The sequence below is a fragment of the Bradyrhizobium sp. S3.12.5 genome (genome assembly GCF_040548225.1).
Taxonomy (GTDB): Bacteria; Pseudomonadota; Alphaproteobacteria; order Rhizobiales; family Xanthobacteraceae; genus Bradyrhizobium; species Bradyrhizobium cytisi.
This window is the reverse complement of sequence record NZ_JBEPRF010000009.1, coordinates 113,399-225,873: the sequence shown is the minus strand read 5'-3', so window position 1 is coordinate 225,873 and position 112,475 is coordinate 113,399. Positions and strand designations below refer to the sequence as shown.

Genomic DNA, 112,475 nt, shown 5'->3' with positions numbered 1-112,475 from the left:
GGCCGATGCCCCAGCCGTTCTCAGACTTGCGCACGGTGCCGCCGAGCGCCTGCGCGATCAGCTGGTGGCCGAAGCAGACGCCGACCATCGGCGTCTTGTTGGCGTAAGCCGTGCGCACGAAATCTTCCAGCGGCGCGATCCAGTCGAGCCCGTCATAGACGCCGGCGGCAGCACCGGTGATCAGCACGGCCTCGAGCTTGCTCGGATCGGGCAGCACATCGCCATTCGGGATGCTGACGACGTCGACCGTGGCTGTCGGATCCTCGGCGCGGACCATGCGCTCGAACATGTCCGGAAACGAGCCGTGCTGTTCGCGGTATTTTGGCGGAACCTGTCCGGTCTCGATGATGGTGATGCGTGCCAAGTGCCCCTCAGGTCAAAGGTTGCGAAGCTCAGTCGCTTCCTGCCCCATGTTGCTGGTGTGGCGCTGTGCGGTCCAACAGCGCACTCTCCTTGCGGATCTCGCCGAGAAAGGCCTTGGCCAGACGCGACAGCGGCTCCGCCTCCGACCATAGCATGTAGGCGACGGCGCGGGTCGTCGGCGTGAACGGCCGGACGACCAGACCGTGGCCGGCGTTCTGGTGCGGCGAGAAGGGATCGACCACGGCGGCACCGACGCCGGCGGCTGCGAGCACGCAGGCCGTGTTGCAATAGCGCACCTCGACGGTCGGCTGGAACGGCGCGCCGGCGCGGGCGAAACTGTCGCGCACGGCTTCGCCAAGCCGGGTGCCGCGTTCGAGCCCGATGAAGGGCAGGCCGGACAGATCCGCGGCCGAGATCACCGGTCTGTCGGCGAGCGGATGCTGCGGCGGCAGTACGCAGACCATTTCGCCGGTGTGCACCACCTCATGCGCGATGCCGGGATGGTGCGTCAGCCCGAGCGCGAAGCCGAGCTCTGCGACGCGGCTGAGCACGCCCTCGATGATGCCCTCATAGCGCCTGACGTCGAAGAACACGCGTGTCTCCGGGCGGCAGCGCAGGAAGGCTGATAGAGCGGAGGGAATGATGCTGTAGGCGAGCGGCGGCGTCGCCACGATCGCGAGATGTCCTGAGCGGTTCTCACGCAGGTCGCGCACGCGGTTCTCGAGCTTGGCGTGAAGCGCGAAGATCGCTTCGCTCTCCTTGTAGAGCGCCATCGCCTCGGCGGTCGGAAACAGCCGGTTGTTGACGCGCTCGAACAGCGCAAAGCCCGCCTGCGCTTCCATCGTCTTCAGCGCGTTGCTGACGGCGGGCTGCGACAGCGCCAGCTCATCGGCCGCCGCCACCGTGGTGCGATGGCGGATGACGGCACGCAGGATCTCGAGCTGGCGCAGGTTCATATCACTGCCGATTATACTCAGGGCCAAAACATCATAGCACGATGAATTGCTTTTGCAGCCCTCCTTGCGCCTAATGGTCGCGGATTTGCATGCTGGATCAAAGGGTTCATTCGCCCATTGAGGCAGCATTGCGCACAGATTGGAGGCAGTCTTGGTTCGTGTCCTTCGCGCCGCCGCCGCCCAGATGGGGCCGACGCAAAAAGCCGATACGCGTGAGCATACGCTATCGCGGATGCTTGCCATGCTGGAGGAAGCGGCGAACCGCGGCGCCAGCCTCGTGGTGTTTCCCGAGCTCGCCTTCACCACCTTTTTTCCGCGCTGGCTGCTCGAAGGTGAAGCGCTCGACAAGTTTTTCGAGCACGGCATGCCGAACCCGGCCGTGGCAAAGCTGTTCGATCGCGCGCGGGCGCTGCGTGTCGGCTTTTATGTCGGCTATGCCGAGCAGACCGCCGAAGGCCGCCGCTACAATTGCGCCATCCTGGTCGATCGCGACGGCGAGATCCTCGGCCGCTATCGCAAGGTGCATCTGCCGGGCTCGGTCGAGCCGCGGCCGGGCGCGCGCTATCAGCAGCTTGAGAAGCGCTATTTCGAATATGGCGATCTCGGCTTTCCCGCGTTCCGCGCCGGCTCGGCCTGGGCGCATGCCATCATGGGCATGATGATCTGCAACGATCGTCGCTGGCCGGAGTCCTGGCGCGTGCTCGGCCTGCAGGGCGTCGAGCTCGTTTGCATCGGCTACAATTCGGCGGCCTACGATCCCAACGGCGGCAGCACAGAAGATGCATCCTTGCGCACCTTCCATTCGACGCTGGTGACGCAGGCCAATGCCTACATGAACGCGACCTGGGCGATCTCGGTGGCCAAGGCCGGCGAAGAGGACGGCTCGGGGCTGATCGGCGGTTCCTGCATCGTCGATCCCAACGGCCGCATCGTCGCGCAGGCTGCGACCTTGACCGACGAGGTGATCGTCGCCGATATCGATCTCGACCTCTGCCGCCAGGGCAAGGACAAGATGTTCAATTTCGACGCCCACCGGCGGCCCGAGCAATACAGGGTGATCACCGAGCGCGCCGGCGTCATCGAGCCGGCCGTTCTCGAAGCGGACTGACGATTGGCACGGCGTTGGCAAGACACTGGCAAAGGAGCTGACATGATACGCCTCTCGCTTTCTCTCGGTCTTGCCGCGCTGGCGGCCATTGCCACAGCGCAAGCCGCCGAGCTTCCTGCCGAGATCAAGCAAGCGGGCGCTCTGAAACTCACGGTCAATTCGACCTACGCGCCAATGGAATATCGCGATCCCGCCAGCAATGAGCTGGTGGGACTCGACATCGATCTCGCCAACGAGCTCGCCAAGCGGCTCGGCGGCCTCAAGATCGTCTGGAGCGAGACGCCATTCGCCGAGCTGATTCCCTCGCTCCAGACCAAGCGCGCCGATTTCATCATTAGCGGCATTCAGGATCGCAGCTCACGGCGCGAGACGGCGGACTTCGTCGACTATCTCACCACCGGCCCGCAATTCTTCGTGCTCACGGAGAGCGACGCCAAGGGCGCCACCGATCTTTGCGGCAAGAAGGTCGGCACGACGCGCAGCACGGCGTTTCCACTCGAGATCGATAAGTGGAGCAAGCAGAATTGCGAGCCGGCTGGCAAGCCTGCCATCCAGTATGTTCCCGGTGAGAACTCGATCGACGTCCGCAACCAGCTCAAGCAAGGCCGCATCGATGCCGCAGTCCAGGGCAGTGAGACCTTGCCCTATGCGCAAGCTCAGGAAGCCGGCAAATACCGCATCGTTGGCGGGCAGTTGTCCACGGGATATCAAGGCATCATGTTCCGCAAGGACGATTCCGTACTCCGTGACGTCGTGACGGAAAAGCTCACGGCCATGATCGCCGACGGCTCCTACAAGGCGGTTCTCGACAAATGGGGCCTGGGCGCGAATGCAGTGACCCAGCCCATGCTGAACGCGGCGCCGCAATGAGGCCGGCGCCGGCACTCGCGGAAGGTTTTCCCGATCTGTCGGGGATGCGGATCGCGCGCGAGCCGCACTGGTTTCGCTGGCTCAGCGCAGCACTGATCGTCCTGATGCTGGCGGCAATCGCGCGCGCCTTCGCCAATGGGCAGATCGAATGGTCCTATGTCAGTCGCTTCATCACCGCAAAGGTGATCCTCGAAGGCATCGTCAACACCATGGTGATGGCGGTGCTGGCGATGGCGCTCGGCATCTTTCTCGGCGTTGTCGTCGCGATCATGCGGCTGTCGCCCAATCCAGTGCTGAAGACGGTGGCGGCTGGCTACACCTGGCTGTTCCGCGGCACGCCGCTGATCCTGCAATTGCTGCTCTGGTTCAACCTCGCGCTGGTGTTTCCGACCATCGGTATTCCCGGCCTCTGGAGTGCGCGCGCCGTCGATGTCATGACGCCGTTCCTCGCCGCACTGCTCGGGCTCGGCATCAACCAGGGCGCCTACACGTCCGAAGTGGTGCGCGCGGGCATGTTGTCGGTCGACATCGGGCAATATGAAGCGGCGCAGGCGATCGGCATGGGACGGCTGCGTGCGCTGCGCCGGATCATCCTGCCGCAGGCGATGCGCGTGGTGATCCCGCCGCTCGGCAACGAGTTCATCGGCATGGTGAAGGCGACCTCGCTTGCGAGCGTCATCCAATATCCGGAAGTGCTGCACAACGCCGAAAACATCTACTACGCGAACTCTCGCGTGATCGAGCTCCTGATCGTCGCCGGGCTCTGGTATCTGGTCGTTGTCTCGATCCTGACGCCGCTCCAGATGCTGCTCGAACGCCGTTTTGCACGCGGCACATTGCGATTTGCGCGATGACAAAGCCCCTCGTCGCGATCCGCTCTGTAGCCAAGAGTTTTGGAGAGTTCCAGGCTCTCAAAAACGTCTCGCTCGACGTCTGGCCCGGCGAGGTGATGTGTCTGATCGGCGCCTCCGGCTCGGGCAAGACCACGCTGCTCCGCTGCATCAACCAGCTCGCCGCCATCGATAGCGGCGGCATCTGGCTCGACGGCGAGCTCTTGGGCGTGCGCGAGCAAAACGGGCGGCTCCATCGCCTCAGCGAGCGCGAGATCGGGGGGCAGCGTCTGAAGACTGGTATGGTGTTCCAGCGCTTCAACCTGTTTCCGCACAAGACCGCGCTGGAAAACATCATCGAAGGTCCGCTCCAGGTGCAGGGCCGCAAAGCCGACGAGGTGCGTGCCGAGGCGCTCGAGCTGCTCCGGCGCGTCGGGCTGTTGGCGAAGGCCAATTCGTATCCCGCGCAGCTCTCCGGTGGCCAGCAGCAGCGTGTGGCGATTGCGCGGTCACTTGCGATGAAACCGATGCTGATGCTGTTCGACGAGCCGACCAGCGCACTCGACCCGGAGCTCGTCGGCGAGGTGCTCGCGGTGATGAAGGAGCTGGCGAAGAGCGGCATGACCATGCTGGTGGTGACGCACGAGCTCGGCTTCGCCCGCGAGGTCGCCGACCGCGTCGTCTACATGGACCAGGGCGCGATTGTCGAGCAGGGCCGCGCCTCGGACGTGCTGGGCGCGCCGCGCGAGGAGCGGACCAAGGCATTTCTTTCGGCAGTGATCTGAAATGGGGGGCGTGTTGATGAAGAGAGTTTTGGTTGCGGCGGCGCTTTTCGGTGCCATGACCGTTTCGGCTCTAAGTGTTCAGGCTTGGGCGATCGAGTTGCCGCCGGAGATCGCCAAGCGCGGCAGCATCAAGATCGCGCTGGTGCCGAATTATCCGCCGATGGAGTTCCGCGATCCCGCCACCAACACGCTGTCGGGCTTCGACATCGATCTCGGCGAGGCGATCGGCCGCAAGCTCGGCGTCAAGATCGAATGGACTGAAACCAGCTTTGCCGAGTTCATGCCCTCGATTTCGACGGGCCGGGTGGATGCCATCCTGTCCGGCTTCACCGACTATGCGAGCCGACACGACATTGCCTCCTTCGTCGATTATTTGCGCAGCGGTCCAAAATTCTTCGTGCAGCAATCCCGTGTGTCCGAGTTCAAGGACATGGCTGCGCTGTGCGGCAAGAAGGTCGGCGCCAGCCGCCGGACCATGTTTCCGGCCGAGATCGATAAGTGGAGCCAGAAGAATTGCGGCAGCAATCCGATCCAGTTCGTCGGCACCGACGGCTCGGCAGATGCGCGCACGCAGCTCAGGCAGGGCCGCATCGACGCTGCCGTTCAAGGCAACGAGACGCTGCCCTATCTGATGGATATCGAGCCGGGCACCTATGCGCCGGTCGGCGATCCGTTCGCAACGCAGTTCACGGGCATTGCGCTGCCGGTCAAGGAAAAGGCGTTACAGCAGGCAATGATCGAGGCTGTCGATGCGCTGATCGTCGACGGCACCTACAAAACCCTGCTTGCGAAGTGGAAACTGACAGACAACGCACTCGAAAAGGCAACCATCAATGCTGGACAGTAAGGCCCTCCAGAGCATCCCGCTCACCCCAGCCAACACCGCAGATCCCGCGCCGGAATACCCTTGGCCCAAGCCGTACAAGTCGGCGATGTTCCTGTCCTTCGACGTCGACGCGGAGAGCGCGTGGACCAGCAAGGACGCGGTGCACGCGCAGCGGCTCATTACCATGAGCTATGGCGGTTACGAGGCGCGCGTCGGCACACCGAAGCTGCTGGAGCTGCTCGACCAGCTCGATCTCAAGGCGACGTTCTTCGTCACGGGATGGTCGGTCGATGCGCATCCGGCGATGGCGGAGTCGATTCTCAAGGCCGGCCACGAGATCGGCCATCACGGCTATCACCATTTGCTGCCCGATCCCGGCGATCCCTGGATCGAGGAGGAGCTTGAGCGCGGTTTCGAAGCGCTGAAGCGCAGGCTCGGCGTCAGGCCGACCGGCTATCGGGCTCCTTACGGTGAGTTCACCGAGGAGCTGCGCGTCGCACTCGTGCGTCACGGCATCGTCTACACGTCCTCGTTCCGCGACGATGTGCGGCCCTATCGCCATCGTCTCGCTGACGGTAAGCCCGGCACGATCGAGCTGCCGGTGACGGCGAGCTATGACGACTGGATGCACGGTCTCTCGGCGCGCTTCAGCCCGCGCTCGATCTTCCCGAGGGAGCACGTGCTCTCGATCTGGAAGGACGAGCTCGACGAAACCCGCGACTGGGGCGCGATGGTCACGACCGTGCTGCATCCGCAGTGCAGCGGCCGTCCGATGCGGCTGCGCCTGCTGCGCGAGTTCCTGACCTACGCAAAGTCGTGCCCGGATGTCTGGATCACCACCGGCGAGAAGATCGCTGAAAACTTCCTGCGCCACGAGACCGCCAACCGTTGAGCCATGCCATGACCCGTCGCCGCATCCTCGTCATCAACCCCAACTCCTCGGCGTCGGTGACCGCGGCGATCGACGACGCGGTGGCACCGCTGCGGATCATCGGCGGACCTGACATCGAGGTGATCGGCCTCGCTGAGGGGCCGCCCGGGATCAGCTCGCAGCGCGATGCCGACAGTGTGGTGATGCCGCTGGTCAATCGCGTGGCGCGTGACGATGCGGATGCCTTCGTGCTCGCGTGCTTCAGCGATCCCGGGCTGCATGCGGTGCGCGAGGCGGCCGGCGGCCGGCCGGTGCTGGGCATCGCCGAATGCGGCATCTTTCGCGCGCTGATGCTGGGCGAACGTTTCGGCATCATCGCGCTGTCGCCATCGAGCATCCGCCGCCAGCAGCGCATGGCACGGGTGATGGGCGTCGACGGCCGCTACGCCGGAAGCTGGTCGGTCGGCGCAAGCGCGGCGGAGACGGCAGGCGCCGACATCCGCGGGCGGTTGATCGAAGCCGGCCGCGCGCTGGTCACGCAATGTCGCGCCGACGTCGTGGTGATGGGCTGTGCCGGTATGGCGTCTCACCGCGCGGCGATCGCGGAGGCGATCGGCGTGCCCGTGATCGAACCTGCGCAGCAGGCGGTCGCGGCTGCGATCGGCGCGGTCTTGTTGAATACGTAAGATACCCTCAGGAACTTCTTGTAATGCCCATCTCTCGCCGCTCGCTCCTCAAGGCTGCCGCAACAGTGCCGGCACTCTCTCTGCCCGGCATCGTGCGAGCCGAATCCCAGAGCACGCTGCGCTTCATCCCCGTCATCGATCTCGCCTTCGTCGATCCCATTTATTCGACCGCGCAGGTGTCGCGAAACCATGGCTTCATGGTCTACGACACGCTCTATGGCATGAGCTCCTCGCTCCAGCTCTCGCCGCAGATGCTGTCGGGGCAGGCCATCTCCGGCGACGGACTGCAATGGGACCTCAGCTTGCGCGACGGCTTGTTCTGGCACGGCGGTGAGCATGTGCTGGCGCGCGATTGCGTCGCCAGCATCCGTCGCTGGGCCGCGCGCGACGGCTTCGGCGGCGAGCTGATGGAGGCAACCGACGAGTTGTCAGCCGCCGACGACCGTACCATCCGCTTCCGTCTCAAGCGCCCGTTCCCGCTGTTGCCGCAGGCGCTCGGCAAGGCCGCGATCAATCCCTGCTTCATGATGCCGGAGCGGCTGGCGAGCCAGGACCCGTTCAAGCCACTGACCGAAGTCATCGGCAGCGGTCCGTTCCGCTATCTCGCCGATGAGCGCGTGCAGGGCGCCCGCAACGCCTATGCCAAATTCGACCGCTACCAACCCCGCACCGGCGGCAAGCCGGACTGGACGGCGGGGCCGAAGATCGTGCACTACGACCGCGTCGTCTGGACCACCACGCCCGATGCCGGCACCGGCGTTGCCGCGCTCCAGACCGGCGAGCAGGACTGGCAGGAGACCACGCCGCACGATCTGTTGCCGATCATCAAGGCCGCCGGCGACATCGAGACGCGTATCCTCGATCCACGCGGTTATGCCTGCATGCTTCGGCTCAACCACCTGCAGCCGCCGTTCGTCAATCCCGCCATCCGTCGCGCGCTTTTGGGCGCAATCGACCAGTCCGCTTTCATGACCGCGGTCGCTGGCACCGATCCGGCCTTCCAGGTCTCGCCGATCGGCTTCTTCGCGCCCGGCACGCCGATGGCGAGCGATGTCGGCCTCGGCGTGTTCCGCGGTCCGCGCGACTACGACAAGGTCAAGGCCGATCTGAAAGCCGCCGGCTACAATGGCGAGAAGATCGTGGTGCTCGTCCCCACCAATTCGCTGGCGCAGAAGCCGCTCGGCGAGATCGCAGTCGATAGCCTGCGCAAGGCCGGCATGAACGTCGAATATGCCGGGCTCGATTTCGCTGTGGTGTTGCAGCGCCAGCTCAAGAAAGACCCGATTCCGCAGGGCGGTTGGAGCGCCGCGGTCGGCAATTGGCAGGGCATCGACTGGCTCAACCCGGCCGGCAACACCAACATTCGCGGCGAAGGCAAGGTCGCCGGCTGGTATGCGAGCGAGAAGATGGGGCCCTTGCGCAGCCAATGGCTGGCGGCGTCCGAGCTCGCGGAGCAACAGCGCATCTGCCGCGAGATCCAGGCAGTCGCCTTCGAGGAAATCCCCTATATTCCGATCGGCCTGTACAAGCAGCCGACCGCCTATCGCAAGGACATCACCGGCATTCTCGACGGCACCGCCGTCTTCTGGAACGTACGCCCCGCATGAGCACCTCAGCAATCTTCGGCAGCTATGTGCTGTCACGCAAGGACGGCACGCAGGATGTGCTGCGCGACCATTGGGTCCTGGTCGAGGGCAAGAAGATCGCCGCAGTCACGCGCGACAGGCCGAGCGCCGACGAGGTCTACGATCGTCCCGGCCGCTTCGTCCTGCCGGGCCTGCTCAATCTGCACAATCACTGCTTCTCCGAGGCCGTGGCGCGCAGCCACAGCGAGGATGGTAACGGCCGCCGCAACAACCAGAGCATCGTCTACACGGTGCTGCTGCCGCTGACCAAGCGCGGCGCCGATATCTTGTCGGCGGAAGAGCGGCTTGCGGTGGCGCGGCTCGGCATTCTCCAGCTCCTCAAGGGCGGCGCCACCACGGTGATGGAGCCGTTCCGCAACTCGATCCCCGAGATGTTCGACGCCGCGGAGGAAATGGGCATCCGCTTCTACGGCGCGCCGTATCTGTTCTCGACGTCGGACGCCAAGGCCGGCCCCGATGGTGTGGTCCAATATTCCGGCGACGACGGCACCGCCGACATGGCGACGTGGGATGCGCTCTATCAGCGCTGGAACAATCGCGGCGACGGCCGCATCAATCTTGCGATGAGCCCGCATGCCACCGACACCTGCGGCCCCGATCTCTTGCAGGCCTGCGCCACGCGGGCGCGCGAGCTCGGCGTGCCCATCACGACTCACATGGCGCAGAGCCGCGCCGAGGTCGAGACCATCGGCAAGCGCTATGGCGGCCGTACGCCGGCGCAATATCTGGACTGGCTCGGCCTGCTGGCGCCCGATCTGATGGCGGCGCATTGCATGTTCAGCTCGGACGATGACCTCAAGCTGATGGCCGCGCGCGGCATGACCGTGCTCAACTGCCCGCGCGTTTTCGCGCGCGCCGGCGTCACTGCCGCCTTCAGCCGGTTCGCCGAGCATGGCGTCCGCACCGTGGTCGGCACCGACGGCTACAACATGGACCTGCTCGGCGAACTCAATGCGGCATCGCTGATCTCCAAGATCACGTCGCAGCGTGCCGATGTCGCCAATTCGCCCGAGTTGATCGAGGCCAACACGGCGGTCGCGGCCGACGTCATCAAGCGGCCGGACCTCGGCCGCATCGAGCCGGGCGCCACCGCCGACCTCACCGTGGTCGATCTCACCCATCCGCATCTTCAGCCGCTGTTCGACCCGCGCCGCGCGCTGATCGCACTCGCCAACCGCGCCAATATCGATCAAGTCATGGTCGATGGCCGCGTGCTGGTCGATGCGGGATGCTATCTCGGCGCCGACGAGGCGGCGATCACGGCGGCAGGAACAGCTGCGATCGGCAAGATCTGGGACCTGCCGGAGGCGCAGGCCGCGTTCAACGGCTAGCTATCAAACGCAGCAAGCGACTTGCGCATGGTCTCGACCAGATCGAGCGCCACCGGCGAAGGGCTGCGCTGCGCGGGAAACACCGCGGAGAACTCGAAGTCGATGCGCGGCAGGAAGCGGCGCACGACGATGCCGCGGGTGGAAAATTCCTGCGCGGTAAAGGGATCGCAGATCGCAACGCCGAGCCCCGACGACACCATGCCGCACATGATCTCCGACAGCGCGGTCTCGACCCGAAGCACGCGGCGGACATCGTGGCGATGGAAGACCTGGTCGACGAGATGCCGGCTCGACGATCCCGCCGACAGCGAGATGAACGTCTCGCCTTCGAAATCGCGCGGCTCCAGGACGTCCTTTTCCGTGAGGCGATGCCCCGTCGGCAGCACCGCGACGCGCGCGGGCGCCGGCAACCTCAAGGTCGGCAGGCCGGAATGTGCGATCGGCACCTCGGCGAAGCCGACGTCGCACTGATTGTTCAGCACCCAGTCGACCACGATCGGCGAGATCACGCCGAAAAAGGCGAGGTTGAGATTCGGCCGCTCCCTCAGGAAGTGACCGGTCAGCCGCGGCAGGTAGCCGTTCGACAGCGCCGGTAATGCTGCGATCCGCAGCGAGCCGGTGCGGCGGCCGCGGATTTCCTCGGCTGCGGCGGTGATACGTTCGAGGCCGACGAAGGAGCGCTCCACTTCGGTATAGAGCGCCATCGCTGCCGCTGTCGGCACGAGGCCAGTGCCGCGCCGCTCGAATAGCTCCATTTTCAGCAGCGCCTGGAGGTCGCGCAGCAACCGGCTCACTGCCGGCTGCGTCACTGTCATCAGTGCCGCGGCCTCGGTGACGCTGCCGGTCAGCATCGTCGCGCGGAAGGCCTCCACCTGCCGCGAATTGATCCGCGCCATCCCAGTTCCCATTCATAATATTTAGGCATGCAGAGGGTGCCATTATTCATTGGACGATGGAAGCTCGGCTTTGCGATCTTTTTCATCAAAGCTGGAGACAGCCCGTTTTTTCGGCAGATTGGAGATCGGACCACATGAAGACTTTTCGCCTTCTGACAGCGGTCAGCATCGCGGCGCTCGTCGTCCTTCCGTCGGCCGCCTTGGCCCAGCAGAAAACGCTCTATGTCGCCGGCTATGGCGGCTCGTTCGAGAAGACCATTCGTGATGAGGTGATCCCGACCTTCGAGAAGGAGAACGGCATCAAGGTCGAATACGTCGCCGGCAATTCCACCGACACGCTGGCCAAGCTGCAGGCGCAGAATGGCAATCAGCAGATCGACGTCGCCATCGTCGACGACGGCCCGATGTACCAGGCGATCCAGCTCGGCTTCTGTGGCAAGCTCGATGGCTTGCCGACGGCCGATCTCTACGACACTGCGCGCTTCAAGGACGATCGCGCCGTTGCGATCGGCATCGTCGCCACTGGCTTGATGTACAACACCAAGGTGTTTGCGGAGAAAGGTTGGGCGCCGCCGACCTCGTGGAATGATCTGAAGGACACGAAATACGCCAAGCAGCTGGTCATTCCGCCCATCAACAACACCTATGGCCTCGAAGCGCTGGTGATGCTGTCGAAGATGAACGGCGGCGGCGAGTCCAACGTCGATTCCGGCTTCAAGATCTTCAAGGAGCAGATCAGTCCGAACGTGCTCGCCTATGAGCCGTCGCCGGGAAAGATGACCGAGCTGTTCCAGTCCGGCCAGGCCGTGATCGCGGTGTGGGGCACCGGCCGCGTCCAGAGCTTTGCCAACACCGGCTTCCCCGTCGACTTTGTTTATCCCAAGGAAGGTGCAGCGACGCTGCTGACGACGGCGTGTCCGATCGCCAAGCCGAACGCCTCGCCGCTGGCCTCAAACTTCGTCAAGATGCTGCTTGATCCCAAGATTCAGCTCGTGATGCTCAAGGACTACGGCTACGGCCCGGTGCTGAAATCGCTGGTGGTGCCGCCAGAGCTCGGCAAAATGGCGCCGATCGGCGAGCGCGCGGCTAAGCTCTACAATCCGGACTGGACAATCATCAACGACAAGCGCGAGGAGTGGACCAAGCGCTGGAACCGTGAGGTCGAGCGCTGATCTGATCGTCCGCAGCGGAGACAGCTCATGGCCTATCTCGAGCTCAGTCGGGTGGCAAAACAGTTCGGCGCGCAGACTGTGGTCGACGACTTCAGTCTCGCGGTCGGCAAGGGGGAGTTCATCTCGTTCCTTGGCCCCTCCGGCTGCGGCAAGACCACGACGTTGCAGATGATCGCGGGCTTCCTCGATCCCACACGCGGCGCGATCCGCCTGGAGGACAAGGACCTGACCGCGATCCATCCGGCCAAGCGCGGGCTCGGCATCGTGTTCCAGAGCTACGCGCTGTTTCCGCACATGACGGCGGCGGAGAACGTTGCCTTTGGCCTCGAGATGCGCAACGTCCCGCGTAACGAGCTGGCCGAGCGCGTGCGTGCCGCGCTCGCAATGGTGGGCCTTGCCGGTTACGAGGAGCGCCATCCGCGCCGCATGTCCGGCGGCCAGCAGCAGCGCGTCGCGCTGGCGCGTGCGCTGGTAATCAAGCCGAGCGTGCTGCTGCTCGACGAGCCGCTGTCGAACCTCGACGCAAAATTGCGCGAGGAGATGCAGATCGAGCTGCGCCAGATCCAGCGCACCATCGGCACCACCACGATCCTCGTCACCCACGATCAGAACGAGGCGATGTCGCTGTCCGACCGTATCGTGGTCATGAGCCAGGGCAAGATCGAGCAGATCGGCACACCGCAGGAGACTTATGAGAAGCCGGTCTCGGCCTTCGTCTCGCAGTTTTTGGGCAAGACCAACGATTTTGCCGGGACGATCGATCGGACTGCAATTCCGGCGCGGTTGGTGGCGGGCTCCTGGAGCGCGCTGGCGCCGGCCGGGCTCAGTGGCCCTGTCACCGTCAGCATTCGTCCTGAACGTATCGGCTTTGGCGATGAGGGCCTCGGTGCAAAGATCGTCACGCGTATCTTCCAGGGCAATCACTGGCTGCTCCAGTGCGAGAGCGAATGCGGCCCGGCGATCGTGATCCGCCAGAATGATGGTGAGAGGCAGCCAGCCGAAGGCGACGCCGTTCGTCTCACCTGGCGCCCCGAGGACATGAGCGTGCGTGCAAGGACCGTCACATGAGCGGGGTCGCCGAGGAGCGCAACGCGCGTGCACCTTGGGGGCTGACGGCGCCTGCCCTGATGCTGTTCGTCGGTGTGCTGCTGATCCCGCTCGCCATGACCGTGATGCTGTCGTTCCACGATTGGGGCCAGTACAAGGGCATCGAGCCGGTCTTCATCCTGAAGAACTGGCAGGAGATCGCCACCGATCCCTATTACGCAGAAATGTTCTGGCGGACGTTTCGGATCGCGATCCTGACCACGCTGCTCACCGCTCTGCTCGGCGCGCCCGAAGCCTACATCCTCAACCGCATGAGCGGTCGCTGGAAGAGCTTTTTCCTGCTTGTCATCCTCGGGCCGCTGCTGATCTCCGTGGTGGCGCGCACGCTCGGCTGGGCGCTGCTGTTCGGCGGCAACAACGGCCTCGTCAACAAGCTCTTGATGTCGGCCGGGGTGATCCGCTTCCCCATTCCCTTCATGTTCACCGAGACCGGCATGGTCGTCGCGCTCGCGCATGTGATGATGCCGTTCATGGTGCTGTCGGTCTGGGCCGCGCTGCAACGGCTCGATCCGCAGATCGAGAACGCCGCGATGTCGCTCGGTGCTGGTCCCGTGACCATCATCCGCCGCATCATCATGCCGCAGATCATGCCGGGCGTGCTGTCGGGTGCGATCATCGTGTTCTCGCTCTCGGCCAGCGCCTTTGCGACACCGGCAATCATCGGCGGCCGCCGCCTCAAGGTCGCGGCGACGCTCGCCTATGACGAATTCCTCAACACGCTGAACTGGCCGCTCGGCGCAGCCGTCGCCACGCTGCTGCTGGTGGCGCTGGTGCTGATCGTGGTCGGCAGCAACGCGCTGATCGAACGCCGCTACGCCGAGGTGTTCCGATGAGACGGAACGGCCCGTTGGCGCTGATCTTTCACACCATCTTCGTTGTCGTGATGGTGGCGCCGATCCTGGTGGTGTGCCTCGTCGCCTTCACCCCCGAAGGTTTTCTGTCGCTGCCGACCAACGGCTTTTCGCTGCGCTGGTTCAGGGCGATCGCCAACTATCCCGAATTCATCCACGCCTTCTGGGTCAGCCTTGGGTTAGGGGCGCTGTCTTCCTTCGTAGCGCTGCTGTTCGCGGTGCCGGCGGCGCTCGCAATTGCGCGTTATCGCTTCCGCGGTCGCGACGCGCTGGCGGCGCTGTTCCTGTCGCCGCTGATGATCCCGCATGTCGTGCTCGGCATCGCCTTCCTGCGCTTCTTCACCTCGGCCGGGCTCGGCGGCAGCTTTGCGGCGCTGATCATCGCCCATGTCATCATTGTATTTCCGTTCGCACTGCGGCTGACGCTGGCGGCGGCAACCGGCATGGACCTTTCGGTCGAGATGGCGGCGGTCTCGCTCGGCGCCGACGGTTGGACGTTGTTTCGTCGTGTCACGCTGCCGCTGATCCTGCCCGGCGTCATCAGCGGGTGGGCGCTCGCCTTCATCCAGTCCTTCGACGATCTGACCATGACCGTCTTCCTCGCGGCGCCCGGCACCGAGACATTGCCGGTGCGCATGTTTCTTTATATCCAGGACAACATCGATCCGCTGGTGACGTCGGTCTCGGCCTGCGTGATCGCGATCACCATGACCGCCCTCATTCTGCTCGACCGCTTCTACGGGCTCGACCGCGTGCTCGCCGGCAAGGGCGATCCGGGACGATAGGAGAACTCATGTCAGGAGAATACGACGTCGCCGTCGTCGGCGGCGGATTGCTCGGCTCCGCCATTGCCTGGGGCCTGGGCCGGCTTGGCAAGAGCGTGGCCGTGCTGGACGAAGGCGACATCACCAAGCGCGCCTCACGCGCGAACTTTGCGCTGGTCTGGGTCCAGAGCAAGGGGCTCGGCATGCCCGCCTATACGGTGTGGACCGTGCAGGCGTCGCAAGCTTGGGGCCGGCTGGCCTCCGAATTGAAGCAACAGACCGGTCTCGACGTCGCGCTTCAGCAGAACGGCGGCTTTCATCTCACCCTCGGCGAGGACGAATTCGGCCAGCGCGCCGAGCTGGTCAAGCGCATGCACAACCAGGCGGGCGCTGCCGACTACAACATGGAGATGCTGTCCGCCTCCGAGGTGAAGAAGTCGCTGCCGCTGATAGGGCCGGAGGTTTCGGGCGGCAGCTATTGTCCGCTCGATGGCCACGTCAATTCGCTGCGCACCTTTCGCGCCTTCCACACCGCCTTCAGGGAATTCGGTATCGATTATTTCCCGGAGCAGCCGGTCTCGGCGATCAGCAAGAATGCCGGCGAATTCCGCCTGACCACGCCGAAGGGCGAGCTTCGCGCCGCCAAGATCGTGCTCGCAGCCGGCAATGCCAATCAGACGCTGGCGCCGATGGTCGGCCTCTATGCGCCGATGGGCCCGACCCGCGGCCAAATCGTGGTGACCGAACGCACCATGCCGTTCCTGCCGCATCCGCTGACCACGATCCGCCAGACCGACGAGGGCACGGTGATGATCGGCGACAGCAAGGAGGACGAGCTCGACGACCGCGCGCTCAAGCACTCGATCAGCGCGGTGATGACCGATCGCGCGCAGCGGATGTTTCCGCATCTGGCGCGGCTCAACGTGGTCAGGAGCTGGGCCGGCATTCGCGTCATGCCGCAGGACGGCTTTCCGATCTACGACCAGTCGGAGACGCATCCCGGCGCTTTCGTCGCCTGCTGTCATTCCGGCGTGACGCTCGCCTCCAACCACGCCTTCGAGATCGCGCAGATGGTGGCGCAAGGCGCGCTTGAGCCGGAGCTAGTCGGCGCGTTCTCGGCGAGCCGCTTCGGCGGCGCGGGCGCTGCGAACACCAGCGGCTATTAGAGATATCAAGGAGCCAAGAGGCATCCCATGTTTAGACGATCCGAACAGGACAAGCGCCCACAAGTGCAGATCTTCGTCGACGGCGTTGCCGTCGCTGCACGCCAGGGCGACACCGTCTCCGCCGCGCTGCTGGCATCCGGCCAGGACGCGCGACGTTCCACGGCAGTGAGCGGCGCGGCGCGTCTGCCCTATTGCATGATGGGCGTGTGCTTCGACTGCCTCGTCACCATCGACGGCGTCGGTAATCGCCAAGGCTGCCTCGTGCCCGTCGCCGAGGGCATGCAGATCGAAATCCAGAAGGGCAAGCGGGAGATCGGAAGATGACTGTGGCTCCCAAGCGCGAAGATTATGACGTCGTGGTGATCGGCGCCGGGCCAGCGGGCCTCGCGGCCGCCGCGACATCCGCCGAAGCGGGCCTGTCGACGCTGCTGCTCGACGAGAACATCGGTCCCGGCGGCCAGGTGTTTCGTGCCATCTCCTCGACGCCGGTGACCGAGCGCAGCCAGCTTGGTGCCGACTATTGGGTCGGTGCCGATCTCGTGCAGTCGCTCCGCGCGAGTAGCGCCGAGGTCATCCACCGTGCCACGGTCTGGAGCCTCGACCGCAACCTCGACATCGCGGTCTCGATCGGGGGCGCCTCGGCTTTCGTCAAGGCGAAGCGTGTCATCCTCGCGACCGGCGCGCTGGAGCGGCCATTTCCGATTCCCGGCTGGACATTGCCGGGCGTGATGACGGCAGGCGCCGCGCAGACGATGCTGAAATCGTCGGCGCTGGTGCCTGATGGCCGCACCGTGATCGCGGGGCAGGGGCCGCTGCTCTGGCTGCTTGCCGCGCAGATATTGCGCCTCGGCGGCCGCATCGACCGCATCCTCGACACGACCGGGCGCGCCAACTACCTCGCCGCGCTCCCGCACGCCTTCGCCTTCCTGACCTCGCCCTATTTTGCCAAGGGCCTGTCGATGATGCGCGAGGTGAGAGCGAAAGTGCAGGTCGTCTCCGGCGTCACTGAGCTTGCTGGCGCGGGTGACGGCCAGCTCGCGGGCGTCAGCTATATCGCCGGTGGCAAGCGCGAGACCATCCCTGCGGATCTCCTGCTGTTGCATCAGGGCGTCGTGCCCAACGTCAACCTTGCGATGTCCGCAGACGTTAAGCATCGCTGGGACGATTTGCAGCTGTGCTGGTCGCCCGTGCTCGACGCCAGCGGCAATTCGTCGGTCGCTGGAATCGCGATCGCCGGTGACGGCGCCGGCATCGGCGGCGCGAATGCTGCCGTGGTGCGCGGTCGCATCGCGGCGCGCGCGGCGGTGGAAGCACTGACGCCCGCCGCTGCTGCGAAGCTTCCCGCGATGGCCACGCTCCGCGCCGATCTCGCCAGGGCCGAGCGCGGCCGCGTCTTCCTCGACACGCTGTTCCGCCCGTCGCTGCAGTTCCGCATTCCCTCGGGTGACACCATCGTCTGCCGATGCGAAGAGGTCACCGCAAAGGACGTTCTCGATTCCGTTGCGATCGGCGCGACCGGGCCGAACCAGCTCAAGGCCTATCGCCGCACCGGCATGGGCCCGTGCCAGGGCCGGCTCTGCGGCCTCACCGTCACCGAGCTGATGGCGCAGGCGCGTGGCAAGAGCCCGCAGGAGATCGGCTATTACCGGCTGCGCGCGCCGGTGAAGCCGATCACGCTCGCCGAGCTCGCCGCCGTTCCGAAGGGCGAGGACGACGTCAAGGCGGTGGTGCGCGGATGACCCAAAACGTGGATGCGATCGTCGTCGGCGGCGGCATCCATGGATGCTCGACGACGCTGCATCTGTGCCTTGCCGGCTTGAAGCCGCTGCTGATTGAGAAGGACTATGCCGGCCGCCACGCCTCCGGCGTCAACGCAGGCGGCGTGCGTCAGCTCGCGCGGCACATCCCCGAGATCCCGCTCTCGATCCGCTCGATGGGGATCTGGGAGAAGATTACTGACCTACTCGACGATGATTGCAGCTTTGAGAGCTACGGCCAGGTCCTGGTAGCCGAGAACGAGGAGGAGCTCGCCGTCTGCCGCGCGCGCGTCGCCGAGCTCAACGCACTCGGCTTTACCCACGAAGAGCTGATCGACGCGACCGAGCTGCGGCGGCTGGTGCCGGCTGTCGCCGAAACCTGCCCCGGCGGCGTGGTTTCGCGCCGTGACGGCGCGGCCAATCCGGCGCAGACGACGACGGCATTCCGTCGCAAGGCCGAGCAGCTCGGCGCGACCGTGCGCGAGGGCGTAGCCGCCAGCAACATCCGCTACAGCGACGGTCTCTGGCATGTCGATGTCGGCCCTGAAACCTTTGCTGCGCCGGTCCTCGTCAACGCCGCCGGCGCCTGGGCCGGCAAGATCGCGGCTGCGCTTGGCGAGCCGGTGCCGGTCGAGACCGTGGCGCCGATGCTGATGATCACCTCGCGCGTGCCGCATTTCATCGACCCCGTCGTGATCCTGCGCGGGCGAAAGCTCTCCTTCAAGCAATTCTCCAACGGCACCGTGCTGATCGGCGGCGGCCATCTGGCCACGCCCTATCAGGACCGCAACGAGACGGTGCTGGACTGGAAGAGCCTCGCGACCAGTGCGCGCACCGTGTTCGAGCTGTTCCCGGTGATGCGCAGCGCCACCATCGTCCGTGCCTGGGCCGGCATCGAGGCGAAGATGAAGGACGACATTCCCGTGCTCGGGCCGAGCAGCCGCCATAAGGGCCTCTATCACCAATTCGGCTTCTCGCTGCACGGTTTCCAGCTCGGCCCCGGCGCCGGCGCCGTGATGGCGGAGCTGATCGTCAATGGTGGCACCCAGACCCGAATCGGCGAGCTCGGCATCGACCGCTTCCATGCCTCCACGCTCTAGGAACAAGAGGACATCATGAGCATCACCCGCAGCATCCGCACGCCCATCATGCACCGCGCCGTCGAAGCCAACGGCTTCGTCTTCGTCGGCGGCACCATTGCCGACGACACCTCGGTCTCGATGGGCGACCAGACCCGCAACATCCTCGGCAAGATCGCCGGCTATCTGAAGGAGGCCGGCACCGACCAGACCCGAATCGTCAGCGCCTCGATCTTCGTCACGGATCTCTCCAGGAAAAAGGAGATGGATGCGGCCTGGACCGAGTTCTTCGGCGACAATCTGCCGGCCCGCGCCACCGTCGGCGTCGCCGATCTCGGCGGCGGCGCGCTGATCGAGGTGGTGGTCACCGCCCTCAAGGGCTGATCCGGTCAGTCAGATTGGGCAAACATCCCGACCAGAGTCTCGCGCAGCCAGCGTTGCGCGGGGACGGTATCGTTACGCTGGTGCCAGAATAGGCTGACGATGCGCGGCGGCGCCTGGAGCGGAAGCGGCATCGCATGCAGGAACGGCGCGTGGCGCGACTGCGAGCGGAGATCGCGCGGCAGCACCGCAACGAGATCGGACTGCCGCACGATCTCGTAGGCAGCGCTGTAATGATTGACGGTCGCGACCAGATTGCGCGACAGCCCGCGCGAGGCGAGAAAGAGGTCGTAGGACGGCAGCGTCTTTCCGGCGAGGCTCACATCGACGTGCCCCGCGTTGAGGAAGGCGCGCGTGCTCAGCCGTTTTCCGGCGGCGAGCGGATGATCGCGCCGCATGAAGCAGGCATAGTCGACGGTCCAAAGTGAGCGTGAGCGAATGGCGGCCGGCTGCTGCGCCTCGTTGACATAGACGCTCAACACGCAGTCCACCCGGTTGTCCTCGAGCTGGTCGGCGATCTCGATGACGGTGTTGGGAACGGTATGGACGCGTGCCTTCGGCGCGATCTCGCCAAGATGGTTCACGAGCTTCGGCATGACCAGCGAGGCCACGTAATCCGACATCGACAGGCTGAACTCGATCTGCGCGCGGCCGGGATCGAACACCCGCTCGTCGAGCGCGCCGCGCATGCTTTCGAGCGCCTCGCCGATCGGCTCCCACAGCGCCACGGCGCGCTGGGTAGGACTGATCCCGGTGCCTGACCGCACGAACAGAGGATCGCCGAGCGCGTCGCGCAGACGCGCGAGCGCGTTGCTGACGGCCGGCTGCGTCATCGTCAGCGCGTTGGCCGCGCGCGTGACGCTGCCCTCGGTCATCAGGGCCTCGAACACTTTCAGGAGGTTGAGGTCGAGCGCGCGGAACGACACGGGCGGATATTCACCATGGTGATATATTAGATCATGATTATAAATTATGACGATAATGTCACCTTGTCTATGGTTCCCTCCCGAACGACACGCGGCGCGCCGGGGCCGTCAGATCGAGGGGGACTTTCATGTCGATGATATCGGCGCGCATCGAGCGCCTTCCGTTCGCGCGCTTCCACACGCATCTCCTGCTGATGGGCGGGCTCGGCTACACGTTCGACGCGATGGATGCGGCGGTGCTCGCCTTCATCCTGCCGGTGCTGCGCACGGCCTGGAATTTGTCGAGCGTCCAGATCGGTGTGCTCGGCAGCAGCACCTATATCGGCTTTCTGTTCGGAGCATTGCTCGCCGGCACGCTCGGCGATTTGATCGGTCGCCGCGCGGTGATGATGTCGGCGCTGGCGCTTTACTGTGCGGCGTCCATCGCCAGCGCGATGGTGGATAGCTGGCCGTCCTTCTTCGCAGCCCGCGTTGTCGCCGGCATGGGCACCGGCGCGGAGAGTGCGATCATTGCACCCTATCTCGCCGAATTCGTGGCGCGGCGTTACCGCGGCAGCTTTACCGGCGCGCTGGCCGGCTTCTTCTCCTTTGGGTTCGTCGCCGCGGCCTTGCTCGGTTACTTCATCGTGCCCGCCTATGATAACGGCTGGCGCATCGTACTGGTGATCACGGCGGTGCCGGTCGTCATGCTGCTGTGGTGGCGGAAGGCCTTGCCGGAATCGCCGCGCTGGCTCGAAAGCCGGGGACGGGAGAAGGAAGCCGAAATCGTCCTCGACAGGATCGAGGCACGCTTTGCGCGCGAAGGCCTTGTCCTGCCGCCGCCGGTCGTCGAAGCCACAACACCGACCGGTACGGGTGGAACGCTGCTGGCCAATTTCGCAGCGCTTCTGGCGGCCCGCCAGGCGCGCATCACCATCATGACCTGGATCATGTGGCTCGCGATCACCTTCAGCTATTATTCCTTCTTCGTCTGGATCCCCGGCCTTCTGGTCCAGAACGGCATGAGCATCACCAAGAGCTTCGCCTATTCGATCGCGATCTATTGCGCGCAGATTCCCGGCTATTTCAGCGCCGCGTATTTCAACGAGCGCATCGGGCGGCAGGCAACGATCGCGACGTACATGGTGCTCGGCGGCGCCAGCGCACTCGGCCTCGCCTTCGCGCAGAGCGACCAGCAGATCATGGCCGCGGGAATCTTGCTGTCGTTCTTCATGAACGGCACCTATGCCGGCGTCTATGCCTACACGGCCGAGGTGTTCCCGACGGCGGTCAGAACCACCGGTGCCGGGCTTGCTTCCGCGATCGGCCGCATCGGTGCGATCGTCTCGCCGATCCTGGTCGGCTACCTCTATCCCAATTTCGGCTTTGCCGGCGTGTTCGGCGTTACCACCACCGTGCTGCTGCTGGGGGCGGTCACCGTCGTGCTGATGGGCGTACCGACGCGCGGCCGGTCGCTGGAAGAGATCGCGGCGGGCGAGGTTGCATGACGCGGATCAAACCAAAGGCTGATCCCTGGCTCTGCGCCGTCGCGGCAGCGCAGAGCAGCGTGGACCAGCCGAATGCGTTGTTCGCAGCGCTCGACCAGGCCGTGAAGTCGGCGATCGGGCACAAGCTGTTCACGATCCTGGCATACGACGACGCCAGCGGCGAAGCGGCGCGGGTCTATTCCAATCTTCCCGGACCCTATCCCGCGGGCGGACGCAAGCGCCTGGCGCCGGGTCCATGGACCGAGGCCGTGCTCGACCGCGGCGAGGCCTATATCGGCCGTACGCAGGACGATTTGCGCAACGTATTTTCCGACCACGAGCTGATCACCTCGCTTGGCTGCGCCAGCGTGCTCAACATGCCCGTGCGCTGGCGCGGACGCACGCTCGGCTCGCTCAATCTGCTGCACGAGGCGGGCTGGTATGACGAGGACGACGTCGCCGCCTGTCTCCCGTTTGCCCAGCTCACATTGCCGGCACTGCTTGCGCAGGCGCCCTGACAGGAAACCACCATGCCCAGCATCCTCTTCAAGAATGCCGCTCTGCTCGACCCGCTCCAGGCGGAGTTGCTGAGCCGTCATGACGTACTGGTCGAGAACGATCTGGTCAGGGAGGTCTCGGATCGGCCGATCAAGGTCGCCGCCGATCGAACCATCGATCTGAAGGGCAAGACGCTGATGCCCGGCCTGATCGATCTTCACGTGCACACCATCGCGATCGAGCTCAACCTGGCGCAGCAGGTCCACATTCCCAACGTGCTGGTGACGCTACGCTCGACGCTTCTGTTGCGCGGCATGCTGCGGCGAGGCTTTACGACCGTCCGTGATGCCGGCGGCGCCGGCCACGCGATGAAGCAGGCGATCGAGACCGGCCTGACCGACGGTCCGCGGCTGTTCGTGTCCGGCCGAGCGCTGAGCCAGACAGGCGGCCACGGCGACATGCGGGCGCGTTCGGACTACCTCGCCAGCGACGCGGTCTGTCCCTGCTGCGTGCGCGTCGGCGCGCTGGCGCGTGTTGCCGACGGTGTCGACGGCGTGCGCAAGGCGGTGCGCGAAGAGCTCCAGATGGGTGCCGACCAGATCAAGATCATGGCGTCCGGCGGCGTTGCTTCTCCGACCGATCCGGTCGGCGCCTTCGGCTACTCCGAGGACGAGATCCGCGCCATCGTCGAGGAGGCGCGAGGCCGGCAGACTTATGTGCTCGCCCATGCCTATACCGCCGCGGCAATCGCGCGCGCGGTCCGCTGCGGCGTGCGCACCATCGAGCACGGCAATCTCGTCGACGAGCCGACCGCGCGCCTGATGGCCGAGAAGGACGCGTATGTGGTGCCGACGCTCGTGACCTATGAAGCCCTTGCCAATGAGGGCGCGCAGTACGGTCTGCCGCCGGAGAGCGTCGCCAAGATCGCCGACGTCCGCGACGCCGGCCTGCGCTCGCTCGAGATCTATCGCAAGGCCGGGGTGAAGATGGGCTATGGCAGCGATCTGCTTGGACCGTCGCAGCGCCTCCAGAGCGATGAATTTCGCATCCGCGCCGAAATTCAGGGCGCACGCGAGGTCATCGCCAGCGCGACATTGGTCGGCGCCGAGGTGCTCGGCATGGAAGGCAAGCTCGGCCGGATCGTGCCCGAAGCTCTCGCGGATCTGCTGGTGGTCGACGGCAACCCGTTGCGCGACGTGACGTGCCTGCTCGGTCAGGGCGAGCGCATTCCGCTGGTGATGAAGGCGGGCAAGGTCCAGTTCGACAGGCTGGCCGCCTAGCGGGTCTCGCCGAGGACAAGGCTTGATCTTGGCGCGGCGGCATTATCAGCGGGCACCCAACAAGGATATTCGCAGCCATGGATATTACCCCGACCGCAACGCCGATCCGCTTTGCTCACGGGGAATTCCATGCCTGCTTCAATCATCCTGTCGCGCCTGTCGCTGGCCACGCCTGACGGCCGCTCGCTTCTCTCCAACATCGATCTGACCTTCGGCACTGAGCGAGCCGGGCTCGTCGGCCGCAATGGCGTCGGCAAGACAACTCTTTTCGCCGCGATTGCGGACGAGCACGTTCCGCAGTCGGGGCGTGTGATCGCAAACGGAACCGTCGGGCTTCTGCGCCAGGACGCCCAGCTCCGCGCGGGCGCGACGGTCGTTGACCTCTTCGGCGCGCGCGATGCCCTGGACCTGCTGCGCCGTGCCGAGCGTGGCGAAGCATCGGCCGAGGATGTCGCCGAAATCGACTGGACTCTCGAGACGCGGCTCGCATCCGCCCTTGCTCGCGTCGGGTTCGATATCGCGCCCGACACGGAATTGGACCGCTTGTCGGGCGGGCAGGTCACGCGGGTTCGTCTCGCGGCGCTGCTTTTCACCGGGCCGGACTTCCTGCTGCTGGACGAGCCCACCAACAATCTCGATCGGGACGGGCGCCGTGCCGTGATCGATCTCCTGGCGGCCTGGCGCGGCGGCGCGATCGTGGTCAGCCACGACCGGGCGCTGCTCGAGACGATGGACGCTATCGTCGAGCTGACCTCGCTCGGAGCAACGCGCTATGGCGGCAATTGGAGCAGCTATCGCGCGCAGAAGTCCGTCGAGCTCGCCGCCGTCCGGCACGACCTCGCGCATGCCGAGAAGCACCTGTCCGAGATCGACGGCAAGGCGCAGGAGGCGGCCGAGCGGAAAGCGCGCAAGGACAGCGGTGGCAAGAGGAAGCGCGCCAAGGGCGACATGCCGCGTATTCTCGCTGGTGCACGTCGGGATCGCAGCGAGGACAGCGGTGGCAAGACTGCGCAGATCACTGAACGGCGGCGCGCGGAAGCGCTCGATGCAGTCGACACCGCGCGCCGGCGCATCGAGGTCCTTCAGCCGCTGTCCGTAAAGCTGCCCTCGACGCAGCTGCCGGCGGGGAGCGAGGTGGTCTGGCTCGATCGCGTCAGTGCTGGCTATCAGCCGGAGCGACCGGTCTTGCGTAATCTATCGCTCACCATTGTTGGGCCGGAGCGTGTCGCGATTGTCGGGCCGAACGGCTCCGGCAAGACGACGCTGTTGAAGCTCATTGCTGGCGAGATGCGCCCCGTCTCGGGCACCGTGCGGGTCAGGCCTGACTTCGCGCTGTTCGACCAGAAGGTCAGCCTGCTCGATCCCGCGATCTCGATCCTCGACAATTTCGGGCGCCTCAATCCAAGGGCCGGCGCGAATGAGTGCCATGCTGCGCTGGCGCGCTTCATGTTTCGCGCCGATGCCGCCCTGCAGATCGTCGGCAGCCTGAGCGGCGGCCAGCTGTTTCGCGCGGGGCTCGCCTGCGTGCTGGGTGGATCGAGGCCGCCGTCACTGCTGATCCTGGACGAGCCGACCAATCATCTGGACCTCGAGTCCATCGAAGCCGTCGAAGCCGGCTTGAGGGCCTATGACGGCGCGCTGCTCGTCGTCAGCCATGACGAGGCGTTCCTGCAGGCCATCGGCGTCACGCGCCGGGTCGATCTTGCCACCTCGCGGCAATTGTTCGGCGCGGTAGAGCAATGATACCGACCCGCGGCTGATTATCCTTCGCGGGAAAAGGGCAGTTGCGTGCCAATGGCGGATCATCTGATCCCGCCCGATCGTCCGGATAAATTCTCAAAAACCCGACGCTCTGCCCCCAGCGCGTCGGGTGGAATGAATGAGTATCAATCGGTGATCCCAATGCCGTTGTTGTGACGCTTGCTGCACCAATTGACCACTCCGGGAAACTACCGCATCGGAACCAGGCTGCGACTGCCTGTTCCTCGCGGCGTCTAAGCGCTGCCGCCAGGCTCCAGCGCTTCGCCCATCTCCAGCGGATGCGCCATCGCCTCGTGCAGCGCGTCGCGGTCGAGCTCTCCTTCCGAGATGCTGATGACGACGCAGGCGACGCCGTTGCCGATGAGGTTGGTCAGCGCGCGGCACTCACTCATGAACTTGTCGATGCCGACCAGGATCGCGATCGACTGGATCGGAATGTCGGGCACGATCGAGAGCGTCGCGGCGAGCGTGATGAAGCCGGCGCCGGTCACGCCCGATGCGCCCTTCGAGGTGATCATGGCGATGCCCAAGATGCCGAGCTCCTGCCAGATCGTCAGATGGGTGTTGGTCGCCTGCGCGAGGAACAGCGTCGCCAGCGTCATGTAGATGTTGGTGCCGTCGAGGTTGAAGCTGTAGCCGGTCGGAATCACGAGGCCGACCACCGAGCGCGAGGCGCCGAGATGTTCCATCTTCTGGATCATCTGCGGCAGCACCGTCTCCGACGACGAGGTGCCGAGTACGATCAGCAATTCGTCCTTGATATAGGCGATGAAGCGCAGGATCGAGAAGCCAGAGAGCCGCGCGATCGAGCCCAGCACGATCAGCACGAACAGGATGCTGGTGAGATAGAACGTGCCGATCAGGGCGGCGAGGTTGAGCAGCGAGCCGAGGCCGTAGGCCCCGACGGTGAACGCCATCGCGCCGAATGCGCCGATCGGCGCCACGCGCACGATGATGCGGATGATGCCGAAGAACATCTTTGCGGCCTTGTCGATCGCCTCCGCGATCGGCTCGCCGGTCTTGCCGAGGAAGGCGATGGCGAAGCCGGAGAGGATCGAGACCAGCAGCACCTGCAACAGGTCGCCGCGCGCGATTGCGCCGACATAGCTGTCGGGGATGATCGCCATCAGATGGGCGACGATGCCCTCCTCCTTGGCTTTGGTGACGTAGGTCGCGACCGACTTCGGGTCGATCGTGGCGGGATCGATGTTGAAGCCGTGCCCGGGCTGGAGAATCTCGCCGACCAGGAGGCCGATGGCGAGCGCGACGGTTGAGACGGTCTCGAAATAGATCAGCGATTTCAGTCCGACCCGGCCGACGCGCTTGAGGTCGCCCATCGAGGAGATGCCGTGCACCACGGTGCAGAAGATCACCGGCGCGATCATCATCTTGATCAGCGCAATGAAGCCGTCGCCGAGCGGCTTCAGCGCCTTGCCGAGGTCCGGGTAGAAATAGCCGATCAGCACGCCGAGCGCGATCGCGATCAGGACCTGGATGTAAAGGATCTTGTACCAGGGTTGATACCGACGATGAACGGCTGGCTGGATCGCGACTTGTGTCATATTATTCGGTCCGGAACGCCTTGATCTTGCATGATTTACATCATGTGATGTCCGCCGCATAAGCAACAATCACATTTTTGTCGGATCGCACGAACATCAATCGCTGCACCGCAAACGGGGGAACATGTCGAACGCAACGGGCTCGCACGAGCAGGCGCATAGCTATTTTCCGCGTTGGAAGCTGAAGGCCTCTGGCGTGATCATGCCGGAGGAGCGGCTGCCATGGGGCCAGACCATCGTCTCCGGTCTCCAGCATTGCGTTGCAATGTCGGGGTCGACGATCATCGCACCGCTGCTGATGGGGTTCGATCCCAACGTTGCGGTCCTGTTCTCCGGCGTCGGCACGCTGATCTTCTTCGTCATCGTCGCGGGCCGCGTGCCGAGCTATCTCGGCTCGAGCTTCGCGTTCATCGCCGTCGTCATCGCCGCCACCGGCTATGCCGGGCACGGGCCGAACCCGAACCTGTCGGTTGCGCTCGGCGGCATCGTCGGCGCCGGTGTGTTGTACGGCGTGATCGCGCTGATCGTGATGTGGTCGGGCATCGGTTGGGTCGAGCGCCTGATGCCGCCGGCCGTCACCGGCGCCGTGGTCGCCGCGATCGGCCTCAACCTCGCGCCCGTGGCCGTCAAGGCGGTGAGCGCCAACGCGTTCGAGACCTGGATCGGACTCGCGACCGTTCTGATCATCGGCGTGGTCGCCGTTGCGGCTCCCGGCCTGTGGCGCCGTCTGCCGATCATCCTCGGCGCAATCGGCGGATATCTGTTGTATCTGCTGTTCGCGAACGGCCTCGGCTTCGGCAAGCCGATCGACTTCACGCAGCTCGCGGCTGCGCCGTGGTTCGGCCTGCCGAACTTCACGACGCCCACTTTCCACGCCGATGCGATTGTCCTGATCGCGCCGGTCGCAATCATTCTCGTCGCCGAGAATCTCGGTCACATCAAGGCCGTCGGCGCCATGACCGGCCGCAGCCTCGATGGCTATCTCGGCCGCGCTTTGTTTGCCGACAGCCTCGCGACGATCGTCGCCGCTTGCGGCGGCGGCACTGGCGTAACCACCTATGCCGAGAACATCGGCGTCATGGCCGCGACGAAGGTCTATTCGACCCTGTTGTTTGCCTTCGCCGCGACCGTGTCGCTGCTGCTCGGCTTCTCGCCGAAATTCGGTGCGCTGATCCTGTCGATCCCCGGTCCTGTTATCGGCGGCCTTTCGATCGTGCTGTTCGGTTTGATCGCGGCGATGGCGGGCCGGATCTGGGTCGAGAACAAGGTCGATTTCGCGAACCCTGCGAACCTGATCACCGTCGCCGTGGCGCTGACCGCAGGTGCAGGCGACCTCACGCTGAAATTCGGCGCGTTCACCATTGGCGGAATCGGCACCGCCACCTTCGGCGCGATCATTCTCTACCAGATCCTGACCTCTCCGATCGCACGCCGCGCGGAATGAATCGCAGGGATGCGCTAGTGGATGGAACAAAACACCGGTTCCGTCCATGATGAGGCATCCCGGAGAAAGAAAGCTCATGCCACAGACCGATCTCTCGACGACCGATCTCTCAACCATTTTTCCCTCACGCCTCGTTGGCCGATATGCCCTGGTGACCGGTGCCTCCCAGGGCATCGGCCGCGCCGTTGCTATCAGGCTCGCCCAGGAAGGGGCGACCGTTGCCATCAATTATGTCGATCACCCCGACAAGGCGGAGGAGACGCTTGCGCTCGCAAGGACGGGATCTGGCGATCGCGGTCACGGCAAGCTCGACCATGTCATCGTCAAGGCCGACGTCAGCAACGACAAGGAGGTGGCTGCGATGTTCGAGACGATCCTGGCGCGCTGGAAGCGCCTCGACTGTCTCGTCAACAATGCCGGCTTCCAGCGCGAATCGCCGAGCGAGGCGCTCGACATCGAAACCTATCGCCGCATCATCGATGTCAATCTCAATGGCGCCGTGCTCTGCGCGCAGAAGGCGCTGGCGCATTTCGTCGCGCGCGGCGCTGGCGGCAGCATCATCAACTGCTCCAGCGTCCACCAGATCGTCCCGAAGCCGGGCTATCTCGCTTATTCGATCAGCAAGGGCGGCATGGCCAATCTGACCCGCACGCTGGCGCTGGAATTCGCCGGACGCGGCATCCGCGTCAACGCGGTCGGTCCCGGCGCGATCGACACGCCGATCAACGCGGCCTGGACCGGCGAGGCCGACAAGCGAACCAACGTCGCGAGCCACATCCCACTCGGGCGCGTCGGAGCCCCAGAAGAGATCGCCGCCGTATTTGCCTTCCTCGCATCGGACGATGCGAGCTACATCACCGGCCAGACCATCTATGCCTGCGGTGGCTTGACGCTGTTCCCCGAGTTCCGGGAGAACTGGGCGAGCTAGCCCAAACATCGCGATGCAATCCAGCAACAGTCGGAAAAAACCGGGCCGTCGGCGTTGCATGCACAGGCGAATTCAACCGAACGGTTGATGTCCGGCCCGTCGTCTTGACCCACGTTCGCGGCGGCCGTAGCCGGCCAACGATCGGGATAGACCCGGACCTCTGGACCTGAGAGCGCAAATGCTTCGTGCGATCCCTAACGCGATGTTTTGTTTGATCGATGTTTTGTTTGATCAGAGCCTTGGCTGCAGCCGTGGTGCTCGCCATGTTCGTCTTGACGCTTGATCTGGCGCCCGCCGCCGCGCAAGGGGTCTGCGGCGCGGCGGTAACAGGCACTGCGCTCGGTTCTGCGCCTGGCGCCGGCGCCGTCGCTTGTGGCGGCCAAGCGACCGGTAACGGCAGCGTGGCGATCGGCCAAAGTCAGGCAGCGGGTACCGCCAGCACGGCAGTCGGTGGGGCCAGCAAGGCGGACGGAACGGGCGTGACGGCAAGCGGGTTCGGCAGCACGGCGTCTGGAGTCTACAGCACGGCGACCGGTATCGAAAGCCTAGCAGCCGCTGACTACAGCACGTCGACCGGCGGCTACAGCGCCGCGGCGGGCGTCGGCAGCACCGCGATGGGCGGCGGCGAGTTCATTGGTGGCGTTGAAACGGGTGCCTCCGCGTCCGGGAATTATAGCGTCGCGATCGGAGGTGGCGGCGACGGAGCCGCCGGCGTAGGCGCACATTCCAACGGCGACAAATCGATCGCGATCGGCCTGACTAGCGTTGCGACGGGGGCATCTGCCACCGCGATCGGGAGCGGAGCCAGCGCCAGCACAACAAACGCCCTCGCCCTGGGCAACGCGGTGACGGCAAGCGGCGGCAATTCCTTCGCGGCCGGCAACAACTCCCACGCCACCGGGGCGAGCGCTGTCGCGATCGGCGATGGCGCAACCGCTGGCACGGGCGCCAATGCGATTGCGATCGGCACGGGCGCCGTCTCGACCGGATCGATCGCAGTCGGCGCAGATTCGGCCGCGGCGTTCGGCAACACAGCCGTGGGCGACGGCGCGAAGGCGAGTGCCGCCGCCGGCAGTTCTGCCTTCGGCAACGGCGCGACCGCGTCCGCGCTCAATGCGACCGCGATCGGTGCGGGAGCCTCGGCTGGTTTTACCAACTCCACCGCGGTCGGTGCCGGCGCAACGGCCACCGCCGCCAATCAGGTCGCGATCGGGACGGCGAGCAACACCTATCGCATGGCCGGCGTCGCATCCGCGGCGAGCCTCGCAGCGCAGAGCGAAGTATTCGAACGGGGATTCGCGTCTCCGTGCAACAGTGGGAATTGCCGTGCGTGCGAATAATGGAATCGAGACGAAATCCGGCGAACCGTCGTCGCGGCGTTGTCGCACCGCTAACCGGCAATATGGATCTCAAAGCGGTGGATCAGGCGCGGGGTTTCGGAACCTAGAGGATGACGACCTCCGCCACCGCACCCGTCCGCGCCGGATGTCTCGGGCCGGACTATTAGGCGGCACCGCCGTTATTCTTATCATGGCGATCGCGGTTGCGCCGGCACACGCAGATGGCGGTGCCGGCGGCACTAGTCCCCCCTTCAGTGGTGGCACAGGCGGCATCGATAGCGCAACGAGCACCGGCGGCGCTGGAGGCGATAACTTCCAAGGAGGCGGTGGCGGCGGCGCCGGAACCACTGGAGGCAAGGGCGGCACGTCGACGGCCAGCACTGTCTTCGGTGGCCCACCCGTATTGGGAGGAGCCGGAGGAGCTGCGGCAGGGGCGGCCGGCGCAGATGGTGCCTCCTACCCTGGTGGCGCCAACGGCGGCGGCGGCGGCGGCGGTGGCGGCGCCCACGGCTCTGTCCAGGCAGGAGTTCCAATCGGCAATGTCAGCGGTGGCGCCGGCGGCAGCGGAGGCAACGCGGATATCATCAACTCCCAAGACGGCGCCGGCGGCGGCGGGGCTGGCGGCTGGGGCGCGGTCGTCACTGGCGGCGGCAATCTCGGCACGCTCTCGTCAACCGTTACCGGCGGCGCGGGCGGTGGTGGGGGCGATGGCGGAAATGTTCGACAAAGCATTGGGGCGCAAGGCGGTTCCGGGGGCATCGGGCTCGCGCTCGCACCCGGAGCCGGCAGTGCCGCGCCTGCAATCACCATTGACGCGAATGCCATCGGTGGCGGTGGCGGCGGCGGTGGCTACACCCGGGGAGTAGGCGGTGCGGGCGGTAGCGGCGGCGCCGCCTTCAGCGCTGGACTAAACACGGTCGACGCCAATGTGACTATCATCGCGGGCAGGACCGTCGCTGGCGGTGCGGGCGGTAGTGGCGGCATCAGCTACGAGGCGGTGGCTGGCCCTGGTACGATCGGCAATCAGGGCCCTGCCGGTAACCCCGGCGGCAATGGCGGCACCGGCCTCAATGGTGATCCCACCGGCGTTGGCGGCGCAGGCGCCGCGGGCGGTCTTGGTGTCACGTTCATGGCTACCGCCACGTTGACCAACGCAGGCAGCATCATCGGCGGCAATGGTGGCAGCGGCGGTAGCACCCGCGGCGGTACCGGCGGCTACGGTGGCGACGGTGGCCAAGGCGGTCCTGGTGGCCCACCCGGCAAGGGTGGCAATGGCGGTGACGGCGGATTCGGCGGCTTCGGCGACGCTGGCGGCGCCGGGGGAACTGGCGGCATCGCTGTCATGTTCGCGGCGGCCGGCACGCTCTTCAACACCGGCACAATTACCGCTGGCGCCGGAGGCGGCGCCGGCCAGGCCGTGGGCGGCAACGGCGGCCTCGGCGGCATCGGTGGCTTCGACATCGGCGGCGGTGGTGGCATCGACGGCGCGGGGGGACAGGGCGGTATCGTCCGCGGCGGCAGCAACGGCGGCGATGGCGGCATTGCCGTCATGTTCGCGGCGACTGGCGCGCTGTCTAACACCGGCACCATTCTCGGTGGCGTTGGCGGCACCGGCGGCGACAGCATTGGCGGCTCCGGCGGCGCAAGTCAGGGTGAAGGCGGCGGCGACGGCGGCGACGGCAGCGCCGGCGGCAACGCCGGCAACGGTGGCATCGCCGTCATGTTCGCCGGGGCCGGCACACTCTCCAACACAGGAACCATTACCGCGGGTGCCGGCGGCAGCGGCGGCCAGAGCGCTGGCGGCGGCGGCGGCGCAGGCGGCGTCTTCAACAATAATGGTGAAAATGGCGGCAATGGCGGCAACGGCAGCAACGGCGGCACCGGCGGCAACGGTGGGACCGCTGTGATGTTCGCGGGGGCCGGCACACTCTCCAACATCGGGAGCATTATCGGCGGCGCAGGCGGCAACGGCGGCCAGAGCACGGGTGGCGGTGGCGGCTTTGGCGGTAGCGGCAACGGAAGCGTCGGCCAGAGCGGCATCGGCGGCGCTGGCGGCGGCGGCGGCAGCGGCGTGATGTTCGCAGGCGGCGGCGTGCTCGCCAACACCGGCAACATCACGGGCGGAGCTGGTGGCCTCGGCGGTATGGGCAGCAGTCTTGGCGCCGTTGGCCTCGGCGGTGCTGGCGTTTACGGCACCGACATCACCGTCATCAACAGCGGTTCGATCTCCGGCGGCCTCTCCGGCGATGGCGTGACGCGCGCCAACGCGGTCACCTTCACCAGCGGCGCCAACATCCTCGAACTCCGAGCAGGCTTCAGTTTCACTGGCAACGTCGTCGACCAGACCGGCAACGGCACCTTCCAACTCGGTGGCGGCACCGCCGCGAGTTTTGACATTTCGCAACTCGGCACGCCGCAATATCAGGGCTTTGCCTCCTTTGCCAAGGTTGGTGATTCCACCTGGACGCTGACCGGCACCAGCACCTTCGCCGGTCCCGTGAACGTCAACGCAGGCACCTTGTCGGTCGAGGGCAATCTGGCATCCGCTACGAGCCTTACCGTCAACACGGGCGGCGCACTCGACGGCACCGGCACCGTCGGCAATACGGTGATCGCAAGCGGCGGCAGCTTCGCACCAGGCAACGGCACGCCCGGTTCGTCGATGATGGTCATGGGTAATCTAGCGTTCCAGTCCGGCGCGATCTATCTGGTCGCGCTCAATTCGGCGACGGCGTCGTTCGCCAACGTCACCGGCGCGGCGACGCTCGGCGGCGCCTCCGTCAACGCCGCGTTCGCGGCGGGGCCGTTTGTAAATATATCAAAGACCTACACCATTTTGAGCGCCGGCAGCGTTAGCGGCACCTTCGGTTCGCAGGTCATCAGCAATCTGCCGTCCGGCTTCCAGGGTTCGCTGCGCTACGATCCGACGCATGCCTATCTCGACCTGGTGCTGAATTTCGTGCCGCCGTCCGGCAGCGGACTCAACCGCAATCAACAAAACATCGCCAACGCGTTGACCAATTCGTTCACCACCGCCGGCAGCATTCCCATGGCGTTTGGCGCGCTGACACCGACGGGCCTGACCCAAGCCTCCGGTGAGGTGGCGACCGGATCGCAGCAGACCACCTTCAATGCGATGAACCAGTTCATGGGCCTGATGACCGATCCCTTCATGAACCGCGGCGGCGGCACCGGCTCGGCGGGCGCCACCGGCTATGCTGAGGAAGCCGCCAGCGCCTATGCTGCGCGCAAAAAGAACACCGATGCGTTTGCGATGTTCACCAAGGCACCGCTCGCGCCCTCCTTCGAACAGCGCTGGAGCGTGTGGACCGCGGGCTATGGTGGATCGCAAACCACCGATGGCAATTTGGCACTCGGCTCCAACAACACCACCAGCAGCGTTTACGGCACTGCTGTAGGCGCCGACTATCTGTTCTCACCCAACACCGTCGCGGGTTTTGCGCTGGCCGGTGGCGGCACCAATTTCAGCGTCAACGGATCGGGCAGCGGCCGCTCGGATTTATTCCAGGCCGGTGCCTATGTCCGCCACACCGAAGGCGCGGCCTATATCACGGCCGCTTTGGCCTATGGCTGGCAGGACATCACCACCGATCGTATCGTCACCGCTGGCGGTTTCGGCCATCTGCGCGCCGAGTTCGATGCCAACGCCTACTCAGGTCGGGTCGAAAGCGGCTATCGCTTCGTGACGCCGTTGGCCGGCGGGATCGGGATCACACCGTATGCCGCGGGCCAGTTCACTACCTTCGACCTGCCGGCCTATGCCGAAAGCGTGCTGGCCGGCAGCGGCGCGTTCGCACTGGGCTATGGCGCCAGGAGCGTCACCGATGTCAGGAGCGAACTCGGCATCCGCACCGACAAATCCTACGCGCTCGCCGATGGCATTCTGACCCTGCGCAGCCGCTTTGGCTGGGCGCATGATTACGATCCCAGCCGTTCGGTGGCCGCCACCTTCCAGGCGTTGCCCGGCGCGAGCTTCGTCGTCAACGGTGCGGCACAGGCTTCCGACAGCGCACTGACCACTGCCTCAGCCGAACTGAAATGGCGCAACGGCTGGTCGGTGGCTGCGACCTTCGAGGGCGAGTTTTCGAAGGTGACCAACAGCTACGCCGGCAAGGGCGTGGTGCGATACGCTTGGTGATGGGGGGCCCGGAGCGTGATCCGAAAAAGTGTGAAGCGGCTTCCTGAAAACTTCATGCTCCAACAAGGAGCTAAAAACGCCATGACGATCCAACCTGATCTTATAGCGCGTTAACCCGCCGCCCGGACGAGATCAACATTGAGGCCGGCCGCGCCACCGCCGGACCGGGCGCCGCCGCCGACGTCAGGCGCGCCCGCTGCGGCCCGGCGACGGCCACGCCAACAAGACCGGGAACTACACCGTGCTGCGCGATCTCAGCGCGCCCGGATTCCAGACGAACACCGCCGCAAAGCTTGCGGAGATATTTGCCAAGCAGCGCGGCGACAAAGCTCGATCTCTCCGGCGTCGCTGTCATCGATCCGCAATTGTCGCTGCTGCCGCAGATCGAGCCGAACGGTCTCCTGCACATGGCAGGATTTTTTCCGTCGGCGCCGTCGCAGGTGAACTTCGAGCTGTTGTTTGCGCCGGTCGAAGGGCAATGGCGCGTGTTCGGTGTTTCCTTGTCGGTCGGCCAATCCGCCCCCGTGGCGCCGCCGGCGCCTGAGGCTCCGCCGGGCAAGGCCGTCGTCTCGCAGAAGCAATCCACGCCGCCGAAACCGAGCGTGCCTGCAAAACAGCCGGCCCCGTCCGCGACGCAGTGATGGTGAACGGAACTGACGCGGCTTTGCTCAACGATGGAGCAGGGCGGTCCGCCTCTTGAGTCCAACTGGCGGCGCCATGCCGCTTCATCGCGCAACGCGCTTCTCAATATTCGTGCATGCGGAGTTTTGCAGCGGTCATGCACCTTGTGGTACGGTGCGACTGAAGGCGCGAATGCCCTGCAAATTGTTCGGAATGATGAAGAGCTGGTTGTGACGTCTGAAGCTGCTCTGCTGTCAGAGCTGATCGGTCTGATTTACGATGCCGCGCTCGACCCCGCACTTTGGCCCCGTGCCCTGGAGCAGGCCTGCCTGTTCGTCGGCGGCTCCTCCGGCGCCTTGTTCTGGCACGACGCAGCCACCGAGCAAACCGCAGTGCTGCACCTCTTCAATGAAGAGCCGCACTACACAAAGCTCTATCTCGAGAAATATCTTCCTCTAAATCCGTGCTTTCCGGCCGCCACTTTCTGCGAGGCTGGTCTCGTCTATGCATCCACCGATTTCGTCCCGTTCGAGGAAATGGCGGAGACGCGCTTCTATGAAGAGTGGATGAAGCCGCAGGACATGATCGATGCGCTCGGGTCGAATCTGGAGAAGGGGGCCACCAATTCATCGATCATCAGCGTCCGGCTGCATGAAAAGGACGGCCTCGCCGATCCCGACAATCGGCGCCGCTTTGCGCTGATCGTGCCGCATTTCCAGCGAGCCGTGTCGATCGGGCGGTTGTTCGATCAGAGCAAGACAGCTCAGGCGGTGCTGACCCAGACGCTCGACAGCGTGGCGGCCGCGGTCTTCCTGGTCGGTCCCAATGGACGCCTTGTCTTCACCAATGAACCGGCTCGGCTCATCCTCGACCGGGGCGGGCTGCTCATCGAGCGAAAGGGAGCTTTGACCGTGACGGCGCCCGAGGCGCAGCGTGCGCTGCGCGAGGCGCTTTTCGCCGCCGAGAACGGCAATACCACCTCTGACAACGGCGGCTCGATTCCGATCGTCAGCGCGCAGGGCCGCTGGTTTGTCGATGTGCTGCCATTGACCTCGGGCGACCGCCGGCGCACCGGGGCGCTGCATTCGGCGGTGGCCGCCGTCTTCGTCCGCAAGACCTCGCCTGCAAGCCCGCCGCCGCTGGAAGCGCTGGCAAAGCTCTACAATCTCACGGCCAGCGAGATCCGTGTGCTTGATGGCGTCATGAAGGTGAGCGGGGTGAAGGCCCTCGCCGAGGCCCTCGGGCTGACGCAGGCCACCGTCAAGACGCATCTCCACAATGTCTTCCGCAAGACCGGCACGGCGCGGCAGAGCGAGCTCGTGAAGCTGATCGCGGGATTCGAGCCGTCGGAACGGTGCTGATCTGGCAAAACCGGCCTGCGCAGACTACATCTGCGCCATGGCAAAACCTCCGCTGGCAAACCGTCCGCTCGAAGATTTCGTCGGCCGCCACGAAAATCTGTTCGTGCTGACCGGCGCCGGCTGCAGCACAAATTCGGGGATTCCCGATTACCGAGACAGCCACGGCAACTGGAAGCGGACCCAGCCGGTCAACTTCCAGGCTTTCATGTCGGAAGAGCAGACGCGCCAGCGCTATTGGGCGCGCAGCCTGATCGGCTGGCGGCGGTTCGGCCAGGCGCGGCCGAACGATGCGCATCATGCGCTCGCGCGGCTCGAGGCGAGCGGGCGCTGCGGCATGCTGCTGACCCAGAATGTCGACCGGCTGCATCAATCCGCCGGCCACCGGCAGGTGATCGATTTGCATGGCCGGCTCGATCTCGTCCGCTGCATGGGCTGCGGGGCTAAGACGCCGCGCAACGAATTCCAGGATGCGCTTGGCCGCGCCAATGCGGGATGGCTGACGCTCGATGCGGCGGACGCGCCTGACGGCGACGCCGACCTTGAGCATGCGGATTTCTCGTCGTTCAAGGTGCCTCCTTGCGAAGCCTGCGGCGGCATCCTCAAGCCCGACGTGGTGTTTTTCGGCGAGAACGTCCCGCGCGACGTGGTCGCGACCGCGCAGGATCATCTGTCGCAGGCCGACGCCATGCTGATCGTCGGCTCATCGCTGATGGTCTATTCCGGCTTCCGCTTCGTGAAGGCTGCCGCAGATCGTCAGATTCCGATCGCCGCGGTCAATCTTGGACGCACTCGCGCCGACGATCTCCTCACGCTCAAGGTCGAGGAGCGCTGCGAGGCGGCGCTTGCATTCCTGCTCTGAACTCGCGCGAAGCGAACACGTCTTGCCTATTGCATGGGTGCCAAGCAGAATAGCCGGGCGCAGCGTCGCCGGCACGCTCGATGGCATGGAATTTGCTGCGTTTTCACCCCGATCTTGACGATCAGCACGGAGAATTTTGGAATGTTTGAGGGAGCCGAAATGCGGCTTGCCGTTGATATCGGTGGCACGTTCACCGACATCGTGCTGGACGTGGGTGAGGTGCGCAAAACGCGCAAGTTGCTGACGACGCCGCAGCGGCCGGAGCAGGCGGTGCTGGATGGCATGCGGCTCATCCTTACCGATGCGCGCGCGCATATCAGCGACATCGACGTGTTCATCCACGGCACGACGCTCGCGACCAACGCCATCATCGAGCGGCGCGGCGCCAAGACCGCGCTGATCGCGACCGACGGTTTTCGCGACGTGCTCGATATCGGCACCGAGAGCCGCTACGACCAGTATGACCTCGGCATCGACAAGCCGAAGCCGCTGGCGCCGCGCAGCCTGCGCTTCACCGTGCCAGAGCGCATCGACGCGCACGGCGCGGTCCGCCTCCCGCTGGATGAAGCAGCCGTGCGCGCGCTCGCGCCGAAATTGCGTGAGCTGAAGGTCGAAAGCGTCGCGATCGCGTTCCTGCATTCCTACGCCAATCCCGAGCACGAGCGCCGCACGGCTGCGATCATCAGTGAGGAGATGCCCGGCATCTCCGTGACGGTGTCCTCCGCGGTGTGCCCCGAGATCCGCGAATATGAGCGCACCTCGACTGCGGTTGCCAACGCCTATGTGCAGCCGCTGATCGACGGCTATCTCGCCCGCATGTCCGATGCCTTGCAGGTCGAGCAGTATCGCGGTGCCATCTATCTCGTGACCTCCGGCGGCGGTGTCACCTCGATCGAGACGGCGCGGCGCTTTCCGGTGCGTCTTGTCGAATCCGGCCCTGCCGGCGGCGCGATTTTTGCGGCGCAGATCGCGGCGCGTCTTGGCGAGAGCAAGGTGCTGTCCTTCGACATGGGCGGCACCACCGCAAAGATCTGCCTGATCGAAAAATATCAACCCGAGACCTCGCGCGTGTTCGAGGTCGATCGCGCCGCGCGCTTCCTGAAAGGCTCAGGCCTGCCGGTGCGCATCCCCGTGATCGAGATGGTCGAGATCGGCGCCGGTGGCGGCTCGATCGCCCATGTTGACGCCATGAAGCGTGTCACCGTCGGCCCCGAGAGTGCGTCTTCTGAACCGGGACCGGCCTGCTACGGCCGCGGCGGCCAGCGTCCGGCCGTGACTGATGCCGACGTTGCGCTCGGCATGATCGATCCCGATGCTTTTGCGGGCGGCACGATCAAGCTAGATTCAGAGCTTTCGAAGCAAGCGCTGCTACGCAGCGTCGGCGAGCCGCTTGGCTTGTCGGCGGAAACTGCGGCCTATGCCGTGCACGAGGTCGTCTGCGAGAACATGGCGAGCGCTGCGCGCGTGCACGCGGTCGAACGCGGCGAGATCGTTGGCCAGCACACGCTGATCGCCTTTGGCGGTGCCGCGCCGCTCCATGCCGCGCGCGTCGCCGAGAAGATCGGTGTCTCCCGGGTGATCGTGCCCTCGAATGCCGGCGTCGGTTCGGCGGTCGGATTCCTTGCGGCTCCCATCGCCTATGAACTCGTGCGTAGCCGCCACGTCCGGCTCGATGACTTCGACACGGGTGCAGTCTCCGACCTGCTTCAGGAGATGGTGACCGAAGCACGTGCGCTGGTCGAGCCCGGCGCTGCCGGCCAACTGGTGCGCGAACGTCGCGCGGCCTTCATGCGCTATGTCGGCCAGGGCCACGAGATCACCGTCGAGCTGCCGAACCGGCCGCTGACATCAGCCGATCTCGCCGGCCTGCGCCAAAAATTCGAGGCGGACTATTCGGCGATGTTCGAGCGTCCGATCCCGGGCGCGGCGATCGAGGTGCTGAGCTGGTCGGTGCTCGCGACCACCGAAGCGCGCAATCCGCCCACGGTTGCGGCCGTGACACGCAAGCCCGCGGATAAAGCCTCCGGCAGCCGCAAATTCTTCGACGGCCGCGCAGGCGAGGTGATCGAGATCCCGCTCTATCGCCGCGAGGACATGGCGCCCGGCGCGACGATTGCGGGCCCTGCCGTGATCGCCGAGGACGAGACCTCCACCTTCGTCTCGAACAGTTTTGACGCCCATATCGACGGTGCCGGCAGCATCGTCATGGAACGAAAGGCGGCCTGATCATGAGCAAGGCAAGTGGCGCGAGCCTGATCGACCTTCAGATCATGTGGCACCGGCTGATCGCCGTGGTTGAGGAGCAGGCGCAGGTGCTGCTGCGCACCGCCTTCAGCCCCATCGTGCGCGAATGCGGCGATCTCTCCGCCGGCGTGTTCGACCTCAGGGGGCGAATGCTGGCGCAGGCGGTGACGGGCACGCCCGGTCACGTCAACTCGATGGCGGAATCGGTCAAGCACTTCATCAATCATTTCCCGCTGGAGACGATGAAGGAAGGCGACGCCTACATCACCAACGATCCCTGGATGGGCACCGGCCATCTCAACGACTTCGTCGTCACCACGCCCTGCTTCAAGGACGGCAAAATCGTCGCGCTGTTCTCCTGCACCAGCCATCTCATGGACATCGGCGGCATCGGCTTCGGGCCTGATGCCACCGACGTGTTCATGGAGGGGCTCTACATCCCCATGCTGAAGCTGATCGACCAGGGCGTCGTCAACGAGACGCTGATGGCGATGATCCGCACCAACACGCGGTTGCCGATCGATACCGAGGGCGACACCTATTCGCTCGCCGGCTGCAACGATGTCGGCTGCGAGCGCCTGGTCGAGATGATGACCGAATTCGAGATCGAGACGCTCGACGAGCTCGGCGACTACATCTGCGACCGCTCGCGCGAGGCGGTGCTGGCAGAGATCGCGAAGCTGCCGAAGGGGACGTGGCGCAACAGCATGGTGGTCGACGGCTATGACGCGCCGGTCACGCTGGCGGCGACGCTGACGATCTCGGATACTGGCATTCACGTCGATTTCGACGGCACCTCGGCCGCCTCGAAGTTCGGCATCAACGTGCCGCTCTCCTACACCACGGCCTATACCGTGTTCGGCCTCGGTTGCGTCGTCGCCTCGCAGATCCCGAACAATGCCGGCTCGCTCTCGCCGCTGACGGTGTCGGCGCCTGCTGGCGCGATCCTCAATGCGCCGAAGCCGGCGCCCGTGGCGTCGCGTCACATCGTCGGCCAGATGCTGCCCGACGTGGTGTTCGGCTGCCTGCGCCAGATCATTCCCGAGCGCGTGCCGGCGGAAGGCACCTCGTGCCTGTGGAATCTCAATGTGCGCGGACAGACCCGCTCGGGGGCTGGCGGCAATTACGGGTTCTCGATGGCTGTCACCAGCAATGGCGGCACCGGCGCGCGCTTCGGTAAGGACGGGCTGTCGGCCACCGCCTATCCCAGCGGCGTGCGCGGCACGCCGGTCGAGATCGCGGAGACGCAGACGCCGCTGATCTTCTGGCGCAAGGAGCTGCGCCCGGATTCCGGCGGGGCAGGACGCACCCGCGGCGGCCTCGGCCAGATCATCGAGGTCGGCACCGGCATCGATGCGCCCTTCGACATCCTCGCGGCCTTCGATCGCATCGACCATCCGCCACGCGGACGCGATGGCGGCCAGAACGGCGAGGCTGGTTATGTCGGCCTGAAGTCCGGCCAGAAGATGCGTGGCAAGGGCTTTCAGACCGTGCCGCGCGATGATCGCCTGGTGGTGATGACGCCGGGTGGCGCCGGGATCGGCGATCCCCGGGAGCGTATGCCGGAAAGCGTGCGCGACGACCTCGAAAGCGGATTGGTGTCTTCAGACAATGCCGCGGCGATCTATGGGCGTGCGGGGTGAGGTGACTCGACTCCATCGCCTGTGTCGCGCCGCTCTATCTCATCGTGATGATCGACTTCGTGCTGCTGCCGACGACCTGGCCGAGCATCGCCATGATGGTGCCGAAAGTGCTTTACGGCTAACCCGCGTCAGTCCGGGATTGGTCGATTGAGACGAAACGGTCAGTGCCGCTGCCGTTTCAAATGGGCTCTCGCGCGTCGAATTCGCGCCGCGCATGCGTTCCGTCTTTGCACTCCCTGCGTTCCGGCGTACGCTATGCCTGCGAGCAGAAGCGCAATAGCAATCACTCCGTTGAACGTAACTCCTTTGGCGATATGCGCCGAAAGGCGGGGATATTCGTTGGCAGATCATGTCCGATGGAGAGCAATCGACGCGTACTGAACTGCAGACGCCCCTCGCAGCGGCGCTCATCACGCAATCCATAAACACGAAAGCGGGAGGAAGTGCATATGAGGAAGCAGTGGCTTAACTCGGGTTTACCTGTTCTTGTCGGCGCGACGCTTGCGGCGTCGGCGGCGTTGGCTCAAACCGTGGATACGGCCCGGATCGAGGCCGGCGGTCAGAACGATTGGCTCACCTATCACGGTTCATACAAATCCTATCACTACAGCCCGCTCGCGCAGATCAATGCGAACAATGTCGGCAATCTGGGCGTAGCCTGGATACACATTCCCGGACGATCGACGCGTGGCCTGCAGTCAATGCCGCTCGTGGCCGACGGCGTGCTCTTTTACTCGGGTTCTTACAGCCGTGTCTTTGCGCTGAACGGCACGACGGGCGAGGTGATCTGGTCGTTCTTTCCGGAGCTGGATGAGGCGCTGATCAGCCGACAGACCCACTCTCCTTACAACCGCGGCGTAGCTCTCGGTGAAGGCAAGGTCTTCGTCGGTACGATGGATGGTCGTCTCATCGGGCTGGATGCGAAGACGGGAAAGGTCCTCTGGGACACCAAGCTGATCGACTCGCAGAAGCTCACGGTCGGCTTCACCGGCGCGCCGCTTTACGCGAAGGGGAGCGTGATTATCGGCGCGCAAGGTGGTGAATGGCCGGGCCGTGGCCCGATCTTCGCTGTGGATGCCGCCACCGGCAAGAAGAAGTGGGAGTTCCTGACGGTCGCAGGCACCGACGAGGCCATGAAGACCTGGGGCAGCGATTCCTGGCGCACCGGCGGTGGTGGCGGCTGGATGCCGGGCACCTACGATTCCGAGACCAGCACCATCCTGTGGGGCACCGCAAACCCGGCGCCGCTCTACGATTGGTCAGGCGCTGATTACAAGACGCAAGGTGCGCGTCCCGGCGACAATCTCTATACGAGTTCGGTGATCGGTCTCGATATCGATACCGGCAAGCTGAAATTCTACCATCAGGAACTGCCGCACGACGCCTGGGACTTCGACAGCGCGGTCGGCGAGTTCGTGATGCTCGAGCGCGACGGCCAGAAGTACGTGGTTCATCCGAACAAGAGCGGCTACATCTTCGTCTATGACCGCAATCTCGGTTTGAAGAACGTCTGGCGGATCACCCAGAACAGCAATTTTGTGAAGGACATTGATCCCAAGACGGGTGAGCTGATCGGTCGTCGCGACTTCTCCGCCGGCAAGGTTTCCGAGCCGTTGTGCCCGCACATTTCCGGTGGGGTGAGCTTTAACGCCGGGTCGTACAACCCGAAGACGGGGCTCTATTACAAGCTCGGCCAGGAATGGTGCATGACGCTCGAGGTTCTGAAGACGACTCCGATCGTTGCTCCTCAGGCTCAGCTCAACATCGGCGCCGACTTCAAGATCGCGCCGCCGCCTGGCGGTGAAATCTATGGCCATCTCGACGCGCGCGACCCCATCACCGGCGCCAAGAAGTGGGAAGTCCGCTACCCTGAGCCACCGCTCGGAAGCGTCTTGTCGACCGGAGGCAATCTCGTGTTCGTGCCGGATTCGCGGGGTACAGTTCATGCCTACGATGCCGAATCCGGGACCGAGCTGTGGAATCACTCTGACGGCACCGGCCATCAGGGCGGAATCATCAGCTACTCCGCCGGCGGCAAGCAGTATATCGCGGTGACCGCTGGCTTTGGCGGCATGGCATCGGACGATTACGCGCCGACCTTCGGCGGCGTCTACAAGAGCATGCCGCGCGACGATGGCGCGCTGATCGTCTACAGCTTGAAATAGGTCGCTCCGAAGACCTGTCGGGGAGCGGGGACACTCCCGCTCCCCACGCATTTCAGTGCCTGATGAGGCTTTGCGAAAACGGAGCGGGACCCCGTGAAATCGAATTTGGGGAAAATGACGTTGCTGCCGGCGGCACTGGCCGTCTCGGTGGCATGTGCCGTGCCGGTCCATGCGCAGTCTGCCACTCCTGCGCCGGACGGGGAGACATTCGACGTCGGGCAGTTGTTTGCAACGACCTGTGGCTGGTGTCATTCCGATGGAGGGCGCGCGGCCGGCAAGGGGCCGCAGCTCATGAATACGACCCACGACGATGATTATCTTCGCAGCCGCATCAAGAACGGTAAGCCAGGTGCGATGCCCGCATTCGGCGAGACCTTCAGCGACGCGCAGATCGACCAGATCATCACATACATCCGGCAACTCAAGCCGCACGAGGGCTGAGCCGCCGAGAACCCTATCCATCCAAATGAGGACGCGTAATGAAGGCAATTGTCCCGGTCATCGTTTGTGCCGCCATCGTTCTATCGGGACCGGCGCAGGCGCGAACCCTGGACGCGATCCGCTCGAGTGGCGAGATCGGGCTATGCGCGCATCCCAACTCGCTTCCCTTTGCGCGCAAGGCCGGCGATCCGCCCGGCTTTCAGGTCGAGTTGGGCCAGGCGCTGGCACGCGAACTCGGTGTCTCGCTGCGGCTCGACTGGATCATCACGCAGTACCAAATGCGTAGCGCGGGCTGCGACATTGTTCTGGACGTTATCGCCGACCGTGAAGCGCAAGGCGAAACCCGCTTGAGGATCTCCAAGCCCTATTATCGAACGGGCGTCGCACTCGCCGTGCCGTCATCCAGCACGCTCGCCTCGTTCCAGGGCCTCAACCAGCATACCAAGGTGGGGGTGCAGGTCGGATCCGTCGCAGCCATGATCATCGGTCAGCGGCACGTGCCCACATCGACCTTCGGCTTCGAGAGCGACAGCCTCGACGCCGTGTCGAACCATGAGATCGACGCTGCCGCGGTCACGCCCACGGCGGCGAGCTATTTCAATCTGACGCATCCGGACAAGGCACTCCGCATCCTGGATCGCGACGAGAGCGTGGCTGATCTCAACTGGAATGTCGCCGTCGGCATGGTCCGTCCGGATGATGCGTTGCGCGAAGCCATCGACGGAGCGCTGGAACGGCTGCGGAACGAAGGCACGATCGATCGGATATACGGTCGCTATGGGATCGTGCTGCAAGCGCCGAGGAGCTGAACGGCTCAAAAGAACGACGCCGTCCCGGGCCGACAGGGAACGACGTCGCTGGTATGTGAGCTTTGGCTTACGCCGCCGCCTTCTTCCGCGCCTGCTCGACCTTGTACAGCTCGAACTCCTCCGCGATCGCTTTCGCGATCGAGGGCCGCGTCCGTAGCCGATCGTAATAGGCCCTCACGTTCGGCCATTTGGCAAGCTCGATCGGCGGCGTCGCCATGGTCCAGTTGATGACCGTGACGAGATAGGCGTCGGCAACGCTGAAATGGTCGAGCAGGTAGTCGCGGCCCTTCAGGTAGTTATCGAGATAGTCGAGCCGCGACAGGTTTTTCTCCAGCACATAGGCCTTGACCTCCTGCGGCGCCTTGCGGTCGAGCACGGGGATGAACAGGCCCTTGTGCAGCTCGGTGCCGATGAAGCAGAGCCATTGATGCAAGCGCGTCCGATCGATGCCCGCCGCCGCGCCGAGGCCGGACTGCGGAAATCGGTCAGCGACATATTGCAGGATCGCGGCGTTCTCGGTCAGCACCACGCCCTCGTCGGTGCGCAGCGTCGGCACCAGGCCGATCGGATTGACGGTGCGAAAGTCGGAGCCGTCGTTGAGCACCTTCTTGGTCGGCGGATCGACTTCGAGATAATTCGCCTCGGCGCCGGCTTCATAGAGCGCGACGCGCGTCGCCATGGAGCAGGCGAGCGGGGAGAAATAAAGATCCATCGTGGGCCTCCTTGGGCAATTCTCTTTGTGAGTGTCGCTCAACCTGGCCAGATTGATTTTTGTACCATCTTGCATATTATGGGTGCGGTCAAGGATTAATTTGCGACATGGTACAAAAATCGAAGCCGCCAGCTGCTGCCACTGCGCCCGAGCGCCGCGGCGAGCCAAAGCGCCGCGGACGGCCGCGCGGCTATGAGCCCGACGTCGCGCTCGGCAAGGCGCTCGACCTGTTTCGCAGGCAGGGTTTTGCCGCGACGTCGCTCGACGATCTCAGCGAAGCCACTGGCATGAACCGGCCGAGCCTCTACGGCGCCTTCGGCGACAAGCGCGAGCTCTACATCAAGAGCTACCAGCGCTACCGCGACGACGCGCGCGCCTCGATGGCCGAGATCTTTCGCGAGGAGATGCCGGTGCGTCAGCGCCTGGAGGGCATCTTCGCATGCGCGCTGAACATCTATCTCTCCGGCGAAACCGGTCCTCGCGGCTGCTTTACCGTGGTGACCGCGGCCTCCGAAGCGGTTGGCGATCCCGACATCCGCGCGATGGTTCTGGATGGACTGAGCGAGCTCGACAAGGCTTTTGCGAATTGCTTTCGCCGCGCCAGGGAGAAGGGCGAGCTGCCGGAGAGTGCCGATCCGGTCGTGCTGGCGCAGCTTGCATCCGCAACTGTGCACTCGATTGCTATCCGCTCCCGCGCGCGCGTCTCGCGCAAGGAGCTGGAGGCCATTGTGAATGGCGCAATTGATGTGATGGTGGGAGCCAAGCTTAAGCCTTAGCCCCGTTACGCAGCCCGGATCTGTGCGAGGAAACGATCCACCTCGTCGCGCAGGCGCTGCGACTGCTTTGACAGCTCGATCGCCGAGACCAGTACCTCTTCCGCGGCCGTGCCCGTGGCGGCGATGCCGTCGGTGACGCCGGCGATGTTCTGCGAGACCTCGCCGGTGCGCGCGGCGGCCTGCTGGACATTCTGCGCGATCTCCTGCGTCGCCGTGCCCTGCTGACCGACGGCTGCCGCGATCGCGGCGGAGATTTCGTCGACTTGCTGGATCGTCGCGCAGATCGACTGGATGCCCTCGACAGCGCCGGTGGTTTCGCCCTGAACGGCCGTCACCTGCGCGCCGATCTCTTCCGTCGCCTTCGCGGTCTGGGTCGCGAGCGCCTTGACCTCGGAGGCGACCACCGCAAAGCCGCGACCGGCTTCGCCCGCGCGCGCCGCCTCGATCGTCGCATTCAGCGCCAGCAGATTGGTCTGCCCGGCGATGCCATTGATGAAGGAGACGACGTCACCGATTTTTTGCGCGGCCTCTGCCAGGCTCTGCACCCGTTCGTTGGACTGCCGGCCGTCGCTGGCGGCCTTGCCCACCACTTCGGTCGCATGGGCAAGGCGGCGGCTGATCTCGGTCATCGACGAGGACAGCTCTTCCGCTGCGGCCGCCACCGTCTGCACGTTCTCCGAGGCGAGCGCCGAGGCCGACGACACCGCACGGGTCCGATTGCGCGACTGCTCGACGATATCGGACATCGAGCGCGCGGTGTGCTCCATCTCGACCGCGGCCGAGGACACCGTGGTGACGACGTCGCGGATGCTGGCCTCGAAATTGTTGGCGAGCGCTGCAAAGGCGCGCCGCTTCTCGGCCTCGGACTGCGCCTTGGCCTCGAGCTGATCGGCCTGGAGCTTGCTGAAATTGACGGCGTTGTCACGGAATACCGCGACCGCCTTCACCATCGCGCCGACCTCGTCGTTCGCCTTGCTTTCGGGGACCGCGACGTCGAGCCGGCCGTCGGCGAGCTCGCGCATCACGCTGGTGATGGAGAGGATCGGCCGCGAGATGCCGCGGGCGATGAGATAGCCGACGATCGCAGCCAGCACGAGCCCGAGCGCGGCGATGGCGATTGCGAGCATCCACGCACGGTCGGCGGAGGCCACGTAATCGGCGTTGTCCATCACCAGCTCGACGGCGCCGAGCGGTTTTCCGGAGAAGTCCTTGATCGGCCCGAGCAGCGCGGCAATCGGCGTCGCGTCGAGCTTACCCTGCTTCACGGTGAACCCGCCGCCGGCGGCGCGGCCATAATCTGCCGCGTCGAAGAAGCTCTTGCCCTTCAGCGTGCCGCCGAACAGCTTGAAGCCCGTGCCATCGGCGAGATGGAAGGTGATGTCGACATGGCGGTTGAGCTTGAAATCGTCGAGGAAGGACTGCCCGAAGCTCAGGCCGAATTCCACCGAACCGAGATGTTTGCCGGCTTGTGCAATCGGCACCACCCCGCGGATGCCGAGCCCGGCGACGCCGCCTTCGAGGCCGATCACGACCTTGTGGTCCTGATTGGCGTCGACGACGGTCTTGCGGAAGCTTGAGAGGTCGTCGCCGAACTTCGCCGGCTGGTGCACGCGCAGGAAGGAGGTCGCAGGCGGCGTATGGAACTGGAACTGCTCGACGCCGTATTCCGACTTGGTGGCGGCAAACACCGGCCCGAACAAGCGCACCAGCGCCTCGCGATCCTGCTTGGCCATCGCCTCCTGCGTCGCTGGCATCGCGGCCACGACGGCGCTCATGGCGGCGGCGCGATGGGACTCTTCCGCGATCCGCGACAGCAGCGCATCATAATGGCTGCGCAGCTCGCGCTGGTCGGCGCGGTCGATGATGCCCGCGATGATCCACATGGCCCCGAGTACGGCAATCAGCGCGGTCGCCGCCGCCGTCAGCGCCAGCGCAACCGTAATCCGCATCCTGAGGCCGAGGCTCGCGCGCATGTCCGACTCGTTCGTTGAGCGTTGATTAACAATGCCTATCAACTTCTCGCTAAGAGAGCGTGAACGAGGTGGAGAACGGGGTAGTGTGAGGTAGAGACGCTGAGGAGCCCTAATACCCCCGCCCCAGATCCACGACATTCTCCAGCGCGCCACCCGCCTCGAACCTTGCGATCTGCTCGGCGACGTAGGCCGAGATCGCATCCGCGTCGGTGTCGGCGGCGTTGTGTGGGGTCAGCATGACCTTGGGATGGGTCCAGAACCGGCTGTCGTTCGGCTGCGGCTCCTGGACGAAGACATCGAGCGAGGCCGCACCCAACGTGCCGTCGTCGAGGCAGGCGAGGATGTCGGCTTCGTTCTGCAAGCCGCCACGGCCGGCATTGATGAGCACCGGCGCGCCGAGCGGGCTCGCACGGTTGAGCTTTGTGAAGACGTCACGGTTGAGGATGCCGTTTGTGTCAGGCGTCAGCGGCAATAGCGACACCAGGATGTCGGTCTTGCGCAGGAACGCATCCATTCCGGCCGTGCCGTGGAAGCACTCGACGCCCTCGATCGAGCGCGGGCTGCGGCTCCAGCCGGCGACGCGAAAGCCGAGCTGCCGCAGCACATCGGCCGCGTCTGCGCCGAGCGTGCCGAGGCCCATGACGCCGACCGTGACCGCGCTCGCCGGCCACTGATATTTCGGCTCCCAGCGTTTCGCGCGCTGCGAGTCCCGCAGGTAGAGCTCCTGGCGGTGGTGCATCAGCACGTGCAGCACGACATATTCGGTCATGCGGTTGGTGAGGTCGGGCACGGCGACACGCACCAGCGGCACGTTGGGCAGGCTCTTGTCCGCCATCAGCGCATCGACACCGGCGCCGAGATTGAAGATCGCCCGCAGATTGGGGAAAGAGCCGAGGTCGCCCGGTACCGGCTTCCACACTGCGGCATAGTGTATCTCGGCCGGATCGAGCCCGGCATCCGGCAGCAGCACCACGCGGCGGCCGCCGCAGACCGCGTCGAATCGGGCCTTCCAGCGCTCCGGCAGCCAGTTCTGCTGCGTGCTGTTGATCAGGACGGCCAGTATGCCCAGGGTCATTCGAAGTGCCTCATAAGGTTCCGCTTTTGAAGGCTCTCCTTGGCACGATCTGCCGGATTTTTCTCGCAAATTTTTTCCGCAGCCCTGTCGGGGCGGGGCATAGTGGATCGTCTTTAAAACAAGCGTTCAGGGAAGGTGCTGCCCATGCTTTATGCGATCCTTTGCTATCACGACGAGGACTTCGTTGGCTCCTGGAGCAAGGACCAGGACGAGGCCGTGATGAAGAAGCTCGCCGTGGTGCAGGATAAGCTCACGCAGCAGGGCCGGCTCGGGCCCGTCGCCCGGCTGCTGCCGACCACGGCGGCGGCGACCTTGCGCAAGGAAGACCCGCCGCTGGTGCTCGACGGCCCCTATGCAGAGACCAAGGAGCAGCTGCTCGGCTTCTACATCGTCGACTGCAAGAACCTCGACGAGGCGCTCGACGTCGCGCGCGACCTCGGCGCGGCCAATCCCGGCGGCGCCTATGAGGTGCGGCCCGTCGGCGTATTCCGGCCCGGAGGAATTTCGGCGTGAGCGAGGCCGATACCGGCTGGATCGAGACCGCGCTGACCTCGGCGCGTCCGCAGGCGGTGGGTGCGCTGCTGCGCTATTTTCGCGATCTCGATACGGCCGAGGAGGCGTTTCAGAACGCCTGCCTGCGTGCGCTGAAAACCTGGCCGCAGAACGGGCCGCCGCGCGATCCCGCAGCCTGGCTGATCATGGTCGGCCGCAACGTCGCGATCGACGAGGTGCGCCGTACCCGCAAGCAGCAGCCGCTGCCCGAGGACGACCAGGCGATCTCGGATCTCGACGACGCCGAAGGGGCGCTCGCCGAACGGCTCGACGGCTCGCACTACCGCGACGATATCTTGCGGCTGATGTTCATCTGCTGCCATCCGCAATTGCCGGCGACGCAGCAGATCGCGCTCGCGCTGCGCATCGTCTCCGGCCTGACCGTGAAGCAGATCGCGCGCGCCTTCCTGGTCTCGGATGCGGCGATGGAGCAGCGCATCACCCGCGCCAAGGCGAAAGTCGCGGAAGCCGGAACGCCGTTCGAAACGCCCGGCGCGATCGAGCGTTCCGAACGCCTCGCCGGTGTCGCCGCGATGATCTATCTGATCTTCAACGAGGGCTATTCGGCAAGCGGCGACACTGCCGAGATCCGCAAGCCGCTGTGCGAGGAAGCGATCCGGCTGGCGCGGTTGTTGCTGCGCTTGTTCCAGGGCGAGCCCGAGATCATGGGCCTGACTGCCCTGATCCTGTTGCAGCACGCGCGCCGCGCCGCGCGCTTCGCCAAGGACGGCTCGCTCATTCTCCTGGACGACCAGGATCGCTCGCTGTGGAACCGCACCATGATCGCGGAGGGCCTCGCGCTGATCGACAAGGCGATGCGCCATCGCCACAGCGGGCCCTACCAGATCCAGGCCGCGATCGCCGCGCTGCATGCGCGTGCGGCGACGCCGGAGGAGACCGACTGGACCCAGATCGACCTGCTCTACGGTGCGCTCGAAGTGGTGCAGCCCTCGCCGGTGGTGACGCTCAACCGCGCGGTCGCGGTCTCCAAGGTGCGCGGGCCGCAGGCCGCGCTCGACCTGATCGAGCCGCTGGCGCCAAAACTTGCCAACTACTTTCATTTTTACGGCGTGCGCGGCGCTTTCCTGATGCAGCTCGGGCGCAACGACGAAGCCCGCATCGCCTTCGACCGCGCCATCGCGTTGGCCAACACCTCGGCCGAGGCCGCCCACATCCGCATGCACATTGATCGCCTGATCCGGGACAGCCAGCCGAAGGGAGCCAATGGCGGCGCCAGGCAGGGCGCGAAGGCCAAGTGATGGCCAAGCGATGGTCAAAGTGACGGCCCAAAATTTCGTCCCGCCGATTGTCGGTTCCCGCCGTCTCCCTTCGTCTTAATCCCATATCCAGGGAGTCCTTCATGCGCAAAGCCATTGCCATCGTCGCTGTCCTGCTCGCGGTTGGGATCGCGGGCATCCTCGTTTTCGCCCTCACCAAACCCGACACGTTTCGTGTCGAGCGCTCGCTCGCGCTGAAGGCGCCGGCCGAGGCGATCTATCCGCTGGTCTCCAACTTCCACTTCTGGACCAGCTGGTCGCCCTATGAAGGGCGCGACCCCGCCATGAAGCGCGCCTTCGGAGGAACCGCGGCAGGAAAGGGCGCGACCTATGCCTGGGACGGCAACAACAATGTCGGCGCCGGCCATATGGAAATCCTCGAGGCGAGCACGCCGTCGAAACTCCGCATCAAGCTCGATTTCGAACGGCCTTTCGAGGGCCACAACACCGCCGAGTTCACCTTTATGCCGCAAGGCGATGCCACACTGGTCACGTGGGCGATGTACGGTCCGGCGCCCTTCATGTCCAAGGTGATGCAGGTCTTCATCAACATGGACACCATGATCGGCAAGGACTTCGAGGCCGGCCTCGCCAGCCTGAAGAAGCTCACCGAGAAGTAGCACCAGCCACCGCCCCAAGGGACTGCCAAGGAACTGCCAAGGAACTGCCAAGGAACTGCCAAGGAAGCGAAGACAAGCAAGCGAAGAGGAGAGAAACGATGCTCAATCCCTATCTGTTCTATCAGGACAATTGCGAAGCGGCATTCAACTTCTACGCCAAGATCTTGGGCGGCAAGATCGACGCCATGATGCGGGCGTCGGACGCGCCGTCGGACATGCCCGCCGCGCCCGGCCGCGAGAAGACAATTATGCATGCGCGGCTGTCGCTGCCCGACGGTAGCGTGTTGATGGCCTCAGACTCGCCGCCCGAGCATGTTCAAAAGCCCCAGGGCTTTTCGATCTCGGTCACGGTCGCGGACCCCGCGGAGGGTGAGCGCAAGTTCAACGCGCTTGCCGACGGCGGCACCGTCACCATGCCCTTCAGCAAGACGTTCTGGGCCAAGGGCTTTGGCATGTGCGTCGACAAGTTCGGCATTCCCTGGATGGTGAACTGCCCCGCCGAAGGAATGTGAGCGCAACGCCCGGCTGATTCCCTGGGCTGCCGCTTCCTCTCTCGATTGTCTTGAGAGAGGGAGCGCGCGCCTCATCAGCGGATCGATCCGGTCACGTCCTCTCCCGGCGGCTGCGTCACGCAGCTGCGGCAGATCACGAGCTTCGAGCCGAGTTGCCTGTCGTTCTCGGCCTCGATCTCGTCTTGCACGGCCCACCATGCGTCGGAATAGGGACGCAGCCTGGCCAGCACCCGTTGCCGCTCAACATTGGGATCGCTCTCAGGTGCTGAGTGATTCGCAAGGCGGCGTTTTGTGACAGCAGAACGATTGGGATCCTGACCGAGTCCGTCCCACGCGATCGGACGACGCTCCGCCGCCGGCGCGCTTGCGCATCCCGCGAGCGCTGCGCAAAAACTGAGCAAGACGAGAATATGTCGAGCCATGCCGAACCTGCCGTGCGCTACGCCACGCAAATCCGCGTGGAAAACTTTGCATCGCGACGCTTACCCGGGACTTAAGGGAAAACGACGACACCGGCATGGCCGAAAGGAGATTCGTGCGCTCGATTCACTTTGCGAGAACAGCGCGAGCGGGTTTGTGACATGAAGCGAATTGCATCGCACAACAACTGGCGCAAGATTAGGCTGTGAACTTCGCGCCCGAATCGCTAACTTTGTTCACAATACCTACAAATTAGGGTGGGGCGTGACTTGGAAGGGAGCGACCGATGGCGGCGGCGCTACAAATCAATTTTGCTCTGTGGGGAATGCTGATCTGCGCCAGCGTGAAGCTCGCGCCGGTGGTGCAGGTCGTTTTTCAGTAGACGGCCACGGCTCCCCGTGCACTGCGTATGGTTGTCGGCGCATGACGCCATGCATCAGCTGATGAACAGCGCGATCAGCATGAAGCTCATGCCCACCGCGACCATCATGGGAACAATAAAGTCGCGCTGACGTGACGGTCGTCGCGGCAACGGCCTTCGTCGTCGCGGCGTCTCACTCACGTGCGCAGCCGGCTCCGACGGCGCGAGCGAGACCTTGGCGTCCGAGCCGGTGTACTTGACGTACAACTCGAGCAGCCGCAGTTCCGACGTCAGGTCGATCAGGCCCTCGCGGTCGCGCCGCGACAGCTCCTCGAATTCGAGGGTTTCTTCGGAGCTCAGCGGGCCGAGGACGATCCGTCCCTGATCCGACAGGCGATAGCGAAAATCGATGGACTCCATATGGATGCTATTTGAAAATGACCGATCTCGAAAAAGTGGAACCACCATATTCCGCCGCCGCTGCCGAGATATGACGGCCCGCAGCCATCGCGAGCCGGGTAGGCCTCGGTCTGGCCTGCATCATCATAGGCGCTGGGAAAAAGCTGGAAACCGCGTAAATTGTGCACGCGTTGCGAAGCACCTGAGCGGATTTCGCTCCGGGAGGGCCGAAATCGCCGGGAATTGCCTAATCGTCGGACAGCGGAGGATTCATCGCGGTCACACCGCCGCCTGCAACCGAATTGTCATCGGCAGCGCGGATAGATCGCGGCGAGGTCGCGCCCCTTCAGTAACAGCAACCGCGAGGTGAGGCCGCCGCGACGGCTGATCCAGTCGCGAACGGGGCCCGGATATGCCGCAAGCACGGCTTCGGATGCTTCCGGCTCAGCATAGAAGAGGCCGCGCCGGTCGACCGAACGCGCGGCATGGAAACCGAGCACGGCGCGCTTGGTGACGCAGATGCGTTCGCGCGGCACGATGCTGAGCACCAGCGTGCAGGCCGACAGGCAGGGACCGTCGATCACCACGCGGTCGCCGCTCTCGCGCACCTTCTCGAACAGATCGAGGAACGGCCCGACCTCTCCGCCGGGACTCTGGATGATGCGGATCTCGGCCCTGGCCGGGACAGAAGCGAGCAGGGCGGTTGCGAAGATCCAGGCTTTGACGAATGCAATGCGTCGCATGAAGTCTCCACCAACTCGGTTCCGCGGTCCGGAAGGGTGGGTTAGCACTGCGGCTGCGCGAAGCGCAGTCCCGCTGGCGTAACCCACCACTTTTGTCGCCGCGTGAGAAGAGGTGGGTTACGCCGAGCAGATGCGCATCGCGCATCTGCAGGGCTAACTCACCCTGCAAGATTTACCCGTTCCGCCGCTCGCCGCGCAGCGTCGGCAGGCCGATGCCGGCTGCATCGAAGCCCCCATCGACGGCCAAAATTTGGCCGGTGATGTAGCTCGCACGCTCCGAGCACAGGAAGAAGATCGCTTCCGCGAGCTCCTCCTCCAGGCCGTAGCGGTTGAGCGGGATGGCGTCGTGATAGTCGGCGCGGATTTCCCTGGTGTGCACCTGCTTCGCCATCGCGGTGTCGACCGGCCCTGGTGCGACCGCATTGACGCGGATGTTGAGCGAGGCGAGCTCGACCGCGAGCTGCTTGGTGAGGTGCGCAAGCCCGGCCTTGCTGGTGCCGTAGGCCGAGCGCAGCGTCGAGGCGCGCACGGCTGAGATCGAGGTGATGTTGACGATAGCGCCGCCGCCTTGCTCGCGCATCAGCGGGGCGGCCGCCTTGGTGCAGAGGAACGGGCCGGTGAGGTTGACCGCCATGATCCTGTTCCAGTCGGCATCGCTGGTCTCCAGCACCGGCGCAAACATGGCCACGCCGGCATTGTTGACGACCGCATCGAGCCGGCCGAAGCGGCTCATGATAGCGGCCATTGCAGCTCCCACGGCGGCGGCGTCCGACACGTCGCAGGTGATCGCCAGCGTATTGTCGGGATTGTTCAACGCCGCTGTCGCGCCAGCCTGCAGCTCTCCCTCGATATCGAGCAGCACCACGCGCCAGCCTTCGGCGAGAAAGCGCTTCACCGTCGCCAGCCCAATCCCGCGCGCGGCGCCGGTGATGAGGGCAACTTTGGCGGGGGAGGAGGTCATGACGCGGTCCTTTGCTCGGACCCGCGGCATGACAGTTTAGCCGGTCCCGCGCAAGGGATCACGATGAGCGATCAGAATTTGGGGCTAGCGCCGCAATGACCTCCGAATAATTTTCACGGCCCTGTCTGCTTGGTAAAAGCTCGTTCGTCTTACCAGGGAGCGCGGGCCATGCGGCCCGCTTATGTCCTCAGTGAGGAACCGCATGCGATTCATGATGCTGATGATCCCGCTCGGCTACGAGACCGCGCCGGCGGATGTACAACTCGATCCCGAACGCGTCGCCGCGATGATGCGCTACAATGAGGCGCTGAAGGATGCCGGCGTGCTGATCACGCTGGACGGCCTGCATCCGCCGTCGACGGGCGCCCGCGTCTCGTTTGCGACCGGCGTGCCTATCGTGACCGACGGCCCCTTCACGGAGGCCAAGGAAGTGCTGGGCGGCTACTGGATGATCGAGGTCGGCTCGCGCGAGGAGGCGATCGCCTGGGCGAAGAAGTGCCCGGCCTCGGCCAATGAGATCATCGAGATCCGCCAGGTGCAGGAAATGTCCGACTTTCCGCCGGAGGTGCAGGCGGCCGCCGCCGGTTTCGACGATCTGAAGACCTAACCACGGCGGTCGCGCCGGAAGCGCGGCTGTCGCCCATTCATCAACAAGGGAGAGAACCGATGAGCGCCGAACACAAATTCCTCGCCGTCTATCTCGGCAGCATGAGCGGGTCGAAAATGGCGGCCTGGAACGCGCTTCCCGAGGCCGAACGGAAGGCCAGGGAGCGCGAGGGCATGGCCGCCTGGCATGGCTGGGTCGAGAAGCACAAGGACGTCATCGCCGAGATCGGCGGTCCGCTCGGCAAGACCCGCAAGATCGATGCGAGCGGCATCACCGAGGTCAGCAATGCGCTGACCGGTTTCACGGTGGTGCGGGCTGCCTCGCAGGAGGCCGCTGCAAAACTGTTCGAGAACCATCCGCACTTCGCGATCTTTCCCGGCGAGGCCGTCGAGGTCATGCCCGTGCTGGCCCTCCCGCAGATGTAGGTCCGAGAACGTCGTGTCCGGGCGCGATGCTGCCGCATCGGCCCGGGCCTGACCGTGGAAGTACGGGTTGATCACGCCCCATCGCCGCTAGTGACCTTGACCGCCGGCTCATGTAAAGGTCGTTCACATGAGCTGGCGCAAGGAGCAGGGCCGCGCCGAGCGCGGCTATCACCACGGCAATCTGAAGGAAGCCCTGTTGCAGGCTGCCCTCGGGCTGATCGCCGAGAAGGGCGCGGCCGGCTTCACCTTCGCCGATGCCGCGCGCATGGCCGGCGTCAGTGCTGCCGCGCCTTACCGGCATTTTCGCGACCGCGACGAGCTGCTGTCCTCGATCGCCCAGCGCGGTTTTGAGCAGTTCGAATCGCGTCTCACGGCAGCCTGGGACGACGGGCGCCCCGACACCGTCACCGCGTTCGAGCGGGTCGGCCGGGCCTATCTCGCCTTCGCCCGCGAGGAGCCGGCTTTCTACAACGCAATGTTCGAATCCGGCCTGCCGGTCGATGCCAATGCAGCGCTGCAGGCCGCAAGCGAGCGCGCTTTTAACGTTATTCGCGCTGCCGCGGAGCGGCTGGCGGCGCTCGCCCCGCCCGGCACGCCGCGTCCGCCGGCGATGATGATGGCGCTGCACATCTGGTCGATGGCGCATGGCGTGGCCTCGCTGTTCTCGCGTGGCGATGCCGCGCGCCGAAAACTGCCGATGTCCCCGGATGAGCTGCTCGAAGCCGAGTTGCTGATCTATCTGCGCGGCCTCGGCTTCCCGACCGACCGCCGGCCGCAGGCGAAAAGCGCAGAGCCGCCGCCGGTCCCGCCGGAGGCATCCTCCGGTTCTGGCGTGCCGCCCGGCGGTGCTCCAGCTGGTCCTTGGGGCAAGCCGAAATAAAGTTGCGCAAATAATTCCGCGGACCTGTCGGGCCGCCGGCTTGACAAAATCGCGGGATGGTCTAGCTATGTAAATGTTATTTACATTCACAACGGCAGATGCCGTGATGGAGAAGGGAAATGGCCTACACCGCTGATGTCAATCGCTGGCGCGGCCCCTCGGACCAACAGCAACAGTATGAGCGGCCCCACATGCTCGATACGCCATGGCATCCCGGCTGGATTGCCGTGACCATCCTCGGCTTCATCATCTGGTGGCCGATCGGACTCGCCCTTCTCTTTTTCACACTCGGGAGCAGAAGAATGTCGTGCTGGAGCAACCAGGATCGCTGGCAGAACAAGATGGAGCGGATGCAGTACAAGATGGACCGCATGCGCGGCCGCATGGAGCGCCGTGGTTTCGGCTTCGGCTTCGGCCCGCCGTCCTCCGGCAACCGCGCCTTCGACGAATACCGCACCGAGACGCTGCAGCGGCTCGAGGAGGAGCAGGTCGAATTCAAGAACTTCCTCGATCGTCTGCGCCACGCCAAGGACAAGGAAGAGTTCGACCAGTTCATGGCCCAGCACAAGACGCGTCCGACCCCGCCGCCGCCGACCGACCAGCCGCAAGGCTAAGCCCGGGGCCGACACCTCTCAAAGCCTTCAGGCGCATGCCCCCAAAGTCCTGATGGCCCGAGCCGCCCGCCTGCGCATCCCGCAGCCGGGCGGTTTGGTTTTAACAGCCGGCTAGAACCTGGATCCCTTCATCCGGCACTAAGACTTGCGCGCGCCGTCTCATTGAGGCGCGCTGCTGATGTCTGGATGGCGCTTATGGACTTCACCACCCGCCTATTGCTCGGCGTGACCGCCTTCGCGGTGCTCGGCTATATCAGCTTCGTTTATGGCAGCTGTGCCGTCGATCCCGACTGTCATCTCCGCACCTGCGGCCGCCAGGTCTGCGGTGTCGTCCACAGCCACGCTCAGGACCGCGCGGCGCCATAGAACCCCTTCCCCACGCGGCCCGCGAGCTTCAGCGCACTGTCACGAGCTGCGCGCGGACCGACGTCAGGAAGTGCTCGTAGGCGTGGTCGACGATCTCGTTGAGTGATCGGGTCCGCGCGAACATCGCCTTGGCTTCAGCGAGAAACTCGTCGCGGGTCGGAATCCTCGGCAGATGCAGGTGTGTCAGCGCATCGACGCCGTCATGCGCACGATCGAGGATGTCCTGCAGCGTCGGCAGTTGCAACGCGGCCAGTTCGGCCCGCTGTAGCGCGGACGAGATCGCGTGCGCGAGAGCGTGCGCATCGAACCGCCCGGCAAGCTCGCGGGCCGCACGATTGATGACACGTGCGCCAAGCGGCTGCTCGTTGCGCAGCACCAGCTCGGGTGGCGTCTTCATGTTCCAGACGATTCCGAACCAGGACAGCACCTTCAGGACGTAATAGGTCACGTCGATTTCCCACCAGCGAAAGCCTTGTCGCACGCTGCTCTGGTAGGCGTGGTGATTGTTGTGCCAGCCCTCGCCCAAGGTAAGCAGCGCCAGCAGCCAGTTGTTGCGGGAATCGTCGCCCGTCACGTAGCGCTTGCGTCCATGCACATGCGCGAGGGAATTGATGCAGAAGGTCGCGTGATAGACCAGCACCGTGCTCCACACGAAACCGACGACCAGACCCGACCAGCCCGCAACCAGGAAGCAGAGCACCGCAAGCGCAACGGCCGGCAGAAGCTCAAGCCGGTGCAGCCACATCAGCTCCGGATAGACCGCGAGATCGCCGACTTTCACCAGGTCGGTCGTGTCGTGCCGCCGGTCAAAGATCCAGCCGAGATGGCTGTACAGGAACCCGCGCTGACGCGGTGAATGCACATCGTGCTCAGTATCGGAATGCAGATGATGGTGCCGATGCTTGGCCGCCCACCACAACACGCTCTTCTGCGCGGTGCTTTGCGCAAGCCAGGCCAGGATGAACTGAAACACCCGGCCGGTCGCAAAGGCCTTGTGCGAGAAATAGCGGTGGTAACCTGCGCCAATTCCAAACATCCGCACGACGTACAGCGAGCCGCAGATCGCGAGAGCCTGCCAGGTGACGCCTGACCAGATGGCCGCAATGCAGCCGAGATGGACCAGCAGGAACGGCACGGCGGAGGGATACATGATGTCGTCGTGTTGGTCGTCGGCGGGCGCGTTGGGCGACATGTCTAGGCGTGACCTTGGGTGAGGGGTCTCGTGTCGGCAGCGAGGGCCGCCGGGTACGAAAAACCCGCGGATGGCTGACCACCGCGGGGTCTCGAAAAGAGATGCTTTTGCGTCAACATCCCCCGGCCAAAGCTGCGTCGGCCGACAATTCAACGATTATATGGTCCCGGATGCCTGGCTTGCAAGCACGTAGCCTCACGGGGACCTGCGGCATGGTGCTCGGATAGCGACAGTTCCGCTGACGTGGCGTGGCGCGCGGCTTGCCCACGGCCTATATTCGATCTGTACGTAAAGTACCGGAGGCGGCGATGATGGCGGCTGCGACGGCGACCAACAACAGTCTCTGGCAGACGATACGCGACCAGGCGCAGCGTGCGACGAACTGTCCCGACCCTGCTTCTGCGGCGTGAGCCATTCACCCCAGCCTGAGCCAGTCACCTCCTCATCAGCGTTCAATCGTCGGAGCGTGCAATGAAGACAGCAATCGTGATCGGCGTCGGACCGGACCGCGGCCTCGGCGCCCAGCTCTGCAAGCGTTTTGCTGCCGAGGGGCTCAGGGTGATCGTCGCGGGCCGGACGCCGTCGGCGTTGCAGGCGGTCGTGGACGACATCGCAAAGGCCGGCGGTGTGGCCACGCCTGTCGTCGCGGACGCGACCAAAGAGAGCGACATCACTGCCTTGTTCGATGCCGCCGGCGAAGACCTCGACCTCGCGATCTACAACGCCGGCAACAATACGCCGGGAAAGATCATCGAGATGGACGCCGGTTATTTCGAGAATGCCTGGCGCGTGGTTTGTTTCGGCGGCTTCCTGTTCGGCCGCGAAGCGGTGCGCCGCATGGTGCCGAAGAAGACCGGCACATTGCTCTTCACCGGCGCCAGCGCCTCGCTGCGCGGACGCTCCGGCTACGGCGCGTTCAACTCGGCCAAGGCAGGCGTGCGCACGCTGGCGCAGGCCATGGCCAAGGAATATGCGCCCGACGGCATCCATGTCGGCCATGTCGTGGTCGACGGCGCGATCGCCGGCGACAAGATCTTCTCGCGCTTTCCCGACGCCGCAGGCCGCGAGGACAGCCTGATCAGCATCGCGGGCATCGTCGATGCCTTCGAATTCCTCTACTGCCAGCCCGAGCGGGCCTGGTCGTTCGAGCTCGACGTCCGGACCTCGAAGGAGAAGTGGTGAGGGACCGGGCTTGCGGTTCTGCCGTTGACGTCCCGCTCGCTCAAGCCGCGCGCCGATGGCTCTCGCCGCCATGGTGCGGCGTGACCGGCTCCGAACTGGTCTGGCCCGGGGCGTCCACGACGGCAACGTGATGCCGGTAGACCATCTCCCAGCCCTTCCATCCCGTGAACAGGAGGATACCGACGACGATCAGCGAGAGCACCACGCCCCACGGCTTGATCGCGGCCTCGGCGCCTTGCGCGTAGCGGAGATAGAAATTGATCAGGGCCAGCACGACCGCGGTGAGATTGCCGGCCATGTGGTACCAGGCATCGTTGAGGTTGCGAATGCGGGAATCGCTCAAGAAGTCGGTAAAGCCGGCGACGGCGGCAGCCAGCGCCATGACGATACCGGCGCCGATCAGCCACATTGCGGCCCTGGCCCAGAAGCCGTCGCCGGTTCCAATGAAGGCCAGGTCCGCGATGGGCGCGGCGACCAGGAAGGCCACAGGAAACGGGATGAGCATGGGGTGGAGCGGGTGCTCGCCGATGGCGGCGGTCGTCTTGGGGTTGATGGTCATGGCAAAACCTCGCCAAAAATGAACGTCCGGATAATCCACCGGGGCGAGAGCTGGTTCCTCCAAGCCGTGGTGTGAGCAACCGCCGCGCCCGCAGCTTGCCAAACCGCTGCATTGCCTACCTTTCTCGCAGCCAAATGCGGTCCCGGTAACTCCGCATTAACCATCGTCGGGGTCAGGTAAAAGCCGGTAAGTCGCGCCCAAAGGCTTAGTCGAGGCCCTTAGTTTTGACATCTTGGCGGGGAATGCAGGCGACGGCTTTGGACAAGCCCCTGCACCCCAGAAAGACAAGGCTTTGAACGGGCTTGCCGGCCGCGCCGGTGCTAGCGCGGCTGTTGGGGAACCGGCCGCCATTCGGCTCACCGGGGCATAGGTAACGATCGCCTTGAGAGGATACTGCTGATGAATCCGGCCGACGTGGCTCAGTCCGCCCTTCCGGTTGCCGCCTCCGCCGACGTGTCGCTGATCGCGCTGTTCTGGCAGGCTCACTGGATCGTGAAATGCGTCATGCTGGGCCTGCTGTCCTGCTCGGTCTGGGTCTGGGCCATCGCGATCGACAAGATCTTTCTTTACGCGCGCACCCGGCGTTCGATGGACCGGTTCGAGCAGGCGTTCTGGTCCGGCGAGTCGATCGAGGAGCTTTATCGCACGCTCTCGGCCAAGCCGACCCATTCCATGGCGGCCTGTTTCGTCGCCGCGATGCGCGAATGGAAGCGCTCTTTCGAAAGCCACGCCCGCTCGGTCGCGGGTCTGCAGATGCGCATCGACAAGGTCATGAACGTCTCGATCGCCCGTGAGGTGGAACGGCTGGAACGCCGGCTCCTCGTGCTCGCGACCGTCGGCTCCGCCGGCCCCTTCGTCGGCCTGTTCGGCACGGTCTGGGGCATCATGTCGAGCTTCCAGTCGATCGCGGCGTCGAAAAATACCTCTCTGGCGGTGGTGGCGCCCGGCATCGCGGAGGCGCTGTTTGCGACCGCGGTCGGCCTTATCGCCGCCATTCCTGCCACTATTTTCTACAATAAGTTCACCTCCGAGGTGAACCGGCAGGCCCAGCGGCTCGAGGGCTTCGCTGATGAATTTTCGGCCATTCTGTCGCGTCAGATCGACGAGCGGGGCTGACGGACGGTATGTATAGTGTGAAGGCGAGATTGGGCACCAAGCCATGGGCATGAACGTAGCCAGTTCGTCCGGAGGCGGCGGACGCCGCGGCCGGCGCAAGCCGGTCATGGCCGAGATCAACGTCACGCCGATGGTCGACGTGATGCTGGTGCTGCTCATCATCTTCATGGTGTCGGCGCCGCTCTTGACCGTGGGCGTGCCGCTCGACCTGCCGCAGACCCAGGCCAAGAGCCTCGACCAGAACGACCAGAAGCCGCTGCAGATGTCGGTCGACATCAAGGGCAAGGTGTTCATCAACGACGCCGAGGTGGCGCTGACCGATCTGATCCCGAAGCTGAAGGCGATCACGGACGCGCGCGGCGGGCTCGAGGAACGCATCTACCTGCGTGCCGACAAGAAGGCGGATTACGGCACGGTGGCGAGGGTGATGGGCTTGTTGTCGGGCGCGGGCTTCAAGAAGCTGGCGCTCGTCACCGAGGCGGATCAGGGGTCCTAAGCCGGTGAAGGTGAACGTCGACAAGACACTCGTTGCGTCGATTGCCCTCCACGTCCTCGTGTTTGGATGGGGGTTAATTACCTTTAGCAGCAGCGCTTTCGCACCGGCGGAAGAGTCGCTTCCGATCGACATCATCTCTAGCGATCAGCTGGCGCAAATCACCAACGGGCAGAAGACCGGCAAGAAGGAAGAGCCGAAGCCCAAGGTCGAGAAGATCGCCGAGGCCAAGCCCGAGGAAGACGCCGTCGGCAAGGTCACCGAGAAGAAAGAGCTGATCAAGACCAATTCGATGCCGGAGCCGCCGCCAAAACCCGTCGAGAAGCCGGTCGAGAAGAAGCCCGAGCCGCCGAAACCCGTTGCCGAGGCCAAACCGAAGGAAGAGCCGAAGCCGGAAGAAAAGAAGCCTGATCCGGCCAAGGAAGATCCGATCGCCGAGCTCCAGAAGAAACTGGAGACAAAAAAGCCGCCGCCCAAGCCGCCGCAGCCCAAGGTCGCGGCCGTGCAGCCGCAGCAGCAGCCAAAGCCCAAGGAACGCACGTTCGATCCTGCACAGATTGCTCGCGACCTCGACAAGCGCGATTCGACGCGGCACGAGCTCACGGGGACAGCGCTGAACGCGTCGGCTTCCCTTGGGTCGACAACCGGAACCGCCAACAACAACGTCGCGACCTGGCGGGGCGCGTTCATGACGGCGGTCAGACGTTGCTTCAACTCCACGTACAACGGGCAGGACGCAGATCAGTATGCGGCTGATATCGACATTCCCATGAAGATCGACGGAACGCTGGCGTCAGAGCCGATCATCGTTGCGGTGAGGGGACCGTCGCGGTCGATTGCCCAGGCCATTGCCGAAAGCGCGAAGCGTGCCATCGTGCAGTGTCAGGTCTATTCGTTCTTGCCGAAGCAGCAATACGAAACCTGGAAGAAGATCGAGACGACTTTCACCCTCAACGATACGCTGTGATATCCGAACAAAAGAATTTTCCGATGAATGACGTCCGACCGATCAACCGCCGCCGCTTCATGACCCTGACCGGATCGGGGCTCGCAATGCTCGGGGGCGGACGTGCCTTCGCCCAAGCTTCGCAGGGACGGCTCCGCATCGATCCCACGGAGTTTCGTCCGATCCCGATCGCGATCACCGGTTTCGTGGCGGGCTCGCCCGCCGACGGCGATGTCAGCAACGGCGTCACGCAGGTCATCACCAACAATCTGAAGCGCTCCGGCCTGTTCGCCCCGATCGACCAGGCCGCCTTCATCGAGCGCATCAGCAACATCGACGTCGCGCCGCAATTCCAGAACTGGAAGACCCTCAACGCGCAGGCCCTCGTCACCGGCCGCATGACGCGGCAGCCGGACGGCCGGCTCAAGGCCGAATTCCGCCTGTGGGACGTGGTCACCGGCCAGCAGCTCGCCGGCCAGCAATATTTCACCTCGCCGGAATATTGGCGCCGGATCGCCCACATCATCTCCGACCAGATCTACGAGCAGATGACCGGTGAGAAAGGCTATTTCGACAGCCGCGTCGTGTTCGTCGACGAGTCCGGGCCGAAGGAGCGCCGCGTCAAGCGGCTCGCGATGATGGACCAGGACGGCGCCAATGTGCGCTATCTGACACGTGGCGCCGACCTCGTGCTGACGCCGCGCTTCTCGCCGAACTCGCAAGAGATCACCTATATGGAGTTCGGCCAGGGCGATCCGAAGGTCTATCTGTTCAACATCGAGACCGGCCAGCGCGAGATCGTCGGCAATTTCCCGGGCATGACCTTTGCCCCAAGATTCTCGCCGGACGGCCAGCGCGTCATTATGAGCCTGCAGCAGGGCGGCAATTCCAACCTGTTCGTGATGGATTTGCGCTCGCGCTCAACCACGCGCCTCACCGACACGCCGGCGATCGACACGTCTCCGTCCTACTCGCCTGACGGCACTCGCATCTGCTTCGAGTCCGATCGCGGCGGCAGGTCGCAGATCTATGTGATGGCGGCAGGCGGCGGACAGGCGCAGCGCATCTCCTTCTCCAAGGACGACAACAACGCCACCTACTCGACGCCGGTATGGTCGCCGCGCGGCGATTACATCGCCTTCACCAGGCAGGGCGGCGGGCAGTTCTCGATCGGCGTCATGAAGCCGGACGGCTCCGGCGAGCGGCTCCTCACCTCCGGCTATCACAATGAGGGCCCGACCTTCTCGCCGAACGGCCGCGTGCTGATGTTCTTCCGCGATCCCGGCGGCAATGGCGGTCCGTCGCTGTTCTCCGTCGACATCTCCGGCCGCAACGAGTTGAAGGTGCCGACGCCGGGCTTCGCCTCCGATCCGGCCTGGTCGCCGCTGCTGTCCGCGACCGCAGGTCAATAGACCGCGCGCGTCCCGCAACGCGCGATGTTTTTCGAAAAGAAGCGCCGATTTTTCGGGTTTCTGCGTGCCCGGCAAGCTTTCATTCACCTTGAGCCCGGCAAGGCTTGCCTAGTTGCTTGATATTCCAGCAGAAACAGCTTCGCTATTGCCGAAAAACAACTCGACTTTAACGATGTTCCCTCAGAAAGGCTTCATCTGGTCTGGGTAAAAGTACCCGTCAAACAGGACGCGCGTACAAAACCAAAATGCAGTTCGCAAACCAGACCGGAAAATCCGATCGAGGACAGACGGCGCCCCCGGTGTCGGCGGCGCTGAATGATTCCCTGTTCGAAGCGCCCGGTCCGCTGCTTGCGGGTATCGTCTTCGTCGCCATCGGGGCCGCCATCACGGCGCTGAGGACCGGACAAAACCTGACCTGGGCGACGGTGGCACTGATCATCCTGGCCGGAGCTCTCCGGTTGTTCGATCTGCGACGCTTCCTGCCGCGCAAAGCCACCCTGACTGCCGAAGAAGCCGTGCTCTGGCAAAGGCGCTATCTGATCGGCGCGCTGATCCAGGCCGGTGCGATTGGAACGTGGTGCGGGCTCGCTTTGGTGAGCACTGACGACGCCGTCGTCCACATGATCGCCCTCTCCATCACCACCGGGATCGTCGGAGGAGGCGCTGGACGAGCCTACGGACGGCCGTCGATATACCATCTGCAGGCCGGCCTGATGTTCGGTCCCGCCGTCATCGCGCTCGCGTCGCACGGTACGCCCTACTACATCGCCATGGCCCTCGTGAGCGCCGCATTCCTGCTGGCGATCATGCAGCTCTCGGCCAATCTGCACAGAATATTCATGCGCGCGGTCGTGGCTCGGGAGCGCGAAGCGGCGCTTGCGGGCCAGTTCGATACCGCCCTGAACAACATGCCGCACGGTCTGTGCATGTTCCGCGTCGACAGGCAGCTCGCGGTGATGAATCACCGGTTCAGCGAGATGCTGGACCTCCCCAGCGATCTCGCCCGGAACGGCATCAGCGCGCGTGATATCCTGGCCGCGTGCGTCAGCTCGGGCTCGATCTCGGCCGCGAGCGGCGAGATGATCGTCACCGAGATCGAGAATTCGCACGCGAACGAGATCGTGACCGTCGATCCGGACGCGGAGAGAAATCGGTCATTGTCCTGGACGGTCCAGCCGATGGCCGACGGCGGCGCAGTGCTGCTGCTCGAAGACGTGACCGAGCGGTGCAATGCCGAGGCCAAGATCACCCATCTTGCCCGTTACGACGAATTGACCGCGCTCCCCAACCGCGTCCATTTCCGCAACGAGATCGATTCCTTGCTGGCGGCCTCGCGTCATTCCGACCGGCTCTCCGCGCTGCTGTTCGTGGACCTCGACCAGTTCAAGCAGGTCAACGATACGCTCGGTCATCCCTGCGGCGACCAGCTGCTCTGCGCGGTGGCCAACCGGCTGCGCGAGATGCTGCGGCCGGAGGATTTCGTCGCCCGCTTCGGTGGCGACGAGTTCGTCGTGTTCCAGCAGAACATCAATGCGGCCGAGGATGCCGCCAGCCTTGCCCGCCGCATCGTCGAACGGCTGAGCGAGCGCTACCGCATCGACAATCATCTGGTCGAGATCGGCGCCAGCGTCGGCATCGCGCTGACCTCGCCGGAGGGTGTCAGCGCCGACACGCTTTTGAAGAACGCCGACATGGCGCTCTACCGCGCCAAGGCCGACGGCCGCGGCACGTTCTGCTTCTTCCGCGACGAGATGGCGGCCACCGTCGAGGCCCGGCGCATCCTCGAGCTCGACCTGCGCAAGGCGCTCGCCAACGAGGAGTTCGAGCTGTTCTACCAGCCGCTGGTCAATCTGAAGACCGGCAAGATCTCCACCTGCGAAGCGCTGCTGCGCTGGAATCATCCGGTGCGCGGCACGGTCTCGCCGGTCGACATCATCCCGGTCGCCGAGGACATGGGCCTGATCGTCGATCTCGGTCGCTGGATCTTGCGCCGCGCCTGCATGGAATGCATGAAGTGGCCGGATGGCGTCAGCGTCGCCGTCAACTTCTCGCCGCAGCAATTCCACCAGCGCGACGTGCTGAGCGAGATCCGCTACGCGCTCGAAGTCTCGGGCCTGCCCGCGCACCGCCTCGAGATCGAGATCACCGAATCCTCGCTGCTGCGCAATACCCAGCTCACCCATGATATCCTGTCGCAGCTGCACGCGCTCGGCGTGCGCATCTCGCTGGACGATTTCGGCACCGGCTATTCGAGCCTCAGCTACCTGCACAACTTCCCGATGCAGAAGGTCAAGATCGACCGCTCCTTCCTCGAGGGCATCGACACCGACCGCCCGCTGACGCTGCTCCGCGGCGTGGCGCGGCTGTCGGCCGATCTCGGCATGGCGGTCGTCGTCGAGGGCATCGAGACCAACGAGCAGCTCGAGCTCGTGAGCGCCGACGGCACAGTCTCCGAAGGGCAGGGCTACCTGTTCAGCCGGCCCGTTCCGGCCGTCCGGATCCGTCAATTGCTCGACGCCTCGCATGGTCGCCGCATCGGAGACGCTCAGATCGTCTCGATCTCCTCGCGGTCGTTCGGCTAGCGTCGCACTCCCGGCCCTCGCCATTTCCTCCATGTTTCCCTGTATTTTCCCGAGGTTTTGCGGGCGATGATCCTTAACCCTAACGGTTCGAACCCTTTGCAATTCGGTTAAGGAGTCATTAATCTCGTCCACACTCGCGGAAGTTGCCCTGAGTGGGCGGGAGTATGAGATGAAGTCAGGAGCCGAGCCGCGCGCGCCGCTCGAAATGCGAGGGGCGGGGTTGTTCGACCGCCTCGACTATCGCCTCATCGAAACTCCCGAGGACCGTGATGCCGTCTACGCGATGCGCTACAGGGCGTATCTGCACGGCGGACTGATCTCACCATCGGCATCTCAACGGATCATCGACACTTACGACGATGCACCCAACGCCTGGATCTTCGGGATCTATCTCGACGGAGAACTCTGCAGTTCTCTGCGCCTTCACGTCCTGACGTCAGAACGGCGGATGTCCTACACCACGGAATTGTTCGGCGATGTTCTCAACTCTCGCCTCGATCGAGGCGAAGTTTTCGTCGATCCCGCGCGTTTTGCGGCAGATCCGGACACGAGCCAGCGGTTTCACGAGCTCCCTTATCTGACGCTGCGGCTGGCCTATCTCGCCTGCGATCATTTCAATGCCGATCTCGGACTGGCGATGGTGCGTACTGACCACCAGGCGTTTTATCGCCGGATCTTCCTGCATGAGACCCTCACCGAGCCGCGTCCGTTCCCCGGCTGGCATTCGAGGAAGGTGGTCCTGATGGCCTCCGATTTTGCAAAACTCCGGGAGCGGGTCCTGACCCGCTTTCCCATCATGCGCTCGAGCGCCTTTGAGCGAAGGATGCTGTTCGACCGTGCCGCCCAGACCCAGGCCGTGTCCCGGCCGGTGCTCGTTCCGGCCATTACCGTGGCCTGATCGGGCCACGCCGGTTCCCGCCGGAGTCCCCGCGCCCAAAATTCCAGCAGAGCCGGGGATTTTGCCGGCTAACGCCGCTTGCCTTCACCCTCGCGCCACATTTACAACCCATTAACCACAATGGGTGCTTTTCGCTGGTTGGGGGCATTTGACCGGCTGAGGCAAGGTTCCGTCAAGGTTGACGGAACGTTCGCTTAACCAACCCCCTGTAGACCGGACAGCAGTGGACGAACGTGAGCGTGGAGGCTCCGGAATGAAATATCCTATGCGTATCCTCCAGGGATTGAAGCTGGCCGCGGTGCTTGCCATCGCTCTGTCAATGGGCGCCTGCGCCAACAAGAACGTGGGTATGGACGCGAATGCGAGCGCGGCGACGCCGGGCAGCCAGCAGGACTTCGTCGTGAACGTGGGCGACCGCGTGTTCTTCGAGAGCGACCAGACCGATCTGACCCCGCAGGCGATCGTGACGCTGGAGAAGCAGGCGCAGTGGCTGCAGACCTATCCGCGCTACTCCTTCACCATCGAAGGTCACGCCGACGAGCGCGGCACCCGCGAATACAACATCGCGCTCGGCGCCCGCCGTGCCCAGTCGGTGCGCTCGTTCCTCGCCTCGCGCGGCATCGATGCCAACCGCATGCGCACGATCTCCTACGGCAAGGAGCGCCCGGTGGCCGTGTGTAACGACATCTCCTGCTGGTCGCAGAACCGTCGCGCCGTGACCGTGCTGAATGCGAGCTCCTGACACTCAGTCAGCAGCCGTTCATCTTTGGAAACCGAATATGCCGGCGCCCTCTCGGGCGCCGGTTTCGTTTCAGCGATCTGTGACAGAAACCCCGTGGTGCCAGTCACATTTTTGGCGTACTGCCTTTCAAAGTGTGGCGCGTCGCATGTTCCGTCGCAGATTTTGTTTTCGTCGTCAGGGCAAGATGTCATCCAAATTCAAGGCAATTAACGGCACCGTGGCGATCGCCGCGCTGCTCTCTTTGTGCTCGCCCGTATTCGCCCAGTCGGACGACGGCGACCCCGAGATGCGGATCGAGCGGCTGGAGAACCAGCTGCGCCAGCTCACCGGCCAGAACGAAGAGCTGCAATATCGCAACCGCCAGCTCGAAGACCGGCTGCGGGCGCTCGAGGGCGGCGCGCAGGGCGCGCCCGGACAGGCGCCGGCACAGCCCAACGCCGCGGCGGTGCCGCCGGCCCAGGTTGCCCCTGGCTATCGCCAGCAGCCTCCGCAGCAGCAGCAGGCCGCGCAGCCGAATTACGAGCAGCCGCAGATCGCGGCTCCCGCGCCGATCGTTCAGGAGCAGCCGGGCCCCGGCGCGCCCGGCATGCGCCGCCGTGGTGATGCGTTCGACCCGAGCCAGACACCGAATGCGCCCGGCGCGCCGCGCGCGCTCGGTGGCGGTCAGCAGCCGATGCCGGCGGGGGCGCCGCTCGATCTCTCCAACAACGGCGGGCGCTATCCGCAGGCAGCGGCACCGGCCCAGCCCGGCTCTCCACCGGCGCAACAGGGTTACCCGCCGCAAGCCGGCGGCACCGGGCTCGCGACACTGCCGCCCTCGGCGACGCCGCGCGACGAGTTCGACCTCGGCATCGGCTACATGCAGCGCAAGGACTATGCGCTCGCCGAGCAGACCATGAAGAATTTTGCGGCGAAATATCCTGGTGACCCGCTGCTCGGCGACGCGCAATACTGGCTCGGCGAAAGCTATTTCCAGCGCCAGCAATATCGCGATTCCGCCGAAGCCTTCCTCGCTGTCACCACCAAGTACGACAAATCGGCCAAGGCGCCGGATGCGCTGCTGCGGCTCGGCCAGTCGCTCGCCGCGCTGAAGGAGAAGGAAGCCGCCTGCGCCGCCTTCGGCGAGGTCGGCCGCAAATATCCGCGCGCCTCCGCCGGTGTCAAAGCCGCCGTCGATCGCGAGCAGAAGCGGGTGAAGTGCTGAGGCGCCGCACCACACGCTGACAAGGTGGATCGTGCTGCGCTAAACGGTCTGACGATTGCCAGGCAGTGTCATGTCCGACGACGACAATTCTCCGATCTCCGCACGCGCGGCGAAGCGGCTCTTCGCCGAGCTGAAAGCTGCGCCCGCACTGGTGCTCGCGGTCTCCGGCGGGCCCGACTCGATCGCGCTGATGTGGCTCGCCGCGCGCTGGCGGCGCAGCCTCGCGCGCGGCCCGGAGCTCGCCGTCGTCACCGTCGATCATGGCTTGCGGGCAGAGGCGGCGCGCGAGGCGCGCGAGGTCAAGCGGCTCGCCTCTGAGCTCGGATTGACGCACCGGACCCTGCGCTGGCGCGGTGCAAAGCCGACAACGGGATTGCCGGCCGCCGCGCGCGAAGCCCGCTACCGCCTGCTCGCGCAGGCCGCGCGCTCGGCCGGCGCGAGCCACGTGCTGACCGCCCACACCCGCGACGATCAGGCCGAGACCCTGTTGATGCGGCTGCTCCGCGGCAGCGGCATCGCCGGGCTGTCGGCGATGGCGCGCCTTTCGACGCGCGACGGCCTCGTGTTGGCGCGCCCGCTGCTCGACGTGCCGAAATCGCAGCTCATCGCGACGCTGAAGCGGGCCAGGATCGGCTTTGCGGACGATCCCACCAACCGCGACGCGGCCTTCACGCGGCCGCGGCTGCGGGCGCTGCTGCCGCAGCTCGCAGCCGAGGGCGGCGACGCCCGCACGCTGGTCCGTCTTTCGGCGCGGCTCGCCCGGGCGAACGCGGCAGTCGAGGTGCTGGCCGACGGCGCCGAGCGCTTCCTCCGTTTGCGGGATCGCGGCGATGCGCCACAGCCGGGCGTTCGCAGCTTCGAGGCTGCGGCCTTCGCCACCCTGCCCGAAGAAGTCCGGCTGCGGCTCCTGCTGCGGGCTATCGACGCGCTCGGGCATGAGGGCCCGGCGGAACTCGGCAAGGTCGAAACTCTCTTGGCCGCGCTTGATCAGGCCGTTGCAGTGGGCGCCCGTGCATCCAGAAATGGCCGTCCCATCCTGAAGCAGACGCTGGCGGGAGCCTTGATCAGCCTTGCCGGAGGGCGTATCCACGTCGCGCCGGCGCCGGTCCGGCGGCGCAGAGGGGCGCACAAGAGCGGATCATGACACCGGCCGTTTCGACCGCCCGCCGTCAGGACACCTTAACCAGGCAGGAAAAACCCCGGCCTCGACGCCATTATTTCAGCGGGAATCGGCCTAAGATGGGATAAATAGTCCCATCTCGTTCCCTTGGCAGCGACGGGGGCGGCACCTAAATTGTATACGTCCAACCGAGAGGATTCCTTGGGGATTTTCTCTAGTCTGCCCAAGGATGAGGCCGCGATCCGCGCGACCACGAAGGAAGATCGATGAACGCCAATCTGCGCAATTTCGCCCTCTGGGTCATCATTGTTTTGCTGCTGTTGGCGTTGTTCACGCTCTTCCAGAATCCGGGCCAGCGGGCCTCCTCGCAGGACATCGCCTTCTCGCAGCTGTTGAGCGAGGTTGACCAGGGCCGGGTCCGCGACGTCGTGATCCAGGGTCCCGACATCCACGGCACCTTCACCAACGGCTCCAGCTTCCAGACCTATGCGCCGAACGACCCGACGCTGGTGAAGCGCCTGTACGACAGCAAGGTCCAGATCACCGCGAAGCCGCCCGGCGACAACGTGCCGTGGTTCGTCTCGCTGCTGGTCTCCTGGCTCCCGTTCATTGCGCTGATCGGCGTCTGGATCTTCCTGTCGCGGCAGATGCAGGGCGGCGCCGGCAAGGCGATGGGCTTTGGCAAGTCGCGTGCGAAGATGCTGACCGAGGCCCATGGCCGCGTCACCTTCGAGGACGTCGCCGGCGTCGATGAGGCCAAGCAGGACCTGCAGGAGATCGTCGAATTCCTGCGCGACCCCGGCAAATTCCAGCGCCTCGGCGGCCGCATTCCGCGCGGCGTGCTGCTGGTCGGCCCTCCCGGCACCGGCAAGACCCTGATCGCGCGCGCGGTCGCGGGCGAAGCCAACGTGCCATTCTTCACCATCTCCGGTTCTGACTTCGTCGAGATGTTCGTCGGCGTCGGCGCCAGCCGTGTCCGCGACATGTTCGAGCAGGCCAAGAAGAACGCGCCCTGCATCATCTTCATCGACGAAATCGACGCGGTCGGTCGTCACCGCGGCGCCGGTCTCGGCGGCGGCAATGACGAGCGCGAGCAGACGCTGAACCAGCTGCTGGTCGAGATGGACGGCTTCGAGGCGAACGAGGGCGTGATCCTGATCGCCGCGACCAACCGTCCCGACGTGCTCGATCCCGCGCTGCTGCGTCCCGGCCGCTTCGACCGCCAGGTCGTGGTGCCGAATCCCGACGTCGTCGGCCGAGAGCAGATCCTCAAGGTTCACGTCCGCAAGGTGCCGCTGGCGCCGGATATCAACCTCAAGACCATCGCGCGCGGCACACCCGGTTTCTCCGGCGCCGACCTGATGAACCTCGTCAACGAAGCCGCCCTCACCGCTGCGCGCCGCAACAAGCGCATGGTGACCCAGGCCGAGTTCGAGGAAGCCAAGGACAAGGTGATGATGGGCGCCGAGCGCAAGTCGCTCGTCATGACCGAGGAAGAGAAGCTGCTGACGGCCTATCACGAAGGCGGCCACGCCATCGTCGGCCTCAACGTGCCCGCGACCGATCCGATCCACAAGGCGACCATCATCCCGCGCGGCCGTGCACTCGGCATGGTCATGCAGCTCCCCGAGCGCGACAAGCTGTCGATGTCTTTGGAGCAGATGACCTCGCGCCTCGCCATCATGATGGGCGGCCGCGTCGCCGAAGAGCTGATCTTCGGCCGCGAGAAGGTGACGTCCGGTGCGGCCTCCGACATCGAGCAGGCCACCCGCCTTGCCCGCATGATGGTGACGCGCTGGGGCCTGTCGGAAGAGCTCGGCACCGTCTCCTACGGCGAGAACCAGGACGAGGTGTTCCTGGGCATGTCGGTGTCGCGGACGCAGAATGCCTCCGAGGCGACGGTCCAGAAGATCGACTCCGAGATCCGCCGCCTGGTCGAGGAAGGCTACAAGGAAGCGACCCGCATCCTCACCGAGAAGCACGGTGACCTCGAGGCGCTCGCCAAGGGCCTGCTCGAGTTCGAGACGCTGAGCGGCGATGAGATCATCGACCTGCTCAAGGGCAAGAAGCCGAACCGCGAGTCCGTGCTCGAGCCGGCCACGCCGCGCGCCTCCGCCGTGCCCCCGGCCGGCAAGCCGCGCCCGCGGCCCGATCCGGATCCCGGCCTGGAGCCGCAGCCGCAGGCCTGACGCAAGCAGCAGATCGAATTGAAAAACGCGGCGGAAACGCCGCGTTTTTTGTTGGGCGGGTCTCGTGCCCCGGACGCAGCGCAGCGCCTCTTTGACGGTGCGCTGCAGAGCCGGGGCCCATACCGCAGCGGTTCGCGTGGCCTTCTGGGTCCCGGCTCTGCGCAGCAACGCCAAGAGCGTTGCAGCGCGTCCGGGACACGCGAGGGACGCGCGCTGCTGATGAGCTCGAATAACTTGGCGCCGCCTCGTAGGGTGGGCAAAGGCGCGCTTGTGCCGTGCCCACCATCTCTCGGCATCGCGATAGAAGTGGTGGGCACGCTGTCGCTTTGCCCACCCTACGATGTCTCACTTCGCGGCCGCTCCCAGCCTTCCATCACTAACTTAGATCCCCGATTTGCGGGCTCATCACCCGAGGAGCGATTGGTGTATTAACAAAATGTTTTACCTTAGATTGTAGTCCACAGAGGGTAACGGGATCGCCTGACATATGACGAGCGAACTGAGGAGCCGCTGGACCGATGCTGGAGCCTGCGCGCTCATCACAATCGCCATCTTTGCGATCGTCTACTACGTGAACGGAGGCGCGGCATTTCCGACAGACGATGCCTTCATCAACCTGCACAACGCTCAGGTTCTGCGTCTTGGCCGAGACCAGAATTATGAGGGAGTGCCGGCTCTTGTCGGGGCGACGAGCGGCGCGCATCTCGCACTGCTTCTGGTTTTCGAGCAACTGGTGCATCCCGATACTGCCGCGCTGTATGTGCTCAGCTCGCTCAGTGCGGTCACCTATGTGCTCGGCGTATTCTATATGTGCCTCAACATCGGATGTCCTCGGCTGGAAGCGGCGCTGATTGCCTTGGGTAGCCTCGTGTTCGCCGGTACGTTGTTTCAAGTCCTGAATGGGATGGACACCGGACTGGCAATGGCCGCGGTGGCGTGGGACATCAAACTGCTTACGGACAAAAGGCGCACCTTCTGGCTTCCGGCCCTATGCGGCGTCATGCCGTTTGTTCGGCCGGAACTCAGCTTGCTGTCGGCTGCGTCAATGCTCATCGTGTTCTGGGAAAAGGATGCTGCCAACGGCTTCAAAATTGCCGCCGCGGCGGTCGCAGCCCTGACTTCTCTGCCCTTCCTGCTCTGGTATTGGATCGATACCGGCTCATTGGTGCCCAACACCATCAGCGCGAAGATGTTCTTTTTCGCCGAACGCTACCTGGCTTGGTCGGACAAATCCTTGTTGATGCTTTCAGCAGTTTCTCAAGGCGCCCTGATGAGCTTTCCTCTCTTCCTGTGTCTCCGCTTCATGCGACCGGTTGCGGTTGGACGTATGCTTGCGCTCTTTGTTGCCGTCTTTCTTGGTGCCTATTTCTGGAGATTTCCGAGTGGCCTGGTGCACAATGGCGGACGCTATCTGTTTGTTCTGGCGCCGCTCGTACTGTTTGGCACTGCGTGTGGCCTCACCTCGGCGTTTCGCAAGCAAACGCTTTGCATGGTCGCGATTTCGATCTTGTTCCTGCCGCAGGGATTTGTGGCGCAACTCGAGGACTACAGAACCCATATCGTCGGCTTCCGGGAAAGCCTTGCCGATGTGGTGAGATGGATGAATGCAAATTTGCCGGATCGGCCAATGGTCATGGTTCACGACGCCGGCTACGTCGCCTACGCCGGTCATGCTGCGCTGGTCGATTTGGTGGGACTCAAGACGCCTGCCGCAATGGACTTTCACAAGCGAACGACTTACCCGAGCGTCGGTCTGCAACGCTCCAGAGCGGTCGCACAGATCGCGGAAGCATTCCAGCCGCAATATCTGCTGGTGCTACAGGATTGGGACGAGAGATTCCATTTCGTTGAGGGCCTTCGAGGTGTGGGCTGGACGGCGCGAGAGGTCTATGCGGGACATGCGCCGCCGAATACACCTGCAGCGCTCATCTATCACCTCTACGAGTTGAACCGGCCGCTCAGCGGGCTTGCAAGCCCAAGCTCATAGTGCGAGCAGTTCTGCGATTTGGCCTTCCGGCACCTCTAGCTGGTCGCGCGGCTTCATGACAGCTTGAATCAAAACGCGAAAACATAAACTGAGCAAATTCAGTCCGATAAGCGTCCGCCGAACGAACCTCAAAGGAGGCTTCAACCATACGCCCCGTAGAACAAATGCCGGCCACATCACGAACAGGGCATCGCGACGGGGCCAAAATTGCCTCGCGTTGGCCATAATCTCGCGCGTACATTCGCCCGATCTGGGCGATGGCAGGGCAGTTGTAATGGCGGCTCAGTCCCACAAGACCGCAGAACAGGAGTACGAGGAGCAGGTTCGCATCCTCATCCGCATCGTTTCAGCCTCCACCTTGGGGCTTCTCGCGTTCGCGGCGGGCCTGCTGATCGGGACCTTTCTGTTTTCGTGATCGAAGATGAATGACCGGCTCTCCTGGAGCTGCTGTGTCTTCACTTCGATGGCACAGCGGCTGCGCCTTCCGTATCGTCGCGCACATGGACAACCGCGATCTTGTCGCCATACACCCGCTTCCAGCCCTTGATGTGATCCAGAATCTGGGCCGCCGGCGAATCCGGCGTCAGCAGCGTTGCGTCGATCCCGTTGTCGTCGAGCATCCGCAGCAGGCCGGAGACGTTGCGGCCATCTTCGGCGGCGAAATAGTCCATCAGGAATTTTTCGCCATATAGCTCCGACCGTCCGTCGACGAAAGGCCTGATGTCGCGGACGATGAGGTAGCCGCCAAAACCATAGGAGTTGAAGATGCGCGCGGCCTTGCGCTCAGCCAGCAAATCGACTGCCGCAACCGGCGTCTGCGCCGTGGAGAATTCGAAGGTGTGACGCGCCGCAAAGGTCGCGGTCGCGCTTGCGGTCGCGAGCACGATGGCCACCGCGGCCAGCGCCGCCGGGGCGCCGGGAGCCATCCGCAAGCCGCGCGGTGCGTCCGACGCGGGCCTGATCCAGCCGCTCAGCGGCTGCGCCAGCACCAGAGGCACCAGCACGCCAAAGGTCTCGATGCTGCGGACATGCGCCAGCGCCATCCAGGTGGCGCCGAGGATCAGCAGCACGCGCGGCGGCGATAGGGTCAGGCCGCGTATGAGGCCGAGCCCGAGCAGGCCGAGCAGCGCGCCCGCGAACGGGCTGAACGAGCTGAAATCGGCCGGACGCCATTCGGCGATGATGGAGAAGGATTTGCCGAGGCTGAGGATGCGGGCGGCACCGAGCAGCGTGTCGAGGCCATAGGGCGTGCAGCAGCTCGCCACCAGGGCGCCGAGCCCGAACGCGGCCCAGCGCATCGCAAGCGCCAGCCGGCGCGGCGGCGCCGCGCGCCAGAGCGCTTCGAGGCCGATCGCGCCAATCAAGGCGAGCCCGAGCACGAAGCCGCCATGAAGATTGGCCCACAGGACCATCAGCGGCAGCAGCAGGAAGGAGGGCGCGCGGCTGCGATCGGCCATAGCCATCAAGCCGCCGGTCCAGGCAACCATGACCGGCAATGCGAGCACGTGCGGGCGGGCCAGCAGATGCGGCGCGGCCAGCGTCATCGCCAGCAGGCAGAACACCAGCGCATAGGGCAGCTCGAGATGCCGCTGCAGGAAGGTCAGCAGCAATCCCATCGCCAGCGCGATCGCGGCCGCGGTCAGCACGACGGGCCCGGCCCATCCCCAATGCGAATAGGCGGTCGCGAACAAGACTTGCGACAGCCATGAGGTCGAGAGCCAGACATCACCCTGGCGCGTCAACGAATAGAGGTCGGTCCAGGGCACGGCGCGATGGTCGAGGATCCACGCGCCGACCTTGATCTGCCAGAGCGTGTCGGGATCGTGCAGCAGGCTGTCGCCGCTCAGCAGCAGCAGCAGAAAGGTCGCGGCCGCGACGCACAGCGGCGCCAGATTGCGCTGGGCGCGCGCGATCGGAACGCTGGCCGCGATGGTCATGGCCTGGCCGGCGCGGCCGCATCGCCCACGCCATCCCGCACATGGATCACGGCGACGTTGTCGGCATAGAGCCGCTTCCAGCCCATGATATGATCGAGCACCTGGGCGGCCGGGCTGTCGGCGACCATCAGCGTGGCGTCGATCTTGTACTCTTCCAGCAGCCGCGTCAGGTTATCGAGCTTCTTGACCTCGACTCCTTTGAAGAAGTCCATCACGAACTTCTCGCCATAAAGTTCGGCGCGGCCGTCGACGAAGACCGGGATGTCGCGCGAGATCAGATAGCCGCCGAACTGGTAGCCGTTGAAGATCCGCTGCGCCTTGCGTTGCTGGAGCAGATCGACGGCGGCGACCGGCGTCTGGTCCATCGTGAAGGTGAAGCGGTGATGCGACATGTAGATCGAGGTCGTGGTCCAGGCCGCGGCCGCGATCATCAGCGCGCCGGTGATGGTGACGTAGCGCGCTGCCCAGCTCTCGCTGGTTTGCGCGTCAATCTGCGGCAGCGGCGATGTCTCACCGAGCGGCTTGGCCAGCACCAGCGGCACCAGGAAGGCAAAGGCCTCGATGCTCCTGACATGGGTGAGCCCCATCCAGGTGAAGAGCAGGATCAGCAGGATGCGCGGCGGCGACAGCGTGAGGCCGCGAAACAGGCCGATCGCGATGAGGCCGAGGATCGCGCCTTCGAAGGCGGAGAAGGTGGCGAAATTCGCCGGCATCCATTCCGAGATGACCGACAGCAGCTCGCCGAGATTGAGGATGTTGGTCGCCCCCAGCAGCGTGCGCCAGCCATAGGGCGTGACGCAGGCAGCGGCCATGGCGGCGACGCCGAACAGGAACCAGCGCGTGAGCAGCCGTATCTGTTTGCCGGACTCGAGCGTCCAGATTGCTTCGATCGCCATCGGGCCGATCAGCGCGAGGCCGAGCACGAAGCCGCCATGAAGGTTGGCCCACAGCGACATCAGCGGCAGCCAGACCCAGGACGGCGTGACCTTGCGGTCGGCCGCATTCATGAGAATGCCGACCCATGCGATCATCACCGGCAGTGCCAGCATGTGCGGCCGCGCCAGGATGTGGTGCAGCGACAGCAGCACGGCCAGCATCGCGAACAGCACCGCGCGCGGAATTTCGAGACGCGCCTCGAGCAGGTAGACGAAGATCGCGGCGGACGCGGCGATCGCGAGCGCGGTAAGGACCACCGGCCCGGCCCAGTCCCATTGCGCATAGGAGATGGCGAACAGGATCTGCGACAGCCAGGACGTCGAGATCCAGGGCTCGCCGGAGCGCGTGAAGGAATAGAAGTCGGTATAGGGCAGGGCGTGGTGATCGAGGATCCACTGCCCGATCTTGATCTGCCAGAACGAGTCGGAGTCCTGAAGCAGGGTGTCGCCGATATAGAGGAAGAAGAGATAGGCGCCCGCGCCGACACACAGCGGCACCAGTGCTCGCGCGCGGCTCTGCACCGCAATGCTGTTGGTGAAGGATAGGGACATGCCGCCTCGTCTTGTTCTTGTCGGATCGACCGAGCGGGCGGCATTTGACCATGGCGGTCATAACTTCCCGTAAATCGGCGGAATTGGACGCACATGGCATTTTGTACGAGTTGAGTGCGCGCCTCGTCCTTCGAGACGACCGCTTCGCGGTCTCCTCAGGATGAGGCTAAGCGGCATCGGTGCTCATCAAAACGACGGCCGCACACTCAGGTCCTCATCCTGAGGGCCCGCCAACGGCGGGCGTCTCGAAGGATGGTCACAGCGGAATCGCTCCCATCTGCGATAGTCCTGCCCACAAGCGGGGAGGGAATGGAGAGAGCGCCGGTATATGTCTCTGCAATTTAACCGATTGTTTTCAATTTCGATTTACCATCGGCGAATACATACAAACGGTTCCGTATTTCCGCAGTCGAATTAACTGCGGCGCAAGTCTTTGCCCTTACGTTGGGTTCCATGGTCGGGCGGCGCTGGGAAGCCGAAAAGACCAGACCAGTTGAAGCCACGTGTATCCTTTGGAGCAGTCTATGAAGAACCTCATTTCGCGTTTCGTGAAGGACGAATCCGGCGCCACCGCCATCGAATACGGCCTGATCGCCGCCGGCATCGCGCTGGCGATCATCACCGTCGTCAACAACCTCGGCACCACGCTGAACGCCAAGTTCGGCTCGATCTCGTCCAGCCTCAAGTAAGCCGGACGATCAACGGAATAGCGAAGAGCCCCGTCATCGACGGGGCTCTTTTGCGTTGGCCGAGCATCGGCGCGGGCATTCGACGATCAGGCTTAAGCCTCCTTCAAGCCCGTCGGTGTATGGCTTGAACGCATCCGCGTCACCGTATTGCGTCAAAGGAAGCCGCATGGCCGAAGCCTCGTCCGCCCCGCCTGCTGTTGCTCGTCACGGCGTACTCCCTGCGACCCTCCTCAACATCTCGTTCGTGCTGGCGATCGTCACGCTGGCGTATTTTCCGACGGCCTATCTCACGCATGTATGGATCTTCGGCGCGGACGGACGCGGCATCCCGACGGACTTCGTCAATGTGTGGGCGGCCGGAAAACTGGCGCTCGAGGGCCATCCCGCGCAGGCCTGGGATTGGGACATCCAGAAGCAGGTCGAGCTTGCGCTGCTCAGGCTGGATTTTGTCGGCCATTTCGCCTGGCACTATCCGCCGCCCTTCCTGTTCGTCGCCTCTCTCCTCGCGCAGTTTCCCTATGCGGTGGCCTTCATCGGCTGGGCCGCGTTCAGCATGGTGCCCTATCTCGCCGTGATGCGCGCCATCATCGGGCGCAACGCGGGCCTGGTGCTTGCGATTGGATTTCCCGCCGCCTTCCTCAACATCCTGGTCGGGCAGAATGGTTTCCTCACGGCGTCCCTGATCGGCGGCATGCTTTATCTGCTGCCGACGCGACCGGTGCTGGCTGGAATCTGCCTGGGCCTTCTGAGCTACAAACCCCAATATGGACTGCTGTTTCCACTGGTGCTGATCGCCGCCGCCGAGTGGACGGTGCTTTTCACCGCCGCCATCGTCACCGTGACGATCGCTGGGGCGTCCTGGCTCGCATTCGGGACCGAAAGCTGGCAGGCCTTCTTCCACTGGATTCCGATGTTCTCGCAGGCCTTCCTGACCGAAGGAAGGGCACCCTGGTTCAAGATGCAGAGCATCTTCGCGCTGGTGCGCTATGTCGGCGGCACCGAGCAGCTCGGATGGATCTTCCAGTGGGTGTTGACGGCCGCGGTTGCCGTCGTGCTGGTCGTGATGTGGCGGAGCCGGCTGCCCTACGCGCTGAAGGCGGCGATGCTCGCGGCGGCAACGCTGCTCACGACGCCCTATCTCTTCATGTATGATCTGGTTGTGCTGGGCATCGCGGTGGCCTTTCTCATCCGCGCCGGCCTCGATGAAGGTTTCGCGCGCCATGAGGTGATGGCCTTGGCCCTTGTGTTCGCGCTGCTTGCGACCTTCCTGTTTCTCGGGCAGCCGGTGGGCTTCCCGGCGATCCTCATCGTGTTCGGGCTGATCCTCGGCCGCTGCGCAGCCTGGCGGGCTGCCGAGGCTGCATCGATGCAGCTCGCGGCAACATCAACGAACTGAACTAACGCGAGGCCCGTTCAATGAGCGGGCAGCTTTCGAGGATCGTGCCGGGGCGGGCGCCCTCGATGGCGACACAGGGCCTACTGGCATCGATGGCAAGCGCGTAGCGATCCAGCAGCGCGCTGCGGTCCGGTTCGCCGCGCATGTGCAATTCGCGGAGACCGCCGGGCAGGGGAGCCTTCAGCCCGGCGCGGATGCGCTGGTCAAAGATGCCGCCGGGGACGATGGGCACACCGATATCGGCGAGCAGGTAGAAGCGCGACTGCGGCGGAAGCTGCGGCGCGATATAGGCGAGCGGCTTGCCGAGGATAAAGTAGGTCGCGGGCTGATCGAGCTCATCGGCGATGTTCGGCCGGTAGGTCTCTGACCAGGGGCGGTGCCACCAATCCGCCGGCTGCGACCACAGTGCGATCCCTACCGCAACCGTCAACATCAGCGCGTTCAGTGGAGCCGAGGACGTCGCGGGCCATGCCGGCCTCGCGCTCGCAGCGAGGCGCGCGAGCAGCAGAACGATGATCGGGCCGCACAACAATTCCAGAACCACCGCATAGCGCTGGATCGAGAACAGGCCGAGCCACGCCAGGTACGAGACTGCAAACAGCACGACCAGCTGCACGTCACGTCGGGTGAGGATCGCGCTGTCGCGCGTCATCCGCACAAGCAGGCCGAGCACGAGCAGGACCGCCACGACCGCGAAGCGCGCGTCGCGGAACGGGTGCTCCGCGCCTCTGTGGTCGCCCATCAGCCAGTAGAACGGATAGGCCAGCGCGTCGGACACGCTGTGCGGCATGAACTGCGCGTCCATCAGATTGACGGCCGCGACCTCGCCTGACTGGAAGACGGCATTGAACAGCGGGAAGATCGGATTGCCGGTGTCGCGCCAGGCGATCAGGCACCATTCGCCGCCGGTGAGCGCCGCGCCGGCAATACCGCCGAGCCCAAGCAGGATGGTCGCCCGAAGCGGACGCGCGGCGGCGAGCAGTGCTGCGGCTGCGCCGATCGCGTAGACGACATTGGTCAGCTTCAGCCCGACCGCGGCGCCGATCAGGAGCCCGGCCAGCAGATAGCGGACCGCGGGCCGGCGATCCGCAATCAAGATCAGAAGGAAACCGCCGATCACGGGCAATGCCAGCAGCACGTCGGAAAAGCTCGTGCCGACTTCCGAGAGCGTCATCGGACCCGAGGCCGCGATTGCGACCGCCGCCGCGATCGCAACGAAGGTCGCGGTTCGTCCCAGCACCAGGCGTGCAAACAGCCAAATGAGCGCGAGGTTGAGGCCGTGAATTGCGCCGATGATCATCAGCCCATACGGCGACGGCAGATAGTGCCGAAGGTAATAGACGGGGAAATAGACGATCGGATTGAAGTAGGTTTGAAAGCCCGGCGGCACCGCATCGACGCCATAGCGGCCGTTGAGCACGGCCCAGACATTGTATTCGTGGTAGTTCTGCCAATCCCAGTTGACATCCTCGCCCATCGCGAAGGTGTAAATCGCGCCCGCCAGCATCGCGCAGACGACAACGGCGAGGGGTACAAGCGCCTTGCCGCGCAGGTTCGCCGTCGATGATCGCAGCAAACCTCCGGCCGCCGGCATGGACATGGCTTCGGGCAAGTCAGCGGCGGTTGTCGCGCGTTGCAGCATCAAGGCGCCATGAGCTGATGGTCGCAGCCTCTTCCGAAAACGGGGCGTGACGCAGAAAGTACGCTGGTGGCGCGCATTGCCGATTCCGATGGACACCGTAGGACTAAGGGCGGCCAGTTAAAGTTGCATGAATCTGTGCCGGAAAGCGCGAAAACCGGCATCACGCATTTGCTTCTTGTCATCCCCCCTGAATAGTTGTTCAGTCCTTGCGGGGCGATTTGCAATTGCAGTGACGAAGCGTTCGGCCGCGGGCGTGCGGCAAGCGTGTGGGACAGGAAGCGCGCCATGGTTTATCGGCGAACGCATCAAGTGGTTAAGCGCCTTGCGGCTCGGCGCAGCGCCATCCTGGCGGCGGCAAGGGAAGCCGCAGCCGAAGGGGGCATGGCGGCGGTGCAGATCGCACCGGTCGCGGTCCGGGCCAATGTCGCGGCCGGCACCGTCTATCGCTACTTCCCCTCCAAGGCCGAGCTGATCTCCGAATTGATCTCCGAGGTCTCCCGCGACGAGCTCGCGGCGATCCGGCGCGCGGCCGATGCCGCGCCTGGCCCGTCCTCCGCGCTGGCGGCGGCCGTGACTACGGTGGCCGTCCATACGCTGTCGCAGCGGCGCCTCGCCTGGGGCATCCTGGCCGAGCCTGTCGATGTCGATGTCAGCGCCTCCAGGCTTGCCAGCCGCCGTGAGATTGCCGGCGAGATCGCTGCCCGGATCGACGCTGCCGTGCGCGCCGGTCATCTGCCGGCACAGGACACCGCGCTGGCCGCGACCGCGCTGCTGGGTGCGCTGCACGAGGCGCTGGTCGGGCCGCTTGCGCCCGACAATCTCGAAGATCCCGTCAAGATGCGCGATGCGGTGCAGACCGTGACGCTGCTTGCGCTGCGCGCCGTCGGCGTCATGGACGCCCGCGCCCGCGGTCTGGTGGTGCAGCAGACGCTGCTGCCGACGGCCAAGGCGCTGGTCGGGGCCTGAAATGCCGGTGCGATCGGGGCTGCGACCTGATCGTACCCAAGCCATTGCCTGAGCACGCTTTTTCGAGAAGCCCGAGCACGCCCGCCGGATCGGCCGGCTACTGTGCATGGGGTTGTTTTCGGCGTTTTTGTTGGTCCGGCGATGGCGGACCTAGATATCCGAATTGCCCTCGGGGCCGACCGAGGCGATGCGCACCATGTTGGTGGTGCCGGGAATGCCGAGCGGCACGCCGGCGACGATGATCACGCGCTGGCCGGCGCGGACGAAACCGTCGCGGAAGGCGATCTGGCCGGCGCGGCTGACCATGTCGTCCTGGTCGCGCGCGTCTTCCGCCACCACGCAGTGTACGCCCCACACGACCGCGAGCCGCCGTCCGGCCTGGATGTTCGGCGTGATCGCCACGACCGGCGGCTTCGGCCGCTCGCGCGCCACGCGCACCGCGGTCGAGCCCGAGCTGGTCCAGCAGATCAGGGCGGGCAGGTCGAGCGTTTCGGCGATCTGCCGTGCGGCATCGGCGATGGCGTCGCCGGCGGTGGATTCCGGTGCGGGGCGCTGGGCCGTCAACACGGAGCGATAAATCGGGTCGCGCTCGACCTCCTCGCCGATGCGGTTCATGGTCGAGACCGCCTCGACCGGGAATTTGCCGGCCGCCGATTCCGCCGACAGCATGATGGCGTCGGCGCCCTCGTAGACCGCGGTGGCGACGTCGGAGACTTCGGCGCGGGTCGGCACCGGCGATTGGATCATCGATTCCAGCATCTGCGTTGCGATCACCACCGGCTTGCCGGCGCGACGCGCCATGCGCGTCATTTGCTTCTGGAGGCTCGGCACGCGCTCCAGCGGCAGCTCGACGCCGAGGTCGCCGCGCGCCACCATCAGCGCGTCGGAGGCCTCGATGATGTCGGCGAGGCGGTCGATCGCCTGCGGCTTCTCGATCTTGGCCATGACCGCGGCCCGGCCGCGGATCATCTTCTTGGCCTCGATCACGTCGTCGGCGCGCTGCACGAAGGAGAGCGCAATCCAGTCGACGCCGGTAACCAGCGCGGCCTCGAGGTCGGCGCGGTCCTTCGGCGTCATCGCCGAGACCGGCAGGTCCGTATCCGGAAGGCTGACGCCCTTGCGGTCGGACATCTTGCCGCCGACCACGACGCGCGTCACCGCGTGCTCCTTCGTGGTCTCCTCCGCGATCAGCCGTACCTTGCCGTCGTCGAGCAGCAGGGCATGGCCGGGCCGCAGCGCAGCAAGTATCTCCGGATGCGGGAGATTGACGCGGGTGGTATCGCCCGGGCTCTTGTCGGAATCCAGCGTGAAGATCTGGCCGTTCTGGAGCTGGACCGCGCCTTCCGCGAAGGCGCCAAGCCGGAGCTTCGGGCCCTGCAGGTCGACCAGGATGCCGATCGGGCGGCCGTAGCTGCTCTCGACATTGCGGATCGTCGCCACCAGCTCCCGCATCTTGTCATGCGGGGTGTGGCTCATATTGATGCGGAAAACGTCGGCGCCGGCCTCGAACAGGCGGCGGATCATCGCGAGGTCAGAAGAAGCGGGTCCGAGCGTCGCGAGAATCTTGATACGGCGAAGACGCCTCATGGCTTATTTCCAGACGGTGGTGAGGGGGCTGGCGGAAGGCCAGGCGCGGCGGGGGGCGTACCACCGGGCGGGCTATTGGGCAAACCCGGAACGCCGCCACCAGGGCCAACAGGGCCGGGCATCCCGGGGACACGTTGCTGGGCGGGCTGCTCGTTGGCATCGGTGAGCTGTACCGTCCAGGCCCGCTGCTCGCCGGTATCGACCTCGAAATAGCCGGTCCGGTCATAGCCGCGCGCCAGGCAGTCCTCGGTGCCGCGAATGGTGAATTCCTTGTCGCGCGAGCACATGAAGGCCTGCCCCGACCATTCGCCGCCGCGGTCATAGTCGATCGCGTAGATGTAATAGTAGCGGGCGACCAGCGTTCCCCGCAGCAGGGTCTCGCAGGAGCGGGACGAGATGTTCCACCAGCCTTCCGTGGTCCAGCCGTCGGCGTCCTTGTAGCCAAGCGCAATGCCGACCCGGCTCGAGGTGTTGTTGCAAAGCCGGAAATCGGCCGAGGCCGGGCTGGCCCAGAGGCACAGCAAAGCAACCGCCAGCGCCGGGACCAACCGGGCGAGCAGGCGAAGGGCGGAGCGGGGAGATTCGGCGATCATTGTCGCGGAACGTATACCAGATGATTGACGATTTGGCGTAGAGCCGGGGAACTGCCCCCTGGGCTGCTTCGAGGCCGTTTGCGCCGCGATATGGCAAAATCTGTGACGGGACCCCACCTGATCCCGTAAAGGGTGACCACCATCAAGATCAGAGCCAAGAGAAAGGCCAAGGGGATTCAGCCATGGCAATCGACGACAAAACCAGAACGGAGCTCGAGGCGGCCGCTTTCCGGCGCCTGGTCGACCATCTGAAGACGCGGACGGACGTCCAGAACATCGATCTGATGAATCTCGCCGGCTTCTGCCGCAACTGCCTGTCCAACTGGCTCAAGGACGCTGCCGACGCCCAGGGCGTAAGCTTAAGCAAGGACGAGAGCCGCGAGGCCGTCTACGGCATGCCCTACGAGACCTGGAAGGCGAAGCACCAGGGCACGGCCAGCCCTGAGCAGCTCGAGGCGATGAAGAAGGTCCATCCCCACAGCCGCTGAGCGGACTGTCCGGGGCCCGCGGCTTGAGTCGCACCACACAACAGCTTTCTTCGCCTCCCCGCAGGAAGGTGTGGGCGCGCTGTGGACGAGCGCGATGCTCGCTTGAACGCAATCGGCGCCAACCCTAAGGGTCTCACCAGCACGCGCGGTGAGGATGCCGGCGTCACCTCGTTTTGCCAGTTCCATTGGGAGTACCAAGATGGCCACCTCCGCCGCCGTCCGCGACGACGAGCCCGCGACGAAATTTGCCAAGGACCAGCTCAAATCCATCATCGAGCGCATCGAGCGGCTGGAGGAAGAGAAGAAGGCGATCTCCGACGACATCCGCGACGTCTTTGCCGAAGCCAAGGGCAACGGCTACGACGTCAAGGCGCTGCGCACCATCGTACGCATGCGCAAGCAGGACCCGAACGAGCGCGCAGAGGCCGAGACGATTCTCGAGACCTACATGCAGGCGCTGGGGATGATCTGAGGCGACGAGGCCGCAGCTTCATCGGTAGGATACCTCGTCCCGCTGCGATTTGCAGCGCACCCAGCTTGGGCAAAATCCGCTCGTCTGCTAGAGTGCTCGGTGAAGGGACCGAGCAATGGATGTGCCTGGACCTGAGCGTAGGCTCGCAGCGGTCCTCGCGGCCGACATGGTCGGCTTTAGCCGGCTCATGGAGGCCGATGAGGCTGGCACGCTTGCGCGCCTCAAGACCCACCGGATCGAGCTGATCGATCCGGCCATTGCCAAAAACCGCGGCCGCATCATCAAGACGACGGGCGACGGCATGCTCGTCGAATTCCATAGCGTCGTCGACGCGGTGCTGTGCGCTGCTGAAATTCAGAGCCGGATGGGGCGACGCAATGCCGACGTCCCGCCGCCGCGATGGATACAATTCCGCATCGGCATCAATCTGGGCGACGTGATCGTCGACCAGAACGATATTTTCGGCGACGGCGTCAACGTCGCGGCACGGCTGGAGGCTCTGGCCGAGCCTGGAGGCATCTGCATCTCGAGCGCGGTGCGCGACCAGCTCGGCGAGCGCCTTGATGGCGTTGCATTCGAGGATATCGGCGAGCAGAACGTCAAGAACATCGTCCGTGCGATCCGCGTCTACCGGATACGACTGGAGGAGAGTCCGGCAAGCGCATCTGACGGCACGAGGGGCGCTGCGAAGGCGACCGGCAAGTCGAAGAAGCCGTCCATCGCCGTGCTGCCCTTCGCCAACATGAGCGGCGACCCGGAGCAGGAGTTCTTTGCGGATGGCCTGACCGAAGACATCATCACCGAGCTTTCGCGTTTCCACGACCTGCTGGTGATCTCCCGCAACTCGACCTTTGTGTACAAGGGCAAGGCGGTCAAGGTGCAGGACGTCGGCCGCGAATTCGGCGTCGATTATGTCATCGAGGGCAGTGTGCGAAAGGCCGGAGATCGCGTCCGCGTCACCGTGCAGCTGATCGATGCGGAAACCGACCGGCACATTTGGGCCGAACGCTACGACGGCGAGCTCAAGGACATCTTCGCCATCCAGGACGAGATGACCCGGGCGATCGCGGCCACGTTGCCCGGCCGCGTCGAGGCGGCCACGCACGATCGGGCGAACCGCAAGCCCACGGACAACATGGCGGCTTACGAATGCGTGCTGGCCGCAAAGGTCTTGCACCATCGCTCCAATCGCGAAGACAATGCGCGGGCGCAACTTCTGCTCGACCGGGCGGTCGAACTCGATGCGAACTATGCTCACGCGCACGCGTGGAAGGCGTGCGTCCTGGGCCAGACCTGGGTCTATGGCTGGTGCGCGGATCGCGATGCCACCTTCCAGCAGGTGGCTTCGGAGCTGGAGACCGCGCTGGCCCTCGACGACAATGACAGCGACGTTCACCGTATTCTCGCGGCGCTCAATCTGAACCGCGACGACCATGACAAGGCCACCTACCATCAGGAGCGGGCGCTCGCGCTCAACCCGAACTACGACCTCGTGGTGGTGCAGCAGGGCGAACTGTTGACCTGGCTGGGCCGGCCTGAAGAGGGCATCGACTGGATCAGGAAGGCGATGCGGCTCAACCCGTATCACCCCGAACGCTTCTGGAGCCATCTCGGGCGTGCCTATTATTGTGCCGAGAAATACGCCGAAGCTGCCGAGGCCATCTCACGGATCACGCGCCCCGATCACACCCATCACGCGTTCCTCGCCGCGATCTTTGCGCAGATGGGCAACGCGATTGCGGCCCGCGCTCATGCAGCCGAGGTTCTCAAGCGCGAGCCGGCATTTTCGGTGGCCAATCATCTCTCCACCCAGCATTATAAGCGCGACGTCGACCGTCAGCGCTACGAGGCAGGCCTTCTGGGAGCAAGCCTGCCCGCCTGATCCTCGATCCATCCAGGAGGAATCCGTGAGCGAACCGCCGTTGCCGCGCGAGGTGAGCCGAGTCTTCGAGGCTTTTCCGCCGCCGATCCGCCGGCGCCTTCTCGACGTGCGCAAGCTCATCTTGGCGACGGCCAAGGCGCACGCCGAAGTCGGCCGGCTCACCGAAACGCTGAAATGGGGCGAGCCTGCCTATCTCACGGAGCAGACCGGCAGCGGCTCCACGATCCGGCTTGGCCGCCTCAAGGACTCCGACCACGCCGCGATTCTGTTCAACTGCAAGACGACGCTGGTCGATACGTTTCGCGAGCGTTTTCCCGATCAGTTCGAATACCGGCAGACCCGGGCGCTGTTGCTGCCATTGTCCGGCAAGCTGCCGAAGCAGGAACTATCAGCCTGCCTGTCGCTGGCGCTGACCTATCATCTGGATCGGCGAGGAAAAAAGAAGGCGCGCTAGGCTGTCAGTCTCAGCGCAACGCGGCGGTGCGGACGACGAAGGACGTCGTATCGAGCTTGGCGGTGGCGCTGCCCGAGAAACTGTCGCTGGACAGGCCCTGCATGGGATCGTCGCTGAAACCCATCGCGATCACGGCCTGCGGCTTCACGAAATAACCGCGCAACGCAACCGTATCGAGCTCGCCCATCAGCGTCACCGACATCGCGCGGCTGGCGCTTGGCGACAGCATCACGATCTTGAGCCAGATGCTCTCGCCCTTGGCGGCGGAGAGCCGGGTCGCGGTGGCGATCATGCCGCCGGTGCTCTTGCCGACGACCGTGTTGATCTCGGTGGCCGGCGCGGCGTTGCGGGCCGCGGACACCGGGCGCACGCCGCGCGGGATCGGCGCAGAGGCGGCGACGACGTTGGCGCGGTCGACCGGGGAGGCGGAAGCCGGCGCATAGGCCAGTGCCTGATAGGCGGCGTTGGAGACGCTCGCGGTCGGCTGCGGATCGGTGGCGGCGGCAAGCGCCTGGCGCGCCCTCAGGGCTGCGACCTGGGCGGGCGTCGCCTGCTGCGGCGTGGCGGGTGCATCCCAGAAGCCGCGGGCATTGATGATGTCGGCCGGGGTCTCGGGCTTTCCGTCAGAAGATTTGCCGGCAGCCGGCTTGTCAGCGACGGGCGCGGGCTTCGGCTTGGGCGGCGCAACGAGCTGCGCATCGGCCGAAGCGAGCTGGATCGTGGCGGCGACTGACGGCTTGGCGCGGGGCGTCGGGACCGGATCGGCCGGCTTGGCGGCGGCTGCGACCACGGTGGGTGCCGCGGACTTCTCGGCCACGGCAGGTGCACCCTCGTCATCCTCGTCGCTGCTGGTCGCGGGAGCTGATTTGCCCTTGAACAAGGCGGCGAGGAAGCTCGGCTTACCGACGGTCGCGGTGTCATCGCCGCGCCGTTCGATGTCGGCCTTGGCGAGCTCATATCCCTTCAGCGGCGTGCCGTCGGTCGGAACGTGGACGGTGCGGCCGTCCGGGAAGACTCGGGCGAGCTGGTCATGCGTCATGCGCGGCCAGTGCCGGATGCTGCCGGTGTCGAGATGCACGAAGGGCGAGCCGGAGGTCGGGTAGAAGCCGACGCCGCCGCGCTGGAGGCGCAGGCCGGCAAAGCGGATTTGCTCCAGCGGCACGCCCGGAATGTAGAAGTCCATCGCATGGCCCAGCATGTGCTGGCTGAAGCGCGCCACGCCCGAGGAGCGCCGGCGGAGCATGGCGTTGGTGGCGGGGGAGCGATAGGAGGAGATGATCTGGATCGGCTGCTTGCCGTCGACGTCGCGATAGACTTCCCAGAGGATATCGAAGAGGTGACGGTCCATGACCGTCTCGTCCTGGGTGCGCCAGTCGCGCAGGAAATGGTTGAGCGTCTTCAGCGCGGCTTCGTCATAGCGGCCATCGCGCTTGAAGGTGACGGTGAGATCTTCGCCGGAGTGGGTGTGGTGGAAGGAGAGCGTCTTGGTCTCGTTCAGCGCGGCGGCATTATGGACCGAACCGGCAGCCGCAAGCAGCACCAGCGAGGCGAGGCCGATCCGAGATCCGACCTTCACTCCCGCATGGGACAACGACACCGCAGCGAATTGGCGTGCGAAACCAGCCAGCACGTATGAGCCCACCCAGTCGACGAGCGTTCAAAATGGACTCTCCCGCCAACCCCGTTAGCGCGCGAAAGAGGATGAACGCTTTGTTAAAGCGAGAAGGTTAATTCGAGGTTGACCTTCCCGCCCCCAAAACCAAGTCAGGTTGCGATCCTAACCGGCTCAGTGTGGCGAAAAAACGCCCGCTGCCCGAACCCGGGTGGCGAATGGTTAACGTTAAACGACCCCATCCATGGGACGGGGTCGTTGATCTCATTGAAGAATTTTATGTGCTGAGGCAGCTCAGCGGGTGAACACCCGCTGTTGCTGAGGCCGGCGGCCGACCGGAGCCGGCGGCGGGGTCGGGGCCCCGAACAGCCGCTCGAAGAAGTTCGGACCGGACGAGCCGAATCCGCCGCCATTATTGGCCACCGCCACGCCGGCCGGCAGCGTCGTCGCCGGGCGCGAATAGCTCGGCTGCGAGTGCGCCACGACGTTTTCGAGGTCCTTGCCGCGGCCGTTCTTCAGGATGTTGATCATGGTCGCGTCGCGGCCATAGACGTCCTTGCGGAATTGCAGCTTGCCGCCGTCATCCACGAAGGCGGTCTGGTAGGTGATGTTGACCGGGATCGGGGTCGGGAATTTCAGGTCCACCTCACCCGAGCCGTACATGCTGCGCACGCGCTCCGGCGTGTACTTCTCGCCCGGCATGGTGATGTTGAGCAGCACGGAGGCGTACTGATCCGGATTCTGCACGCGCATGCAGCCATGGCTGAAGGCACGATCTTCCCTGGCGAACAGGTTCTTGTCCGGCGTGTCGTGCTGATAGACCAGGAACTTGTTCGGGAAGTTGAAGCGGATGCGGCCGAGCGCGTTGGCTTCACCGGGCGGCTGCGAGATGTGCACCGAGCCGTCACGGTTCTGCTCGAGCTTCAGGCCCATGCGCTGTAGCACGGTCGGGTCCTGCTGCAGCGCCGGCAGATATTCGCCATAGACGATCGACGGCGGGACGTTCCAGGTCGGGTTGACCGTGATGTACTTCATCGCCTCGGTCAGCAGCGGCGTGGCATGCTGGCCCGGCTTGCCGGTGACGACGCGGGTGGTCCAGAGCTGCTGGCCGCGCTGCATCACCTTCAGCGTGTAGTCGGGAATGTTGAGGATGACATAGGCATCGCCCAGCGAGGGCGCGCCGAGGTCGCGCGGCAGCCAGCGCCAGCGCTCCATGTTCACCAGCACGGTGTCGATCTGCTTGTCGCGCTTCGGGCTGTTCATCGCCTTCACGGTCGGCGCATCGAGCACGCCGGTGGCCTTGATCTCGGCGCCGTCCTGGAACTTTCGCACGGCTTCGGCGACCGTGGCGTCGTAGTGATCGTCGTTGGCGTTCTCGCTGATACCGAGCTTGGCGCGCAGCTGCGGCACGCGCGGATCCTGCACCACGGCTTCCGCCTGCTTCTTGCCCTTGGCGGGCGTGTACTTCAGCGCCGGGCCGTCGGTGATCTCGATCACCGGGCCGTCGCCCTGGCCACGCAGCTGCGCGAGCTTCGCCTTCAGCTCCTTGTAGAGCTTTTGCGGCGGGTTGTAGCTGTCGAGCGCGGCGGAGGCGTCGGCTGCCGTCGAAACCCTGGTCAGCACTTCGTTCGGATCGACCGGATGCTCGGGATAGAGGATGTCGGCGCTGACCTGGGACCAGTGCATGCGGCCGCTCTGCGCCTGGCGCGCATAGTCGAACATGCTGGCGGTGAGCTTCAGCTCGGCATCGGCGAGCGCATCCGGCGTCGTGGCGGCGGCAAAATCCGGCACCGGATAGTCGGCGGGATTAAGACCGTCGGACGCTGCATCCTTCAGCCGTGCGATCACGCCCTTGGCCGCAGCAGTGAGGTTGCCGGCTTGGGTCCAGACCGGCGCGAAGTCACGGGCGCCGTAGAACTTCTCGACGGCGGCGCGCTCGTTCTTGCGGTCGAGATAGCGCGAAGTCTTGGCGCCCAAGGCGTCCTTGAGCTTGTCGGCGACCGGCTGGTCGGCAGCGGGAACGTTGCTTGCGGCCTTCACGGGCTCGGCGGCCGGGGTCGCTGCTGCCGCCGCAGGTGCAGCGGGGGTGGCCGCCGGTGCTGCTGCGGTATCAGACTTGGCAGATTCAGGTTTGGCAGATTCAGGTTTGGCAGGTTCAGATTTGGCCGGCTCGGATTGGGCGGCTTCAGATTTGGCGGGCTCGGCCTTCGCGGGTTCGGTCTTTACGGATTCGGTCTTTGCGGATTCGGTCTTGGCCGTCTCGCTCTTCGGAGCGTCGGCTGCGGGCGTCGTGGCGACGTCGGACGGCTTGGTCTCGACCTTGTCGGGGGCCGGAGCGGCTTCGGCCTTCGCGGGCTCCTTCGCAGTTTCCTTGGTGGCTTCCTTCGGCGCATCCTGGACGGTGGCGGTGGCGTCGAGCTTGATGTCGGATGCGGTCGGGGGCGGGACGTTTGCAGGCTCGGGGCGCGGGATCGCGGCTTCGATCGCGAGCTCGGCGGCGCTGCTGCGCGCCTGATCCTGTGCCAGCGCCGAGCCGGCCGATACCGTGAAGAAGGTCGCCGCGACCGTCATCAAGACACGGTCGAAGCCTGCACGGTGGTTCAAACAGTCACGCATTGTGTCGCACCCCTTGGGTGAACTGCCCCTCGTGGAACAGCTTTCGTTATCGCCTGATTGAGTTTCGGCTGAATCGCGCCGGCCTCTCGAAAGTCGCACGCCTGCACGCAACGATTCCTACGCAGACGATATACGGGCCCCGTTTTTACGGCCAGCGCTACCCGGGACAACTCACGACAAACTGACGTCAAGGAAGCCTGTTTGCAACGGATTGTGCGGCTTCATCGCGTGCTTTTCCCGGTCTCTGTCACTTCCAAGTCACGGTTTGGCTTGCTGCCGAATTTTGCCGTAATTCAACGGGTTGCGGGCACAATGTCTGGCCGCGCGAACCTCCGTTCGCATGAGGTTCAGTGCGTCTCCTCGCCGCTTTTTCCGCCATGGCCGGGAACCCCGGCTTCGTCGAGTTTGCGATAGAGCGTGGACCTGCCGATTTTGAGACGACGCGCCACCTCGGACATCTGTCCGCGGTAGTGCGAGATCGCGAAGCGGATGATCTCGTTCTCCATGTCCTCCAATGGTCGGACATCGCCGGTGGGGGTCAACATCGAGAGAGACCCCGCCAGCGGCAGCGGCACGATCGGTATTTCATTACCCGAGACCAGCGAGGGCGCTGCGGTCGGCTCGATCATCAGCGGCGCGGTCGGAATTTCCGTTGCGGTGGGCGGATGCGAGGCCAGCAACGGGAAATCGTCGAGACCGAGCTGGTCGCTCTCGCTCATCACCACCGCGCGGTAGACCGCATTTTCGAGCTGGCGGATGTTGCCAGGCCAGTCGAGCTGGGCGAGATGCGCCATGGCCTCGCCGCTAACGCCGGAGATGGGGCGGTTCTCCTCGGCGGCAAAGCGCGCCAGGAAATGCCGCAGCAGATGCGGGATGTCCTCGCGCCGGGCCCTAAGTGAAGGGATCGTCAGCGGCAGCACATGCAGGCGGTAGAACAAATCCTCCCGGAAATGTCCCTGCTTCACCCGGTCCAGAAGCTTGCGATTGGTCGCGGAGATGATGCGGACGTCGACCTTCACGGGCTTGCGGCCGCCGACCGCCTCGACTGCGCCTTCCTGCAGTGCGCGGAGCAATTTGACCTGCGCGGTCAGCGGCAGCTCGCTGACCTCGTCCAGGAACAGCGTGCCGCCATGGGCCTCGAGGAACTTCCCGGTATGCCGCTCGGTCGCGCCGGTGAACGCGCCCTTCTCGTGGCCGAACAGGATGGACTCGACGAGGTTGTCGGGGATCGCGCCGCAATTGACTGCGACGAACGGCTTTGCCTTGCGCTCGCCGCTGCCGTGAATGGCGCGTGCGAACATCTCCTTGCCGACGCCGGACTCGCCTTCGATCAGCACCGGGATCGAGGAGTTCGCCGCCTTCTGGGCCGCGCGCATCACGCTCGCCATCGCTTCGGCGCGCGTGATGATGTCGGAGAAGGTCAGCCGGCCCTCGCGGCTGTGACGGATGCGTTGCAATTCGCCCTTGAGTGCGGAGGCGTTGAGCGCGTTGCGCAACGAGACCTGAAGCCGCTCAAGGCCGACGGGCTTGACCACGAAATCGACAGCGCCGGCGCGCATCGCCGAGATCACGTTGTCGATGCCGCCATGGGCGGTCTGCACGACGACAGGGACGCTGAGGCCCGCCTCGCGGATTTTCGCCAGCACGCCCATGCCATCGAGGCCGGGCATGACGAGATCGAGGATCACGGCGTCGATAACAGGTGCATCGGGCGCGGTGAGGGCTGCGATCGCGGCGTCGCCGGACTCGACGACGATCGTCTCATAGCCGCACTTCTGCACCATGTTCTCGACCAGACGGCGGGCCACGGCGTCGTCGTCGGCGATCAAAATACTGGCAGCCATGGTGCTCCCCGCACGCTACTACTATCTGTCTCGAATCGGGTCACTCTGGCCGAAGCCGATTAACGCACTCTTAAACCTTGATGCCCTCGCCCGCCGCAGCGTTTGTTGAACACAGGTTTCCCACACAATGACTTCGCGCTCCAAGACCGCCCCTAAAAAGACCGCTCTTCGCAAACCAGCCACCAAGCAATCCGCTGCCAAGAAATCTGCCGTCAAGGCAAAGCCCTCCAAATCTTCGCCCGCAAAGTCTGCGGGCAAGATCGGCAAGCTTCCGGAGTGGAACCTTGCCGATCTCTATTCCGGGATCGATGCGCCGGAAGTGGCGCGCGATCTCGAAACGATGGATGCCGATTGCGTCGCCTTCGAGACGGACTACAAAGGCAAGCTCGCAACAGGCACAGCAAACGAAGATGGCGGAAAATGGCTCGCGGAAGCCGTGCGACGCTATGAGGCGATCGACGATCTCGCCGGCCGTCTCGGCTCCTATGCCGGCCTCGTCCACGCCGGCGACAGCGTGGACCCTGCGATTTCAAAGTTTTACGGCGACGTTTCCGAGCGGCTGACGGCGGCATCGACGCATCTTCTGTTCTTCGCGCTCGAGCTCAACCGCGTCGATGACGATATTTTGAACCGCGCGATGCAAGCCGCCGAGCTCGCGCACTACCGTCCGTGGATCGAGGATCTGCGCAAGGAGAAGCCGTATCAGCTCGACGACAAGCTCGAGCAGCTCTTCCTCGAGAAGGCGCAAACCGGCTATTCGGCCTTCAACCGGCTGTTCGACCAGACCATCTCCAGCCTGCGCTTCAAGGTCGGGCCCAAGGAGCTCGCGATCGAGCCGACGCTGAACCTCCTGCAGGACCGCGACGGTGCCAAGCGCAAGGCGGCGGCGGAAGCGCTTGCGAAAACCTTCAAGGCCAATGAGCGCACCTTCGCGCTGATCACCAACACGCTCACCAAGGACAAGGACATCTCCGACCGCTGGCGCGGCTTCAAGGATGTCGCGGACTCCCGCCATTTGAATAATCGCGTCGAGCGCGAGGTCGTCGACGCGCTGGTCGCCTCGGTCCGCGCGGCCTATCCAAAACTGTCGCATCGCTACTACGCGCTGAAGGCGAAGTGGTTCGGCAAGAAGCGACTGGCTTATTGGGACCGCAACGCACCGCTGCCGTTCGCCGCGACCGATACCATCGGCTGGCCTGATGCGCGCAACATGGTGCTGTCGGCCTATCGCGGCTTCTCGCCAAAAATGGCCGATATCGCCGAGCGCTTCTTCACCGACCGCTGGATCGACGCGCCGGTGCGCCCGGGCAAGGCGCCGGGCGCCTTCTCGCATCCGACCACGCCGTCGGCTCACCCTTACGTTCTGATGAATTACCAGGGCAAGCCGCGCGACGTGATGACGCTCGCGCATGAACTCGGCCACGGCGTGCACCAGGTGCTGGCGGCGAAGAACGGCGCGCTGATGGCGCCGACGCCGCTGACACTGGCCGAGACCGCCAGCGTGTTTGGCGAGATGCTGACCTTCCGGCGGCTGCTGGCGCAGACCAAGAGCGCAAAGCAGCGCCAGGCGCTGCTCGCCGGCAAGGTCGAGGACATGATCAATACCGTGGTGCGGCAAATCGCGTTCTATTCGTTCGAGCGCGCGGTCCACACCGAGCGCAAGAACGGCGAACTCACGGCGACGCGGCTCGGCGAGCTCTGGCTATCGGTGCAGGGCGAGAGCCTGGGGCCGGCGATCGAGATCAAGGCGGGCTACGAGAACTATTGGATGTACATCCCGCACTTCATCCACTCGCCGTTCTATGTCTATGCCTATGCCTTCGGCGATTGCCTCGTGAACTCGCTCTATGCCGTTTACGAGAACGCGGCCGAGGGTTTTGCCGAGCGTTATCTCGACATGCTCGCCGCGGGCGGCACCAGGCATTATTCCGAACTGCTGCGCCCGTTCGGTCTCGACGCCAAGGACCCGAAATTCTGGGACGGCGGACTCTCGGTCATCGCCGGCATGATCGACGAGCTGGAGGCGATGGGCTGAGGTGGCGGAGCGCCGTTTTTTTGCGGATGAATCGATGTAAAACATCCGTTGAACCGCCATCCGATCTGTGTTATACATATGTACAACACAGATCATTGGATGACGGTTCAGTGGGTGGAAGGCCATGAAGATTGAGATCAAGAAGATTGGCAATTCGGATGGTGTGCTGCTGCCGCGCGAGTTGATGCAGCGGCTCGATCTCAAGCGCGGACAGCAATTGCACATCGTGGAATTGCCGGGCGGCGGCTTTCAGGCGCTGCCATACGATCCTGACTTCGAGCGGACGATGGAAATCGCCGACGAGATCATGGACAAGTACCGCGACACGCTTGCCGCGCTCGCGAAGTAATGAGCGAACCCCAAGAGCCGCTCTGGGTCACCTACGAGCAGGCTGTCGCAATTCACAGCCGGCAACTGCGCCGATTTGGCGGTGCGCCGGGATTGCGCGATGAAGGCATGTTGCGCTCGGCGCTGGAGCGGCCCATCAACAAATGGCGCTATGAGCAGGCCGCGCTCGATGAACTCGCTGCAGCCTACGCATTCGGGCTCGCGAAGAACCACGCATTCGTCGATGGAAACAAGCGCATCGCCTTCATGGCGATGATGATCTCCCTTCACAAGAATGGAGTGGCCTTCGGTCCCGATCCTGCGCAAGCGACGACCATCATCCTCTCCCTCGCCGCCGGCGAGGTCAGCGAGCAGAGTCTTGCGCGCTGGATCCGCGACAATCTGGATTCCAAATGACCTGATTTGCGGGAAAACCGCTCCTCCGTGCCGTTGCCCTGCCCGATTGTTTGCGCTATTGCCAGCCTTGAATTCGACTTTCGACTGGGGACGATCCATGGCTGACCATAGCGAAGTGGCCTACACCACGGCCGACGGCAACGACTACGTTGCCCACGAGCAGACCTATGAGGGCTTCATCAAGCTGGTGAAGTACGGCACGGCCTCGGTCGCGCTCATCGTCATCCTGATGGCGATCTTCCTGACCTGATCCATCGCCTGCCGCACCGCCAGCGTTGCCGGTGCCCATAATATTTGCATCCAAGCCGGTCTCAAAACCGGTATCCAACGTTGCGGGAGTAACGCTAAGTTTGTGCGCGCGCTTTTTCGCGCGTCGCCGGAGGGCCTATGAAGATCGCCGTTGCCAAGGAAATCGATCCGTCGGAGCCGCGTGTTGCCGCTTCGCCTGATACGGTGAAGAAGTTTAAGGCGCTGGGCGCCGAGATCGCCGTCGAGCCGGGCGCCGGCCTCAAATCGGGCCTGCCGGATTCCGAGTTCACCGCCGTGGGCGCCACGGTCAGCGGCGATGCGCTTGTCGACGCCGACATCATCATCAAGGTGAAGCGCCCCGAGGCGTCCGAGCTTTCGCAATACAAGCGCGGCGCGCTCGTCATCGCCATCATGGATCCCTATGGCAACGAGGCCGCGCTGAAGACGATCGCCGATGCCGGCGTGTCCGCTTTCGCGATGGAATTGATGCCGCGCATCACCCGCGCGCAGGTGATGGACGTGCTGTCGTCGCAGGCCAACCTCGCCGGCTACCGCGCCGTGATCGAGGGCGCCGAGGCCTTCGGCCGCGCCTTCCCGATGATGATGACCGCCGCCGGCACCGTGCCTGCTGCCAAGGTGTTCGTGATGGGCGTCGGCGTCGCCGGCCTCCAGGCGATCGCGACCGCGCGCCGTCTCGGCGCCATCGTCACGGCTACCGACGTGCGGCCCGCGACCAAGGAGCAGGTCGAATCGCTGGGCGCAAAATTCCTCGCCGTCGAGGACGAGGAGTTCAAGAACGCACAGACCGCCGGCGGTTACGCCAAGGAAATGTCGAAAGAGTACCAGGCCAAGCAGGCCGCACTGACCGCCGAGCATATCAAGAAGCAGGACATCGTGATCACCACCGCCCTGATCCCGGGCCGGCCCGCGCCGAGGCTCGTCTCGGCCGAGATGGTCAAGTCGATGAAGCCGGGTTCGGTGCTGGTCGATCTCGCCGTCGAGCGCGGCGGCAATGTCGAGGGTGCCAAGGCCGGTGAGGTCGTCGACCTCGATGGCATCAAGATCGTCGGCTACACCAACGTTGCCGGCCGCGTGGCGGCGTCCGCTTCCAGTCTCTATGCGCGAAATTTGTTCAATTTCATCGAAACCATGGTCGACAAGGGTAGCAAGGCCCTGGCCGTGAACTGGGACGACGAGCTCGTCAAGGCCACCGCGCTGACCAAGGACGGCGCCGTGATCCACCCGAACTTCCAGCCCAAATCATCTTAATCGGGTTTAAGGAGAGCCGCCATGGAGCATGTTGCACAGGTCGTCGACCCCTTCGTCTTCCGGCTGTCGATTTTCGTCCTCGCCGTCTTCGTCGGCTATTTCGTGGTGTGGTCGGTGACACCGGCGCTGCACACGCCGCTGATGAGCGTGACCAATGCGATCTCCTCGGTGATCGTGGTCGGCGCGCTGCTTGCCGGCGGCGTCGCCAACGTATCGAGCGGTTCGGGCTGGGCGCGCGCCTTCGGCTTCGTCGCGCTGATCTTTGCCTGCATCAACATCTTCGGCGGCTTCCTTGTCACCCAGCGCATGCTGGCGATGTACAAGAAGAAGTCGAAGTAAGCGGCCACCTCGGGCTGATGGGATCAATGGGGACCTGAGATGAGCGCTAACCTCTCTGCATTTTTGTATCTCGTGGCGGGGGTGCTGTTCATCCTGTCGCTGCGCGGGCTGTCGAGCCCCGCTTCGTCGCGCCAGGGCAATCTGTTCGGCATGATCGGCATGGCGATCGCGGTCGCCACCACGCTGGCCAACCATCCGCCCGCGGACGGTCTCGCCTGGGTACTCGTCATCGTCGGCATCGCCATCGGTGGTGCGATCGGCGCGGTGATCGCGCGTCGTGTGCCGATGACGTCGATGCCGGAACTGGTCGCAGCCTTCCACTCGCTGGTCGGCATGGCGGCGGTGCTGGTCGCCGCCGGCGCATTCTACGCGCCCGAGGCCTTCGACATCGGCACGCCCGGCAACATCCATGCGCAGAGCCTGGTCGAAATGTCGCTCGGCGTCGCCATCGGTGCGCTGACCTTCACCGGCTCGGTGATCGCGTTCCTGAAGCTGTCCGCGCGTATGAGCGGCGCCCCGATCATCCTGCCGTTCCGCCACATCATCAACATCGCGCTCGCCGCGGCGCTGGTGTTCTTCATCGTCGGTCTGGTCTTAACCGGCAGCGCGTTCGACTTCTGGATGATCGTCATCCTGGCGCTGGCGCTCGGCGTGCTCATGATCATCCCGATTGGCGGCGCCGACATGCCGGTCGTGATCTCGATGCTGAACTCCTACTCGGGCTGGGCCGCGGCCGGCATCGGCTTCACGCTGGGCAACTCCGCGCTGATCATCACCGGCGCGCTTGTGGGTTCCTCCGGCGCGATCCTGTCCTACATCATGTGCCACGCGATGAACCGCTCCTTCATTTCGGTCATCCTTGGTGGTTTTGGCGGCGAGACGGCAGCCGCTGGTGGCGGTGGCTCGGGCGAGCAGAAGCCCGCCAAGCTCGGCTCGGCGGATGACGCGGCCTTCATCATGAAGAACGCGCAGAAGGTCATCATCGTGCCCGGCTATGGCATGGCGGTGGCGCAGGCCCAGCATGCGCTGCGGGAAATGGGCGACATCCTGAAGAAGGAAGGCGTCGAGGTGAAGTACGCCATTCATCCCGTCGCGGGTCGCATGCCCGGCCATATGAACGTGCTGCTGGCCGAGGCCAACGTGCCCTATGACGAGGTGTTCGAGCTCGAGGACATCAACTCCGAATTCGCGCAGGCCGACATCGCCTTCGTGATCGGCGCCAACGACGTCACCAACCCGGCGGCCGAAGAGGACAAGACCTCGCCGATCTACGGCATGCCCGTGCTCCAGGTCTGGAAGGCCGGCACGGTGATGTTCATCAAGCGGTCACTGGCGTCGGGTTATGCCGGTATCGACAATCCGCTGTTCTACCGCGACAACACCATGATGCTGCTCGGCGACGCCAAGAAGGTTACCGAGAACATCGTCAAGGCGATGTAAGCCGGAGAGCCGGCGCAGCGATGACAGTCCTGAAATGGATCGCCATCGTCGTTGCCGCCGGCTATCTCGCAGGTCTCGTCCTGCTCTACGTGAAGCAGCGCGACATGCTGTTTCCGATCCCGACGACCGAGCGCAAGGCGCCGGCCGCTGCGGGGCTTCCGGAGGCTGAGGAGCACGTCCTTACCACATCCGACGGCGAGAAGGTCATCGTCTGGCACGCGCCGGCCAGGTCTGGCCGTCGCGTGGTGCTGTTCTTTCCCGGCAACGGCGATTTCCTCGCCGGACGCGTCAGCCGCTTCAAGGGCATCATCGCCGACGGCACCGGTCTCGTCGCGCTGTCCTATCGCGGTTATGCCGGCTCGACCGGCGCGCCGAGCGAGCAGGGCCTGCTGCGGGACGCCGCGGCCGCCTATGCCTTTGCGACAGAGCGCTATGACGCAGCGCGGATCGTGGCGTGGGGGTTCTCGCTCGGGACCGGCGTTGCGGTCGCAATCGCATCCGAGCATCCAGTCGGCAAATTGATCCTGGAGGCGCCCTACACCTCGACGGTCGACATCGCCGCGCCGCTGTTTCGCTTCATCCCGGTTCGTCTCCTGATGCGCGATCAGTTTCACTCCGATGAGCGCATCGCACGCGTCGCGGTGCCGCTTCTGATCATGCATGGCACCAGCGATCAGGTGATTCCCATCAGATTCGGAGAGCAATTGTTTGCGCTCGCCCGCGGCCCCAAGCAGCTGGTGCGGTTTCCCGGCGCAGGACACGAAAATCTCGATGATTTCGGGGCGTTGGAAACGGCGCGGCAATTCGTCAACGGCGGTTGAGGGCTGACGCGCGCGATCTTCTCGCGCATACTCTGCCCCCAATTGCTTGAAGGAATTGTTGGCATGAGCGCACACGGACCGATGCCGCGGTCGTCCTGGATCTTCCCCGCCCTCGCGGTGCTGCTGTTCCTGATCGTCACCGCCACCGGCTACGGCTTCACCCTGACGGCCGGCGGCGGCCTGTTCGCGATCGTCCTGCTGGTGATCCTGTTCGGCACCGTGTTCGCGGCCGTGCATCATTCCGAGGTGATCGCCGAGCGGATCGGCGAGCCGTTCGGCACGCTGCTGCTCACGCTCGCGGTCACCATCATCGAGGTCGCGCTGATCACCACCATCATGCTGGGCGACAAGCCGGCGCCGGAGCTTGCGCGCGACACCGTCTTCGCGGTGGTGATGATCGTCTGCAACGGCCTCGTCGGCCTCTGCGTCTTCATCGGCGGACTTCGCTACCGCGAGCAGGGCTTTCAGGTCTCCGGCGCCAACGTCTATCTCAGTGGGCTGATTGCACTGGCGACCATCACACTGATCATGCCCAATTACACGCTCACGACGCCCGGCCCGGTCTATTCGGCGCTTCAGCTCGGCTTTGTCGATGTCGTCACGATCGTGCTGTATGGCGTGTTTCTCTATACCCAGACCGTCCTGCACAAGGACTACTTCGTTCACGAGCGGGTGGACGGCGAGAGCGGGACCGCCCATCTGTCGGGCAAGATGCTGGCCCTCAGCATCGCGCTGCTGCTGATCTCGCTGCTGGCCGTCGTTCTCCTCGCCAAGAAGTTTTCGCTGGTGGTGGACGCCGTCGCCGACAGGATCGGCGCGCCGCCGGCGTTTGCGGGCCTTCTGGTCGCGCTTCTGATCTTGATGCCGGAGGGCGTCTCCGCGATCGCCGCGGCCCGCAAGAACGACCTCCAGAAGAGCATTAACCTGGCGCTCGGCTCCTCGCTGGCAACCATCGGCCTGACCATCCCGGCGGTCGGGATCGCCACCTACGCACTCGACCAGCAACTCGTGCTGGGCTTGAACCCCGCGAACACGGCGCTGCTGTTCCTGACATTCCTGCTCAGCATGCTGACCTTCGGCACCGGCAGGACCAATGTCCTGTTCGGGCTGGTCCATATGGTGGTATTTGCCGTCTACGTGTTCATGGTTTTCGTACCCTGACCCGATTCCCCAGGAGGGTTCCGATGCTTGCCGCCAAGTCCGAGGCCAAGTCCGAGGTTCAGGTCGACAATGACGAGGTCCGGGTGACCGAATGGCGGCTTGCCCCGGGCAGCGCGACCGGGCATCACACCCACGGAATGGACTACGTGATCGTTCCCGTCGTGGCCGGCGAAATGACCATCGTGGCGCCCAATGGGGAGCGCTCCAAGGCGCAGCTTGCGGCCGGAAAATCCTATTTCCGCAAGGCCGGCGTCCAACACGACGTGCTTAACGAAACCGCAACCGAGATCGTGTTCCTTGAGATTGAGCTGAAGCCAAGGTACGCGTAACCTTTGCCATCGATCCGTCGCAGTTGATCCCTTACAATGCCCCAAAGTTCCCGCATCAGATCGCGCGGGGAGTGGCCGAGAAATGTTGAAATACCTCGCTAAAATTTCGATGGATATTTTCCCCTCGGTGCTCGCGACGATCATCGGGGCCTACATCGTCAATCATTACATCAACGCCAGGCCGGCGGCGGATACGCCAGCCTCGGTGATGGCGCCTGCCGATGCCGGCAAGAGCGGCAAACCCGCCGATGTGGCCAACCTCCCGGCCCCCGGCGTCAAGGCCAAGGGCGTCTCCGAGAAGAGCATTTTCGACAAGAGCGCGTCGGACAAGCCGGCGGCCGAGAAGCCTGCCGAGACCAAACCTGCCGAGTCCAAACCTGTCGAGTCCAAGGCTGCGGACGTGGCGCCCGGCGAGACCGCTTCGCACAGCCGTACCGCGGCCCATGAGAAGGCAGTGGCCAAGCCCACCCCGGCTGCGCCGACCGCCGCGCCGGTGGTCGAGGCCAATTCGGCGCCGGCTGCGGCTTCCCCGGCCGCGACTCCCGATGCCAACGATCTGGCACGGGCCGCCATCGAGCGCCTGCGCAAGTCGCCTGAGGGCAAGGCTGCTGAGAAGGCCGCAGAGGCCAAATCTTCCGAAATCAAGCCCGTCGAGGCCAGGTCTTCTGAAACCAGGTCTTCTGAAACCAAGGCGACCGAGAGGACGCCAGAGCCTGCCGTCCAGGAAGCCTCCCGCACGCCGGAAGCGCCCCGCGTTGTGACTGCGGTGCCGTCGATGGTGCGCCCGTTGCCGCCGCCGATCAATGTGTCGACGCCGTCACCTGAGGCCTATGGCAATGGCGGCGCGTCGCAGGCGAATCCCTCTTACACGGCCTCGGTCGGCAATGACGACCCGAATCGGTTGACGCCGCCGGCCGATATTCCGGTCCCGATGATCGCGCCGCCGCTCGATCTGCGCGCCGATGCCGGCGCGACCACGCCACGGCCGAAGACCAATGTCGCCGACGAAATGCTCTCGGGCATGAAGTCGATGTTCCACGCCGTTCTGCCGAAGAGCGCCACGCCCGATTAGCTCCAAGAGACCGTCAGCCGCCGACGCGGGCCAAGCCGCTGCGAGCGGCGTCATCGCGTGGGCGCAGGCTGACCGCCTTGTTGTAGGACGCCGCCGCCTTGGTCTTGTCGCCTAGCCGTTCATAGGCCTGCCCCCGAATCGTCCAGACCTGGGCGTTGTGCGGATCGGCCTCGGAGGCCTCGTCGAGATCGGCCGCCGCCTCCTTGACCTTGCCGATGGCAAGATAGCTGACGGCGCGGCCGAGCAGCGGTTCGGCTTTCTGTGGATTCAGTCCACTTGCGGCACCGAAATCGGCGATCGCGAAGTCGTGCTCATTGTTGCTCTGATAGAGCAGGGCGCGGCCATAAAGGGCCTGGGCATTGTAGGGATCGAGTGCGACCGCGCGATTGAACTCGTCGAGCGCTGCCTGCGTCTCGCCCGACTTGGCCAGTGCCTGGGCTTTTGTCGTGTGGGTCTGGGCTTCGGTGACGTTGGCGGCGCTGACTGCGCTATCCGGGGTGGCCGCCGCCGTGGGCGCTTCCTGTGGCTTGTCCTTCTCGGGCATCAGCGAGCCCAGGTCGAAGGAGCAGCCGCATAATGCGATCCCCACCAAGGTCAGCGCAAGCGGCTGGCGCCAGATCCGGCGCAACCGCGCCAAGCCGGGCTCGGGGAAAGGGGAGGCCATCTACGGTTCGCTCGCGCTGGTGCCGCATCTGTAGTGCCCCATCCCAGAAAGGCACTGCTCACAAAATAATAACGCGGGCCGGGGGCCCGCGTCATTGAAAACTCAGTCCTGCAACTTCGGCAAGATCAGCGCGGTCCGCGCGGACCTGCACCTGCACCCGGGCCGCTGCGGCCGCCACGATCGCCGCCGGGGCCGGCGCCGAACACCGGCTTCGGCTTCATCGGCAACAGGCCTTCACGCTGCAGCTTCTTGCGGGCCAGCTTGCGCGCACGGCGCACGGCTTCGGCCTTTTCGCGAGCCTTCTTCTCGGAGGGCTTCTCGTAGTGACCGCGGAGCTTCATCTCGCGGAAAATACCCTCGCGCTGCATCTTCTTCTTCAGCGCCTTGAGGGCTTGGTCGACATTGTTATCGCGAACGAGAACCTGCACGCGGCATCCTCTTCAGTGGATCGGATTTGAATTCTGATAGGCCATGGGGGACGGCAAAAAGCGCAAGCCCTTAACCTTGAGCGCGCGGATGTATCAGACAAAACCCACGATGTCCACCGGCCAAGCGGGATTTCGGGCCAAGTTCAGCCACTAAATGCGGCGAAAATGCTCTCTCGCGGCCCCGATTTGGGAGATTCGGCGCCAGGACGGGGGCCGCGACGGACATAGTTCCGGAATCTTTGGAAATCAGGGGAGACGCTACATGGATATGAAGAAATACGCTGCCGAGGCCATCGGCACGTTCTGGCTCACATTCGCAGGCTGCGGCAGCGCGGTCATCGCGGCCGGCTTTCCGCAAGTCGGCATCGGCCTGGTCGGCGTGTCCCTGGCCTTCGGCTTGAGCGTCGTCACCATGGCCTATGCGATCGGCCATATCTCGGGCTGCCATCTCAATCCGGCCGTCACGGTCGGCCTTGCCGCCGGAGGACGCTTTCCGCCAGGCCAGATCCTGCCTTACGTGATCGCGCAGGTCTGCGGAGCGATTGTCGCCGCCGAACTGCTCTATGTGATCGCCAGCGGCGCGCCCGGATTCGACGTCGCCAAGGGCTTCGCCTCCAACGGCTATGGCGCGCATTCGCCCGGCCAGTACAGCATGGTCGTCTGCTTCGTCACCGAGGTGGTGATGACCATGATGTTCCTGTTCGTCATCATGGGCTCGACTCACGGCCGCGCGCCCGCTGGCTTTGCGCCGCTCGCGATCGGACTTGCGCTGGTGATGATCCATCTCGTCAGCATCCCCGTCACCAACACGTCGGTGAATCCGGCGCGCAGCACCGGCCCCGCGCTGTTCGTCGGCGGCTGGGCGCTTTCGCAGCTCTGGCTGTTCTGGGTCGCACCGTTGATCGGTGGCGCGCTCGGCGGGGTGATCTATCGCTGGCTCAGCGAGGAGCCCTCAGGCACCGTCGCGGGCGTGAAGACGGCCTAACCAAAAAACGGGATCGCAGCTTTGCTGCGGTCCCTTCACTTGCTTCTTGAAGATCTGACTTCTGTGACGTGGCCCATCTTGCGGCCGGGGCGCGGTGCGCCCTTGCCGTAGATGTGGACGGTCGCGCCCGGCACGCTCAGCCAGCTCTCGTAATCGTTGATCTCGTCGCCGATCAGATTGGTCATGGTGACGATTTCGCCGTGGCGCACCGGCTTGCCGAGGGGCCAGCCGGCAATGGCGCGGATGTGCTGCTCGAACTGGGAGACCGACGCGCCGTCGAGCGTCCAGTGTCCGGAATTGTGCACGCGCGGAGCGATCTCGTTGACCAGCACCTTCGGCCCGGTGCCGTTGGCAAGCACGAACATCTCGACGGCGAGCACGCCGACATAGTCGAGCGCAGTCGCGATCTTGCCGGCGATGCTGCGCGCCTCTTCGGCCAGCGCGTCCGGGATCGGCGCAGGCGCGCGGGAAATCTTCAGAATGTGGTCGCGATGCTCGTTTTCGGTGACGTCGAAGCATTCGACCTGGCCGGCGGCCGAGCGTGCGGCGATCACGGAGATCTCGCGCTCGAACGGCACGAAGGCTTCCAGAATCGCCGATTTGGTTGCGAGGCTGGTCCAGATCTTCGCGATGTCGTCGCCATCGCGGATCATGACCTGGCCCTTGCCGTCATAGCCGAAGCGGCGGGTCTTCAGCACGGCGGGGAGGCCGATCCTGGCGATCGCCTCGCGCAGCGATGCGACCGAGGTGACGTCGGCGTAAGCCGCGGTGCCGATGCCGAGCCGCGTCACGAAATCCTTCTCGGCCAGTCGGTCCTGGGTGGTCTCGAGGACCTTGCGGTTGGGCAGCACCGGACGGCGCGCGTCAAGCACCATGGCGGCCGCGGCCGGCACGTTCTCGAATTCGTAGGTGATGACGTCGACGTCGTGGGCGAACAGCTCGAGCGCCTCGACGTCGGCATATTCAGCGCAGGTTGCGTTCAGCACGACGTCGAAGGCCGGCGAATCCGGATCGGGCGAGAACACCTGGCAACGCAGGCCGAGCCGCGCCGCTGCCATGGCCAGCATCCGTCCGAGTTGTCCGCCGCCGAGGATTCCGATGGTGTCGCCGGGCTTCAGCTTCACCTGCTTTGCGTCAGTCACGCCTTGTCCTCCGGGCGCTCGGCAACCGCCTCGGTCTGAGCCTTGCGCCAGGTCGCCAGGCGGTCGGACAGGGCTGGATCGGACAGCGCCAGCACGGACGCCGCGAGCAGAGCCGCGTTGATCGCGCCGGCCTTGCCGATCGCGAGCGTGCCGACCGGAATGCCGGCGGGCATCTGAACGATCGAATAGAGCGAATCGATGCCCTTCAGCGTCCTGGACTCGACGGGCACGCCGAACACCGGCAGTTCCGTCAGCGCCGCGGCCATGCCGGGCAGATGTGCGGCGCCCCCGGCGCCGGCGATGATGACCTTGAAACCGGCCGCCTTGGCGCCCTTGGCGAAGCTAAAGAGCCGGTCGGGGGTGCGGTGGGCTGAAATGATGCGGGCGTCGAAGGTGACACCAAGCGCTGTGAGCGTGTCGGCGGCGTGCCGCATCGTCTCCCAGTCCGACTGGCTTCCCATGATGATGGCGATCGGCGCGGTCATGACGTCAATTGTGCTCGGAAAACAGAAGGATAGGCCAGATTAACGGTTCCGGCCGGCGGCTCGCAAGGCGGTGGCAAGGAGAAGCGAATGCACTATCCTGTCTTGGTGAATCCCCGCAAGCCTTCATTGAGCAGGATGCCCATGAAGAAACCAAGAAGGGCGACCGCTGCGAAGGCCAAAAAAGGCCGAAAAGCCAGCGGGCGCCGAACGAAAACTGCACCCAAGCGGGCGGCGGCTGCGCCGCCGCGCCGCGCGCCCGCAGTTCGCGCCGCCAAAGAAACGAGCAAGGACAGCAAGGCGACCATCCGCGGCCTGCGGACCAAGCTCACCCAGGCGCTGCGGCGCGTCGCCGAGCTGGAGGCGGCAGCCGACACCGATTTCCTGCTGGACATACCCAACCGGCGCGGCTTCGAGCGCGAGCTCCAGCGCGCCATCGCCTACATGAAACGCTACCGCGCCAGCGGCGCGCTGATCGTGCTCGACGTCGACCGGTTGAAGCCGATCAACGATTCCTTCGGTCATGGCGCCGGCGACGAGGTGCTGAAGGTGATCGCCGCGACGCTGACACGGCAGATCCGCGCCTCCGACGTGGTCGGCCGTCTCGGCGGTGACGAGTTTGCCCTGCTGTTGTGGAATCTCAGCGAGACCGATGCCAAGGCGAAGGCTGTTATCTTCGAGCAGGCGATCGACGATTTGTCGTTCGTCTTTCGCGGCCAGCAGGTGAGCGCCGGCGCCTCCGCCGGTGTCGCGCTGCTCGGTGCGCAGTCCGATGCGGTCCGCGCGCTGGAGGAAGCCGACGCTGCCATGTATGTGCGCAAGGCGCACCGGCGGCACGAGCCGCGGAATCAGGCTTGTCAGCAGCTGACTTAGAGCGTTGCGAGATCTTCCGGCACGTTGCCGAATTTGCGCAGCAGCGTGGCGTCACCGAATTCGCCCGTCATGGGATCGCCGCTGCGGCTGAATGCGACCGCGCCGATATGGCCGGCACCATGCGCCAGTGCCTCGGCGCGCCGCAGTGCGGCTGTCGAGCTCTGGCATTCCTCGGCGGCGCCCGCGACAGGCGATCCGTCGGCATCGATCAGGAAGGGCATTGCAACGTAGTAGGTCACGTCCGACATAGCGTTGCTCCAGTGTTGAGCTCAAGCGGCGCTACTTTTGCTCCGCATCTTGCTGCGCGAGGTCTCGGGAATGCAGCCGGCCGAAATCGCCGCCTTCAATTCTTCCAGCTCGGCTTCGAGGTATTCGTTGGCCATGATCAGCGCCTTGATGGTGCTGCGCAGATTGCCGTCGCACATCGCGATCGCCTGATCGCAGGCCTGTTCATAATGGCTGTTGTCGAGAAGGGTAGGGACTGACATCTGCGGTGTCCTTGCGGGTTGTCCTTGGGCGTTTCCCTGGACGTTTCCTGGGGGGCGTCGGCGGCGGGACTAATGTTCCTATTTTGTTCTTTTTGAGTCAAGCGGATTCATGCGCGCCGACCCGCGACTGCTCGCGGGTCAGGCGATGATGTCGGGCGTGATCTGGTCTTCGATGAAGGCGATACGGTCGCGCAACAACAGCTTGCGTTTCTTCAACCGCTGTAACCGCAACAGGTCGGGGGCGGGCGATTGATGCAGTGCATCGATCGCCGCATCGAGATCTCGGTGTTCCTGCTGCAACCGGGTGAGCTCGGCTTCGAGCTCACGCTCGTCTTCATTGGTCATGTTTGCGGTGGCCGAAAACCGATAGGCTGAGATTAAGGCTGTGGATGCCCTGTGGAAATTATCGTCCTTGCGCGGCGTGATCGCAAGCGATCTGCGACCTTCGCGCACCGCTCTCTCGCAAGATATGTGAACGATTCGCAGCGGTGTAGCGCAATCACATTGATATCATGGATTTTTCACCGCGTGGTTCCTTACTCACGCTTCGTTACATATGAATTTTCAAAAATGACGGTGCGACGACGGATACCCATCGACAGAACGAATCGGTGATGTAGACTTCGTCGCCCGGATCGAATCCAAGGTTTACCCCTACCGAGGAGGTTTCGAATGACAATTCAGGCACATCTGGTTGAATTGGAACGGAAGCACAAAACTCTCGAACACGAATTGCACGAAGCTCTCGTGCACCTTTCAACAGACGACCTGCAAATTGTTGAGTTGAAGCGCCGGAAGTTGCTGGTCAAGGACCAGATCGAGCGACTGAAGCACACCGGCGACACGCTTCACTAGTAAACCCCGTAACAGTGTAGAGTTTGATCGTATCCTTTCAGCCAGGGATGAGAGCCTTTGCGCTCATCCCTGCTGTCAGGTGTGCGCCGCGCAATTGCGCGGGCGTCAGCTTTTGCTTGGACGCTTTTGCTTGACGCGAACCGATATCCACGTCGCTCGAAAACGATCTAGATTTCTGCGAGCTCCGCGACGTGGTCTGCGATCGCGAGCGACGATGTCAGTCCCGGCGATTCGATACCGAACAGATTGATCAAACCCGCGACGCCATGGTCGCGCGGACCCTGCATCAAGAAATCCTGCGTTGCCACGGCCGGCGGCACGATCTTCGGGCGGATGCCCGAATAGCTCGGCATCAACGCGCCGTCGGGAAGCGTTGGCCAGTATTTGCGGATCGCGGGATAGAAGCGCTCGGCGCGCGACGGATCGACCTCATAGTCGATCGTCTCGATCCATTCGACGTCGGGGCCGAAGCGCGCCTGTCCTGCCATGTCCAACGTGAGATGCACGCCGAGCCCGCCGGGCTCGGGCACGGGATAGATCAGGCGCGAGAACGGCGCGCGCGCGTTGCAGCTGAAATAGTTTCCCTTGGCGAGATAGGCCGGTGGAATCCGGTCGATCGGCATGCCGTCGATGTGCCGCGCCACGGTCGTCGCCGACAGCCCGGCAGCGTTGACGAGCAGGCCGCATTGCAGCGTCATCGGCGCTTCGCCGCCGGCTTCGATCTCGATCATTCCGGTTTCTGCCTTGGCGCGGATCAGCGGCGTGTGAAACGCAAAGGCTGCGCCGGCTGCCTCGGCCTCGCCGCGCAGCGAGAGCATGTAGGCATGGCTGTCGATGATGCCGGTCGACGGCGAGAGCAGCACGGCGTCGCAGACCAGCGCCGGCTCCAGCGCGCGCGCGGCTTCGCCCGAGAGCAACTGCATGTCGAGTACGCCGTTGGCCTCGGCGTGCGCCTTGATCGATTGCAGCTTCTCGGTTTCCCTGGCATTGGTCGCGACGATCAGCTTGCCGCAATTCTTGTGCGGGATGCCGCGCTCGCCGCAATAGCGGTAGAGCGCGTGCTTGCCGCTGACGCACATGCGCGCCATCCAGCTTCCGGCGCGGTAGTAGATCCCGGCATGAATCACCTCGCTGTTGCGCGAGGAGGTGATGGTGCCGATGGCCTCGGCTTCCTCGAGCACGATCACCTCGCGCCCGGCCTGGGCCAGCTTCCGGGCCACCGCGAGCCCGACCACGCCGGCTCCGATGACGACGCAGTCGACCCTATCCATGGTCGTGCAGACGTCCCGTTGAAGTTGCAGAGGGGGCCGGTTTGCCTGGGAAACGCGCCGCGCGGTCGTTGTCCGTTAAGGAAGCATTTATCATGTCAGGGCAATTGCCGTATTTCGCATCACATTTTTCTGTTGGGCGTACAGGCGTTTACCCGATCCAAACTCACGAAGCCAGACAATCCGCAGTTGAAATCGCGGGTGGCTGATGGCTAAGAAGAACTGGCACGAAGGCAGCATGCTTCCGATTGCTGTGCAGGCCGTCGTGTGCCTGGCCAGCGCGGTCGCGCCTTCGCGTGCCCACGCGGACAGCCTTATT

108 protein-coding genes and 1 pseudogene (2 of these 109 running past the window's edge) are annotated in these 112,475 nt (G+C 64.6%); 79 read left to right on the top strand and 30 right to left on the bottom strand.

The annotated features are described in order from the left end of the window. Both ABIC09_RS15465 and ABIC09_RS15460 read right to left on the bottom strand, forming a co-directional pair. On the bottom strand, window positions 1–364 hold the 5' portion of the coding sequence (locus ABIC09_RS15465) for a type 1 glutamine amidotransferase (protein WP_354109779.1). It extends 341 nt beyond the left edge of the window; only the first 364 of its 705 coding nucleotides appear in the window; its start codon is at window positions 362–364; its stop codon lies beyond the left edge, outside the window. A 28-nt stretch (window positions 365–392) separates the two neighbouring features. Continuing rightward, window positions 393–1,319 carry a LysR family transcriptional regulator gene (locus ABIC09_RS15460; RefSeq protein WP_148754055.1) on the bottom strand — a complete coding sequence of 309 codons (927 nt, stop codon included), beginning with the start codon at window positions 1,317–1,319 and terminating at the stop codon, window positions 393–395. A gap of 151 nt (window positions 1,320–1,470) precedes the next feature. Here ABIC09_RS15460 and ABIC09_RS15455 point away from each other — a divergent pair, with 151 nt between their 5' ends. The 9 genes from ABIC09_RS15455 to ABIC09_RS15415 are packed head-to-tail and all read left to right on the top strand — an operon-like array spanning window position 1,471 to window position 10,272. Beyond that, window positions 1,471–2,427 carry an N-carbamoyl-D-amino-acid hydrolase gene (locus ABIC09_RS15455; protein ID WP_354109778.1) on the top strand — a complete coding sequence of 319 codons (957 nt, stop codon included), beginning with the start codon at window positions 1,471–1,473 and terminating at the stop codon, window positions 2,425–2,427. A gap of 42 nt (window positions 2,428–2,469) precedes the next feature. After that, window positions 2,470–3,297, top strand: coding sequence for an ABC transporter substrate-binding protein (locus ABIC09_RS15450; protein WP_354032347.1), 828 nt, complete (start codon window positions 2,470–2,472; stop codon window positions 3,295–3,297). Continuing rightward, a complete protein-coding gene (locus ABIC09_RS15445; protein ID WP_354082266.1) occupies window positions 3,294–4,151 on the top strand; it encodes an amino acid ABC transporter permease in 858 nt (285 codons plus the stop codon). The genes ABIC09_RS15450 and ABIC09_RS15445 overlap by 4 nt, the downstream gene beginning before the upstream one ends. After that, entirely contained in the window at window positions 4,148–4,912 is a 765-nt protein-coding gene (locus tag ABIC09_RS15440; RefSeq protein ID WP_354109777.1) for an amino acid ABC transporter ATP-binding protein, read from the top strand. The genes ABIC09_RS15445 and ABIC09_RS15440 overlap by 4 nt, the downstream gene beginning before the upstream one ends. A 16-nt stretch (window positions 4,913–4,928) precedes the next feature. Beyond that, window positions 4,929–5,759 carry an ABC transporter substrate-binding protein gene (locus ABIC09_RS15435; RefSeq protein WP_354082265.1) on the top strand — a complete coding sequence of 277 codons (831 nt, stop codon included), beginning with the start codon at window positions 4,929–4,931 and terminating at the stop codon, window positions 5,757–5,759. Then, window positions 5,746–6,630 (top strand): polysaccharide deacetylase family protein, encoded by an 885-nt coding sequence (locus ABIC09_RS15430; RefSeq protein ID WP_354109776.1) that lies wholly within the window; start codon window positions 5,746–5,748, stop codon window positions 6,628–6,630. Before ABIC09_RS15435 ends, ABIC09_RS15430 begins: the two co-directional genes overlap by 14 nt. Window positions 6,631–6,638: 8 nt before the next feature. Continuing rightward, window positions 6,639–7,295 carry an aspartate/glutamate racemase family protein gene (locus tag ABIC09_RS15425; RefSeq protein WP_354109775.1) on the top strand — a complete coding sequence of 219 codons (657 nt, stop codon included), beginning with the start codon at window positions 6,639–6,641 and terminating at the stop codon, window positions 7,293–7,295. A gap of 23 nt (window positions 7,296–7,318) precedes the next feature. Continuing rightward, complete coding sequence (locus ABIC09_RS15420) at window positions 7,319–8,902, top strand: ABC transporter substrate-binding protein (protein ID WP_354109774.1); 1,584 nt, start codon at window positions 7,319–7,321, stop codon at window positions 8,900–8,902. After that, window positions 8,899–10,272, top strand: coding sequence for an amidohydrolase family protein (locus ABIC09_RS15415; protein ID WP_354109773.1), 1,374 nt, complete (start codon window positions 8,899–8,901; stop codon window positions 10,270–10,272). Before ABIC09_RS15420 ends, ABIC09_RS15415 begins: the two co-directional genes overlap by 4 nt. Here ABIC09_RS15415 and ABIC09_RS15410 read toward each other — a convergent pair. After that, a complete protein-coding gene (locus tag ABIC09_RS15410) occupies window positions 10,269–11,168 on the bottom strand; it encodes a LysR substrate-binding domain-containing protein (protein WP_354082262.1) in 900 nt (299 codons plus the stop codon). The two genes, ABIC09_RS15415 and ABIC09_RS15410, sit on opposite strands and share 4 nt — an antisense overlap. A 134-nt stretch (window positions 11,169–11,302) precedes the next feature. Here ABIC09_RS15410 and ABIC09_RS15405 point away from each other — a divergent pair, with 134 nt between their 5' ends. Genes ABIC09_RS15405 through ABIC09_RS15365 form a run of 9 tightly spaced genes read left to right on the top strand, consistent with a single transcriptional unit; the run spans window position 11,303 to window position 19,448 of the window. Beyond that, the gene (locus tag ABIC09_RS15405; RefSeq protein WP_354109772.1) at window positions 11,303–12,340 is read left to right on the top strand and encodes an ABC transporter substrate-binding protein; all 1,038 of its coding nucleotides are present in this window, start codon (window positions 11,303–11,305) and stop codon (window positions 12,338–12,340) included. Window positions 12,341–12,367: 27 nt separating this feature from the next. Then, a complete protein-coding gene (locus ABIC09_RS15400; protein WP_354109771.1) occupies window positions 12,368–13,408 on the top strand; it encodes an ABC transporter ATP-binding protein in 1,041 nt (346 codons plus the stop codon). Continuing rightward, a complete protein-coding gene (locus ABIC09_RS15395; protein WP_354109770.1) occupies window positions 13,405–14,280 on the top strand; it encodes an ABC transporter permease in 876 nt (291 codons plus the stop codon). Before ABIC09_RS15400 ends, ABIC09_RS15395 begins: the two co-directional genes overlap by 4 nt. Further along, the gene (locus ABIC09_RS15390) at window positions 14,277–15,083 is read left to right on the top strand and encodes an ABC transporter permease (RefSeq protein WP_354109769.1); all 807 of its coding nucleotides are present in this window, start codon (window positions 14,277–14,279) and stop codon (window positions 15,081–15,083) included. The genes ABIC09_RS15395 and ABIC09_RS15390 overlap by 4 nt, the downstream gene beginning before the upstream one ends. 8 nt (window positions 15,084–15,091) lie before the next feature. Beyond that, window positions 15,092–16,228, top strand: a complete 1,137-nt coding sequence (locus tag ABIC09_RS15385) for an NAD(P)/FAD-dependent oxidoreductase (RefSeq protein WP_354109768.1) — start codon at window positions 15,092–15,094, stop codon at window positions 16,226–16,228. Window positions 16,229–16,255: 27 nt separating this feature from the next. Further along, window positions 16,256–16,552 (top strand): (2Fe-2S)-binding protein, encoded by a 297-nt coding sequence (locus ABIC09_RS15380; RefSeq protein ID WP_354109767.1) that lies wholly within the window; start codon window positions 16,256–16,258, stop codon window positions 16,550–16,552. Further along, complete coding sequence (locus ABIC09_RS15375; protein WP_354032333.1) at window positions 16,549–17,967, top strand: FAD-dependent oxidoreductase; 1,419 nt, start codon at window positions 16,549–16,551, stop codon at window positions 17,965–17,967. Before ABIC09_RS15380 ends, ABIC09_RS15375 begins: the two co-directional genes overlap by 4 nt. Next, window positions 17,964–19,085: an NAD(P)/FAD-dependent oxidoreductase gene (locus ABIC09_RS15370; protein WP_354082259.1), complete on the top strand. Its 1,122-nt coding sequence runs from the start codon at window positions 17,964–17,966 to the stop codon at window positions 19,083–19,085. Before ABIC09_RS15375 ends, ABIC09_RS15370 begins: the two co-directional genes overlap by 4 nt. A 15-nt stretch (window positions 19,086–19,100) precedes the next feature. Further along, window positions 19,101–19,448 (top strand): RidA family protein, encoded by a 348-nt coding sequence (locus tag ABIC09_RS15365; protein WP_354032331.1) that lies wholly within the window; start codon window positions 19,101–19,103, stop codon window positions 19,446–19,448. A gap of 5 nt (window positions 19,449–19,453) precedes the next feature. Here ABIC09_RS15365 and ABIC09_RS15360 read toward each other — a convergent pair whose 3' ends face one another. Next, window positions 19,454–20,371 carry a LysR family transcriptional regulator gene (locus tag ABIC09_RS15360; RefSeq protein WP_148754036.1) on the bottom strand — a complete coding sequence of 306 codons (918 nt, stop codon included), beginning with the start codon at window positions 20,369–20,371 and terminating at the stop codon, window positions 19,454–19,456. 128 nt (window positions 20,372–20,499) lie between these two features. On the opposite strand from ABIC09_RS15360, the gene ABIC09_RS15355 reads away from it, so the two are divergent. The 4 genes from ABIC09_RS15355 to ABIC09_RS15340 all read left to right on the top strand — a co-directional run bounded on the left by ABIC09_RS15355 (window position 20,500) and on the right by ABIC09_RS15340 (window position 25,358). Beyond that, window positions 20,500–21,858, top strand: coding sequence for an MFS transporter (locus ABIC09_RS15355; RefSeq protein WP_354109766.1), 1,359 nt, complete (start codon window positions 20,500–20,502; stop codon window positions 21,856–21,858). Continuing rightward, window positions 21,855–22,355: a GAF domain-containing protein gene (locus tag ABIC09_RS15350; RefSeq protein WP_354032329.1), complete on the top strand. Its 501-nt coding sequence runs from the start codon at window positions 21,855–21,857 to the stop codon at window positions 22,353–22,355. The genes ABIC09_RS15355 and ABIC09_RS15350 overlap by 4 nt, the downstream gene beginning before the upstream one ends. Window positions 22,356–22,367: 12 nt before the next feature. Further along, window positions 22,368–23,615, top strand: coding sequence for a metal-dependent hydrolase family protein (locus ABIC09_RS15345; protein WP_354109765.1), 1,248 nt, complete (start codon window positions 22,368–22,370; stop codon window positions 23,613–23,615). 129 nt (window positions 23,616–23,744) lie between these two features. Then, a complete protein-coding gene (locus ABIC09_RS15340) occupies window positions 23,745–25,358 on the top strand; it encodes an ABC-F family ATP-binding cassette domain-containing protein (RefSeq protein ID WP_354109764.1) in 1,614 nt (537 codons plus the stop codon). A gap of 251 nt (window positions 25,359–25,609) precedes the next feature. Here ABIC09_RS15340 and ABIC09_RS15335 read toward each other — a convergent pair whose 3' ends face one another. Further along, window positions 25,610–26,938 (bottom strand): dicarboxylate/amino acid:cation symporter, encoded by a 1,329-nt coding sequence (locus ABIC09_RS15335; RefSeq protein ID WP_354109763.1) that lies wholly within the window; start codon window positions 26,936–26,938, stop codon window positions 25,610–25,612. 124 nt (window positions 26,939–27,062) lie between these two features. On the opposite strand from ABIC09_RS15335, the gene ABIC09_RS15330 reads away from it, so the two are divergent. The 12 genes from ABIC09_RS15330 (at window position 27,063) to ABIC09_RS15275 (ending at window position 44,952) form a co-directional block, all read left to right on the top strand. Further along, window positions 27,063–28,382 (top strand): solute carrier family 23 protein, encoded by a 1,320-nt coding sequence (locus ABIC09_RS15330; protein WP_354109762.1) that lies wholly within the window; start codon window positions 27,063–27,065, stop codon window positions 28,380–28,382. Between the two features lie 76 nt (window positions 28,383–28,458). Further along, window positions 28,459–29,310, top strand: coding sequence for an SDR family oxidoreductase (locus ABIC09_RS15325; protein ID WP_354109761.1), 852 nt, complete (start codon window positions 28,459–28,461; stop codon window positions 29,308–29,310). Window positions 29,311–29,549: 239 nt separating this feature from the next. After that, the gene (locus ABIC09_RS15320) at window positions 29,550–30,650 is read left to right on the top strand and encodes a hypothetical protein (RefSeq protein WP_354109760.1); all 1,101 of its coding nucleotides are present in this window, start codon (window positions 29,550–29,552) and stop codon (window positions 30,648–30,650) included. Window positions 30,651–30,840: 190 nt separating this feature from the next. Continuing rightward, window positions 30,841–34,809 carry an autotransporter domain-containing protein gene (locus ABIC09_RS15315; protein ID WP_354109759.1) on the top strand — a complete coding sequence of 1,323 codons (3,969 nt, stop codon included), beginning with the start codon at window positions 30,841–30,843 and terminating at the stop codon, window positions 34,807–34,809. A 305-nt stretch (window positions 34,810–35,114) separates the two neighbouring features. Further along, window positions 35,115–35,450 carry a hypothetical protein gene (locus ABIC09_RS15310; protein WP_502917672.1) on the top strand — a complete coding sequence of 112 codons (336 nt, stop codon included), beginning with the start codon at window positions 35,115–35,117 and terminating at the stop codon, window positions 35,448–35,450. A 210-nt stretch (window positions 35,451–35,660) separates the two neighbouring features. Next, the gene (locus tag ABIC09_RS15305; protein ID WP_354109758.1) at window positions 35,661–36,791 is read left to right on the top strand and encodes a helix-turn-helix transcriptional regulator; all 1,131 of its coding nucleotides are present in this window, start codon (window positions 35,661–35,663) and stop codon (window positions 36,789–36,791) included. A 37-nt stretch (window positions 36,792–36,828) separates the two neighbouring features. After that, entirely contained in the window at window positions 36,829–37,650 is an 822-nt protein-coding gene (locus ABIC09_RS15300) for an NAD-dependent protein deacetylase (RefSeq protein ID WP_354082253.1), read from the top strand. A gap of 141 nt (window positions 37,651–37,791) precedes the next feature. After that, window positions 37,792–39,876, top strand: coding sequence for a hydantoinase/oxoprolinase family protein (locus ABIC09_RS15295; RefSeq protein ID WP_354109757.1), 2,085 nt, complete (start codon window positions 37,792–37,794; stop codon window positions 39,874–39,876). Window positions 39,877–39,878: 2 nt separating this feature from the next. Further along, on the top strand, window positions 39,879–41,537 hold the full coding sequence (locus ABIC09_RS15290; RefSeq protein ID WP_148754026.1) for a hydantoinase B/oxoprolinase family protein: 1,659 nt from the start codon (window positions 39,879–39,881) through the stop codon (window positions 41,535–41,537). A gap of 449 nt (window positions 41,538–41,986) precedes the next feature. After that, on the top strand, window positions 41,987–43,702 hold the full coding sequence (locus ABIC09_RS15285; RefSeq protein WP_354109756.1) for a pyrroloquinoline quinone-dependent dehydrogenase: 1,716 nt from the start codon (window positions 41,987–41,989) through the stop codon (window positions 43,700–43,702). 114 nt (window positions 43,703–43,816) lie between these two features. Beyond that, the gene (locus ABIC09_RS15280; protein ID WP_187435180.1) at window positions 43,817–44,143 is read left to right on the top strand and encodes a c-type cytochrome; all 327 of its coding nucleotides are present in this window, start codon (window positions 43,817–43,819) and stop codon (window positions 44,141–44,143) included. Window positions 44,144–44,181: 38 nt separating this feature from the next. Further along, entirely contained in the window at window positions 44,182–44,952 is a 771-nt protein-coding gene (locus ABIC09_RS15275; protein ID WP_354032318.1) for a substrate-binding periplasmic protein, read from the top strand. Between the two features lie 67 nt (window positions 44,953–45,019). Here ABIC09_RS15275 and ABIC09_RS15270 read toward each other — a convergent pair whose 3' ends face one another. Further along, window positions 45,020–45,664: a glutathione binding-like protein gene (locus tag ABIC09_RS15270; protein ID WP_354109755.1), complete on the bottom strand. Its 645-nt coding sequence runs from the start codon at window positions 45,662–45,664 to the stop codon at window positions 45,020–45,022. 107 nt (window positions 45,665–45,771) lie between these two features. On the opposite strand from ABIC09_RS15270, the gene ABIC09_RS15265 reads away from it, so the two are divergent. Further along, on the top strand, window positions 45,772–46,440 hold the full coding sequence (locus ABIC09_RS15265) for a TetR/AcrR family transcriptional regulator (protein WP_354109754.1): 669 nt from the start codon (window positions 45,772–45,774) through the stop codon (window positions 46,438–46,440). 5 nt (window positions 46,441–46,445) lie between these two features. Here ABIC09_RS15265 and ABIC09_RS15260 read toward each other — a convergent pair whose 3' ends face one another. Then, window positions 46,446–48,413, bottom strand: a complete 1,968-nt coding sequence (locus ABIC09_RS15260; protein ID WP_354109753.1) for a methyl-accepting chemotaxis protein — start codon at window positions 48,411–48,413, stop codon at window positions 46,446–46,448. Between the two features lie 109 nt (window positions 48,414–48,522). Then, window positions 48,523–49,488: a 2-hydroxyacid dehydrogenase gene (locus ABIC09_RS15255; protein WP_148754020.1), complete on the bottom strand. Its 966-nt coding sequence runs from the start codon at window positions 49,486–49,488 to the stop codon at window positions 48,523–48,525. A gap of 144 nt (window positions 49,489–49,632) precedes the next feature. Here ABIC09_RS15255 and ABIC09_RS15250 point away from each other — a divergent pair, with 144 nt between their 5' ends. From ABIC09_RS15250 to ABIC09_RS15235, 4 genes are all read left to right on the top strand, one after another. Further along, window positions 49,633–50,001 (top strand): YciI family protein, encoded by a 369-nt coding sequence (locus ABIC09_RS15250; RefSeq protein ID WP_014492384.1) that lies wholly within the window; start codon window positions 49,633–49,635, stop codon window positions 49,999–50,001. After that, the gene (locus ABIC09_RS15245; protein ID WP_354109752.1) at window positions 49,998–51,299 is read left to right on the top strand and encodes an RNA polymerase sigma factor; all 1,302 of its coding nucleotides are present in this window, start codon (window positions 49,998–50,000) and stop codon (window positions 51,297–51,299) included. Before ABIC09_RS15250 ends, ABIC09_RS15245 begins: the two co-directional genes overlap by 4 nt. A gap of 101 nt (window positions 51,300–51,400) precedes the next feature. Further along, a complete protein-coding gene (locus ABIC09_RS15240; protein WP_148754018.1) occupies window positions 51,401–51,937 on the top strand; it encodes an SRPBCC family protein in 537 nt (178 codons plus the stop codon). 98 nt (window positions 51,938–52,035) lie between these two features. Then, entirely contained in the window at window positions 52,036–52,449 is a 414-nt protein-coding gene (locus tag ABIC09_RS15235) for a VOC family protein (RefSeq protein WP_148754017.1), read from the top strand. A 74-nt stretch (window positions 52,450–52,523) separates the two neighbouring features. On the opposite strand, the gene ABIC09_RS15230 is transcribed toward ABIC09_RS15235, so the two are convergent. The 4 genes from ABIC09_RS15230 to ABIC09_RS15215 form a co-directional block, all read right to left on the bottom strand. Next, on the bottom strand, window positions 52,524–52,679 hold the full coding sequence (locus tag ABIC09_RS15230; protein WP_347340241.1) for a hypothetical protein: 156 nt from the start codon (window positions 52,677–52,679) through the stop codon (window positions 52,524–52,526). Between the two features lie 626 nt (window positions 52,680–53,305). Then, window positions 53,306–53,650, bottom strand: coding sequence for a hypothetical protein (locus tag ABIC09_RS15225; RefSeq protein WP_148754061.1), 345 nt, complete (start codon window positions 53,648–53,650; stop codon window positions 53,306–53,308). A 284-nt stretch (window positions 53,651–53,934) separates the two neighbouring features. Further along, entirely contained in the window at window positions 53,935–54,372 is a 438-nt protein-coding gene (locus ABIC09_RS15220) for a hypothetical protein (protein WP_148754015.1), read from the bottom strand. Window positions 54,373–54,544: 172 nt separating this feature from the next. Continuing rightward, window positions 54,545–55,333 carry an SDR family NAD(P)-dependent oxidoreductase gene (locus ABIC09_RS15215; RefSeq protein WP_354032313.1) on the bottom strand — a complete coding sequence of 263 codons (789 nt, stop codon included), beginning with the start codon at window positions 55,331–55,333 and terminating at the stop codon, window positions 54,545–54,547. 202 nt (window positions 55,334–55,535) lie between these two features. Between ABIC09_RS15215 and ABIC09_RS15210 the strand changes: the two genes are divergently transcribed. The 5 genes from ABIC09_RS15210 (at window position 55,536) to ABIC09_RS15190 (ending at window position 58,225) form a co-directional block, all read left to right on the top strand. Continuing rightward, the gene (locus ABIC09_RS15210) at window positions 55,536–55,940 is read left to right on the top strand and encodes a YciI family protein (protein ID WP_148754013.1); all 405 of its coding nucleotides are present in this window, start codon (window positions 55,536–55,538) and stop codon (window positions 55,938–55,940) included. A 59-nt stretch (window positions 55,941–55,999) separates the two neighbouring features. Continuing rightward, a complete protein-coding gene (locus ABIC09_RS15205) occupies window positions 56,000–56,365 on the top strand; it encodes a hypothetical protein (RefSeq protein ID WP_354109751.1) in 366 nt (121 codons plus the stop codon). Between the two features lie 127 nt (window positions 56,366–56,492). Then, window positions 56,493–57,245, top strand: coding sequence for a TetR/AcrR family transcriptional regulator (locus ABIC09_RS15200; RefSeq protein WP_354109750.1), 753 nt, complete (start codon window positions 56,493–56,495; stop codon window positions 57,243–57,245). Window positions 57,246–57,364: 119 nt separating this feature from the next. Then, window positions 57,365–57,859 carry a DUF2852 domain-containing protein gene (locus ABIC09_RS15195; protein ID WP_148754010.1) on the top strand — a complete coding sequence of 165 codons (495 nt, stop codon included), beginning with the start codon at window positions 57,365–57,367 and terminating at the stop codon, window positions 57,857–57,859. A 186-nt stretch (window positions 57,860–58,045) separates the two neighbouring features. Beyond that, window positions 58,046–58,225, top strand: a complete 180-nt coding sequence (locus ABIC09_RS15190; protein ID WP_354109749.1) for a hypothetical protein — start codon at window positions 58,046–58,048, stop codon at window positions 58,223–58,225. A 28-nt stretch (window positions 58,226–58,253) separates the two neighbouring features. Here the strand turns inward: ABIC09_RS15190 and ABIC09_RS15185 are convergent, their stop codons facing one another. Next, entirely contained in the window at window positions 58,254–59,417 is a 1,164-nt protein-coding gene (locus ABIC09_RS15185; RefSeq protein ID WP_354109748.1) for an acyl-CoA desaturase, read from the bottom strand. Between the two features lie 471 nt (window positions 59,418–59,888). Between ABIC09_RS15185 and ABIC09_RS15180 the strand changes: the two genes are divergently transcribed. After that, window positions 59,889–60,599, top strand: coding sequence for an SDR family NAD(P)-dependent oxidoreductase (locus ABIC09_RS15180; RefSeq protein WP_354109747.1), 711 nt, complete (start codon window positions 59,889–59,891; stop codon window positions 60,597–60,599). Window positions 60,600–60,639: 40 nt separating this feature from the next. Here the strand turns inward: ABIC09_RS15180 and ABIC09_RS15175 are convergent, their stop codons facing one another. Continuing rightward, on the bottom strand, window positions 60,640–61,158 hold the full coding sequence (locus ABIC09_RS15175) for a DUF2231 domain-containing protein (protein WP_354032308.1): 519 nt from the start codon (window positions 61,156–61,158) through the stop codon (window positions 60,640–60,642). A 399-nt stretch (window positions 61,159–61,557) separates the two neighbouring features. Here ABIC09_RS15175 and tolQ point away from each other — a divergent pair, with 399 nt between their 5' ends. From tolQ to ABIC09_RS15115, 12 genes are all read left to right on the top strand, one after another. Then, the gene (tolQ, locus tag ABIC09_RS15170) at window positions 61,558–62,274 is read left to right on the top strand and encodes a protein TolQ (RefSeq protein WP_027532430.1); all 717 of its coding nucleotides are present in this window, start codon (window positions 61,558–61,560) and stop codon (window positions 62,272–62,274) included. A gap of 43 nt (window positions 62,275–62,317) precedes the next feature. Further along, a complete protein-coding gene (gene tolR / locus ABIC09_RS15165) occupies window positions 62,318–62,770 on the top strand; it encodes a protein TolR (protein ID WP_148754006.1) in 453 nt (150 codons plus the stop codon). 4 nt (window positions 62,771–62,774) lie between these two features. Further along, window positions 62,775–63,734, top strand: a complete 960-nt coding sequence (gene tolA / locus ABIC09_RS15160) for a cell envelope integrity protein TolA (RefSeq protein WP_354109746.1) — start codon at window positions 62,775–62,777, stop codon at window positions 63,732–63,734. Window positions 63,735–63,757: 23 nt separating this feature from the next. Further along, window positions 63,758–65,125, top strand: a complete 1,368-nt coding sequence (tolB, locus tag ABIC09_RS15155; protein ID WP_354109745.1) for a Tol-Pal system beta propeller repeat protein TolB — start codon at window positions 63,758–63,760, stop codon at window positions 65,123–65,125. A gap of 245 nt (window positions 65,126–65,370) precedes the next feature. Continuing rightward, the gene (locus ABIC09_RS15150) at window positions 65,371–67,707 is read left to right on the top strand and encodes a putative bifunctional diguanylate cyclase/phosphodiesterase (protein WP_148754003.1); all 2,337 of its coding nucleotides are present in this window, start codon (window positions 65,371–65,373) and stop codon (window positions 67,705–67,707) included. A 169-nt stretch (window positions 67,708–67,876) separates the two neighbouring features. Then, window positions 67,877–68,605, top strand: coding sequence for an N-acyl amino acid synthase FeeM domain-containing protein (locus ABIC09_RS15145; protein WP_148754002.1), 729 nt, complete (start codon window positions 67,877–67,879; stop codon window positions 68,603–68,605). 253 nt (window positions 68,606–68,858) lie between these two features. Then, window positions 68,859–69,347 (top strand): peptidoglycan-associated lipoprotein Pal, encoded by a 489-nt coding sequence (gene pal, locus ABIC09_RS15140; RefSeq protein WP_148754001.1) that lies wholly within the window; start codon window positions 68,859–68,861, stop codon window positions 69,345–69,347. A gap of 184 nt (window positions 69,348–69,531) precedes the next feature. Next, window positions 69,532–70,551, top strand: coding sequence for a tol-pal system protein YbgF (gene ybgF / locus ABIC09_RS15135; protein WP_354109744.1), 1,020 nt, complete (start codon window positions 69,532–69,534; stop codon window positions 70,549–70,551). Between the two features lie 70 nt (window positions 70,552–70,621). Then, the gene (gene tilS / locus ABIC09_RS15130; RefSeq protein ID WP_354109743.1) at window positions 70,622–71,695 is read left to right on the top strand and encodes a tRNA lysidine(34) synthetase TilS; all 1,074 of its coding nucleotides are present in this window, start codon (window positions 70,622–70,624) and stop codon (window positions 71,693–71,695) included. Window positions 71,696–71,937: 242 nt separating this feature from the next. Further along, the gene (gene ftsH / locus ABIC09_RS15125) at window positions 71,938–73,860 is read left to right on the top strand and encodes an ATP-dependent zinc metalloprotease FtsH (RefSeq protein ID WP_148753998.1); all 1,923 of its coding nucleotides are present in this window, start codon (window positions 71,938–71,940) and stop codon (window positions 73,858–73,860) included. A gap of 487 nt (window positions 73,861–74,347) precedes the next feature. Further along, the gene (locus tag ABIC09_RS15120; protein WP_354109742.1) at window positions 74,348–75,847 is read left to right on the top strand and encodes a DUF8728 domain-containing protein; all 1,500 of its coding nucleotides are present in this window, start codon (window positions 74,348–74,350) and stop codon (window positions 75,845–75,847) included. A 274-nt stretch (window positions 75,848–76,121) separates the two neighbouring features. Next, entirely contained in the window at window positions 76,122–76,262 is a 141-nt protein-coding gene (locus tag ABIC09_RS15115; protein ID WP_187435172.1) for a hypothetical protein, read from the top strand. 40 nt (window positions 76,263–76,302) lie between these two features. On the opposite strand, the gene ABIC09_RS15110 is transcribed toward ABIC09_RS15115, so the two are convergent. Beyond that, window positions 76,303–77,784: a hypothetical protein gene (locus ABIC09_RS15110; RefSeq protein WP_354109741.1), complete on the bottom strand. Its 1,482-nt coding sequence runs from the start codon at window positions 77,782–77,784 to the stop codon at window positions 76,303–76,305. After that, window positions 77,781–79,271: a hypothetical protein gene (locus ABIC09_RS15105; RefSeq protein ID WP_354109740.1), complete on the bottom strand. Its 1,491-nt coding sequence runs from the start codon at window positions 79,269–79,271 to the stop codon at window positions 77,781–77,783. Before ABIC09_RS15105 ends, ABIC09_RS15110 begins: the two co-directional genes overlap by 4 nt. Window positions 79,272–79,795: 524 nt before the next feature. Between ABIC09_RS15105 and ABIC09_RS15100 the strand changes: the two genes are divergently transcribed. Beyond that, on the top strand, window positions 79,796–79,960 hold the full coding sequence (locus ABIC09_RS15100) for a Flp family type IVb pilin (protein WP_148753994.1): 165 nt from the start codon (window positions 79,796–79,798) through the stop codon (window positions 79,958–79,960). A gap of 166 nt (window positions 79,961–80,126) precedes the next feature. Further along, the gene (locus ABIC09_RS15095) at window positions 80,127–81,356 is read left to right on the top strand and encodes a glycosyltransferase family 87 protein (protein ID WP_354109739.1); all 1,230 of its coding nucleotides are present in this window, start codon (window positions 80,127–80,129) and stop codon (window positions 81,354–81,356) included. 1 nt (window position 81,357) lies between these two features. Here the strand turns inward: ABIC09_RS15095 and ABIC09_RS15090 are convergent, their stop codons facing one another. Further along, the gene (locus ABIC09_RS15090; protein ID WP_354109738.1) at window positions 81,358–82,950 is read right to left on the bottom strand and encodes a glycosyltransferase 87 family protein; all 1,593 of its coding nucleotides are present in this window, start codon (window positions 82,948–82,950) and stop codon (window positions 81,358–81,360) included. Between the two features lie 333 nt (window positions 82,951–83,283). Between ABIC09_RS15090 and ABIC09_RS15085 the strand changes: the two genes are divergently transcribed. Beyond that, window positions 83,284–83,964, top strand: a complete 681-nt coding sequence (locus tag ABIC09_RS15085; protein WP_148753991.1) for a TetR/AcrR family transcriptional regulator — start codon at window positions 83,284–83,286, stop codon at window positions 83,962–83,964. Window positions 83,965–84,114: 150 nt separating this feature from the next. On the opposite strand, the gene pyk is transcribed toward ABIC09_RS15085, so the two are convergent. Continuing rightward, window positions 84,115–85,551, bottom strand: coding sequence for a pyruvate kinase (gene pyk, locus ABIC09_RS15080; protein WP_148753990.1), 1,437 nt, complete (start codon window positions 85,549–85,551; stop codon window positions 84,115–84,117). Then, window positions 85,548–86,144 (bottom strand): DUF1036 domain-containing protein, encoded by a 597-nt coding sequence (locus ABIC09_RS15075; protein WP_148753989.1) that lies wholly within the window; start codon window positions 86,142–86,144, stop codon window positions 85,548–85,550. The genes pyk and ABIC09_RS15075 overlap by 4 nt, the downstream gene beginning before the upstream one ends. Before the next feature lie 182 nt (window positions 86,145–86,326). On the opposite strand from ABIC09_RS15075, the gene ABIC09_RS15070 reads away from it, so the two are divergent. The 4 genes from ABIC09_RS15070 (at window position 86,327) to ABIC09_RS15055 (ending at window position 89,440) form a co-directional block, all read left to right on the top strand. Next, on the top strand, window positions 86,327–86,632 hold the full coding sequence (locus ABIC09_RS15070; RefSeq protein ID WP_354109737.1) for a DUF1244 domain-containing protein: 306 nt from the start codon (window positions 86,327–86,329) through the stop codon (window positions 86,630–86,632). Between the two features lie 199 nt (window positions 86,633–86,831). Next, a complete protein-coding gene (locus ABIC09_RS15065; RefSeq protein ID WP_007596286.1) occupies window positions 86,832–87,104 on the top strand; it encodes a DUF2312 domain-containing protein in 273 nt (90 codons plus the stop codon). A 115-nt stretch (window positions 87,105–87,219) separates the two neighbouring features. Then, entirely contained in the window at window positions 87,220–88,986 is a 1,767-nt protein-coding gene (locus ABIC09_RS15060; protein ID WP_354109736.1) for an adenylate/guanylate cyclase domain-containing protein, read from the top strand. Between the two features lie 25 nt (window positions 88,987–89,011). Next, window positions 89,012–89,440: a DUF1801 domain-containing protein gene (locus ABIC09_RS15055; protein ID WP_354032298.1), complete on the top strand. Its 429-nt coding sequence runs from the start codon at window positions 89,012–89,014 to the stop codon at window positions 89,438–89,440. 10 nt (window positions 89,441–89,450) lie between these two features. On the opposite strand, the gene ABIC09_RS15050 is transcribed toward ABIC09_RS15055, so the two are convergent. The 3 genes from ABIC09_RS15050 to ABIC09_RS15040 form a co-directional block, all read right to left on the bottom strand. Further along, a complete protein-coding gene (locus ABIC09_RS15050; protein WP_354109735.1) occupies window positions 89,451–91,082 on the bottom strand; it encodes a peptidoglycan L,D-endopeptidase MepK in 1,632 nt (543 codons plus the stop codon). 264 nt (window positions 91,083–91,346) lie between these two features. Then, window positions 91,347–93,668, bottom strand: coding sequence for a L,D-transpeptidase scaffold domain-containing protein (locus ABIC09_RS15045; RefSeq protein WP_354109734.1), 2,322 nt, complete (start codon window positions 93,666–93,668; stop codon window positions 91,347–91,349). Between the two features lie 347 nt (window positions 93,669–94,015). Beyond that, a complete protein-coding gene (locus ABIC09_RS15040; protein ID WP_354109733.1) occupies window positions 94,016–95,512 on the bottom strand; it encodes a sigma-54-dependent transcriptional regulator in 1,497 nt (498 codons plus the stop codon). A gap of 127 nt (window positions 95,513–95,639) precedes the next feature. Between ABIC09_RS15040 and ABIC09_RS15035 the strand changes: the two genes are divergently transcribed. The 11 genes from ABIC09_RS15035 (at window position 95,640) to ABIC09_RS14985 (ending at window position 104,971) form a co-directional block, all read left to right on the top strand. Next, window positions 95,640–97,547 (top strand): M3 family oligoendopeptidase, encoded by a 1,908-nt coding sequence (locus ABIC09_RS15035; protein WP_354109732.1) that lies wholly within the window; start codon window positions 95,640–95,642, stop codon window positions 97,545–97,547. Between the two features lie 124 nt (window positions 97,548–97,671). After that, on the top strand, window positions 97,672–97,896 hold the full coding sequence (locus ABIC09_RS15030) for an AbrB/MazE/SpoVT family DNA-binding domain-containing protein (protein ID WP_354082223.1): 225 nt from the start codon (window positions 97,672–97,674) through the stop codon (window positions 97,894–97,896). Continuing rightward, a complete protein-coding gene (locus ABIC09_RS15025; RefSeq protein ID WP_354109731.1) occupies window positions 97,896–98,291 on the top strand; it encodes a type II toxin-antitoxin system death-on-curing family toxin in 396 nt (131 codons plus the stop codon). Before ABIC09_RS15030 ends, ABIC09_RS15025 begins: the two co-directional genes overlap by 1 nt. Window positions 98,292–98,388: 97 nt before the next feature. Beyond that, window positions 98,389–98,541, top strand: coding sequence for an aa3-type cytochrome c oxidase subunit IV (locus ABIC09_RS15020; protein ID WP_008136857.1), 153 nt, complete (start codon window positions 98,389–98,391; stop codon window positions 98,539–98,541). A 137-nt stretch (window positions 98,542–98,678) separates the two neighbouring features. Further along, complete coding sequence (locus ABIC09_RS15015) at window positions 98,679–99,809, top strand: Re/Si-specific NAD(P)(+) transhydrogenase subunit alpha (protein WP_354109730.1); 1,131 nt, start codon at window positions 98,679–98,681, stop codon at window positions 99,807–99,809. Between the two features lie 21 nt (window positions 99,810–99,830). Next, window positions 99,831–100,148, top strand: a complete 318-nt coding sequence (locus tag ABIC09_RS15010; RefSeq protein WP_063981116.1) for a proton-translocating transhydrogenase family protein — start codon at window positions 99,831–99,833, stop codon at window positions 100,146–100,148. A 39-nt stretch (window positions 100,149–100,187) separates the two neighbouring features. Next, entirely contained in the window at window positions 100,188–101,588 is a 1,401-nt protein-coding gene (locus ABIC09_RS15005) for an NAD(P)(+) transhydrogenase (Re/Si-specific) subunit beta (protein WP_148753978.1), read from the top strand. Between the two features lie 20 nt (window positions 101,589–101,608). Next, window positions 101,609–102,409, top strand: a complete 801-nt coding sequence (locus ABIC09_RS15000) for an alpha/beta hydrolase (protein ID WP_354109729.1) — start codon at window positions 101,609–101,611, stop codon at window positions 102,407–102,409. Between the two features lie 63 nt (window positions 102,410–102,472). Further along, window positions 102,473–103,570: a calcium:cation antiporter gene (locus ABIC09_RS14995; protein ID WP_148753976.1), complete on the top strand. Its 1,098-nt coding sequence runs from the start codon at window positions 102,473–102,475 to the stop codon at window positions 103,568–103,570. A 23-nt stretch (window positions 103,571–103,593) separates the two neighbouring features. Beyond that, window positions 103,594–103,899: a cupin domain-containing protein gene (locus tag ABIC09_RS14990; RefSeq protein WP_148753975.1), complete on the top strand. Its 306-nt coding sequence runs from the start codon at window positions 103,594–103,596 to the stop codon at window positions 103,897–103,899. Between the two features lie 82 nt (window positions 103,900–103,981). After that, window positions 103,982–104,971 carry a hypothetical protein gene (locus ABIC09_RS14985; RefSeq protein WP_354109728.1) on the top strand — a complete coding sequence of 330 codons (990 nt, stop codon included), beginning with the start codon at window positions 103,982–103,984 and terminating at the stop codon, window positions 104,969–104,971. A 13-nt stretch (window positions 104,972–104,984) separates the two neighbouring features. On the opposite strand, the gene ABIC09_RS14980 is transcribed toward ABIC09_RS14985, so the two are convergent. Together ABIC09_RS14980 and rpsU are read right to left on the bottom strand one after the other, a co-directional pair. Next, on the bottom strand, window positions 104,985–105,635 hold the full coding sequence (locus ABIC09_RS14980) for a tetratricopeptide repeat protein (RefSeq protein ID WP_148753973.1): 651 nt from the start codon (window positions 105,633–105,635) through the stop codon (window positions 104,985–104,987). A 125-nt stretch (window positions 105,636–105,760) separates the two neighbouring features. Next, entirely contained in the window at window positions 105,761–106,063 is a 303-nt protein-coding gene (gene rpsU / locus ABIC09_RS14975) for a 30S ribosomal protein S21 (protein WP_071909764.1), read from the bottom strand. A gap of 262 nt (window positions 106,064–106,325) precedes the next feature. Here rpsU and aqpZ point away from each other — a divergent pair, with 262 nt between their 5' ends. Continuing rightward, window positions 106,326–107,048: an aquaporin Z gene (gene aqpZ, locus ABIC09_RS14970; protein ID WP_148753972.1), complete on the top strand. Its 723-nt coding sequence runs from the start codon at window positions 106,326–106,328 to the stop codon at window positions 107,046–107,048. 35 nt (window positions 107,049–107,083) lie between these two features. On the opposite strand, the gene ABIC09_RS14965 is transcribed toward aqpZ, so the two are convergent. After that, complete coding sequence (locus tag ABIC09_RS14965) at window positions 107,084–108,190, bottom strand: 5-(carboxyamino)imidazole ribonucleotide synthase (protein ID WP_148753971.1); 1,107 nt, start codon at window positions 108,188–108,190, stop codon at window positions 107,084–107,086. Beyond that, window positions 108,187–108,675, bottom strand: a complete 489-nt coding sequence (purE, locus tag ABIC09_RS14960) for a 5-(carboxyamino)imidazole ribonucleotide mutase (RefSeq protein WP_354032285.1) — start codon at window positions 108,673–108,675, stop codon at window positions 108,187–108,189. Before purE ends, ABIC09_RS14965 begins: the two co-directional genes overlap by 4 nt. Window positions 108,676–108,816: 141 nt before the next feature. Here purE and ABIC09_RS14955 point away from each other — a divergent pair. Continuing rightward, window positions 108,817–109,540: pseudogene (locus ABIC09_RS14955) on the top strand (GGDEF domain-containing protein). A 1-nt stretch (window position 109,541) separates the two neighbouring features. Here ABIC09_RS14955 and ABIC09_RS14950 read toward each other — a convergent pair. The 3 genes from ABIC09_RS14950 to ABIC09_RS14940 all read right to left on the bottom strand — a co-directional run bounded on the left by ABIC09_RS14950 (window position 109,542) and on the right by ABIC09_RS14940 (window position 110,378). After that, window positions 109,542–109,793, bottom strand: coding sequence for a hypothetical protein (locus ABIC09_RS14950; RefSeq protein ID WP_148753968.1), 252 nt, complete (start codon window positions 109,791–109,793; stop codon window positions 109,542–109,544). A gap of 21 nt (window positions 109,794–109,814) precedes the next feature. Then, window positions 109,815–110,033, bottom strand: a complete 219-nt coding sequence (locus ABIC09_RS14945; RefSeq protein ID WP_148753967.1) for a hypothetical protein — start codon at window positions 110,031–110,033, stop codon at window positions 109,815–109,817. A 138-nt stretch (window positions 110,034–110,171) separates the two neighbouring features. After that, complete coding sequence (locus tag ABIC09_RS14940) at window positions 110,172–110,378, bottom strand: YdcH family protein (protein WP_008546179.1); 207 nt, start codon at window positions 110,376–110,378, stop codon at window positions 110,172–110,174. Window positions 110,379–110,705: 327 nt separating this feature from the next. On the opposite strand from ABIC09_RS14940, the gene ABIC09_RS14935 reads away from it, so the two are divergent. Beyond that, window positions 110,706–110,888 carry a YdcH family protein gene (locus ABIC09_RS14935; RefSeq protein WP_148753966.1) on the top strand — a complete coding sequence of 61 codons (183 nt, stop codon included), beginning with the start codon at window positions 110,706–110,708 and terminating at the stop codon, window positions 110,886–110,888. A gap of 167 nt (window positions 110,889–111,055) precedes the next feature. Here the strand turns inward: ABIC09_RS14935 and ABIC09_RS14930 are convergent, their stop codons facing one another. Further along, window positions 111,056–112,159, bottom strand: a complete 1,104-nt coding sequence (locus tag ABIC09_RS14930) for an NAD(P)/FAD-dependent oxidoreductase (RefSeq protein WP_354082215.1) — start codon at window positions 112,157–112,159, stop codon at window positions 111,056–111,058. A 205-nt stretch (window positions 112,160–112,364) separates the two neighbouring features. Between ABIC09_RS14930 and ABIC09_RS14925 the strand changes: the two genes are divergently transcribed. Then, window positions 112,365–112,475, top strand: the 5' end (the start) of a protein-coding gene (locus ABIC09_RS14925; protein ID WP_354109727.1) for a sensor domain-containing protein. It continues 2,574 nt past the right edge of the window; the window shows 111 of its 2,685 coding nt (coding positions 1–111); it begins with the start codon at window positions 112,365–112,367; its stop codon lies beyond the right edge, outside the window.

Excerpts from the sequence above, each read along its gene's own strand:
- ABIC09_RS15345 (WP_354109765.1), top strand. The coding sequence starts at position 22,368 with ATGCCCAGCATCCTCTTCAAGAATGCCGCTCTGCTCGACCCGCTCCAG.
- ABIC09_RS15325 (WP_354109761.1), top strand. The coding sequence starts at position 28,459 with ATGCCACAGACCGATCTCTCGACGACCGATCTCTCAACCATTTTTCCC.
- ABIC09_RS15330 (WP_354109762.1), top strand. The coding sequence starts at position 27,063 with ATGTCGAACGCAACGGGCTCGCACGAGCAGGCGCATAGCTATTTTCCG.
- ABIC09_RS15010 (WP_063981116.1), top strand. The coding sequence starts at position 99,831 with ATGGAGCATGTTGCACAGGTCGTCGACCCCTTCGTCTTCCGGCTGTCG.
- ABIC09_RS15390 (WP_354109769.1), top strand. The coding sequence starts at position 14,277 with ATGAGACGGAACGGCCCGTTGGCGCTGATCTTTCACACCATCTTCGTT.
- ABIC09_RS15235 (WP_148754017.1), top strand. The coding sequence starts at position 52,036 with ATGCTCAATCCCTATCTGTTCTATCAGGACAATTGCGAAGCGGCATTC.
- ABIC09_RS15440 (WP_354109777.1), top strand. The coding sequence starts at position 4,148 with ATGACAAAGCCCCTCGTCGCGATCCGCTCTGTAGCCAAGAGTTTTGGA.
- ABIC09_RS15195 (WP_148754010.1), top strand. The coding sequence starts at position 57,365 with ATGGCCTACACCGCTGATGTCAATCGCTGGCGCGGCCCCTCGGACCAA.
- ABIC09_RS15225 (WP_148754061.1), bottom strand. The coding sequence starts at position 53,650 with ATGGAGTCCATCGATTTTCGCTATCGCCTGTCGGATCAGGGACGGATC.
- ABIC09_RS15400 (WP_354109771.1), top strand. The coding sequence starts at position 12,368 with ATGGCCTATCTCGAGCTCAGTCGGGTGGCAAAACAGTTCGGCGCGCAG.
- ABIC09_RS14945 (WP_148753967.1), bottom strand. The coding sequence starts at position 110,033 with ATGTCAGTCCCTACCCTTCTCGACAACAGCCATTATGAACAGGCCTGC.
- ABIC09_RS15020 (WP_008136857.1), top strand. The coding sequence starts at position 98,389 with ATGGCTGACCATAGCGAAGTGGCCTACACCACGGCCGACGGCAACGAC.
- ABIC09_RS14930 (WP_354082215.1), bottom strand. The coding sequence starts at position 112,159 with ATGGATAGGGTCGACTGCGTCGTCATCGGAGCCGGCGTGGTCGGGCTC.
- ABIC09_RS15100 (WP_148753994.1), top strand. The coding sequence starts at position 79,796 with ATGAAGAACCTCATTTCGCGTTTCGTGAAGGACGAATCCGGCGCCACC.
- ABIC09_RS15340 (WP_354109764.1), top strand. The coding sequence starts at position 23,745 with ATGCCTGCTTCAATCATCCTGTCGCGCCTGTCGCTGGCCACGCCTGAC.
- ABIC09_RS14980 (WP_148753973.1), bottom strand. The coding sequence starts at position 105,635 with ATGGCCTCCCCTTTCCCCGAGCCCGGCTTGGCGCGGTTGCGCCGGATC.
- ABIC09_RS15190 (WP_354109749.1), top strand. The coding sequence starts at position 58,046 with ATGGCGCTTATGGACTTCACCACCCGCCTATTGCTCGGCGTGACCGCC.
- ABIC09_RS14950 (WP_148753968.1), bottom strand. The coding sequence starts at position 109,793 with ATGTCGGACGTGACCTACTACGTTGCAATGCCCTTCCTGATCGATGCC.
- ybgF (WP_354109744.1), top strand. The coding sequence starts at position 69,532 with ATGTCATCCAAATTCAAGGCAATTAACGGCACCGTGGCGATCGCCGCG.
- ABIC09_RS15415 (WP_354109773.1), top strand. The coding sequence starts at position 8,899 with ATGAGCACCTCAGCAATCTTCGGCAGCTATGTGCTGTCACGCAAGGAC.
- ABIC09_RS15005 (WP_148753978.1), top strand. The coding sequence starts at position 100,188 with ATGAGCGCTAACCTCTCTGCATTTTTGTATCTCGTGGCGGGGGTGCTG.
- ABIC09_RS15035 (WP_354109732.1), top strand. The coding sequence starts at position 95,640 with ATGACTTCGCGCTCCAAGACCGCCCCTAAAAAGACCGCTCTTCGCAAA.
- ABIC09_RS15030 (WP_354082223.1), top strand. The coding sequence starts at position 97,672 with ATGAAGATTGAGATCAAGAAGATTGGCAATTCGGATGGTGTGCTGCTG.
- ABIC09_RS15025 (WP_354109731.1), top strand. The coding sequence starts at position 97,896 with ATGAGCGAACCCCAAGAGCCGCTCTGGGTCACCTACGAGCAGGCTGTC.
- ABIC09_RS14995 (WP_148753976.1), top strand. The coding sequence starts at position 102,473 with ATGAGCGCACACGGACCGATGCCGCGGTCGTCCTGGATCTTCCCCGCC.
- ABIC09_RS15070 (WP_354109737.1), top strand. The coding sequence starts at position 86,327 with ATGGCAATCGACGACAAAACCAGAACGGAGCTCGAGGCGGCCGCTTTC.
- ABIC09_RS15295 (WP_354109757.1), top strand. The coding sequence starts at position 37,792 with ATGTTTGAGGGAGCCGAAATGCGGCTTGCCGTTGATATCGGTGGCACG.
- ABIC09_RS15180 (WP_354109747.1), top strand. The coding sequence starts at position 59,889 with ATGAAGACAGCAATCGTGATCGGCGTCGGACCGGACCGCGGCCTCGGC.
- ABIC09_RS15430 (WP_354109776.1), top strand. The coding sequence starts at position 5,746 with ATGCTGGACAGTAAGGCCCTCCAGAGCATCCCGCTCACCCCAGCCAAC.
- ABIC09_RS15045 (WP_354109734.1), bottom strand. The coding sequence starts at position 93,668 with ATGCGTGACTGTTTGAACCACCGTGCAGGCTTCGACCGTGTCTTGATG.
- ABIC09_RS15150 (WP_148754003.1), top strand. The coding sequence starts at position 65,371 with ATGCAGTTCGCAAACCAGACCGGAAAATCCGATCGAGGACAGACGGCG.
- ABIC09_RS15060 (WP_354109736.1), top strand. The coding sequence starts at position 87,220 with ATGGATGTGCCTGGACCTGAGCGTAGGCTCGCAGCGGTCCTCGCGGCC.
- ABIC09_RS15285 (WP_354109756.1), top strand. The coding sequence starts at position 41,987 with ATGAGGAAGCAGTGGCTTAACTCGGGTTTACCTGTTCTTGTCGGCGCG.
- ABIC09_RS15040 (WP_354109733.1), bottom strand. The coding sequence starts at position 95,512 with ATGGCTGCCAGTATTTTGATCGCCGACGACGACGCCGTGGCCCGCCGT.
- ABIC09_RS15085 (WP_148753991.1), top strand. The coding sequence starts at position 83,284 with ATGGTTTATCGGCGAACGCATCAAGTGGTTAAGCGCCTTGCGGCTCGG.
- ABIC09_RS15255 (WP_148754020.1), bottom strand. The coding sequence starts at position 49,488 with ATGACCCTGGGCATACTGGCCGTCCTGATCAACAGCACGCAGCAGAAC.
- ABIC09_RS15275 (WP_354032318.1), top strand. The coding sequence starts at position 44,182 with ATGAAGGCAATTGTCCCGGTCATCGTTTGTGCCGCCATCGTTCTATCG.
- pyk (WP_148753990.1), bottom strand. The coding sequence starts at position 85,551 with ATGAGGCGTCTTCGCCGTATCAAGATTCTCGCGACGCTCGGACCCGCT.
- ftsH (WP_148753998.1), top strand. The coding sequence starts at position 71,938 with ATGAACGCCAATCTGCGCAATTTCGCCCTCTGGGTCATCATTGTTTTG.
- ABIC09_RS15450 (WP_354032347.1), top strand. The coding sequence starts at position 2,470 with ATGATACGCCTCTCGCTTTCTCTCGGTCTTGCCGCGCTGGCGGCCATT.
- ABIC09_RS15350 (WP_354032329.1), top strand. The coding sequence starts at position 21,855 with ATGACGCGGATCAAACCAAAGGCTGATCCCTGGCTCTGCGCCGTCGCG.
- ABIC09_RS15065 (WP_007596286.1), top strand. The coding sequence starts at position 86,832 with ATGGCCACCTCCGCCGCCGTCCGCGACGACGAGCCCGCGACGAAATTT.
- ABIC09_RS15385 (WP_354109768.1), top strand. The coding sequence starts at position 15,092 with ATGTCAGGAGAATACGACGTCGCCGTCGTCGGCGGCGGATTGCTCGGC.
- tolR (WP_148754006.1), top strand. The coding sequence starts at position 62,318 with ATGGGCATGAACGTAGCCAGTTCGTCCGGAGGCGGCGGACGCCGCGGC.
- ABIC09_RS15250 (WP_014492384.1), top strand. The coding sequence starts at position 49,633 with ATGCTTTATGCGATCCTTTGCTATCACGACGAGGACTTCGTTGGCTCC.
- ABIC09_RS15200 (WP_354109750.1), top strand. The coding sequence starts at position 56,493 with ATGAGCTGGCGCAAGGAGCAGGGCCGCGCCGAGCGCGGCTATCACCAC.
- ABIC09_RS15375 (WP_354032333.1), top strand. The coding sequence starts at position 16,549 with ATGACTGTGGCTCCCAAGCGCGAAGATTATGACGTCGTGGTGATCGGC.
- tolQ (WP_027532430.1), top strand. The coding sequence starts at position 61,558 with ATGAATCCGGCCGACGTGGCTCAGTCCGCCCTTCCGGTTGCCGCCTCC.
- ABIC09_RS15210 (WP_148754013.1), top strand. The coding sequence starts at position 55,536 with ATGCGATTCATGATGCTGATGATCCCGCTCGGCTACGAGACCGCGCCG.
- ABIC09_RS14935 (WP_148753966.1), top strand. The coding sequence starts at position 110,706 with ATGACAATTCAGGCACATCTGGTTGAATTGGAACGGAAGCACAAAACT.
- ABIC09_RS15405 (WP_354109772.1), top strand. The coding sequence starts at position 11,303 with ATGAAGACTTTTCGCCTTCTGACAGCGGTCAGCATCGCGGCGCTCGTC.
- ABIC09_RS15175 (WP_354032308.1), bottom strand. The coding sequence starts at position 61,158 with ATGACCATCAACCCCAAGACGACCGCCGCCATCGGCGAGCACCCGCTC.
- pal (WP_148754001.1), top strand. The coding sequence starts at position 68,859 with ATGAAATATCCTATGCGTATCCTCCAGGGATTGAAGCTGGCCGCGGTG.
- tilS (WP_354109743.1), top strand. The coding sequence starts at position 70,622 with ATGTCCGACGACGACAATTCTCCGATCTCCGCACGCGCGGCGAAGCGG.
- purE (WP_354032285.1), bottom strand. The coding sequence starts at position 108,675 with ATGACCGCGCCGATCGCCATCATCATGGGAAGCCAGTCGGACTGGGAG.
- ABIC09_RS15205 (WP_354109751.1), top strand. The coding sequence starts at position 56,000 with ATGAGCGCCGAACACAAATTCCTCGCCGTCTATCTCGGCAGCATGAGC.
- ABIC09_RS15220 (WP_148754015.1), bottom strand. The coding sequence starts at position 54,372 with ATGCGACGCATTGCATTCGTCAAAGCCTGGATCTTCGCAACCGCCCTG.
- ABIC09_RS15270 (WP_354109755.1), bottom strand. The coding sequence starts at position 45,664 with ATGGATCTTTATTTCTCCCCGCTCGCCTGCTCCATGGCGACGCGCGTC.
- ABIC09_RS14990 (WP_148753975.1), top strand. The coding sequence starts at position 103,594 with ATGCTTGCCGCCAAGTCCGAGGCCAAGTCCGAGGTTCAGGTCGACAAT.
- ABIC09_RS15335 (WP_354109763.1), bottom strand. The coding sequence starts at position 26,938 with ATGACACAAGTCGCGATCCAGCCAGCCGTTCATCGTCGGTATCAACCC.
- ABIC09_RS15380 (WP_354109767.1), top strand. The coding sequence starts at position 16,256 with ATGTTTAGACGATCCGAACAGGACAAGCGCCCACAAGTGCAGATCTTC.
- ABIC09_RS14940 (WP_008546179.1), bottom strand. The coding sequence starts at position 110,378 with ATGACCAATGAAGACGAGCGTGAGCTCGAAGCCGAGCTCACCCGGTTG.
- ABIC09_RS15240 (WP_148754018.1), top strand. The coding sequence starts at position 51,401 with ATGCGCAAAGCCATTGCCATCGTCGCTGTCCTGCTCGCGGTTGGGATC.
- ABIC09_RS15435 (WP_354082265.1), top strand. The coding sequence starts at position 4,929 with ATGAAGAGAGTTTTGGTTGCGGCGGCGCTTTTCGGTGCCATGACCGTT.
- ABIC09_RS15265 (WP_354109754.1), top strand. The coding sequence starts at position 45,772 with ATGGTACAAAAATCGAAGCCGCCAGCTGCTGCCACTGCGCCCGAGCGC.
- ABIC09_RS14985 (WP_354109728.1), top strand. The coding sequence starts at position 103,982 with ATGTTGAAATACCTCGCTAAAATTTCGATGGATATTTTCCCCTCGGTG.
- ABIC09_RS15355 (WP_354109766.1), top strand. The coding sequence starts at position 20,500 with ATGTCGATGATATCGGCGCGCATCGAGCGCCTTCCGTTCGCGCGCTTC.
- ABIC09_RS15090 (WP_354109738.1), bottom strand. The coding sequence starts at position 82,950 with ATGCCGGCGGCCGGAGGTTTGCTGCGATCATCGACGGCGAACCTGCGC.
- ABIC09_RS15425 (WP_354109775.1), top strand. The coding sequence starts at position 6,639 with ATGACCCGTCGCCGCATCCTCGTCATCAACCCCAACTCCTCGGCGTCG.
- ABIC09_RS15420 (WP_354109774.1), top strand. The coding sequence starts at position 7,319 with ATGCCCATCTCTCGCCGCTCGCTCCTCAAGGCTGCCGCAACAGTGCCG.
- ABIC09_RS15015 (WP_354109730.1), top strand. The coding sequence starts at position 98,679 with ATGAAGATCGCCGTTGCCAAGGAAATCGATCCGTCGGAGCCGCGTGTT.
- tolB (WP_354109745.1), top strand. The coding sequence starts at position 63,758 with ATGAATGACGTCCGACCGATCAACCGCCGCCGCTTCATGACCCTGACC.
- ABIC09_RS15315 (WP_354109759.1), top strand. The coding sequence starts at position 30,841 with ATGGCGATCGCGGTTGCGCCGGCACACGCAGATGGCGGTGCCGGCGGC.
- aqpZ (WP_148753972.1), top strand. The coding sequence starts at position 106,326 with ATGGATATGAAGAAATACGCTGCCGAGGCCATCGGCACGTTCTGGCTC.
- ABIC09_RS15120 (WP_354109742.1), top strand. The coding sequence starts at position 74,348 with ATGACGAGCGAACTGAGGAGCCGCTGGACCGATGCTGGAGCCTGCGCG.
- ABIC09_RS15460 (WP_148754055.1), bottom strand. The coding sequence starts at position 1,319 with ATGAACCTGCGCCAGCTCGAGATCCTGCGTGCCGTCATCCGCCATCGC.
- ABIC09_RS15110 (WP_354109741.1), bottom strand. The coding sequence starts at position 77,784 with ATGACCATCGCGGCCAGCGTTCCGATCGCGCGCGCCCAGCGCAATCTG.
- ABIC09_RS15115 (WP_187435172.1), top strand. The coding sequence starts at position 76,122 with ATGGCGGCTCAGTCCCACAAGACCGCAGAACAGGAGTACGAGGAGCAG.
- ABIC09_RS15280 (WP_187435180.1), top strand. The coding sequence starts at position 43,817 with ATGACGTTGCTGCCGGCGGCACTGGCCGTCTCGGTGGCATGTGCCGTG.
- ABIC09_RS15260 (WP_354109753.1), bottom strand. The coding sequence starts at position 48,413 with ATGCGCGCGAGCCTCGGCCTCAGGATGCGGATTACGGTTGCGCTGGCG.
- ABIC09_RS15185 (WP_354109748.1), bottom strand. The coding sequence starts at position 59,417 with ATGTCGCCCAACGCGCCCGCCGACGACCAACACGACGACATCATGTAT.
- ABIC09_RS15300 (WP_354082253.1), top strand. The coding sequence starts at position 36,829 with ATGGCAAAACCTCCGCTGGCAAACCGTCCGCTCGAAGATTTCGTCGGC.
- ABIC09_RS15145 (WP_148754002.1), top strand. The coding sequence starts at position 67,877 with ATGAAGTCAGGAGCCGAGCCGCGCGCGCCGCTCGAAATGCGAGGGGCG.
- ABIC09_RS15395 (WP_354109770.1), top strand. The coding sequence starts at position 13,405 with ATGAGCGGGGTCGCCGAGGAGCGCAACGCGCGTGCACCTTGGGGGCTG.
- ABIC09_RS15215 (WP_354032313.1), bottom strand. The coding sequence starts at position 55,333 with ATGACCTCCTCCCCCGCCAAAGTTGCCCTCATCACCGGCGCCGCGCGC.
- ABIC09_RS15445 (WP_354082266.1), top strand. The coding sequence starts at position 3,294 with ATGAGGCCGGCGCCGGCACTCGCGGAAGGTTTTCCCGATCTGTCGGGG.
- ABIC09_RS15410 (WP_354082262.1), bottom strand. The coding sequence starts at position 11,168 with ATGGCGCGGATCAATTCGCGGCAGGTGGAGGCCTTCCGCGCGACGATG.
- ABIC09_RS15095 (WP_354109739.1), top strand. The coding sequence starts at position 80,127 with ATGGCCGAAGCCTCGTCCGCCCCGCCTGCTGTTGCTCGTCACGGCGTA.
- ABIC09_RS15000 (WP_354109729.1), top strand. The coding sequence starts at position 101,609 with ATGACAGTCCTGAAATGGATCGCCATCGTCGTTGCCGCCGGCTATCTC.
- ABIC09_RS15290 (WP_148754026.1), top strand. The coding sequence starts at position 39,879 with ATGAGCAAGGCAAGTGGCGCGAGCCTGATCGACCTTCAGATCATGTGG.
- ABIC09_RS15075 (WP_148753989.1), bottom strand. The coding sequence starts at position 86,144 with ATGATCGCCGAATCTCCCCGCTCCGCCCTTCGCCTGCTCGCCCGGTTG.
- ABIC09_RS15105 (WP_354109740.1), bottom strand. The coding sequence starts at position 79,271 with ATGTCCCTATCCTTCACCAACAGCATTGCGGTGCAGAGCCGCGCGCGA.
- ABIC09_RS15370 (WP_354082259.1), top strand. The coding sequence starts at position 17,964 with ATGACCCAAAACGTGGATGCGATCGTCGTCGGCGGCGGCATCCATGGA.
- ABIC09_RS15365 (WP_354032331.1), top strand. The coding sequence starts at position 19,101 with ATGAGCATCACCCGCAGCATCCGCACGCCCATCATGCACCGCGCCGTC.